The organism is Escherichia sp. E.sYA108 (assembly GCF_011754335.1).
In the GTDB taxonomy this organism is placed as follows: Bacteria; Pseudomonadota; Gammaproteobacteria; order Enterobacterales; family Enterobacteriaceae; genus Escherichia; species Escherichia coli.
On record NZ_JAAQVZ010000001.1, the window covers coordinates 1 to 115,343 of the forward strand.

Consider the following 115,343-nt stretch of genomic DNA (forward strand, 5'->3'; position numbering starts at 1 on the left):
GTGTCACTTTCGCTTTGGCAGCAGTGTCTTGCCCGATTGCAGGATGAGTTACCAGCCACAGAATTCAGTATGTGGATACGCCCATTGCAGGCGGAACTGAGCGATAACACGCTGGCCCTGTACGCGCCAAACCGTTTTGTCCTCGATTGGGTACGGGACAAGTACCTTAATAATATCAATGGACTGCTAACCAGTTTCTGCGGAGCGGATGCCCCACAGCTGCGTTTTGAAGTCGGCACCAAACCGGTGACGCAAACGCCACAAGCGGCAGTGACGAGCAACGTCGCGGCCCCTGCACAGGTGGCGCAAACGCAGCCGCAACGTGCTGCGCCTTCTACGCGCTCGGGTTGGGATAACGTCCCGGCTCCGGCAGAACCGACCTATCGTTCTAACGTAAACGTCAAACACACGTTTGATAACTTCGTTGAAGGTAAATCTAACCAACTGGCGCGCGCGGCGGCTCGCCAGGTGGCAGATAACCCTGGCGGTGCTTATAACCCGTTGTTCCTTTATGGCGGCACGGGTTTGGGTAAAACTCACCTGCTGCATGCGGTGGGTAACGGCATTATGGCGCGCAAGCCGAATGCCAAAGTGGTTTATATGCACTCCGAGCGCTTTGTTCAGGACATGGTTAAAGCCCTGCAAAACAACGCGATCGAAGAGTTTAAACGCTACTACCGTTCCGTAGATGCACTGCTGATCGACGATATTCAGTTTTTTGCTAATAAAGAACGATCTCAGGAAGAGTTTTTCCACACCTTCAACGCCCTGCTGGAAGGTAATCAACAGATCATTCTCACCTCCGATCGCTATCCGAAAGAGATCAACGGCGTTGAGGATCGTTTGAAATCCCGCTTCGGCTGGGGACTGACTGTGGCGATCGAACCGCCAGAGCTGGAAACCCGCGTGGCGATCCTGATGAAAAAGGCCGACGAAAACGACATTCGTTTGCCGGGCGAAGTGGCGTTCTTTATCGCCAAGCGTCTACGATCTAACGTACGTGAGTTGGAAGGCGCGCTGAACCGCGTCATTGCCAACGCCAACTTTACCGGACGGGCGATCACCATCGACTTCGTGCGTGAGGCGCTGCGTGACTTGCTGGCATTGCAGGAAAAACTGGTCACCATCGACAATATTCAGAAGACGGTGGCGGAGTACTACAAGATCAAAGTCGCGGATCTCCTTTCCAAGCGTCGATCCCGCTCGGTGGCCCGTCCGCGCCAGATGGCGCTGGCGCTGGCGAAAGAGCTGACTAACCACAGTCTTCCGGAGATTGGCGATGCCTTTGGTGGTCGTGACCACACGACGGTGCTTCATGCCTGCCGGAAGATCGAGCAGTTGCGTGAAGAGAGCCACGATATCAAAGAAGATTTTTCTAATTTAATCAGAACATTGTCATCGTAAACCTATGAAATTTACCGTAGAACGTGAGCATTTATTAAAACCGCTACAACAGGTGAGCGGTCCGTTAGGTGGTCGTCCTACGCTACCGATTCTCGGTAATCTGCTGTTACAGGTTGCTGACGGTACGTTGTCGCTGACCGGTACTGATCTCGAGATGGAAATGGTGGCACGCGTTGCGCTGGTTCAGCCGCACGAACCAGGGGCGACGACCGTTCCGGCGCGCAAATTCTTTGATATCTGCCGTGGTCTGCCTGAAGGCGCGGAAATTGCCGTGCAGCTGGAAGGTGAGCGGATGCTGGTGCGCTCCGGGCGTAGCCGTTTTTCGCTGTCTACCCTGCCAGCGGCAGATTTCCCGAACCTCGATGACTGGCAGAGCGAAGTCGAATTTACCCTGCCGCAGGCGACGATGAAGCGTCTGATTGAAGCGACCCAGTTTTCTATGGCGCATCAGGACGTTCGCTATTACTTAAACGGTATGCTGTTTGAAACCGAAGGTGAAGAACTGCGCACCGTGGCGACCGACGGCCACCGTCTGGCAGTCTGTTCAATGCCAATTGGTCAATCTTTGCCAAGCCATTCGGTGATCGTGCCGCGTAAAGGCGTGATTGAACTGATGCGTATGCTCGACGGCGGCGACAATCCGCTGCGCGTGCAGATTGGCAGCAACAACATTCGCGCCCACGTTGGCGACTTTATCTTCACCTCGAAACTGGTGGATGGTCGCTTCCCGGATTACCGTCGCGTTCTGCCGAAGAACCCGGACAAGCATCTGGAAGCTGGCTGTGATCTGCTCAAGCAGGCGTTTGCCCGTGCGGCAATTCTCTCTAACGAGAAATTCCGCGGCGTGCGTCTGTATGTCAGCGAAAACCAGCTGAAAATCACCGCCAACAACCCAGAACAGGAAGAAGCGGAAGAGATCCTCGACGTTACCTATAGCGGTGCGGAGATGGAAATCGGCTTCAACGTCAGCTATGTGCTGGATGTTCTGAACGCACTGAAATGCGAAAACGTCCGCATGATGCTGACCGATTCGGTTTCCAGCGTGCAGATTGAAGATGCGGCCAGCCAGAGCGCGGCTTATGTTGTCATGCCAATGAGACTGTAATGTCCCTCACCCGCTTGTTGATCCGCGATTTCCGCAACATTGAAACCGCGGATCTCGCCTTATCTCCCGGCTTTAACTTTCTGGTAGGTGCCAACGGCAGTGGCAAAACCAGCGTGCTGGAAGCCATCTATACGCTCGGCCACGGTCGGGCGTTTCGCAGTTTGCAGATTGGTCGCGTCATTCGCCACGAGCAGGAGGCGTTTGTTCTCCACGGGCGATTACAGGGCGAAGAGCGCGAGACGGCGATTGGTTTAACCAAAGACAAACAAGGCGACAGCAAAGTCCGTATTGACGGTACAGACGGGCATAAAGTCGCGGAGCTGGCGCACCTGATGCCAATGCAGCTGATAACGCCAGAAGGGTTTACTTTACTCAACGGCGGCCCCAAATACAGAAGAGCATTCCTCGACTGGGGATGCTTTCACAACGAACCCGGATTTTTCACCGCCTGGAGCAATCTCAAGCGATTGCTCAAGCAGCGCAATGCGGCGCTGCGCCAGGTGACTCGTTACGAACAGCTACGCCCGTGGGATAAAGAACTGATCCCGCTGGCGGAGCAAATCAGCACCTGGCGCGCGGAGTATAGCGCCGGTATCGCAGCCGATATGGCTGATACCTGTAAGCAATTTCTCCCTGAGTTTTCTCTGACTTTCTCTTTCCAGCGCGGCTGGGAGAAAGAGACAGAGTACGCTGAGGTGCTGGAACGTAATTTTGAACGCGATCGCCAGCTAACCTACACCGCGCACGGCCCGCATAAAGCGGACTTACGCATTCGCGCCGACGGTGCGCCGGTGGAAGATACCTTATCGCGTGGGCAGCTTAAGCTGTTGATGTGCGCCTTACGTCTGGCGCAAGGAGAGTTCCTCACCCGTGAAAGCGGGCGGCGGTGTCTCTACCTGATAGATGATTTTGCCTCTGAGCTTGATGATGAGCGTCGCGGGCTGCTTGCCAGCCGCTTAAAAGCGACGCAATCACAGGTCTTTGTCAGCGCGATCAGTGCTGAACACGTTATAGACATGTCGGACGAAAATTCGAAGATGTTTACCGTGGAAAAGGGTAAAATAACGGATTAACCCAAGTATAAATGAGCGAGAAACGTTGATGTCGAATTCTTATGACTCCTCCAGTATCAAAGTCCTGAAAGGGCTGGATGCGGTGCGTAAGCGCCCGGGTATGTATATCGGCGACACGGATGACGGCACCGGTCTGCACCACATGGTATTCGAGGTGGTAGATAACGCTATCGACGAAGCGCTCGCGGGTCACTGTAAAGAAATTATCGTCACCATTCACGCCGATAACTCTGTCTCTGTACAGGATGACGGGCGCGGCATTCCGACCGGTATTCACCCGGAAGAGGGCGTATCGGCGGCGGAAGTGATCATGACCGTTCTGCACGCAGGCGGTAAATTTGACGATAACTCCTATAAAGTGTCCGGCGGTCTGCACGGCGTTGGTGTTTCGGTAGTAAACGCCCTGTCGCAAAAACTGGAGCTGGTTATCCAGCGCGAGGGTAAAATTCACCGTCAGATCTACGAACACGGTGTACCGCAGGCCCCGCTGGCGGTTACCGGCGAGACTGAAAAAACCGGCACTATGGTGCGTTTCTGGCCAAGCCTTGAAACCTTCACCAATGTGACCGAGTTCGAATATGACATTCTGGCGAAACGTCTGCGTGAGTTGTCGTTCCTCAACTCCGGCGTTTCCATTCGTCTGCGCGACAAGCGCGATGGCAAAGAAGACCACTTCCACTATGAAGGCGGCATCAAGGCATTCGTTGAATATCTGAACAAGAACAAAACGCCGATCCACCCGAATATCTTCTACTTCTCCACCGAAAAAGACGGTATTGGCGTCGAAGTGGCGTTGCAGTGGAACGATGGCTTCCAGGAAAACATCTACTGCTTTACCAACAACATTCCGCAGCGTGACGGCGGTACTCACCTGGCAGGCTTCCGTGCGGCGATGACCCGCACCCTGAACGCCTACATGGACAAAGAAGGCTACAGCAAAAAAGCCAAAGTCAGCGCCACCGGTGACGATGCGCGTGAAGGCCTGATTGCGGTCGTTTCCGTGAAAGTGCCGGACCCGAAATTCTCCTCACAGACCAAAGACAAACTGGTTTCTTCTGAGGTGAAATCGGCGGTTGAACAGCAGATGAACGAACTGCTGGCGGAATACCTGCTGGAAAACCCAACCGACGCGAAAATCGTGGTCGGCAAAATTATCGATGCTGCCCGTGCCCGTGAAGCTGCGCGTCGCGCGCGTGAAATGACCCGCCGTAAAGGTGCGCTGGATTTAGCTGGCCTGCCGGGCAAACTGGCAGACTGCCAGGAACGCGATCCGGCGCTTTCCGAACTGTACCTTGTGGAAGGGGACTCCGCGGGCGGCTCTGCGAAGCAGGGGCGTAACCGCAAGAACCAGGCGATTCTGCCGCTGAAGGGTAAAATCCTCAACGTCGAGAAAGCGCGCTTCGATAAGATGCTCTCTTCTCAGGAAGTGGCGACGCTTATCACCGCGCTTGGTTGTGGTATCGGTCGTGACGAGTACAACCCGGACAAACTGCGTTATCACAGCATCATCATCATGACCGATGCGGACGTCGACGGCTCGCACATTCGTACGCTGCTGTTGACCTTCTTCTATCGTCAGATGCCGGAAATCGTTGAACGTGGTCACGTCTACATCGCTCAGCCGCCGCTGTACAAAGTGAAGAAAGGTAAGCAGGAACAGTACATTAAAGACGACGAAGCGATGGATCAGTACCAGATCTCTATCGCGCTGGATGGCGCAACGCTGCACACCAACGCCAGTGCACCGGCGCTGGCTGGCGAAGCGTTAGAGAAACTGGTGTCTGAGTACAACGCGACGCAGAAAATGATCAACCGCATGGAGCGTCGTTATCCGAAAGCAATGCTGAAAGAGCTTATCTATCAGCCGACGCTGACGGAAGCCGATCTCTCTGATGAGCAGACCGTTACCCGCTGGGTGAACGCGCTGGTCAGCGAACTGAACGACAAAGAACAGCACGGCAGCCAGTGGAAGTTTGATGTCCATACCAATGCCGAACAAAACCTGTTCGAGCCGATTGTTCGCGTGCGTACCCACGGTGTGGATACTGACTATCCGCTGGATCACGAATTTATCACTGGCGGCGAATATCGTCGTATCTGCACGCTGGGTGAGAAACTGCGTGGCTTGCTGGAAGAAGATGCATTTATCGAACGTGGCGAACGTCGTCAGCCGGTAGCCAGCTTCGAGCAGGCGCTGGACTGGCTGGTGAAAGAGTCCCGTCGCGGCCTCTCCATCCAGCGTTATAAAGGTCTGGGCGAGATGAACCCGGAACAGCTGTGGGAAACCACCATGGACCCGGAAAGCCGTCGTATGCTGCGCGTTACCGTTAAAGATGCGATTGCTGCCGACCAGTTGTTCACTACGCTTATGGGCGACGCCGTTGAACCGCGCCGTGCGTTTATCGAAGAGAACGCCCTGAAAGCGGCGAATATCGATATTTAATGGCGTTAACAATGCGAGCGTGCCTGATGCGCTACGCTTATCAGGCCTACGAGACTCCTGCAATATATTGAATTTGCATGTTTTTGTAGGCCGGATAAGGCGTTCACGCCGCATCCGGCAAGAAGCTATAAGAAAAGGGCGGAGATCATCTCCGCCCTTTTTATTTCTGCAATCCGCAATTATCATCCCGCAGATCTATACTTTTTGGGTCAACACGTAACGCTTTACAGGTGATTATCATGGGGCTTTTTGATGACGTTGTCGGTGCCTTTCTGAAAGGCGATGCGGGGAAATATCAGGCCATTTTGAGCTGGGTTGAGGAACAGGGCGGCATTCAAGTGCTGTTGGAAAAACTGCAAAGTGGCGGCTTAGGGGCCATTCTCTCAACCTGGCTGAGTAATCAACAGAGCAATCAATCAGTTAGCGGCGAGCAACTGGAATCGGCGCTCGGCACAAATGCGGTGTCCGATCTCGGGCAAAAACTTGGCGTGGATACCAGTACAGCTTCCAGTTTACTGGCAGAACAATTGCCGAAGATTATTGATGCGCTCTCACCGCAAGGTGAAGTGTCACCACAAGCCCATAACGATCTGCTTTCCGCAGGCATGGAACTGCTGAAAGGGAAACTTTTCCGCTAAGCAAAAGGGGAGCACGCAATGCGCGTTGCATCCCCCTTTTCCCTCGGGTGTTGTACTGATTTTTGAGCGGAATCGCGTTAGCATGGGTCAGGAACCAATCTACCTGGGGAACTCATGGCTATCAAACTCATTGCTATCGATATGGATGGCACCCTTCTGCTGCCCGATCACACCATTTCACCTGCCGTTAAAAATGCGATTGCCGCAGCTCGCGCCCGTGGCGTGAATGTCGTGCTAACGACGGGTCGCCCTTATGCAGGTGTTCACAATTACCTGAAAGAGCTGCATATGGAACAGCCGGGCGACTACTGCATTACTTATAACGGCGCGCTGGTACAGAAGGCCGCTGATGGTAGCACCGTGGCGCAAACCGCTCTCAGCTATGACGACTACCGTTTCCTGGAAAAACTCTCTCGCGAAGTCGGTTCTCATTTCCACGCGCTGGACCGCACCACGCTGTACACCGCCAATCGTGATATCAGCTACTACACGGTGCATGAATCTTTCGTTGCCACCATTCCGCTGGTGTTCTGCGAAGCGGAGAAAATGGACCCCAATACCCAGTTCCTGAAAGTGATGATGATTGATGAACCCGCCATCCTCGACCAGGCCATTGCGCGTATTCCGCAGGAAGTGAAAGAAAAATACACCGTGCTGAAAAGTGCGCCGTACTTCCTCGAAATCCTCGATAAACGCGTTAACAAAGGTACGGGTGTGAAATCACTGGCCGACGTGTTAGGTATTAAACCGGAAGAAATCATGGCGATTGGCGATCAGGAAAACGACATCGCAATGATTGAATATGCAGGCGTCGGTGTGGCGATGGATAACGCTATTCCTTCGGTGAAAGAAGTGGCGAACTTTGTCACCAAATCCAACCTTGAAGATGGCGTGGCATTTGCTATTGAGAAGTATGTGCTGAATTAATCAGTGAACGGGCAAACGGCATGAATGCGTTTGCCCGCAGCGATTAACAATTTCTGGTCGTGCATAAAATCAGGAACTGGAGTGGTGACGTTACTATATCCAGCGTAAGAGTGACTGGCAGCAGCGCATTAACGAGGCCGCGCGGGACGCCATCTGTTGCTTTGTACTCATAAAATCCCACCGTAAAGGGTTGATGGAAAACCATCACGTTTGAGTAATCCGCTTTTTTATTTTTCTGGTGGATTGAGCCTTTCAAACCGTCCAGCATCCATGTACAACGCCGGGTATCACAAATAAAACCATATTGTGTTGCCAGTGCCTTATCTTCTTCGTTGTTCCAGTCGTAATAGAGCGTAATAGCACCAGAGAAATTCTTATTACTGCTGCTTAAAATAAATTTCGCGTTATCAGAAACGGTGATTCTTTCACCATGGATTGCCGGATCGTTCAGCATTTTAACCACCTCATCGCCGCCGGTGGTCAACAGATAGTCCAACGATTCACCAACAAAAACATAGCCTTTCGTACCGTTACTATCTTCTGCCAGCGATAAACCCTTAATCGTGTCTGACCGCCATTGCTCGGCATGTGGACGGCTTGCAGTATTGGAAACCAATCCCCAGGTGATACATCCGGTCAACGCAAATGCCAAAGAACACAAACTGGCAGCCTTGAAAAATCCCTTAAGATTCAACTTCATGATTAATCCTTTAAACAAGAGTACTAAGCCGTTGAAAGCATACTCTTCTTTCCCCCCAGTTTAGCGCCTGATCTCCCTTTTCAGATTTTTGCCCGACGTAGAACATTTTCTTATGGGTTGTTCTTTTTGTGATCTAAATTGTAGTACAACTATATAAGTTTGTACTACATTAGGCGCACAGCAAACGCGAACGTCATCACGCTGGTACTACAAAATTGCCGCGTTATGCATCGATCGGGGTAAAGTAGAGAAGAACATACAGAGCACAAGGACTCTCCATGACTCTCAATAAAACCGATCGCATCGTTATTACGCTGGGTAAACAGATCGTTCACGGCAAATACGTGCCAGGCTCGCCGCTTCCGGCTGAGGCAGAACTCTGTGAGGAGTTTGCAACCTCGCGCAACATCATCCGTGAGGTATTTCGTTCGCTGATGGCGAAGCGGCTGATTGAAATGAAACGTTATCGCGGGGCGTTTGTGGCTCCGCGTAACCAGTGGAATTACCTCGACACTGACGTACTGCAATGGGTGCTGGAAAACGACTATGACCCACGGCTTATCAGTGCAATGAGCGAAGTGCGAAACCTGGTAGAGCCGGCTATTGCCCGTTGGGCAGCAGAGCGCGCGACCTCCAGCGATCTGGCGCAGATTGAATCGGCGCTGAACGAGATGATTGCTAACAATCAGGACCGCGAAGCGTTTAACGAAGCGGATATTCGCTACCACGAGGCGGTGCTGCAGTCGGTACATAACCCGGTGTTACAGCAACTGAGCATTGCGATCAGTTCGCTGCAGCGGGCGGTTTTTGAACGAACCTGGATGGGCGATGAGGCCAACATGCCGCAAACGCTCCAGGAACATAAGGCGCTGTTCGATGCGATAAGGCATCAGGACGGCGATGCGGCAGAGCAGGCGGCGCTTACCATGATCGCCAGCTCGACACGAAGGTTAAAGGAAATCACATGACAGCTCGCTACATCGCAATTGACTGGGGATCGACCAATCTGCGCGCCTGGCTTTATCAGGGCGACCACTGCCTGGACAGCAGGCAATCAGAAGCAGGCGTCACGCGCCTGAACGGAAAATCTCCGGCTGCGGTGTTAGCAGAAGTGACGACCGACTGGCGTGAAGAGAATACGCCAGTGGTAATGGCAGGAATGGTCGGCAGCAATGTCGGCTGGAAAGTTGCACCGTATTTATCTGTTCCTGCCCGTTTTTCATCTATTGGCGAACAATTAACGTCTGTTGGCGACAATATCTGGATTATTCCCGGATTATGCGTTTCTCATGATGATAACCACAATGTGATGCGCGGCGAAGAAACACAATTGATCGGCGCGCGTGCTTTGGCTCCTTCCTCTCTTTATGTCATGCCCGGTACGCATTGCAAATGGGTGCAGGCCGATAGCCAGCAAATCAACGATTTTCGCACCGTAATGACCGGTGAATTACATCATTTACTGTTAAATCACTCATTGATTGGCGCAGGTTTGCCGCCGCAGGAAAACGCTGCCGATGCCTTCGCGGCTGGCCTTGAGCGTGGCCTTAATGCGCCCGCCATATTGCCGCAGCTTTTTGAAGTTCGCGCCTCGCATGTGCTGGGAACACTTCCCCGCGAACAGGTCAGTGAATTTCTCTCTGGTTTGTTGATTGGCGCAGAGGTTGCCAGTATGCGCGACTATGTGACCCATCAACACGCCATCACCCTTGTCGCCGGAACATCGCTGACCGCGCGCTACCAGCAAGCCTTTCAGGCGATGGGTTGCGACGTGGCGGCGGTAGCGGGCGACACGGCATTTCAGGCTGGTATAAGGAGCATCGCTCATGCAGTGGCAAACTAAACTCCCGCTGATCGCCATTTTGCGCGGCATTACGCCCGACGAGGCGCTGGCGCATGTTGGCGCGGTGATTGACGCCGGGTTCGACGCGGTTGAAATCCCGCTGAATTCCCCTCAATGGGAGCAGAGCATTCCCGCCATCGTTGATGCATACGGCGATAAGGCGTTGATTGGCGCAGGTACGGTACTGAAACCTGAACAGGTCGATGCACTCGCCAGGATGGGCTGCCAGCTCATCGTTACGCCCAATATCCATAGTGAAGTGATCCGCCGTGCGGTGGGCTACGGCATGACCGTTTGCCCCGGCTGCGCGACGGCGACCGAAGCCTTTACCGCGCTCGAAGCGGGTGCGCAGGCGCTGAAAATATTCCCGTCATCGGCTTTTGGTCCGCAATACATCAAAGCGTTAAAAGCGGTATTACCACCGGACATCGCAGTCTTTGCCGTTGGCGGCGTGACGCCAGAAAACCTGGCGCAGTGGATAGACGCAGGTTGTGCTGGGGCGGGTTTAGGCAGCGATCTCTATCGCGCCGGGCAATCCGTAGAACGCACCGCGCAGCAGGCAGCAGCATTTGTTAAGGCGTATCGAGAGGCAGTGCAATGAAAATCACCAAAATTACCACGTATCGTTTACCTCCCCGCTGGATGTTCCTGAAAATTGAAACCGATGAAGGCGTGGTCGGCTGGGGCGAGCCCGTGATCGAAGGCCGCGCCCGTACAGTGGAAGCGGCAGTTCACGAACTGAGCGACTATTTGATTGGTCAGGATCCATCGCGCATCAATGACTTATGGCAAGTGATGTATCGCGCCGGATTTTATCGTGGCGGTCCAATCCTGATGAGCGCCATCGCCGGTATCGACCAGGCGTTATGGGATATCAAAGGCAAAGTGCTGAATGCGCCGGTGTGGCAACTGATGGGAGGCCTGGTTCGCGACAAAATTAAAGCCTACAGTTGGGTCGGCGGCGATCGTCCGGCGGATGTTATCGACGGCATTAAAACCCTGCGCGAAATCGGCTTCGATACCTTCAAACTGAACGGTTGTGAAGAACTGGGGCTAATTGATAACTCCCGCGCGGTAGATGCGGCGGTCAACACCGTGGCACAAATTCGTGAAGCTTTTGGCAATCAGATTGAGTTTGGTCTTGATTTCCACGGTCGCGTCAGCGCGCCGATGGCGAAAGTGCTGATTAAAGAACTGGAGCCGTATCGCCCGCTGTTTATTGAAGAGCCGGTGCTGGCGGAACAAGCCGAATACTACCCGAAACTGGCGGCACAAACGCATATTCCACTGGCGGCGGGTGAGCGCATGTTCTCACGCTTCGATTTTAAACGTGTGCTGGAGGCAGGCGGTATTTCGATTCTGCAACCGGATCTCTCCCACGCAGGCGGTATTACCGAATGCTACAAAATTGCCGGAATGGCAGAAGCCTATGACGTGACCCTTGCGCCGCACTGTCCGCTCGGACCGATTGCACTGGCGGCTTGCCTGCATATCGACTTTGTTTCCTATAACGCGGTACTTCAGGAACAAAGTATGGGCATTCATTACAACAAAGGCGCGGAGTTACTCGACTTTGTGAAAAATAAAGAAGACTTCAGCATGGTCGGCGGCTTCTTTAAACCATTAACGAAACCGGGCTTAGGCGTGGAAATCGACGAAGCCAAAGTTATTGAGTTCAGTAAAAATGCCCCGGACTGGCGTAATCCGCTCTGGCGTCATGAAGATAACAGCGTAGCAGAGTGGTAATTCCTGCCACGTAAGCCCCTCATCGGGCACTAAAACAGCAATACAAAAATATAACCCTCTGTAAATTACAGGGCATGGTGAGCGGCTTCGCTATGCCCAAAATCTGGAGAAAGCTCGCTATGGATATTCCCGTTAATGCAGCAAAGCCGGGGCGTCGGCGTTATCTGACGCTGGTGATGATCTTTATTACGGTGGTCATTTGTTATGTTGACCGCGCTAACCTGGCCGTGGCTTCCGCCCATATTCAGGAAGAGTTCGGTATTACCAAAGCGGAAATGGGCTATGTATTTTCGGCCTTCGCCTGGCTTTATACACTATGTCAGATCCCCGGCGGTTGGTTTTTAGATCGCGTAGGTTCTCGCGTGACTTATTTTATTGCGATATTTGGCTGGTCAGTGGCGACGTTATTCCAGGGCTTTGCCACGGGATTAATGTCATTAATTGGTCTGCGCGCGATAACCGGTATTTTCGAAGCGCCCGCTTTCCCGACCAATAACCGGATGGTGACCAGCTGGTTCCCGGAACATGAACGCGCTTCTGCCGTTGGTTTTTATACGTCTGGTCAGTTTGTCGGTCTGGCGTTTCTGACTCCGCTGCTGATCTGGATTCAGGAGATGTTGAGCTGGCACTGGGTGTTCATTGTCACCGGTGGTATCGGCATTATCTGGTCGCTGATTTGGTTTAAGGTTTATCAGCCGCCGCGCCTGACCAAAGGCATCAGCAAAGCTGAACTGGATTACATTCGTGATGGTGGCGGTCTGGTGGATGGTGATGCGCCGGTGAAAAAAGAGGCACGTCAGCCGTTAACAGCCAAAGACTGGAAACTGGTGTTCCATCGTAAACTGATCGGTGTCTATCTTGGGCAATTTGCGGTGGCTTCTACACTGTGGTTTTTCTTAACCTGGTTCCCGAACTATTTAACCCAGGAAAAAGGAATCACGGCGCTGAAAGCAGGCTTTATGACCACGGTGCCATTCCTCGCGGCGTTTGTCGGCGTCCTGCTCTCTGGCTGGGTCGCGGATCTGCTGGTACGTAAGGGCTTTTCACTGGGCTTTGCGCGTAAAACGCCGATTATCTGCGGCTTGCTGATCTCCACCTGCATTATGGGTGCGAACTACACCAACGATCCGATGATGATTATGTGCCTGATGGCGCTGGCATTCTTCGGCAACGGTTTTGCTTCGATTACCTGGTCGCTGGTCTCTTCTCTGGCACCGATGCGCCTGATTGGTTTAACCGGCGGCGTGTTTAACTTTGCCGGTGGTCTGGGCGGCATCACCGTTCCGCTGGTGGTGGGGTACCTGGCGCAGGGTTACGGTTTCGCACCTGCACTGGTTTATATCTCCGCCGTCGCGTTGATTGGCGCGCTCTCTTACATCCTGCTGGTGGGCGATGTGAAGCGCGTTGGATAATCTTTCAACTGTGGAATATGCGCCACTCCACTGCGCATAATCCACTTTCTTAAAGCCGGTGCGGTCAGGCATCGGCTTTTTACTATCTTGCCGAAGAGTTTTAAACGCAGTTTGCGAGTGGCGCGCCTGTAAGCGGTATTGAGCTTCTCTGGCTGCTTCAGTAATACCGAACGCAGAATCTCTGCGCTATCCAGCGCATAGCTAATCCCCTCCAGCGAGCTGGCGCTGATAAATCCCGCCGCTTCGCCAATCAGAAAGGCGTTGTCCTTGCCGCAGACAAAATCCTGCCAGCGTGAGGGAAACAGCACCGTGCATTTTTCGCTTTTCACCGCCTTACCAAACTGGAACTGAAAGGCACTCATTTTCTCTTTTAGCGTCGTGAAACGCGTCTGACCGTCTTTCATCGGATAGGCACCGCCAAAGATAAAATAACCGTCTTTGCTGATACTCCATGAGTAACAGTCAGTTATCGCATTATCAAAGATGCAGGAGTAGAACGGCACCGGATGTTTCTCTGCGAACCACTGCTGGATGGCGACATATTTACGAATCTGATGATCCGGGTAGAGATGCCGCCGCACCATCGAGTTGGCACCATCGGCACCGACCAGATAGCGGGCGGTAATATGCTGCTCCCAGCCGTCTGCGCGAAAAATGACATGCCATTTATCATCCTCACGCCAGATTTTTCGACACAGGCTGTCGTGGTAAACCTCAACGCTGGCGGGGATCAGCGATTTCATCCACAAGTCGAAAGCATGGCGATTAATATTGATATAGCTTCGCTGGTAGTTACGCGTGAGCGATGCGGCGACGTCGACGGTTTTGACGCTGAAAATCTGCGGGTTGGCGATGACATCGACAGGAAGCGTCAGTCCATCGCGAATAAAAGATCGCTGCGCGTCCGGTGCCAGCAGACCGCCACAAGGTTTGCTGAAACCTTCAGTACCATGCTGGTGCTTTTTATCCAGCGCGATCACCTGCATTTTGCCTGCTAACTTTCGCGCCAACGCCGACCCTGCCGGGCCGAGGCCAATAATCGCCACGTCGAAATGTTCCATCTTTTCACTCACATTCATCACGATGGCAAAAGACTATTGTCTGAAAGTGAAGTCCTTGTGAAGTATGATGGCGGGAACCGTTTTGTATCAGGACCACGCCATGAAACAGATAACCTTTGCTCCCCGTAATCACCTGCTCACCAATACCAATACCTGGACGCCCGACAGCCAGTGGCTGGTGTTTGACGTGCGGCCTTCTGGGGCGTCGTTTACCGGCGAGACCATTGAGCGTGTGAATATCCATACCGGCGAGGTCGAGGTTATCTATCGCGCGTCACAGGGCGCATACGTCGGCGTGGTGACCGTTCATCCGAAGTCAGAGAAGTATGTCTTCATCCACGGCCCGGAAAATCCTGATGAAACATGGTATTACGACTTTCATCATCGGCGCGGAGTGATTGTTGAAAGCGGCAAGGTGAGCAATCTCGATGCAATGGATATTACCGCGCCATATACGCCAGGAGCGCTGCGCGGCGGCAGTCATGTACATGTCTTTAGCCCAAACGGTGAAAGGGTGAGCTTTACCTACAACGACCATGTAATGCATGAACTCGATCCGGCGCTGGATTTGCGAAATGTCGGTGTTGCTGCACCGTTTGGCCCGGTCAACGTACAAAAGCAGCATCCGCGTGAATACAGCGGTAGCCACTGGTGCGTGCTGGTAAGTAAAACCACGCCCACGCCACAGCCTGGCAGTGATGAAATCAATCGTGCTTATGAAGAAGGATGGGTAGGAAATCACGCGCTGGCGTTTATTGGCGACACACTTTCGGCAAAGGGCGAGAAAGTGCCGGAGCTGTTTATTGTCGAGTTGCCGAAAGATGAAGCTGGCTGGAAAGCGGCAGGTGATGCGCCGTTAAGTGGAACGGAAACAACCCTGCCCGCGCCACCGCGTGGCGTCGTGCAGCGACGTTTAACCTTTACCCACCATCGGGCTTATCCGGGGTTAGTCAACGTCCCGCGCCACTGGGTGCGCTGTAATCCGCAGGGTACGCAAATCGCGTTTTTAATGCGTGATGATAACGGCATTGTGCAACTGTGGCTTATCTCGCCACAGGGCGGCGAGCCGCACCAGTTAACCCATAACAAAACGGATATTCAGTCTGCATTTAACTGGCATCCATCAGGAGAATGGTTGGGCTTTGTGCTGGATAATCGGATTGCTTGTGCCCATGCGCAAAGCGGCGAGGTTGAGTATTTAACCGAAAACCACGCCAATCCACCTTCTGCGGACGCCGTGGTTTTCTCGCCGGATGGTCAATGGTTGGCGTGGATGGAGGACGGTCAGTTGTGGATCACCGAAACTGATCGCTAAATCAGTTATCAGGCATTCTGGCCGGTGGAATAACCGCATTGGTGGCTTGTGCGTTGGCTTCGCTTTTTTCAACGCGCGAGCGCACTGAGCTGTCTTTGCGGAACACATCCCACGGTAGCAATATTGTGTCCAGTACTGCGGTAAATGGCATGTCGAGTATCGCCAGCGATTTTGTGCCCCAGTTGGTTTCATCGTCGCCAATCATGGTTGCGCTGGCGCGGGTGCCAGGATACGTTCCTTCTTTCCCCCCGGTATGGGACATCACGCTGGAGCATCCTCCGAGTAATGTCATTCCGCTGCATATCATGAACGCTAACAACACATTTCTTATCATAATAAATTCATCTGTTGATCGTGGGTGTTGGCCTGATGAGTTATAGCGATCCCTTGCTGAAAATAACATCATCATTACGTCGCACTGTGGCGGCTATCGCACTTTAACGTTTCGTGCTGCCCCCTCAGTCTATGCAATAGACCATAAACTGCAAAAAAAAGTCCGCTGATAAGGCTTGAAAAGTTCATTTCCAGACCCATTTTTACATCGTAGCCGATGAGGACGCGCCTGATGGGTGTTCTGGCTACCTGACCTGTCCATTGTGGAAGGTCTTAGATTCTCGCTGATTTCAGGAGCTATTGATTATGCGTAACTTTGATTTATCCCCGCTTTACCGTTCTGCTATTGGATTTGACCGTTTGTTTAACCACTTAGAAAACAACCAGAGCCAGAGTAATGGCGGCTACCCTCCGTATAACGTTGAACTGGTAGACGAAAACCATTACCGCATTGCTATCGCTGTGGCTGGTTTTGCTGAGAGCGAACTGGAAATTACCGCCCAGGATAATCTGCTGGTGGTGAAAGGTGCTCACGCCGACGAACAAAAAGAGCGCACCTATCTGTACCAGGGCATCGCTGAACGCAACTTTGAACGTAAATTCCAGTTAGCTGAGAACATTCATGTTCGTGGTGCTAACCTGGTGAATGGTCTGCTGTATATCGATCTCGAACGCGTGATTCCGGAAGCGAAAAAACCGCGCCGTATCGAAATCAACTAATTCCCTAAGGCCGCCTGGCGCGGCCTGACATTTCCATGCTCGCCGTCAGGGAGCATATGCGAATCTTCGGATTTGCAGGTAATTACTCGCTTCTTAGAAGGAGAAATGACTATGCGTAACTTCGATTTATCCCCACTGATGCGTCAATGGATCGGTTTTGACAAACTGGCCAACGCACTGCAAAACGCCGGTGAAAGCCAGAGCTTCCCGCCGTACAACATTGAGAAAAGCGACGATAACCACTACCGCATTACCCTTGCGCTGGCAGGTTTCCGTCAGGAAGATTTAGAGATTCAACTGGAAGGTACGCGCCTGAGCGTAAAAGGCACGCCAGAGCAGCCAAAAGAAGAGAAAAAATGGCTGCATCAAGGGCTTATGAATCAGCCTTTTAGCCTGAGCTTTACGCTGGCTGAAAATATGGAAGTCTCTGGCGCAACCTTCGTAAACGGTTTACTGCATATTGATTTAATTCGTAATGAGCCTGAACCCATCGCAGCGCAGCGTATCGCTATCAGCGAACGTCCCGCGTTAAATAGCTAACTAGCTATTCTCTTTGCCCCGCCATTCTGGTGGGGCTTTTTTTTGTCTTTTTTCTTCAGCAATGCGTTAAATTTCGCCTGTTTAAGATATTTCGGCACGTTCTTTCCCGTGATAATGTGCGCTATAAGGCAAATCTGCTTCACCGATTCAGCCATAATCCGTAGCAATTAAAATGTTATTTCAAGAGAAATGGACGATGAGTGATATAGCATTAACGGTCAGTATTCTGGCTTTGGTGGCGGTCGTCGGGTTGTTTATCGGCAACGTCAAGTTTCGCGGTGTTGGATTGGGCATTGGCGGCGTGCTGTTCGGTGGGATCATCGTCGGCCATTTTGTTTCTCAGGCGGGGATGACATTAAGTAGCGATATGCTGCATGTTATTCAGGAGTTTGGCCTGATCCTGTTCGTTTATACCATCGGGATTCAGGTAGGGCCGGGCTTCTTTGCCTCATTGCGCGTCTCCGGATTACGCCTCAACCTGTTTGCTGTTCTGATCGTCATCATCGGTGGTCTGGTTACCGCCATCCTGCATAAACTGTTTGATATTCCACTGCCGGTAGTGCTGGGGATTTTTTCCGGCGCGGTCACCAATACGCCAGCGCTGGGGGCAGGGCAGCAGATCTTGCGCGACCTGGGGACACCGATGGCGATGGTCGATCAAATGGGGATGAGCTATGCGATGGCGTATCCATTTGGGATTTGCGGCATTTTGTTCACTATGTGGATGCTGCGGGTTATTTTCCGCGTCAATGTTGAGACTGAGGCCCAGCAGCACGAGTCCACGCGAACCAACGGCGGTGCGCTAATCAGGACGATTAACATCCGAGTTGAGAATCCTAATTTGCATAATTTAGCCATTAAAGATGTGCCGATTCTCAATGGCGATAAAGTTATTTGCTCACGATTGAAACGAGAAGAAACCCTAAAAGTGCCTTCGCCAGAAACCGTTATTCAACTGGGCGATTTGCTGCATCTGGTGGGGCAGCCTGCGGATTTACATAATGCGCAACTGGTGATTGGTCAGGAGGTCGATACCTCGCTGTCTACGAAAGGCACTGATTTGCGCGTCGCGCGTGTGGTGGTCACCAATGAAAACGTGCTCGGTAAACGTATTCGCGACCTGCACTTTAAAGAACGCTATGACGTTGTTATCTCGCGCCTGAACCGTGCTGGTGTTGAATTAGTTGCAAGTAGCGATATCAGCCTGCAGTTCGGCGATATCCTCAACCTGGTGGGGCGTCCGTCCGCAATTGATGCCGTTGCCAATGTGCTGGGGAATGCGCAGCAAAAACTGCAACAGGTTCAGATGCTGCCAGTGTTTATTGGTATCGGGCTTGGCGTATTGTTAGGTTCTATTCCCGTCTTTGTGCCTGGGTTCCCGGCGGCGTTGAAACTCGGGCTGGCGGGCGGTCCGCTGATTATGGCGTTGATCCTCGGGCGTATCGGCAGTATCGGCAAGCTGTACTGGTTTATGCCACCAAGCGCTAACCTGGCGCTACGCGAGTTAGGCATTGTGCTCTTTCTCTCGGTGGTTGGCCTGAAATCCGGCGGCGATTTTATCCATACACTGGTGGATGGCGAAGGGCTAAGCTGGATTGGTTATGGTGCCCTGATCACCGCCGTTCCGCTGATTACTGTTGGCATTCTGGCGCGGATGTTAGCCAAAATGAATTACCTGACCATGTGCGGGATGCTGGCAGGTTCCATGACCGATCCTCCGGCGCTGGCGTTTGCTAATAATCTTCATCCAACCAGCGGTGCGGCGGCGCTCTCTTACGCCACTGTCTATCCGTTAGTGATGTTCCTGCGCATTATCACACCCCAATTACTGGCGGTGCTCTTCTGGAGTATCGGTTAACTCTTTTCCCGGTGGAGTCGCCGTAAATGGTACTCCGCCTGGTATTTCTGAACATCATCGAGTCATTTACACACTCGCCATTCTGGTTATTACCTGTCCGTATTCTTCAGCACAGCTGACGGCGCATAACCAAATTTATGCTTAAAGGCTTTGCTGAAATGAAAGGAGTCGAAGAAGTTGAGCGTATCAGCGACTTCGCCAACCGAGTTCCCTTGTTGCTTTAATAGCGATAGCGCCAGATCCAGACGCGCATCGAGGTAATATTCTTTCGGCGTCTTGCCGGTATAGCGTAAAAACAGACGACGCAACCAGGCCTCGCTACAGGGGATCGTGGCAGCCATATCAGCTACGCTCCAGCGTTGTTGTAGATTGGCATGTAAAGTGGCAATTAATTTTTCAATTTGCCGCCGTTGTGGATCTTTTTTACCGACTGCGTGCATAAGACAAATCCACTGATAAATAATTTTCGTCAGAAAAGCGACTGCCAGATTATTTTTTATTGCTTCTGGTGAAGTAATTAACTCAGCAACTTCGGTGAGTTCCTGATTATAAACTTCGCCATTATAAATAACGCTTTGCTGACCGACGGGAATATCCATCATACTGGTGGGGGTAAATTCCATCCAGTACTGTTCCCAGACCAAACCTTCACAGTGATAAGAGTGAATATCCATTGGCTTTAAAAATATAATACAGTTGCCATGCAGAGTTATTTGTTCGTCATTCTTTAAAAGAATTTTCCCACATCCTTGTACGGTATACACCGCAACCCATGAGTTGGCGATAAGCGGTTTCTTCTTGTCCCGCGGCCAGATCACCCGATAATGCTCGTCGGCGTAGGTATGCCAGAGCGATATCAGAGAAATTCCGCTGGAGATCACATTTTCGTTAATCAATAAGGGAATATTGTACGGAGTTTCGTTTTTTACATCCGAACTTTGCAATTTTCCATTCATTTTAATATCCCTCCGGCGAATTATGCTCACAACCTGAACTTAACAGAAAACAATCCGTTCAGGGATATGACGTTTGTATTTTAAGAATCTGACTGCCTGACCCGACGCATTTTACCTCTCCCTATATTCATGCGTCCGGGACATAAACATAAATAAGGGCTATGAGATGAATTCGTTACAAATCTTGAGTTTTGTCGGTTTTACGCTGCTGGTAGCGGTCATCACCTGGTGGAAGGTCCGTAAAACAGATACCGGATCGCAACAAGGCTATTTTCTTGCCGGACGTTCACTAAAAGCGCCGGTTATTGCCGCTTCGTTAATGCTAACCAACCTTTCCACGGAACAACTGGTCGGCCTTTCCGGGCAGGCCTACAAAAGTGGCATGTCGGTGATGGGCTGGGAAGTCACCTCTGCAGTGACGCTGATCTTCCTCGCGCTAATCTTTTTACCGCGCTATCTGAAGCGCGGCATTGCCACCATCCCCGATTTTCTGGAGGAACGTTATGATAAAACGACGCGTATTATCATCGACTTCTGCTTCCTCATTGCCACCGGCGTCTGCTTTCTGCCGATTGTTCTCTATTCCGGCGCGTTGGCGCTCAACAGCCTGTTTCATGTGGGTGAGTCGCTACAACTTTCCGATGGTGCGGCTATCTGGTTACTGGTGATTTTGCTTGGTCTGGCGGGAATTTTGTATGCGGTGATCGGCGGACTGCGCGCAATGGCAGTGGCGGACTCCATTAACGGTATTGGGCTGGTTATTGGCGGGTTGATGGTGCCGTTATTTGGCCTGATCGCGATGGGCAAGGGCAGCTTTATGCAGGGCATTGAGCAACTCACCACCGTTCACGCCGAGAAATTAAACTCAGTCGGCGGCCCGACCGATCCCTTGCCGATTGGCGCGGCATTTACCGGTTTGATTCTGGTGAACACCTTTTACTGGTGTACAAATCAGGGCATCGTGCAACGCACGCTGGCGTCAAAAAGCCTGGCGGAAGGGCAAAAGGGGGCGCTGTTAACGGCGGTGCTGAAAATGCTCGACCCGCTGGTACTGGTGCTGCCAGGGTTGATTGCGTTTCATCTGTATCAGGATTTACCGAAAGCCGACATGGCCTACCCGACGCTGGTCAATAACGTTCTGCCGGTGCCACTGGTGGGCTTCTTCGGTGCGGTGTTATTTGGTGCGGTGATCAGTACCTTCAACGGCTTTCTGAATAGCGCCAGTACGTTATTCAGTATGGGTATTTACCGGCGCATCATTAACCAGAATGCCGAGCCGCAACAGCTGGTCACCGTCGGGCGCAAATTTGGTTTCTTTATCGCCGTCGTTTCGGTGATGGTCGCGCCGTGGATCGCCAACGCGCCGCAGGGGCTGTATAGCTGGATGAAACAGCTCAACGGTATTTACAACGTGCCGCTGGTTACCATCATCATTATGGGCTTTTTCTTCCCGCGCATTCCGGCGCTGGCGGCAAAAGTGGCGATGGGGATTGGCATAATCAGCTACATCACCATCAACTATCTGGTGAAGTTCGACTTCCATTTCCTCTATGTGCTGGCCTGTACGTTCTGCATCAACGTGGTCGTGATGCTGATGATCGGTTTTATCAAACCGCGCGCCACGCCGTTCACCTTCAAAGATGCGTTTGCGGTGGACATGAAACCGTGGAAAAACGTCAAGATTGCGTCAATTGGTATCCTGTTCGCGATGATTGGCGTCTATGCCGGGCTGGCTGAATTCGGTGGCTACGGTACGCGCTGGTTAGCGATGATCAGTTATTTCATCGCCGCCGTAGTGATTGTCTACCTGATTTTTGACAGCTGGCGGCATCGTCACGACCCAGCCGTCACCTTTACTCCCGATGCGAAGGATAGCCTATGAAACGCCCCAATTTTCTGTTCATCATGACCGATACCCAGGCCACCAATATGGTCGGTTGCTATAGCGGTAAGCCGCTGAATACGCAAAATATTGATAGTCTGGCGGCAGAAGGTATTCGCTTTAATTCTGCCTACACCTGTTCACCGGTTTGTACACCTGCACGCGCCGGACTATTCACCGGTATCTACGCTAACCAGTCCGGCCCGTGGACCAACAACGTCGCGCCGGGCAAAAACATTTCCACCATGGGGCGCTACTTTAAGGATGCGGGCTATCACACCTGCTACATCGGCAAATGGCATCTCGATGGACATGACTATTTCGGCACTGGCGAGTGTCCGCCGGAGTGGGACGCTGATTACTGGTTCGATGGCGCGAACTATCTTAGTGAACTGACGGAGAAAGAGATTAGCCTGTGGCGCAATGGCCTAAACAGCGTTGAGGATTTACAGGCGAACCATATTGACGAAACCTTCACCTGGGCGCACCGCATCAGCAATCGGGCGGTGGATTTTCTGCAACAGCCCGCGCGCGCCGACGAACCTTTCCTGATGGTGATTTCGTATGATGAGCCGCATCACCCGTTCACCTGTCCGGTGGAGTATTTAGAGAAATACACTGATTTTTACTACGAACTGGGTGAGAAAGCAGAGGATGACCTGGCGAACAAACCGGAACATCACCGCTTATGGGCGCAGGCGATGCCATCGCCAGTCGGTGATGACGGGCTTTATCACCATCCGCTCTATTTTGCCTGCAATGACTTTGTTGATGACCAAATCGGACGGGTCATCAATGCCTTAACGCCAGAGCAACGTGAAAATACGTGGGTCATTTATACCTCCGATCATGGTGAAATGATGGGCGCACATAAGCTGATCAGTAAAGGAGCGGCGATGTATGACGACATCACCCGTATTCCGCTGATCATCCGTTCGCCGCAAGGGGAGCGGCGGCAGGTCGATACGCCAGTCAGTCATATCGATTTACTGCCGACAATGATGGCGCTGGCAGATATTGAAAAACCAGAGATTCTGCCGGGGGAAAATATCCTTGCCGTGAAAGAGCCACGCGGCGTAATGGTGGAATTTAACCGCTACGAGATTGAGCATGACAGCTTTGGCGGTTTTATTCCGGTGCGTTGCTGGGTGACGGATGACTTTAAACTGGTACTCAACCTCTTCACCAGTGATGAACTTTACGATCGCCGTAATGACCTAAATGAAATGCATAATCTGATCGATGATATCCGTTTTGCCGACGTTCGCCGCAAAATGCATGACGCCTTATTGGATTACATGGATAAAATTCGCGATCCGTTCCGCAGTTACCAGTGGAGTCTGCGTCCGTGGCGTAAAGATGCACGACCGCGCTGGATGGGGGCGTTTCGTCCACGCCCACAAGATGGCTATTCGCCAGTGGTACGCGACTATGACACCGGCCTACCGACACAAGGGGTGAAGGTGGAAGAGAAAAAACAGAAGTTCTGATGCATTATTGCTGTTCCTGGCCTACTTTTTCGGCGAGGAACAGTTTACAAGGAGCAACAATGAAAATTTCCCGCCTCGGAGAAGCACCTGATTATCGCTTCTCGCTGGCTAATGAGCGTACTTTTCTGGCGTGGATCCGTACCGCACTAGGCTTTCTGGCGGCGGGGGTTGGGCTTGATCAACTTGCGCCAGATTTCGCCACGCCCGTCATTCGCGAACTGCTGGCGTTGTTGTTGTGTCTGTTTTCCGGCGGGTTAGCGATGTATGGCTACCTGCGCTGGTTACGCAATGAAAAAGCGATGCGTCTGAAAGAGGACCTGCCCTACACCAACAGCTTATTAATCATCAGCTTAATATTGATGGTCGTAGCGGTGATCGTTATGGGACTGGTGTTGTATGCCGGATAGCCGCAAAGCCAGACGCATTGCCGACCCAGGGCTGCAGCCGGAGCGTACATCACTGGCGTGGTTTCGTACCATGCTGGGCTACGGCGCGTTGATGGCGTTGGCTATCAAACACAACTGGCACCAGGCGGGCATGTTATTCTGGATTTCGATTGGCATTCTCGCCATTGTGGCGCTGATCCTCTGGCACTACACCCGTAATCGCAATTTAATGGATGTCACGAATAGCGATTTTTCCCAATTTCACGTAGTCCGTGACAAATTTTTGATCTCCCTCGCGGTGTTATCTCTCGCAATACTGTTTGCTGTAACGCATATACATCAACTTATCGTATTTATTGAGAGAGTCGCATGACAGGAAGTCAGGTCATTGATGCTGAAGAGGACAGGCATAAACTGGTTGTAGAGTACAAGGATGCTCTGCAACCTGCCGATTTTTATCACAATTTCAAACAACGGGGTATCCGCTCCGTACAGCTTATTCCCCATCTTGAATTTGATGACCGGGGCGATCTGACGGCCGCTTCGGTGACAGCAGAGCTGTGGGGGAAATTTTTAATTGCCTTGTTCGAGTGTTGGGTACGGGCAGATATCAGTCGTATTTCGATTGAGCTTTTTGACGCCACCCTACAAAAATGGTGTGGCAGCGAAAACCCGCAACCGCGTCGTGGCTGCCAGGCGTGCGACTGGCATCGCCTGTGCCCGCACGCTCGGGAGGAGACGCCAGACAACGTGCTTTGTGCGGGCTATCAGGCGTTTTATTCTTACTCCGCGCCGCATATGCGGGTGATGCGTGATCTGATAAAGCAGCATCGTTCTCCCATGGAGCTGATGACGATGCTGCGGTGACGTGAGCTTAAACAGGCTGCCCCTGATGCGACATCCGCGTCGCCAGCGGTAGCCAGCACAGCACGATCAACAATCCCATTAAGGTCATCAACAACCCCAGGCTGCCCTGACCGGTTTGCGGCAACATCGCAGAGAGCGACGCCAGCACGCCGGAACCAATGTTTTGCAGACCGCCGACCAGCGCGCCAGCGGTGCCCGCCAGGAAGGGGAACGGCTCCATCGCGCCGCTGGTAGCCAGTGGAAACAGCATCCCGGCACCGAAAAAGAACAGCGCGGCGGGAATGAGCAGCGTCCAGACATTCATCACGCCAAACCAGTCGGGGATCCACATCAGCAAGCCAGCCAGCAGGCAACAGATAACCGACTGCCACATCAACGTTGAGAAGCGTTTATTGGGACGTCCGGCAAACCATGCGCCAAAAAATGCCGCCGGAATCGGCAGAATAAACAAAATACTGACCGTCATACTGCTCAGCCCTAACACCGCGCCCATCAGCACGCCGGAGCAGGCTTCAAAGGCGGCAATTCCGGCCAGACCGCCAATCAGCATCAGCAAATAACAGTTAAAACCGCTGTTACCGAAAAGCGTTTTATAACTGGTAAGCAGGCGCGTGCGCGGTGCGTCGACCGGACGCGTTTCCGGCATCCAGCGGGCCATACTGAAAGTCACACCGGCACAAAGAACCAACAAAAAGAGATAACAGGCACGCCAGTTCCACATCGTATCCAGCAGACCGCCGATTAGCGGTGCGAGCAACGGACTGACAAGAATCCCCATGTTTAACAGGCTGTTAGCATGGCGCAACTGTGTCCGTTCATATAAATCGCGCGGCAAAGTACGCGCCATTACGCCGCCAACGCCGGTGCCCATCCCCTGCATCGCGCTGGCGGCAATCAATACCGTCAAACTGGAGGTCGTGACCGCGACCAGCGTTGCCAGCATAAAAATGGACATTCCGACGAGGATCACCGGTCGGCGACCCACGCGGTCGGAAATCGGGCCATAAAACAGCTGTGAGACACCGTAAGTCAGCAGATAAGCGCCCATTACGCTCTGCACCGCCCCTTCACGGACATTGAGATCGCGCGCCATATCGGCAATAGCTGGAATATAAATGGTTTGCGCCATCTGACCGACGGCCACGAGTAATACCAACATCAATAACAAATTGACGTTTCTATGCCTTTTCATTATCACGGATGCTTTTATAAAAATAATTAGAATAAGTCACTACGCATTCCCATAAATGCGGGAGAGGAATCTATCACATTGATGAATGTTAGCCAGATATACGCCAGGAATGGGGAATTGTTTAGCGGCAGAATATGTAAACAAAAGCGGCAATAAATGTTGCCGGGAACAGTGATGGTGCGGTTGGTAGGGTAAGGTGTTTACGCTGTATTCGACATGAATAAGGCGCACTCTGTCAACAATCTGACCGTCTTTCAGGTGATGATGCTTTATTGCCTGAGTTTCAGTTCAAAATGTGATCTGCCACGTATTTTTATCCGGAAGAAAAATTTTCCATTGTCTCCCCTGTAAAGCTGTGCTTGTATAAATATTGTTAAACACAAAACCAACAAGGTCCCTAATGACTACTTCCATGTTCAACGCAAAACTACTACCAACTGCGCCATCCGCCGCAGTGGTCGTCGTGCGTGTGGTGGTGGTCGTCGGCAATGCGCCGTAGGGACTGGAACAACACACGATTCCAAAACCCCGCCGGCGCAAACCGGGCGGGGTTTTTCGTTTAAGCTCCTCCCGGAAAGTCGGCCCAGAAGAAAAGGACTGGAGCATGGCAAGTTCGGGCACAACATCGACGCGTAAGCGCTTTACCGGCGCAGAATTTATCGTTCATTTCCTGGAACAGCAGGGCATTAAGATTGTGACGGGTATTCCGGGCGGTTCTATCCTGCCTGTTTACGATGCCTTAAGCCAAAGCACGCAAATCCGCCATATTCTGGCTCGCCATGAACAGGGCGCGGGGTTTATCGCTCAGGGAATGGCGCGCACCGACGGTAAACCGGCGGTCTGTATGGCCTGTAGCGGACCGGGTGCGACTAACCTGGTGACCGCCATTGCCGATGCGAGGCTGGACTCCATCCCGCTGATTTGCATCACTGGTCAGGTTCCCGCCTCGATGATCGGCACCGACGCCTTCCAGGAAGTCGACACCTACGGCATCTCTATCCCCATCACCAAACACAACTATCTGGTCAGACATATCGAAGAACTCCCGCAGGTCATGAGCGATGCCTTCCGTATTGCGCAATCAGGCCGCCCTGGCCCGGTGTGGATAGACATTCCTAAGGATGTGCAAACGGCAGTTTTTGAGATTGAAACACAGCCCGCTATGGCAGAAAAAGCCGCCGCACCCGCCTTTAGCGAAGAAAGTATTCGTGACGCGGCGGCGATGATTAACGCCGCCAAACGCCCGGTGCTTTATCTGGGTGGTGGTGTGATCAACGCGCCTGCGCGAGTGCGTGAACTGGCGGAGAAAGCGCAACTGCCTACCACCATGACTTTAATGGCGCTGGGTATGTTGCCAAAAGCGCATCCGCTGTCGCTGGGTATGCTGGGGATGCACGGTGTGCGCAGCACCAACTATATTTTGCAGGAGGCGGATCTGCTGATTGTACTCGGTGCGCGTTTTGATGACCGGGCGATTGGCAAAACCGAGCAGTTCTGTCCGAATGCCAAAATTATTCATGTCGATATCGACCGCGCAGAGCTGGGCAAAATCAAGCAACCGCATGTGGCAATTCAGGCGGATGTTGATGACGTGTTGGCGCAGTTGATCCCGCTGGTGGAAGCGCAACCGCGTGCAGAGTGGCACCAGTTGGTGGCGGATTTGCAGCGTGAATTCCCGTGTCCAATCCCGAAAGCGTGCGATCCATTAAGCCATTACGGCCTGATCAACGCCGTTGCCGCCTGTGTCGATGACAATGCGATTATCACCACCGACGTGGGTCAGCATCAGATGTGGACCGCGCAAGCCTATCCGCTCAATCGCCCACGCCAGTGGCTGACCTCCGGCGGGCTGGGCACGATGGGTTTTGGCCTGCCTGCGGCGATTGGCGCGGCGCTGGCGAACCCGGACCGCAAAGTGTTGTGCTTCTCCGGCGACGGCAGCCTGATGATGAATATTCAGGAGATGGCGACCGCCAGTGAAAATCAGCTGGATGTTAAAATCATTTTGATGAACAACGAAGCGCTGGGGCTGGTGCATCAGCAACAGAGTCTGTTCTACAAGCAGGGCGTTTTTGCCGCTACCTATCCGGGCAAAATCAACTTTATGCAGATTGCCGCCGGATTCGGCCTCGAAACCTGTGATTTGAATAACGAAGCCGATCCGCAGGCTGCATTGCAGGAAATCATCAATCGCCCTGGCCCGGCGCTGATCCATGTGCGCATTGATGCCGAAGAAAAAGTGTACCCGATGGTGCCGCCAGGTGCGGCGAATACTGAAATGGTGGGGGAATAAGCCATGCAAAACACAACTCATGATAACGTGATTCTGGAACTCACCGTTCGCAACCATCCGGGTGTAATGACCCACGTTTGTGGCCTTTTTGCCCGTCGCGCTTTTAACGTTGAAGGCATTCTCTGCCTGCCGATTCAGGACAGCGACAAAAGCCACATCTGGCTACTGGTCAATGACGACCAGCGTCTGGAGCAGATGATAAGCCAGATAGACAAGCTGGAAGATGTGGTGAAAGTGCAGCGTAATCAGTCCGATCCGACGATGTTTAACAAGATTGCGGTGTTTTTTCAGTAAGTGATTTTCTCGCCTGGATGGGATATTTACATCCGGGCGAGCTTATATACTCTAAATAATTCGAGTTGCAGGAAGGCGACAAGCGAGTGAATCCCCAGGAGCTTACATAAGTAAGTGACTGGGGGGAGCGAACGCAGACGCAGCACATGCAACTTGAAGTATGACGAGTATATTCTGTAACTCGAATTATTCAGAGTATATATTCGTCCATTGAAGACAACATTGATTTCTTATTCATATCTTCAGGCCAATTCACTTCACGGCCCCAAATACCTGGAGCAGTATTGATAGATTTCTCTAAAAACTCATCGTCAAAATTCATAAAGCTATTAATCCATAACCATAATTTGTGATTTGTCATATGCAATGCATCTATAGCACTCTCTGTCGTTATCAGGTTAAAGGTGTCAATAATATTTGTACTGTCTAATGATTCATAAACAATACAGCGAATAGTGGAGTATGAGGAATGGCGATTTTGTGCAAAAAAAGCTATACCTTGAATTTGTTCCCAGTCGTACTCTTTATATTCAGGCTTGGTATGTTTATAGAATGGATAGTGCCACCAGAAAGTATAGGTTGATTTATGACTCATATCATTAAGAATATAATCACAAATATAGACCTTTCCTGTTTTTCTATTAAAACGGATTGGGTAATGTCGCGGAGCAAAGATAAAATAATTTAGAATAGCAGCAAAAACAAAAGACATGAAAAAAATTGCGCAGTAAGCAATATGTAGCATTAACTCAGAGTCTGCTCTGTATCTCCACGTATCTAAGTATCGTTCGAAGTTAAATGTTATGTCATATATAAAGAATAAAACAGAGGCAAAACATAAAATAACGATAGGTAAGAAAAGAACGATGCTCAGCATGTTCATACCATAAAATGACGTGTAGTTTCGCGTTATCTCACAGTAGTTGTCATTAATATATGTTAATTTATCACTGTTTGATAACTTCTCACTGTTGCTTTGTGTTCTTTTGTTTATTTCATTAATGAGTCGTGGATCAATAGTTTGTTTTATTAAGTGAGGGTGAGTGCGCATATCTGCTCCTTTTTTACAGACAATATCACGCAGGGATTTTTTTGTACATTAATCGGTGGGTTTTATTATTAAAGTGTAATAATGAAGCAGGCATGCTTGTCATACTTCAAGTTGCATGTGCTGTGTCTGCGAATTATTTAGAGAGTGGTTTTTATACTGAAGTAATAATTCATAAATATACAAACAATCAAACTATAAATATAAAATATATATTTTTCTTATTCAAAATGGATACTAACAAGGTATTAATGCTGCCAGCGTTTTTAATGATTAGTCGATATACCAAACCTTGAAGGCATCATTTCTTTTCACAAGCAACAGGAGCGCAGCTTTTTTCAGTAACCGCTCAAGGCTTGAACAGTGGCGCGCTTATCGTTAAGGTAAGCGCGTTTTATTACCCGCCAGGACAAGACCATGATCACCGTTGCCCTTATAGACGATCACCTTATCGTCCGCTCCGGCTTTGCGCAGCTGCTGGGGCTGGAACCTGATTTGCAGGTAGTTGCCGAGTTTGGTTCGGGGCGCGAGGCGCTGGCGGGGCTGCCGGGGCGCGGTGTGCAGGTGTGTATTTGCGATATCTCCATGCCTGATATCTCCGGTCTGGAGCTTCTAAGCCAGCTGCCGAAAGGCATGGCGACAATTATGCTCTCCGTTCATGACAGTCCGGCGCTGGTTGAGCAGGCGCTTAACGCGGGGGCGCGCGGCTTTCTCTCCAAACGCTGTAGCCCGGATGAACTCATTGCTGCGGTGCATACGGTTGCCACGGGCGGCTGTTATCTGACGCCGGATATTGCCATTAAACTGGCATCCGGTCGCCAGGACCCGCTAACCAAACGCGAACGCCAGGTGGCGGAAAAACTGGCGCAAGGAATGGCGGTGAAAGAGATTGCTGCCGAACTGGGCTTGTCGCCGAAAACGGTACACGTCCATCGCGCCAATCTGATGGAAAAACTGGGCGTCAGTAACGACGTTGAACTGGCGCGCCGCATGTTTGATGGTTGGTGATGAAGACGTTGTTCTCCCGCTTAATTACCGTTATTGCCTGCTTTTTTATCTTCTCTGCCGCATGGTTTTGCCTGTGGAGTATCAGCCTGCACCTGGTTGAGCGCCCTGATATGGCGGTGCTGTTATTTCCGTTTGGCCTGCGGCTAGGGCTAATGCTGCAATGCCCGCGCGGATACTGGCCGGTGCTACTGGGTGCGGAGTGGCTGCTGATTTACTGGCTAATGCAGGCGGTCGGTTTAACCCATTTCTCCTTATTGATGATCGGTAGTTTACTGACGTTGTTGCCCGTGGCGCTGATCTCGCGCTATCGCCATCAACGTGACTGGCGCACCTTGCTGTTACAGGGTGCGGCGTTAACGGCGGCGGCGTTGTTGCAGTCGCTGCCCTGGCTTTGGCACGGCAAAGAGTCGTGGAATGCGCTGCTGCTGACTTTAACTGGTGGCCTGACGCTGGCCCCGATATGTCTGGTGTTCTGGCACTATCTCGCCAATAACACCTGGCTGCCGCTCGGCCCGTCACTGGTTTCCCAGCCGATCAACTGGCGTGGGCGGCATCTGGTCTGGTACTTGCTACTGTTTGTTATCAGCCTCTGGCTCCAGTTGGGATTGCCGGACGAACTGTCGCGCTTTACGCCATTCTGTCTGGCGCTGCCGATTATCGCGCTGGCCTGGCACTATGGTTGGCAAGGAGCGCTGATTGCGACATTGATGAACGCCATCGCGCTGATCGCCAGTCAAACCTGGCGCGATCATCCGGTGGATTTATTGCTCTCGCTGCTGGTGCAAAGTCTGACAGGGTTGTTACTGGGCGCAGGCATCCAGCGGTTGCGTGAACTTAACCAGTCGCTGCAAAAGGAACTGGCGCGCAATCAGCATCTCGCTGAACGGTTGCTGGAAACCGAAGAGAGCGTGCGCCGTGATGTGGCACGTGAGCTGCACGATGATATCGGTCAGACCATCACTGCTATTCGAACTCAAGCGGGCATTGTCCAGCGGCTCGCGGCGGATAACGCCAGCGTGAAACAGAGCGGGCAGCTCATCGAACAACTGTCGCTGGGCGTTTACGACGCGGTGCGCCGCTTGTTAGGGCGGTTACGTCCGCGCCAGCTGGATGATCTCACCCTGGAGCAGGCCATCCGCTCACTGATGCGGGAAATGGAGCTGGAAGGGCGCGGCATTGTCAGTCATCTCGAATGGCGAATCGATGAATCAGCGTTAAGCGAAAACCAGCGCGTGACGCTGTTTCGTGTCTGCCAGGAAGGGCTGAACAACATTGTGAAACATGCTGATGCCAGCGCGGTCACCCTGCAAGGCTGGCAGCATGATGAGCGGTTAATGCTGGTGATTGAAGACGATGGCAGCGGTTTACCGCCAGATTCCGGGCAACACGGTTTTGGCCTTACCGGAATGCGCGAGCGCGTAACGGCGCTGGGTGGCACATTGACCATTTCCTGTCTGCACGGCACGCGTGTCAGCGTTTCTCTACCTCAACGTTATGTCTAAGGTTCGATGATGTTGCCGTTTCTGAAAGCGCCTGCCGATGCGCCATTAATGACTGATAAACATGAAATTGATGCCCGCTATCGCTACTGGCGTCGGCATATTCTGCTGACCATCTGGCTGGGTTACGCGCTGTTTTACTTCACGCGTAAAAGTTTTAACGCCGCCGTACCAGAAATCCTTGCTAACGGCGTGCTCAGCCGTAGCGATATTGGCCTGTTAGCGACCCTGTTTTACATTACCTACGGCGTGTCGAAGTTTGTCTCCGGCATTGTCAGCGATCGCTCAAATGCCCGTTATTTTATGGGGATAGGGCTTATTGCCACGGGCATTATCAACATTCTGTTTGGCTTCTCGACGTCGCTATGGGCGTTTGCCGTGCTTTGGGTGTTGAACGCCTTTTTCCAGGGCTGGGGTTCACCGGTGTGTGCGCGTCTGTTAACCGCTTGGTATTCTCGTACCGAGCGCGGCGGTTGGTGGGCATTATGGAACACGGCGCATAACGTCGGCGGCGCACTCATTCCCATTGTGATGGCAGCGAGCGCGCTGCATTACGGCTGGCGTGCCGGGATGATGATTGCGGGTTGTATGGCGATCGTCGTGGGGATTTTTCTCTGCTGGCGGCTGCGCGATCGTCCGCAGGCGTTAGGTTTACCGGCGGTTGGTGAATGGCGGCACGACGCACTGGAGATTGCTCAACAACAAGAAGGGGCAGGGCTGACGCGTAAAGAGATCCTCACCAAATATGTGTTGCTGAATCCGTATATCTGGCTGCTTTCGTTTTGCTATGTGCTGGTCTATGTGGTTCGGGCGGCGATCAACGACTGGGGCAATTTGTATATGTCCGAGACGCTGGGCGTCGATCTGGTCACGGCGAATACGGCAGTGACAATGTTTGAACTGGGCGGATTTATCGGTGCGCTGGTAGCGGGTTGGGGTTCGGACAAACTGTTTAACGGCAACCGCGGGCCGATGAATTTGATTTTCGCCGCCGGAATTTTGCTTTCAGTCGGCTCGCTGTGGCTGATGCCATTTGCCAGCTACGTGATGCAGGCAACCTGCTTCTTCACCATTGGTTTTTTTGTCTTTGGCCCGCAGATGTTAATCGGCATGGCGGCGGCAGAGTGTTCCCACAAAGAGGCGGCAGGGGCGGCGACGGGATTTGTCGGCTTGTTTGCTTATCTTGGTGCGTCGCTTGCTGGTTGGCCGCTGGCGAAAGTACTCGATACCTGGCACTGGAGCGGATTTTTTGTGGTTATCGCCATCGCCGCCGGGATTTCCGCACTGCTATTACTGCCCTTTTTGAACGCCCAGACACCGCGAGAAGCGTGATGCATCTCACCTTTTCACTTCATATCCGGCAAAACTAAGAAATTTTCCAGGTTTTGCCTGGACGCTATCTCAGGCCTGATTTGCTGCTGATTTTTACAATGCATGCCTCACGCAGGTATTCATTTCAGGAGTAACCCATGCTGGCTTTCTTAAACCAGGTTCGCAAGCCGACCCTGGACCTTCCGCTCGAAGTGCGGCGCAAAATGTGGTTCAAACCGTTCATGCAATCCTACCTGGTGGTCTTTATCGGCTACCTTACGATGTACCTGATTCGCAAGAACTTTAACATCGCGCAGAACGACATGATCTCGACCTACGGGTTGAGCATGACGCAGCTGGGGATGATCGGCCTGGGCTTCTCCATCACTTATGGCGTGGGTAAAACGCTGGTTTCTTACTACGCCGACGGCAAAAACACCAAACAATTCCTGCCGTTCATGCTGATCCTGTCTGCCATTTGTATGCTGGGCTTCAGTGCCAGTATGGGCAGCGGCTCGGTTAGCCTGTTCCTGATGATTGCCTTCTACGCCTTAAGCGGCTTTTTCCAGAGTACCGGCGGTTCGTGCAGTTACTCCACCATCACCAAATGGACGCCGCGTCGTAAACGCGGGACATTCCTCGGTTTCTGGAACATTTCTCACAACCTTGGTGGTGCAGGCGCAGCAGGTGTGGCGCTGTTCGGCGCAAATTACCTGTTCGATGGTCATGTCATCGGCATGTTTATTTTCCCGTCGATTATCGCGCTGATTGTTGGTTTTATCGGTCTGCGTTACGGCAGCGACTCCCCGGAATCTTATGGCCTCGGCAAAGCTGAAGAGCTGTTTGGCGAGGAGATCAGTGAAGAGGATAAAGAGACAGAATCTACCGATATGACCAAGTGGCAGATCTTTGTTGAGTATGTGCTGAAAAACAAAGTGATCTGGCTGCTGTGCTTTGCCAACATTTTCCTCTATGTGGTGCGTATTGGTATCGACCAGTGGTCAACCGTGTATGCGTTCCAGGAACTGAAACTCTCTAAAGCGGTGGCAATTCAGGGCTTTACGCTGTTTGAAGCTGGTGCGCTGGTCGGTACGCTGCTGTGGGGCTGGCTCTCTGACCTGGCGAACGGTCGCCGTGGCCTGGTGGCCTGTATCGCGCTGGCGCTGATTATCGCCACGCTCGGTGTGTATCAACACGCCAGCAACGAATATATCTACCTGGCTTCTCTCTTTGCGTTGGGTTTCCTGGTCTTTGGCCCGCAATTGTTGATTGGTGTGGCTGCTGTTGGCTTTGTACCTAAAAAAGCGATTGGCGCTGCCGATGGTATTAAAGGCACCTTCGCTTACCTGATTGGTGACAGCTTTGCCAAGTTAGGTCTGGGAATGATTGCCGATGGGACGCCGGTATTTGGCCTTACCGGCTGGGCAGGCACCTTCGCCGCGCTGGATATCGCCGCGATTGGTTGTATCTGCCTGATGGCGATAGTGGCGGTGATGGAAGAACGCAAAATCCGCCGCGAGAAAAAAATTCAGCAGTTGACAGTGGCATAAACGTAACTGGTGACTTTTGCCCGGCATGACGCCGGGCTTTTTTTTATTATTCCGTGACTTCCAGCGTAGTGAAGGCAAACTTCTCACCATCAAACAGCCCCTGACTGGTTAGTTTCAGCGCGGGGATCACTGGCAGGGAAAGAAACGCCATCTGAATAAACGGCTCATCCGGTAACGGACCGCATTCACGGGCGGCGGCTTTCAGGGCGTCAATTTGCTCCGCCAGTGACTGCGCCGTGTCGGTGCTCATTAGCCCGGCAATGGGCAACGGTAGATGACTTTGTACCTGGCCGTTACGGACCACGCACAGCCCGCCGCCATCCTGAATCACCTGATTGACCGCCAGCGCCATCTCTTCTGCGCTACGACCGATCACCACAATATTATGGCTGTCATGGCTGACCGTCGCAGCCAGCGCACCTTCATTCAGGCCAAAGCCGCCGAGCAAACCACAGGCCGGAGCCAGTCGTTGTCCGTAACGCTCAAGAACGGCAATAAAGCACACATCATCGCGATCAAAACCGTTTTCGCTGTAGACGCTGGAGCGGGAGTGCGTGATCAGTTCGTTATGGATTACCTCAATAACGCGATAGCGTTTTCCGGGGGTAAATTGCAGGGCAAAGTCGCTGGCGGAAACTGGCTGGCGATCAATGGTATTGCCATATGGCGGGGCGGATTGTGCCAGTCTCGCCGACTCTTCCGCCTGTAAGGTTTGTGCATCGATCGGCTCGCCTTTCACCAGTACCTGCTGCACCGTGACCTTACGCGCATCGCTCAACAGGACGATATCGGCCTGCTTGCCGGGTGCCAGTAAGCCGAGGTGATTCAGACCAAAATGGCGCGCCGTCGACCAGCTGGCTACGCGATATGCCACATGCAGCGGTACATTGTGTTGTTCGATCAGGCGGCGAATTAAGGCATCGATGTGTCCTTCATGGGCGATCTCCCACGGGTTACGGTCATCGGTACAGAGCATGCATTGCGGGCTGTTAAATTCGTTGATCAACGGTGCCAGCGCGTTGAGATTGCGGGCTGCGGACCCTTCACGGATCATCAATGACATGCCGAGTTGCAATTTCCGGCGTCCTTCTTCCAACTGATAACTTTCGTGGCAGTTTTCAATACCCGCAGCAATATAGGCGTTAAGTTCTTTACCACCCAAACCCGGGCAGTGACCGTCCAGTGTCAGGTGGCGAAATGCGTCCAGTTTATCGAGCAGCGCATTCTGCCCGCTAATTATGCCAGGGTAGTCCATCATTTCTGCAAGGCCGGTAACCTGCGGATGGTCCCGCCAGGCGAGCATCTGTTCAAGGGTAAAACTGGCACCATTAACATCGCAGCCTTCCAGGGCGGGTACGCAAGAGCTGACCTGTAAGTACTGGTTTTGCCTTGCCTGTTCGGCACAGCGGGCAAACCAGGCGAATCCGGCTTCTCCCATCACGTTGACGATTTCATGAGGGTCGCAAATAACGGTCGTCAGGCCGCGCGGCAGGGTAGCAGTTTCAAAGGTGACCGGCGTCATCATGCTGGATTCAATATGCAGGTGAGCATCAATAAACCCTGGCACCGCCGTTGCGCCGCGGGCATCAATCCGCTGCAAAGCCGGAGCATCAGCGTATTCTGCGCCAACACCGGCAATGTAACGTCCTTTAATCACAATTGGGCCGGAAATTTCTCCGCCATTGATCAGGTCGAGAATAGAGACATTATCAATAATATAATCGGCAACAGCGTCTCCACGGGAAACGGCTAACAATTCCTGGTATTCAGCCCGGCTAATGTGATGAAATTTATGGTTAATAGAATTATTCATATTTTTCTCATTTTGATTTTATCAATTTGATTATTATTTATCATAAAGAAACGTCGCGAGATTATTAAAGAATATCCATTAATGTGCAATTGAAATGTGATAATTATCACTGAACCGTTGTTGTCATTTGTTTTACAAAAGCAAGGGATTAAATCTCCTCCAATGGACAAAAAAATGAATAATGACAATACCGATTACGTGAGTAATGAATCAGGGACGCTTTCGCGATTATTTAAACTACCTCAGCATGGGACCACCGTCCGCACAGAATTGATTGCGGGGATGACCACTTTTTTAACCATGGTGTACATCGTTTTTGTGAACCCGCAAATCCTCGGCGCGGCACAAATGGACCCAAAAGTGGTGTTTGTTACCACCTGTTTGATTGCCGGTATCGGCAGTATTGCGATGGGGATATTTGCTAACTTACCCGTGGCACTGGCTCCGGCAATGGGGCTGAACGCCTTCTTTGCCTTCGTGGTCGTGGGGGCGATGGGTATCTCCTGGCAGACCGGGATGGGCGCGATATTCTGGGGCGCAGTTGGGCTATTTTTGCTCACGCTGTTTCGTATCCGGTACTGGATGATCTCCAACATTCCATTAAGTTTACGTATTGGTATCACCAGCGGAATCGGATTATTTATCGCCTTAATGGGATTAAAAAATACTGGCGTTATTGTCGCCAATAAAGACACCCTGGTGATGATTGGCGATTTAAGTTCTCACGGCGTGTTGTTAGGTATTTTAGGGTTTTTTATTATAACTGTGTTGTCATCACGTCATTTTCATGCCGCGGTGCTTGTTTCTATTGTGGTGACGTCTTGCTGTGGATTATTTTTCGGTGATGTTCATTTTAGCGGCGTCTATTCCATTCCGCCTGATATTAGCGGCGTCATTGGTGAAGTGGATTTGAGCGGTGCGTTATCACTTGAACTCGCCGGTATCATTTTCTCCTTTATGCTGATCAACTTATTTGATTCATCAGGGACATTAATTGGTGTGACTGATAAAGCTGGCTTAATAGATAGTAACGGCAAATTCCCCAATATGAATAAGGCGCTGTATGTTGATAGCGTCAGTTCGGTGGCGGGTGCGTTTATCGGTACCTCGTCTGTTACCGCCTATATTGAAAGTACTTCAGGTGTGGCTGTCGGCGGTCGCACGGGGCTGACTGCGGTTGTTGTTGGCGTTATGTTCCTGCTGGTTATGTTCTTCTCACCGCTGGTGGCGATGGTTCCTCCTTACGCAACCGCCGGAGCGTTAATCTTCGTTGGCGTATTGATGACATCGAGCCTGGCACGCGTTAACTGGGATGATTTTACCGAATCGGTGCCTGCGTTTATTACCACGGTGATGATGCCCTTTACGTTCTCGATCACCGAAGGGATTGCACTAGGCTTTATGTCGTACTGCATCATGAAAGTGTGCACCGGGCGCTGGCGCGATCTAAACCTGTGTGTGGTGGTGGTCGCAGCTCTGTTTGCACTGAAGATTATTCTGGTGGATTAGTAACTGGCGAGGGTTTCCAGATATCATGAGTTCTGATTACGCAGGAGAACTCATGATCTGGATAATGCTCGCCACGCTGGCGGTAGTGTTTGTGGTTGGTTTTCGGGTGCTGACATCCGGGGCCAGAAAAGCGATTCGCCGTCTCAGCGATCGGCTGAACATCGATGTCGTACCCGTGGAGTCGATGGTCGATCAAATGGGAAAGTCAGCCGGTGACGAATTTTTACGTTATTTGCATCGCCCGGATGAGTCGCACCTGCAAAACGCCGCGCAGGTGTTGCTCATCTGGCAAATTGTCATTGTCGATGGTAGCGAACAGAACCTGCTGCAATGGCATCGGATTTTACAAAAAGCCCGCCTTGCCGCGCCGATTACTGATGCTCAGGTCAGGCTGGCGCTGGGTTTTCTGCGCGAAACCGAACCTGAAATGCAGGATATCAATGCTTTTCAGATGCGCTATAACGCGTTCTTTCAGCCTGCCGAGGGCGTTCACTGGCTGCATTAAAACCGCTTCGTCTTATCAGCCTACAGACCGCGCCTGACCTGGTGGGTGGATAAGACGTTCACACCGCATCCGGTAATCTTTGCCCTGTTCCGTTTCGATCTTAACTCCAGCTCAAGCAACATCGTAAAAGTTGCAAAAACGTTAAATGCATCACACATTTCAATGTTAGACTGGTCGGCTTTTCCCCTGAAACATGCCACGGGTAACACCATGAGTGAATTTATTGCTGAAAACCGCGGCGCGAATGCCATCACCCGACCGAACTGGTCAGCCGTTTTCTCGGTGGCGTTTTGCGTCGCCTGTCTGATTATCGTTGAGTTTTTGCCTGTCAGTTTGTTGACGCCAATGGCCCAGGATTTAGGCATTTCGGAAGGGGTTGCCGGGCAATCGGTGACCGTGACCGCCTTTGTGGCGATGTTTGCCAGTTTGTTTATTACCCAGACCATTCAGGCCACTGACCGCCGCTACGTTGTCATTCTGTTCGCCGTTTTGCTGACGCTTTCCTGTTTGCTGGTTTCCTTTGCCAACTCATTCAGTCTGCTGTTAATCGGTCGCGCCTGTCTGGGGCTGGCGCTGGGCGGGTTCTGGGCGATGTCGGCGTCGCTGACCATGCGTCTGGTACCGCCGCGTACGGTGCCGAAGGCGCTGTCGGTGATCTTCGGCGCGGTTTCTATTGCGCTGGTGATTGCCGCGCCGTTGGGCAGTTTTTTAGGCGAGCTTATCGGTTGGCGCAATGTCTTTAATGCGGCGGCGGCGATGGGTGTGCTGTGTATTTTCTGGATTATCAAATCACTGCCTTCGCTGCCAGGTGAACCTTCGCATCAGAAACAAAATACTTTCCGCTTATTACAACGTCCGGGAGTGATGGCCGGGATGATCGCCATCTTTATGTCCTTTGCCGGTCAGTTTGCTTTTTTCACTTATATTCGCCCAGTGTATATGAATCTGGCGGGATTCGGTGTTGATGGCTTAACCCTGGTGCTGCTGAGTTTTGGTATCGCCAGCTTTGTCGGGACATCGCTTTCGTCGTTTATTCTCAAACGTTCGGTGAAACTGGCCTTAGCGGGCGCACCGTTTGTGCTCGCCCTGAGCGCGCTGGTACTGACGCTGTGGGGAAGCTATAAAATTGTTGCTACTGGTGTTGCGATTATCTGGGGGCTGACCTTTGCTTTAATTCCCGTTGGTTGGTCAACGTGGATCACTCGCTCATTGGCCGATCAGGCAGAAAAGGCTGGATCTATTCAGGTGGCCGTTATTCAGCTTGCTAACACCTGCGGTGCGGCAATCGGCGGTTATGCGTTGGATAACATTGGTCTGACTTCGCCGCTGATGTTGTCCGGCACATTGATGTTGCTGACTGCATTGTTGGTGACTGCAAAGGTGAAAATGAAGAAATCCTGATATCAGGTAAAGAAGCGTTGGTCAGTGGTTGTTGCCGTTCTTACATATCCGGGCATTCTACCTTACCCAACGCTTCCCAATAATTGCTCTGATTATTACGTTCCATCGCCACGATGGCCTCGCGTATATGTTGTTTATTGTTTTCATCTGACAACATTAACTTTTCCCACGCTTCATCTGATAATGACGCCTGTGGCGTGCAAATTTTACGTAAATCTTGCAATACCGTGGTTTTCTCTTTTGCCGACTGTAGAGAACTGAATGGCGACTCGGCCTGAGAAATGGCTGGAAAAATCAGGAATACGGTAATCATGAGTAGCATCGTTGGCTTCATAGCGGCAACCTTCTGCAAATGTGCATCGAATGAAGCATAAGTGTAGTTTGCTTTTGCCGCTCTCATCATGCTGTACGAAAGGTGTTTGCGTGGTCAGTAAGAAGTGCCAGACTTTATATTCCACTTTTATTCCTTTTTATTCTTATCGATAGCGTTTCGTTTTTTAAACTGCAGCGACCTTACCGCTATAGTCAGGTAATCATTAATAAAAGGATAAAAAAATGAAACTGACAACACATCATCTACGGGCGGGGGCCGCATTATTACTGGCAGGAGTTCTGCTGGCAGGTTGCGACCAGAGCAGCAGCGATGAAAAGCATATTAAAGTTGGCGTTATTAATGGCGCAGAACAAGATGTCGCGGAAGTCGCTAAAAAGGTAGCAAAAGAGAAATATGGTCTCGATGTTGAACTGGTAGGATTTAGCGGTTCGTTGCTACCGAACGATGCGACAAATCATGGCGAGCTTGATGCGAACGTCTTCCAGCATCGACCCTTTCTTGAACAAGATAATCAGGCGCATGGTTATAAACTGGTAGCGGTGGGAAATACGTTTGTCTTCCCCATGGCGGGCTATTCCAAAAAAATCAAAACAGTGGCGCAAATAAAAGAAGGTGCGACAGTGGCGATCCCCAACGACCCGACTAACCTTGGTCGCGCGCTTTTACTGCTGCAAAAAGAGAAGCTAATTACTCTGAAAGAAGGAAAAGGGTTATTACCTACCGCGTTGGATATAACCGATAATCCACGCCATTTGCAGATAATGGAGCTGGAAGGGGCACAGTTGCCACGTGTACTGGACGACCCGAAAGTGGATGTAGCGATTATCAGCACCACTTACATCCAGCAAACAGGACTTTCTCCGGTTAACGACAGCGTATTTATTGAAGATAAAAATTCGCCGTATGTGAATATTCTGGTGGCACGGGAAGATAATAAGAATGCAGAAAACGTGAAGGAATTTCTGCAATCTTATCAATCACCCGAAGTCGCTAAAGCGGCAGAAACCATCTTTAACGGTGGCGCGGTGCCTGGCTGGTAATTCTCACTCATGCCGCGCCGGACGATTTATTTTTCTGGCGCGGCGGCGGGAATCCATTGAAATCAAAATCACCGATGACAGAATCAGCAGCGTTCCCAGCCAGTCCGGCAATGTGAAGGTGATTCCCAGCAACAGCAAAGAGAGCAGCGCGCTACTTAATGGTTCTGCACAGCTTAAAATGCTGGCTTTTGGACCGCCAATTAATTGTGCTCCTTTCAGGTACAGACTAAATGTCAGGGACGTACCAATGACCACCAAATAAAAAAACGCCAGAATCAAACTGCCGTTAACGACAAAGTTTGTCCCTTGTCTGGCATAAAAGGGCAGCAGGATCAGACCGCCAATCAGCATACTCCAGCCGACGACCGGTAACGTGCCATAGCGGGCAATCAGCGTTGAGGGATAGGTGGTATAGAATGCAGCAGCAAACGCCGAGGCAATGCCCCAGAATAACGCGGCAGGAGAGATCGATAATGATGTCGGATTACCGTGTGTCACCAATAAAAAAGTCCCGATCAGCGATGTCAAAATAGCGCAGAAAACCAGAATGCCCGGGCGGGATTTACGCACCAGTGAGAACCAGGCGACGATAATAGTCGGTGAGAGGAATTGCAGCACCGTTGCCGTGGCTGCGTTCGATTTTTCGATGGTTAGCAAAAAAGTGAGCTGTACGGTTAGCGCGCCAACCACGGAAAAAATCAGTAGGCTAATGGCATCTTTGTGATTGTTAATAATAGAAAAGATTTTATCACCATGAATAAATGATAGCGTCAGCAGAATCAAACCGGCGAATATCAAACGCGTCATAGTCAAAAACTGCGACGACATCTGGCTTTGCTCCATGATGTATTGCGCGCAGACCCCTGAACTTCCCCACAACACGGCGGCAATCAGAACGTTCAGCATCCCCTTTCTGGTGGAACCCATTTTTCCCTCTGCATACTGTTTTGTCTTTTCATCAATATACGTTAAGGATACCACTACCGATGACGGTGAGGGAGTAGAGTAATCAATCAGTTTTAGTGAATGGAGGAAATAATGACATATAACAATTATTCATATGGTATTTAAAAAAACTCAATATGAAATTTAATTATTTAATGTTCAATAACTCTATGGCTTTAGTATATTCATCAGGAATACCAATTGTAAAACAAGGTGCGGTATCGGTAGGTAGATTTTCTTTGTTATCATCATCCAGAACAGAAATAGAAAACTGTCGTTCAGGTGTTGATGTCGTGGTTATTAAAATGGTTGGATTAGGAAGGGAAACATATGTTGTATCATTTTTTAGTTTTATTTCTTTGATGTTTTCTTTGTTAATTTTATCAATCGTTTCAATAGAGAAAAAAGAATCATACCCCATTCGCAGTTCAATTTTATTATCGTTTTCGAATAAATAAATGGCATTATTGTTTTGAAGTAGATTGAATATATTGTTAGCGCAAGTTTGAGTTGCTAGCCAGGATGCCGCTGGATGACTCAAATTAATATGCGTGCTAAAGACTTTGACGCGACTACTTCTGTTTTTCTCTTTACTTTCAATTAAATGCCTAGCGCTTTTGGCTGCTTTACAAGTTCCATGCCCCACACGGCAAAAATAATCTCCTGAAAGGATACTTACAATCAGTATTACACCAATGACGACAGAAAAAATAGTTCCGATGAGTTTGATGATGACAATCCTTGTGCAGTGTTATTTTCACCATGGATTATAATGTTATAGTGAAATTATTGCGCATGTAATTTTTCTTTGATTGTTTTAACATCACATTTATGCACTTCTTCATCTTTGTAGCAGGTAAAAGCCATATATGGATGGCTGGTGTCCGGTGCAGATAAAATGCAACTTATTCTTGATAGCTTGAAAAAAAGAGAGGTTTTTTTGAGTGACGGTTGATAGTCGGTGGCAAGGAAGACGTTTTCGTACACTCGGCAAGAAAAACGAATCACTCTGTCATACTACCAGATACATCAGCAGGGTCAGGTTGCTCAGAAATAAGCAGGATGGGGATCACTGAAGAGGCATTTTGGCGATCACAGGAGTCGCATTTGATGGTTAATTTATTGATTTAATATGATTTATTTGTGTTATGTAAATGAGTAACCCCCATAAGCACCCCCAAATGATTTTACTTGTAGGGTTCGGGGGCTTCCTGAGCTACTTTTTAGGTACTGTTTTCCATTGTAGCAAACCGGCAATAGAGTCCAAAATGCAGAATAATCGTTTGTGAGCAGTTCACTGTTTTTCTGTACAGTACCCCAACATTTGTTAAATGGACACTTTGCTTTCAACTAACATTGTGCCTTCGAAGAGTATCTCCTGATGTAAGGGGTTATCAATTTCTCCCCTCCAGTATCGACGGGATTTTTCGACGCTTTCCAGATAAGATTCAGCATCTCCTGAAAGATGAGTCTCACTGGTAGTATGCATTCTTCCATCAGGTAGTACTTTGAATACGGTTATCTGCTCTGCGGGACGTCCAAGCCGCTCAATCCAGTAATGAAGATTGTCCTCCCCCTTTGTTAACCAAATGCATTTTTGGCGAGATGGCAGTTCTGGAAATTCTGATGTTCTTACTGATTCCCAGATTAGCTCTCTGACATAAGTACAAAAATGTTTAGCTGTTTCGTGGCCGATACTTGCGACATACCGCATATTGCTATTATGTAGATTTCCTGAAGCAATGTGTCCCAGAAGGGCTATACGGCTGATATCGTGGGTGACCCCATTTGGGATAAATGTTTCTCTGAGATATGGGTAAGATATTTAATAGTTAAAGAATGGGTTAACATCGGTCGTTGTTATGCTATTACCTACTGCCATTGGCTCGTTATTTGACCATGGAAGCCGGGTATTCAGCGTAATATGAAAATAATCATCTGCCATATATGTCACTTAGCTAATTTCTAAAAATATCATTTTATGACGATGTTATGCGTACATCTAGTCTCATGTCGTTAATAATTATGTCGCCGCCAATACGCTGCGTCAGGCGGGAGATTTCTGCGATTGGTTGCATCAGGGATGTGAGTTGCTGTAGTGCGTTCTGGTGAACGGTAACGATCCATTCAATCCTAGTGGAGCAAATAAGCTCGTTGTTATCGATTAAAATTTCAGCTTCTGTTTGCATAATTTTGTTCGTATAAAAGCAAACACGCCTGCCGGGAGTGGCAGGCGCATTATGCGGTAAAATAAAGGTGAATAAATATTGAGGGCGTAAATCAGGAAGGCGACTCGCAATAAATCATGCTGTCGCCCTGAATCAGGAATAGTGGTGTTAAATTAATGCTGGGGCGTGGCTCTGTAATACCTGTTCAGCTTCTTGCTGGAAAAACTGGCGTGTAATGCTGAAGAATTCATGCAGTTTATGGTCTGGTGTTGAAACCAAATCAAGCTGGAGTAATTGCTGCAAATCCCAATCTTTTTCAATGTGTTCATCAAAAAGCTGCTCCAGCTCTTCCCAATGATTACGACGTTCCGTTTGAAGGAATCCGCTGTTCAGGTTCAGTAGATCGATAGTGTATTGCGCGTTCTCCGTTTCTTGTGCATTTAACTCATCAGCAGGAACTATCCGACCATCAGAAAGGTAAGCAAAATAACGGGAACAATCGCGAATATGGCAATGGATAAATTTTGCCATATCTACAACATCTTGTTTTCCTTGGGCATGACCGCCAAAAGCATTTTTTCCTTTCAGGGAAGATAAACCGCCGTTCTCCCCTGAATCTAATGCACTGGCAGCGAGATTCTGATAATCAAAAGTACGTTCTGGATGCTGGCTCTTATTCTCAACGTGCTCAATGTGATAACCAAGACCACGAAGATCAGAGCGTATTTCACTGTAGCAACAAAGGTGATACTGCTCGTTAATGAGCTGGACCATTACAGCGGCTTTATCTCTTCTGAAATTTCGCCAGCGCCTGGTTGATTGATCAGCATCTTGTGGTGGGTTTTCATGTGCGGTCAGTAAGGCAACGGTCCCAAGTTGAGTTTTGATCACATGCCTCATTGCGCTTTCCCTTTCAGCAGTCTCTGCCGGGCAATACTGCGCTGTAAGCGTTGAAGCTGTGGATGCTTCTCACCCAACGCAACTTCCAATGCGACCATCAGTTGCTGCGTTTTCGGCTCGTCGTATTTCCCCTGATCCACCCATCCTGTCAGTTTTTGCAGGTCTGCCTTCTCCTTCACTGCAGGCTGTGGATCGACGCCCATTACACTTTGCAGCACGTCGTTACTCGGCTCGCCGTAGGTTGCTCCGAGCGGCATCAACGCTTTCCCGTTGCCATTCTCATCCTGCTCAAGCAGACGAATGGACTCGCGTTTTACCGTACTGAGCACCTGCGGGCTATGGGTCGTAACAATAAACTGGATCTGCGGAAATGCGCTGCGTAAAGACTGGATAATTTGCTGCTGCCAGGCAGGGTGCAGGAACATATCAACTTCATCGATCAGCACAATTCCCTGCGTTTTTAAGGCTGCATCATTTTGTAAATGAGGATTGAGTTTGACACAGCGAAATGCGATATCTGCCACCATTGCGACGGCATTTCGCAAGCCATCGCTGAGCTGGGATAAGGGGATCTTGCCGTATTGCGGATGGCTCATTACCAGTTGCTGGTTATGGCTGGCGCTGTATTCCAGATCGTGCCAGCCTGTCACCTGCTGGGTCAGACAGTTAATGGCCTGCTGGATAGCCTGAATGGCTTCTTTCATCCGTTGAACACGAACACCTTCTTTTAACTTTGCTGAAGGTGATTCAAGTTGTGTGATTTGATGTTCACGGTAGCTAAGCCATAGCCAGCTATACCACTGCTCAAACTGTTTATAGTTAGATGTGGCTGAGAGGCAATCGTCATAGCCGGACAAACGTGAAAAGGCACTATTATCCAGGCGCTGCTCAGTAGGCTGTTTTTCATAACGTTCTTGATACCATAAGCGAGCAGTCCCCAAATAAAGCATTAGGGGAAGTTCAACTTGTTGCAAGCTATGCTCTTCACGTACTCGTTTCTGGAGTTGCTCACCCCAGCGGGTAAGCTGCGCCGCCATCTTATCTTCATGTGGCGGCTGTTCTCCTCGTTTATCGAGCATCCAGGTTGCCGTTTTTCCGCTTGCCCATTCTCCGGTAGCTGTAATCTTGGCTGGAGACGACATTTCCATGTTCAGTGCCTCCTGGCGGTAAATCAGACGTAAGTCTTCGGTACGGATCGCTAGTGATTTATCTTTCACGTAGAGGCTGGCATCAAAACCACGAATAAAGGGGAACAGCGCCAGGCGTACCGCATCCAGCACTGTCGTCTTGCCCGCGCCATTCGGTGCAACCAGAATCGTAATGTGCTCATCAAAAGTGATATCGAGCTGTTTGAAGCAACGAAAGTTAAGCAGTGACAGTTTGTCGATTCTCATTACACCAGCCTCGCCTGTTTTTATGTTTTAGTATAATAACATCTCTTGCACGCTTTAAACGTGCGCTGGTAAAGTCTTTTATCATGTCTTGAATCAGCCATCCGGCTGATTATATTCGTGTTTTTGCACTGAATCCGCAGGCCGGTCGCCTGCCGCGCCCGCAAAATATCGACCGCACGAAGATAAGGCGTCTGTTCCTGCCAGCTAAATCCTTTCCTGTCGATACGGACCAATTCGTACTTCTCCACCAGAAAATTGACGGCATTGACCAGAGTGATCCCGGCGTCTATGTGTTCCTGAATCACCTTTTCATTGTTGAATGGTGTGTCATTAAGATTCAGCCCGTAGTGCTGCTCCAGCAGGCGGGCCAGTAATGTTTGCCAGACCACGACAGGAGACAGATATGACGTCGTCGCCCGCAGCGTCGTTGCAGGAATAATTTTCATAACGATGTTCCGTATTAAGGAGGTTAAAACTCAGCGTTGAGTGGGATAAATAGCGATATAGACGTAACCACAGGAACCCAGCGTATCGGCTTCGCAGGTTAGTCCTTTGGCGTATAGCGTGACGGTACGTTGTTGGCAGGGGGAGAGTTCACCGTCAGCCAGTTTCAGCTCCAGTTGTTTCATCAACACCGGAAAAGCCTGGTCGATATGCAGCAGATCCGGGGAGCTGAATTTCCCGGTGATTGCGGCCCGATCAGCCAGGTAATGCAGGTTATGTCTTTCCTGTACCAGTCGAGCAGTGAAGCGTGGTGTTACGGTACAGGGAAGCCCCCATTCTTGTTGCATGACCTTGTCCTTTTGCAGCATTACAGCCAGCCCCGTTCGGCAAAAGAGAGGACATCCCCCGCCCCAATAATGAAATGATCCAGCACCCTCACTTTCACCAAATCCAGTGTCTTAACAATATTCGTTGTAATAAGTCTGTCGGCCCGACTGGGTTCCGCCACGCCGGAGGGATGGTTATGCGCAAGGATTACTGCTGCGGCATTGTGCCGTAGCGCAGATTTCACAATCTCACGGGGATGTACTTCTGTACTGTTAATCGTGCCGAGAAATAGCGTTTCGTGTTCCAGCAGTCGGTTCTGGTTATCGAGGTAAAGCACAACAAACATTTCCCGCTCCTGTCGTGCCAGATGCAGTTGCAGCCAGGTTTTTGTGGCGTCAGAGGAAAGAAAAGATTCGCCAGGATTGCGTTGATATTTCTCCAGCAGACGCATCGCACGGCGGATAACGCGTTGTTCACTCACCGAAAATACCGGTGTTAGCATCAGTTCAGACATCGTGTTTCCTTTACCATTAATAGCGTTGTTTATGAGGCCAGTTGCAACATGTTTTCAGCCATCACCCACAGGGCGCGGTTGAGTTTGATATCGCCGTCGATGCCTTGAATGGCGCGGGTGTGCGTGCGACCACCTTTTGCCGTCCGCCCGTTTAAACCGCCTTTGATCAGGTTCTCCTGAATTCGCTGGTAGGTCGTCCACAGATCACCGGATTCATCCTGCCAGCGGCGGGGAGCCAGTAACTGGGATTCCGTCACCGGCTGGTGCTCTTCGCCAAAGCGGTAAGTCAGCGCCGCCTTTGCCAGCGCCTGTTGCGCAGGGGGAGGCAGCATCAGCGACTGCATGGCATCGCGTTTCTCTTCAACCTGGTCAAAAACACTGAGGACTTCATAAGCGCCTTCAATCACTTTCTCCACCACATTGCCTTTATGCGGTACCCGTACTTCACCAAACGACTCGCCGCAGACCAGCCCGTTACAACAAACAGAACGGAACAGCCCTGGCAGCATCTGATAAGAACTGGAACCGGGCTGTTGAGCAGAATAATTTCCGGCACCTGGTTGTGATTGATCTGGTCTTCCCGGCGCAGACGCAGCATGTGTTTTGTATGCTCACGTTTACCCACATCACGAACGCGGGTCTGGCAGGCAAAGAAAGGATGAAATCCTTCACGCTGGAGGTTATCGAGCAGGGTAATGGTGGGAATATAGGTATAGCGTTCGCTGCGTGATTCGTGCTTATTTTCCCCGAATACGCTGGGGACATACTGCATCAATTCGTCATGCGTTAATGGGCGATCGCGACGGATTTGATTTACGCGACCAAAGCGGCTGGCTAATTTCATGGTAAATTCCTTAATAAAGAATATAAAAAACAGGCCGCATCTTCTGGAAAATTGCGGCTAATTTAATCCGTGATTAAAACGGACGGTAGTATAGGTGGGATAAAATAATAGGTGCGAGCAGATATTAAATTACATTCCGGCAGTACATATATGAGCGTGATATAGTGCTGAAATAATACATATCTGAATTCTCCCGGTGATTATCACCGGGAGAATTTAAGTTTGAAATGACACCTCAACCACGGGATAATCTTGTTTCTATTCCCTGAACCCTTTCGTCTATTAGCCTTTCAATAACAGATATTTTATCTGACTTGTAAAATTTAACCAGAAAATACAGACGTTCTTTATGCGTATCACTGATAGACTCCCGTTCCCGTTTTTCAGAAAGTTTACGTCTGAAGTTTTTTTGGTAAAACGCTTTATTTATTTTCTTTACCGCTTTCTGCTGGAGGTCATCATCCGCTGACCATAAATCCAGCATGGCATAAATGGCATGATAGGTTTCTACACTATTCAGTGGTTCCGGAATCTGAACGGGGTCTAAATGGTTTCCTGTATTACCGCCGTGCTCTTTCTGGAATTTATTAACGTAATTATAAGCCCATGTACAGACTTCACTATTATCCTCAGTAAGCCAGCGTAATTTTATTCTCTGATGTTCATTTGCCCTCCAGAATACAAGCCTCTCATATAGCCACTGTCTCATCAATGGTGCCTGATTAGTCTCAATATTAATATAGTCCAGTAATGCAACGATGATTGAGTATCTTTCGCTATGGCTTGCAGGAGAATCTGTTATTCCGGCTTTCTGATACCAGTTAATGTTTAAATTTGTGCCCAACTTTTCGTTAATTGACTCCATACAGCGGTAATCAAGACACATCACGCCCCATAGCCAGAACGTCGCTCTTTCATTTTCTTTTAACCAACTAAAATATTTCTCCGGCAGAAGCGTCGTATTAATCGCCAGTTCCAGTGAGCGAATAAAATTGCCCCGCTGAATGGGATCGGGATACCCGGCCTCGAGGGCTGTATTAATAATTCTCTCCGAAAGGGATGTATCTGGATTGTTCCCATCAAACGCGAATTGATTTGCTCCCTGAATGTTTTTCCTGATGTACCAGAAGAGGAACCTGCTGGTTCGGATATCCTTCACTGCTATTGATGAGCGCACATTAACGGCCATTGTTCTACCTCGTCATCCTTGTTAAATCATTCGAAATCAATAGCGTGATTATGATGTGTTTTCGAAGTAAAACCGTAGCAATAAATCAATAAAAGTGGAAAACACGTAGCAATATCGTGTTATTCCATAGTAATAGAGTACCATTAACGTAGTTTTTTATTTATCACCATACTCACAGATCCCGCCTGTAGAAAACGGCTGGATAGTCTTAAATTTTTCCACGTATAGCCCTGGTGGCTTTACGGGTGAAACCTCCCAGGATAACGAGTTGACATCTGGAAGATGTCATTCATGACTGCAACCCATAGATTAGGTCAATGTATTAATTATAACTTAAGAGTGAAATTCTTTATCTTCAGGAACAGATAATTAACTACGAACACCAGTAAATACCGGGCTTCTACTCTTTTTATCACCCTTTCTTTATGAATCAACATTGCCGGTATTAATATTATGTTTATCACTCATTCATTAGATTCAGCATATAGAGGGATGACACCAGAGACAGGGCAAAGTAATCCAGATCGGCATAGCTCAGTGAAAAGTTACTACAGCACTTATGGATATGTAACCAACCACAAGGAACTGAAGCATGAAACTGAATGAACGATATGGCAAGCCTAATGCACACTATATGAAACGTCTGGAAGAGATTACCCGTTATGCGATGGATGATTACGCCAGAATACTGGCTTTCAGAGTGGATTTATTACTGCCAGTGGATAATAGCCATAAAGGGTATGACTCAGCGGTTATTACCCGTTTTATAGCCTCACTGAAAGCGCAGATAGCCGCATATTTACAACGGCGCAGGAGAGACGGTAAACGTGTTTATCCCTGTAAGCTGCGATATGCATGGGTAAGAGAATTTGGTGAACTGAATGGCAACAAGCATTATCACATGCTGTTGCTGGTTAATCGGGAAGTATTCAGAAACACCATGCTGAATACGGAGAATTCAGCGCAACCTCGCGGATTGCTGGTGGGAATGGTGGCGCGGGCATGGGCTGTGGCGCTTAGGCGTACCGGAGATATGGCAAATAAAGTCCCCTTTCATTTACCGGGCGTCTCTTATGAACTTGATCGCAGAAATGGCACAAATACGGACTTTTTCCGCAGCTACATATATCACATCAGTTATCTGGCGAAGGAGTACACCAAAAACCACGATGACGGTGAACGTAACTTTGGTTGTAGTCAGGGATAAGTAATTTATTACCGGAGAAGTGATTGTAATGGCGGAGTATGCAACATCATCTTAAATCAACGGGTTAGTGTTGCTGCTCCTGTCTTTTATCAACGTAAAGACAGAAGGACAATCGTCATGAGCAATCAACTGAATACCGATACTGACCTGATGAATGACAAACTGGTGACGATGGCATTTATTACCACGTTTACTGGCCTGACTGACAAATGGTTTTATAAACTGATTAGTGAAGGCAAGTTTCCAAAGCCTATCAAACTGGGGCGTAGTTCCCGCTGGCGGGAAAGTGAAGTTAAACGCTGGCTGACGGAACGTATTGAAGAATCCCGCTATTAATCCCCTGACACTATCTCTACACGCTTTACCCGTAACGCTATATCAGTGAGCGCCTGACAGGACCGTTGCGGTGCATCTATCGACGCGTAACTTCATTATACCCGGATGAAATACATTTCGTTTAACGTTGTCGAAAAATAATTAACCGGGGAATAGCCTCCTTATTTAGCAGGAATTCCCCGGATGCTGCTACAGGTAAAATTAGGAATTAAATGTCCAGCTCCCCGTATCGGTCACAATATCAGCTTCAATGATACGGTCACACTTCATATATTTGAACGTAGCCACATCACCGAATTTATATTTGGCTGGCAGGGTTCTGTTACCGACGCTCTCCATTTTACAGTTCCCTCTGTTTACCCGAATGGATTTCAGCACCACGTTGTCATCAGTGATAGTGAGCTGAATAACACCATATTTGGTATTCCAGCCTTCATTGCTGACGGAGCTGCCGAACTGAACTTTAAACGGTGGTGTCGTAGATTGCTGTGCCTGCTGTTGCTGAGAGGGATCAGGTTTATTAGCCTGCTGGCTACCAACGCCATTAATGCCATTCTGAAGGAGGCTTCTGGAAACCTTAATGGTACCCGGCTTGCATGATACTGTGCTGGTTTCCTGCCCCATTGCATTCATGACAGTGTAATAAGCATCACCTGTACCATCATATTCTGAGTAATTGACTGCAACCGCGCCTTCGATATCTTCATTTTCTCCACGTAATGTGAAAGAAGCGGTTCCTGCTCCCGGATTAGCCGCCAGAATCTGTTTCGCTTCGCCGGAAGGAATATCCAGTTTAATAACAGAGCCGCTCTCTTCGGAGTCACCGCCAGGATTTTCAAAACTGATATAAACGGTATTGCTGACGTGGCTGAGTGTCATTTGCTCGCCGTTATCAAGCATACATTGCAGGTCATAGGCCCCGACTGCATAAGCAGGGTGGAATGCAAATAAAGATACAAACAATGCAGGTATAATGATTAGTTTCATTAAGCACTTCCCTATCCAAAAAAATGGTCCCAGGCATTACCAGCCCACTCGATAAGTTTGTCTTTACCCTTACGGGTAAGCTCTTTGACAGGCTTTGGTAACGGAAAAGAATCAATAACGTCGTCGAGTATCCCGGAGATTACGCTGCCGAAGCCGTTTTTTGCTTCCGTCTTGACCTCTTCGGTTTTGAACTCATCCTTAAACTGCGAAGCCGTGCTACTTTTAGCCCGATCAGGCAAAGCCCGAATAATAGTCTCTACCAGACGAAGAATGTTGTAGCCCTCATCGGCGGAGACAGGTGTCACCGGATAGTGCGTAAAACCAAATCGTTCAGTAATGTAGGCTTCTTTCTTTTCGATGTTGATGCGCTGTGCAGGAGATGGCTGATGCAGATGAGTATCCCACTCGCGGAATGGCTCAATTTTATCAACCTGGTTAAGGACGAATAAAACGCGCTCACCCCCACCAGCAGGGAGCAGAACATTGTTGTAGAAATGCTCATCCGCAGAAAAGGCCCGATCGTCACCTTTTATTACCCACAGGATGAGATCCAGGGAGGGAAGCAAATTGCGGTATAAATCTTCATACTCCTTATCCCGCCGGGCATTCTCACCGACACCAGGTATATCAATTATCTTCAGCGAATGTTTTCCGAAGCGTATATGCAATTCCTGAACTTCACGAGTACATGCCTCAACGTCGCTAACTGCACAAACCTCCCCTTTAAACAGCGCATTACATACGCTGCTTTTCCCCGCGCCAGTTTTTCCCATGACACCAATCACGGGTTCATAGTCGATGGCTTCACTGATTTTGTTCAACAGCTTTTCCCGCAGTGGCTGAGGGAAAATATCAAGAATATCCCTGATGTCGGGTATGCGCGGTGTGCTATCACCTTTTTGCTCGTTGCTACCATTACGTTCTGGAAATATATTGCTCCACATTCCCAAAATCCCGCCTTCCCTTCTGGTGACGCCACTGGCATCAGTAATCATCCGGCCTTCGCCCTTTACCGGGTCATCCATACGAGGTCTCCTTTTTTAATTTGAAATAAACGTTGTCTGTTACTCTCTGAAGGTCTGAATTACGTCACTTATGAAACGAAAGTGAGGGAGGGCTGAAATAAACTCTTCACTGGCAGTCAGAGCATCAAGTTCAGGCTTTCTGCGGAAAGAGGTATCCAGAACGGTTACGGCGTTAACGTCTTCCATCCGAAACACCTGTAAATTTCTGGTGCGGGTAGCAACAAGAAACCAGTTTTTGGACTGAAATATCAGACGGCGGGGAGCTACTGCTTCGTAGCTTTTACCGTTAACCAATAATGTAACGGCGCGGTAGTCGCGGATAGCTTCCGCCAGTTTCAGAAAACAGGCAGTCTGCGTGACGGGAGAAGATAATGCCCCATGCCCAATAAGACACGGCGATACGCCGGAATTGCTGGCAATCAACCGGATCAACTTGCGGTTTTGAGCCGGAATGATTCCTGAAATTCCTGAATTACGTATAAACGCAAATGTATTGGGTAAGTGCTCCCGGCCTGTTTGGCGGATAAGTCGGTAACTTCCGCTGCGATGCTCAAGATCCAGATGGATCAGGCGTTGCTGAAAATCCCGCTGTAGGGTGCGTTCTGAGACACCAAATTCATCAGCTAATACTTTAAGCTCCAGAGATTCACCAGCCAGTAAGCGGCTGATAATGACTGATAGCCTGACAGACAGGCGGTCATGATGATCATGCTGTGTTTTCATAGTGGGGACAGTCCTGTTCTCCCAAAATATCATGGTGTTGATACGGGAGATTATGCCGTACAGGTACGACACGTTATGTCGTACTAAATTGAGATGAATGGAAAAATGATGAAATAATTAAATACATTTAACTAATTGAAGTTAATAATATTATTTCTTGTTTGAGAGTGCCATCTTCAACATCACGACACGTCCTGTCAGATTCCCTAATGCCGAACAGAGGAGCTCTGTTTCATAGGAATAATTTGCTTATGAAAATTTTTATCGAGCAATGAACGTATAACTCGTGATTAGGTTGGTTAAACAACCTAAAAACGATCAGCTATGATGAGATTTTCTTTCAGCTAGGGTAGCGACAAAAAGCACGGTATAATCATAAATAGCTAATTAATCAATTGGTTAAAAAATGATCAGCAAATAAAGCGATATGATAGTACCTATGAGGGATGTCAGATGATTTTAGAAAGTGATCTAAGAGATATACACCCTAAATGGGCCGGTGGGGTTCCATCAACTATGCATATACAGGATGGGCTACCCATTCCTAAGTCAGTACGAGTTCAATCTTTCAGCCCTGCTGAATGGGAGGAGTTCACTGAAGAATGGGCTAGTTATCTTAAAAATGAATATATAACCGTTAGACGTTTTGGTGGTTCAGGGGATCTTGGTATTGATATCGCTGGTTTTTGTTCAAAAAACGGTTTTGAAGCGGTATGGGACAATTATCAATGCAAACGATATGATCATCCTCTCAGGCCCGGGGAGGTTTGGGTTGAGATGGGTAAGATCATTTACTATTCATTTCTAGGCGAATATTTGCCGCCACGTAAACATTTTTTTGTCTGTTCTCAGGGAATCGGAACAAGTCTTGAGCAGTTGCTAAATAAGCCCACTGAATTAAAAGAAAAATTAGCTGAAAATTGGGGTAAAAATTGCCAAGACAAAATTTCATCTGTCATAGATGTCCCATTGACTGGTGAGTTAAAAACCTACTTTGATATGTTTGATTTCACTATATTCTCTTCAAAATCATTAGTTGAACTTATTGAAGTACACTCAAAAACAGTTTTTCACTCAGTCCGATTTGGTGGTGGATTGCCGTGTCGTCCGAATCCAGATTTGCCGCCAGATAAACCAGCCGATAATGAGAGTCGCTATCTACGTCAACTCCTTGATGCTTATGGAGATCATTTAGGTACCCATTTTCCTGATTCTACTTTCTTAGATTCACATAACCAGTTTAAAAGAGACTACCTACGTCAGCGTGAGCGTTTTTACCATGCCGAGTCACTGAAAAATTTTGCGCGAGATACAGTTCCTGCGGGAACATTTGATCAATTACAGGATGAAATTTTTCATGGAGTTATTGATGTATGTGAAGATTTCCATGACAGTGGATTTGAAAGGATGAAAGCAACAATCAAGCAAGCAACCATCATCGCGGTAACATCTAACCCTTTAGTATCGTCTTTTAAAACTCAAGATCGTCAAGGTATTTGTCACCAATTGGCTAACGATGATCGTTTGAATTGGGTTCCTAATAATGAAACATAATTTACATACAGAGCCATTCAATAGTCCTTTTGAAGCTGGTGTACGTTCACTTGCGATTTTAGTTGCGGCATTTCCTGAAGCCTATGACTTACAACGGCTCGTTGAAATGGATTACCTCGTTGTTCATTCAGGCGATGTTAATGGCCCGGCAAGCCTACATGCACCTCTACCTATGCGTGCAGGTGAATTACTAGTAAGGCATGGTTTGATTGAAAAAGGATTACTGCTCATGATTAGCAGGGGATTAGTGCAAAGAGTTGCAGCAAGGGATGGATTTAGATATCAGGCGGGGGAGGTTGCAGCTCCTTTTATGGCATCTCTTACAACTGAATATTCATGTAGATTAAAAAGATGTGCAGAGTGGGCGGTTATACAATTTAATGATTTAACAATTCAGGAAATACGGAACATTACACATCGATTCTTTCAACAATGGTCGAGTCAGTTCCAAAATATTCAGTCATCTGGAGGATAATTATGGCTGAAAATTATTTACAAATTCGCAAGCTTGTATTTCGGGGGCAAAATAAAGAATCAGTTTTGTCTTTTTCTGAAGGGGTCAACTCGATTTGCGGTGCTTCAGATACAGGCAAGTCTTTTATTGCGGAATCTCTTGATTTCATGTTGGGAGGAAAGAAGTTACGGGAAATTGTAGAACTATCCACCTACACGGAGATTGAACTCTATTTAGTTAGTAATGCTGGAAAACGTTGGCGTCTTCATCGTGCAGTTGCTGGTGGAAAATTTACTCTAACTGATTTGGATGACCATAATTTAAAAGACGTACCTCTTAAACAAAAGCACGTCCAAGGAAAAAGAGATAATCTGTCAGGCTTTATGCTTGAGCAGCTTGGGTTATTTAATAAAAAGATATTGAAAAGTCGTGATAAGGCAACAACTCGAGGGTTAAGTTTTCGAGATTTAGCCAGATTAGCACTGATTCAGGAAGGTGAAATACAAAAGAAAGGCTCGCCTTTTTTATCCGATAATCCTACAAATAAAACCTCTGAGTTAGCAACCTTAAAGCTTTTGCTTACAGGTGTAGATGATGCTTCAATAAAAAACATTAAAGATACTAATACTGACACTTCAGCACAGATTGTATTAATAGATGAGTTTATTATTGAGCTAAATAATGAAATTGATGATTTGGGTATAGTTCGCAGCGATATATTATCGCAGTTTAGCCGTCTTGAGCAGACAATTATGCTACAGCGTAATTTTCTTGCTTCTCAACAAGATGAGCTTAATAACCTGTTATTGGAAAGGGGAAAATATTATGAATCTAAAAATAACATCCAGAAGCGGTTAGATGAAATCTCTGAACTATTAGCCAGGTTCACTCTACTATATGAGCATTATGTAGTAGACATTGATCGTCTCAAATCAATTCAGGAAAGTGGGTTGATTTTTATGCATATTGAAGCAGTACCTTGTCCTCATTGTGGAGCTAGTCCAGATCATCAAGATCTGGAAAAAATATGTGATGGGGACGTTAATTCTATTATAAACTCAGCTACAGCCGAGATAGTTAAAATTGAAACGTTGTTGAGTGAGCTAAATAATACAGTATCGGATCTTCGTGGTGAAGAGCAACATCTAAAAAAAGAATACTCAAAATGTGAGGAAACTTATCAGCATTTAGATAAAACAATTCGAGATATAGTTGCTCCAAAAGTTGATAATTTTAGCCATGCTTATACAGCATTAGTTGATAAAAAATCTGAAATTCAAAGGTCTGTTGATTTATTTATAAGAAGGGAACGGCTGGAAAAAAGAAAAGCCGATTTATTGAATAAAAGTTGTATTGTACATGAGAAAACTCAGTTGGAAATTGGTCCCTCTGATTCTGTAATGCATAACCTTTCATTGAAAATTTCCTCCATACTAAAAGCATGGAATTTCCCTGGTGAATGCAACGTATTTTTCGACAAAGTTGCTTCAGACTTTGTGATAGATGGTAAGCCCAGAGGTAGTCGAGGAAAGGGACTACGAGCTATTACACATGCAGCAGTTAGTGTCGCATTACTAGAGTTTTGTCAGGAGGAGGAGTTACCTCACCCCGGTTTCCTTGTTTTAGATTCACCTCTCCTCGCCTATTATAAACCAGAAGGTGAAGATGATGTTGCTTTACAAGGAACTGATCTTAAAGAAAAATTCTATGAATATCTTTCTAAGTATCATACTAATAATAGTCAAATAATAGTGATTGAAAATCCTCATCCTCCTGAAAACATGAGCGAAAAGATTACTACGACAATTTTTACTAACAACCCTAAAATTGGTCGTCAGGGGTTACTATAGATAATTTTATGTTTTAATTCCTTACAAAGGAGGGAGTTATGCCATATATACAAGTAGAGAAAGATGGTCTTCTGTATGAGGCCGAGTATTTCTATGAGGATGGTATGGTTACAGTTTTTGGAATAAGAGGTGGGCAATCCAGCGTAGATCTTAACGGAATGACAGAGACCGCTGCTGCACGCACTGCTTTACGAAATCTTATTAGAGAAAACAAAGTAGATCCTTTATCTGAATAAAAATAGGCCGTCAATTATGACGGCTATATTTGATATGTATTAGCTCTAATCTTATCGGATAGAACACAATCAGGTTAGATCTACGAGTTCAACCAACGGATTCGAAACATACCATAGAGTTACTGTTCAGATGAGGCTCCCTAAACGGTTACGGTCAGATTTTGTTGGCTATGGTAGATTACTTTGAAAACGGCTGGCACTGACAAGTAAAATGCAAAGGGGTAGTCAAACCACAGACAATTACGTACCTTAGATCTTATTCTGAGATTTCTTTGATCTAAATTGAGTATCACAACCAAAGCGAAAGGAGTCTAAAATTGTCAGATCTCGTACCAAAATTGCCAGAGCCAGTACTTCCTGCATTACCTACAACTATTCTGCCTGCCATTTCCGAACTTACTGCATCATTGGGTATCCCCCGTCATGTTTTGGCAAGAGACGAGGAAATTCAGTATGCATGGCGCGACCTTCCCCGTGAACTGCGTGAAATTCCACCAGATCTTCGTGGTGAACTGGTCGCCAGAATGTGTGTTGCTGTCAGCACTGGCCTATTTGATGGGGCAATGAACTACGCATGGAATGCCGCTATCCTTCAGCTAAGAACAAAAATACGGAATTTTGGCCTACCCATTGTCGCGCAGATTCTGCAATCGGACTTTGAAGAAAAGCATCTATTGGAGCTTCAGGATAGCCGACTTCTTGAACTTGCACTCAAGCTAAACCTAGTTAACGAAGATGGGTTCTTTTTTCTTGATCAATGTCGTGAAGTTCGCAATAACTTTTCGGCTGCCCATCCGACAATGGGCAGCGTAAATGATCGAGAATTTACAACGTTCTTAAACCGATGCGTTCGTTATGCTCTAGCTGATGCATCCTCTCCGAAAGGGGTAGACATTGGGGCATTTATCTCGGCAGTCAAAGGTCCTAGATTTAATGCGAATCAACATGATGTGTGGGTGCAAAGACTTGTAGATACACACGATGCTCAGCGTCAGATGCTGGTTGGAATGGTGCATGGTATCTATTGCGATCCAAATACATCAGAACCGTCGCGTTTGAACGCATTGGATATAGGCAGCTCACTAAAAGAAATTTTTACTGCATCTCTTCGCTCAGATCTTGTCAACAAACATAGCGAGTATGCAGCAAAAGGAGACGAGCCACGTCATGCGGCATCTCTCCAATTTTTCGAGAAACTTGGTCTTTTGACGCTGCTAAACGAGTCTGAGCAACATGCTGTCTTCTACCGAGCAATTGAGCGACTTTGGAATGTGCATAACGGAACAAATAATTTCTACAACGAGCCACCATTTGCAGAACGGTTATTAGAACTGTCGCTACACGGAGCGGTACCGGAAACTGCACAAGAGCAATTCGTTCAGGTAGTTGTCTGCTGCAATATTGGCAATGGTTACGGTGTTTGTTGGGCTGCAGCTACAAGCTACGAACAATTAATTCGTAACTTTTCTCCAAGGGAAATTGCAACAATGATTCGTTTGGCAAGCAACAATGACAATAGTCTTGGGCGCCGTGTAAACGCATTACCGTCATGCCGTGCGAGATTTAAAGCTACACTCGCTTTAATTGATCCAGCTAGTATCCCTAGTGGAGTTAAAGCGGCTTACGACCATTTCATAAAGTAGCAGGACGCAGAGGCCTAGAACGAGAAGACGATTTTTGGGCGTCATGGGTAATGCGCCCTCACTGGAGCATTACAGTCATTTCAGTTGAGAGCAGCCTCAACGCTAATTTTGCAGCAGGTGATCGAACTGGCTGAGATCCTCAGGGGTTTTGAGATTTTTAGCCAGTTCATTAGGCAGAGTTTCCAATATCTTTGACTGCTAGATTGTGTTCTTAAAATCCCCATGGATAACATTCTCTCTTGTCAGGGAACCAATATAATCCGCATACCACTGCATCATCTCCCTACGCCCATCAAGATACTGTGCATGGTTATACGTCCCGCGAATCGCGTTCTTATCGACGTGTGCAAGCTGCGTTTCAATCCACGCTGAGTTAAAGCCTTTTTCATGCAGAATAGTACTCATCGTGTGGCGGAAACCGTGCCCCGTCAGCCTGCCTTTATATCCCAGTAATTCGATAACCTGATTAACACTTTCCTTACTGATAGGCTTGCGGGGATCGTTTCTGCCGATAAAGACCAGCGGATGATGTTTTGATATCGGTTCAAGCTGTTTAAACAGCGTAATAACCTGTTCTGAGAGCGGCACAATATGGGGCCGTTTCATCTTCATCACTTCTGCCGGGATCTCCCATAGTTTTGTCTCAAAATCTATATCCTCCCAGCGTGCGAAACGTAGTTCTTGCGTGCGTACACCGGTTAACATAATGATCTGAGTGGCTGTCTTCGTGATGATACTGCCGGTATAACCCGCCAGATCGTTAAGGAAGTGAGGAAGTTCATTGGCAGTAAGGAAGGGGAAATGTACTTTTTTCGGTGTAGCTAACGCGCTGGCAAGATCGGGAGCGGGGTTATAGTCAGCTCTGCCAGTGACAATTGCATAGCGGAACACTTCACCACAGCGCTGACGGACCTTGCGCATTTTCTCCAGCGCTCCGCGTTTCTCCATCTTGCGCAGTGCTTCCAGTAGTTCCATTGGTTTAATTTCAGCAATAGGGCGCTTACCGATGTAGGGAAAGATATCTTTTTCAAAGGTGTCGATGATTTCATCACGATAGCGTAATGACCAGCGATCGGCTTTCGACTGATGCCACTCGCGAGCAACGGCCTCGAAAGTGTTTTTCAAACTCATTTGCAGCGCGATTTTTTCTTCTTTTTTTGCCTCACCCGGATCGCCACCAGCCGCAAGTATTTTCCTGGCTTCACTGCGTTTCTCACGAGCGTCGGCAAGCGTTACATCGGGGTAAACGCCAATAGACAGCATCTTTTCCTTACCAGCGAAGCGGTACTTCATACGCCAGTATTTGGAACCATTAGCGTTAATCAGCAGATACATACCGCCGCTATCAGCCAGCTTATAGGGCTTTTCTTTTGGCTTCGCGGTTTTCACTTTAACATCGGTTAGCGCCATGACATCCTCCGGCTTTTGATGAATCCATCCTCCTGGGGGGATTTCTGCCAGTAACCAACCTGATACCCCCAATGCACCCCTTATATAGCAAAGATGTCTTTAAAACCCCTTGTTATATCTCACATTTTTACCATTATGGGGGTGCTGATATTTTAAGAGGGAAATGGCACCCCCGAATGCACCCCCAAAAACAACTTGATGTGGGTTGAAGTCGGTTGACCTCAGGATATAAAGAAAACCTGATATATAAGGGATTAGAAGGGGTTTTGTTGACATCGGGAGAGTTCAGAAGAGGCATTTTGGCGGAAGATCACAGGAGTCGAACCTGCCCGGGACCGCTGGCGGCCCCAACTGGATTTGAAGTCCAGCCGCCTCACCGGAGACGACGATCTTCCGCGCCTCGATTGCTACATGGAGGCGGGGCGCATTATAGCTACTTCCTTGAGTTTCTACATCCCCCAGATCAGTTTTTTCCGCCTAATACACGCAGCGTATTATCACGAAAGCATTATAGTTCATATAAAACTCATATTTTACAATGATATATTAGCGAAATTAACGCTACCACGATCACATAAAACAAGAATCATAAATTAATAACCAGATATCGGAATATTCGCTCTCGCAGGGATGGTTTACAAAATGCGTTATCGGTCTCAGCACCCCTATAGCATCAAGGAAAAGCAGATGAAGAGTGAAGTGTTGTCCGTTAAAGAGAAAATTGGTTATGGCATGGGAGACGCCGCCAGCCACATTATTTTCGATAACGTAATGTTATATATGATGTTCTTTTATACCGATATTTTTGGCATTCCTGCCGGATTTGTCGGAACCATGTTTTTGGTCGCTCGTGCACTGGATGCGATTTCCGATCCTTGCATGGGGTTGTTGGCCGATCGAACGCGCTCTCGCTGGGGTAAATTTCGGCCGTGGGTGCTGTTTGGCGCACTGCCATTCGGGATCGTCTGTGTACTGGCCTATAGCACGCCAGATCTCAGTATGAACGGAAAAATGATTTATGCAGCAATTACTTACACCCTACTTACCTTACTTTATACCATCGTCAATATCCCTTACTGCGCATTGGGTGGTGTAATCACCAATGACCCGACTCAGCGTATCTCGCTGCAATCCTGGCGTTTTGTGCTGGCGACCGCGGGAGGCATGCTCTCTACTGTTCTGATGATGCCACTGGTTAATTTAATTGGTGGTGATAATAAACCACTCGGTTTCCAGGGCGGTATCGCGGTCCTTTCCGTGGTGGCATTTATGATGCTGGCATTCTGTTTCTTCACCACTAAAGAACGCGTTGAAGCACCACCTACAACGACGTCTATGCGGGATGATTTACGTGATATCTGGCAAAACGACCAGTGGCGTATTGTCGGTTTCCTGACAATTTTCAATATCCTGGCGGTGTGCGTACGCGGTGGGGCGATGATGTATTACGTCACATGGATTTTGGGTACGCCGGAAGTGTTTGTCGCTTTTCTCACCACTTATTGCGTGGGTAACCTGATTGGCTCCGCACTGGCAAAACCGCTGACCGACTGGAAATGTAAAGTCACTATCTTCTGGTGGACGAACGCCCTGCTGGCAGTGATTAGCCTCGCGATGTTCTTTGTTCCTATGCAGGCCAGCATCACCATGTTTGTCTTCATCTTCGTGATTGGTGTGTTGCATCAACTGGTGACACCTATCCAGTGGGTAATGATGTCCGATACCGTCGACTACGGCGAGTGGTGTAATGGTAAACGCCTGACCGGGATCAGTTTTGCTGGCACGCTGTTTGTGCTCAAACTGGGGTTGGCCTTCGGTGGTGCCCTTATCGGCTGGATGCTGGCTTATGGCGGATATGATGCGGCAGAAAAAGCGCAGAACAGCGCCACAATTAGCATCATTATCGCGCTATTCACGATTGTTCCGGCGATCTGTTACTTGCTGAGCGCGATTATCGCTAAACGCTACTACTCGCTCACGACGCACAATCTGAAAACCGTTATGGAACAGCTGGCGCAGGGCAAACGCCGTTGCCAGCAACAATTCACCTCTCAAGAAGTGCAGAACTAAGGAACGGCAATGAAAATTAGCGACGGAAACTGGTTGATTCAACCTGATCTCAATTTGATTCACCCGCTTCAGGTGTTCGAGGTTGAACAGCAGGGTAATGAAATGGTGGTCTATGCTGCCCCTCGTGATGTGCGTGAACGTACCTGGCAGCTTGATACGCCTTTATTTACGCTGCGCTTTTTCTCCCCACAGGAAGGTATTGTCGGTGTACGGATTGAGCATTTTCAGGGGGCGCTGAATAACGGTCCTCATTACCCGCTCAATATTTTGCAGGACGTGAAGGTCACTATCGAAAACACAGAACGTTACGCTGAGTTTAAAAGTGGCAACTTAAGTGCGCGTGTCAGCAAAGGTGAGTTCTGGTCACTGGATTTTCTGCGCAACGGCGAACGTATTACCGGTAGTCAGGTGAAAAATAACGGCTACGTGCAGGACACGAATAATCAACGAAATTATATGTTTGAGCGGCTGGATCTTGGCGTTGGCGAAACAGTTTACGGTCTGGGAGAGCGCTTTACTGCCCTGGTGCGCAATGGCCAGACGGTAGAGACCTGGAACCGGGACGGCGGCACAAGTACTGAACAGGCGTATAAAAATATCCCGTTTTATATGACTAACCGTGGTTATGGGGTACTGGTCAATCATCCCCAATGCGTCTCTTTTGAAGTGGGATCGGAGAAAGTCTCCAAAGTACAGTTCAGCGTTGAGAGTGAATATCTCGAATACTTTGTTATCGACGGCCCGACGCCGAAAGCGGTACTTGATCGTTATACCCGTTTTACTGGCCGTCCGGCGCTGCCGCCCGCGTGGTCCTTCGGTCTGTGGCTAACCACTTCATTTACCACCAACTACGACGAAGCGACGGTAAACAGCTTTATCGATGGTATGGCGGAACGCAATCTGCCGCTGCATGTTTTCCACTTTGACTGTTTCTGGATGAAAGCCTTCCAGTGGTGCGATTTTGAGTGGGACCCGCTGACTTTTCCGGACCCGGAAGGGATGATCCGCCGCCTGAAAGCGAAAGGGCTGAAAATCTGCGTCTGGATTAACCCCTATATTGGGCAAAAATCCCCCGTCTTTAAAGAGTTACAAGAGAAAGGTTATTTACTCAAACGCCCGGACGGTTCGCTGTGGCAGTGGGATAAATGGCAGCCAGGTCTGGCGATTTATGACTTTACCAATCCGGATGCCTGCAAATGGTACGCCGACAAACTGAAAGGTCTGGTCGCGATGGGCGTTGATTGCTTTAAGACCGACTTTGGCGAACGTATTCCAACCGATGTTCAATGGTTTGATGGTTCCGATCCGCAGAAAATGCATAACCATTATGCGTACATCTACAACGAACTGGTGTGGAACGTGCTCAAGGACACCGTTGGTGAGGAAGAAGCCGTCTTGTTTGCCCGCTCGGCCTCCGTCGGTGCGCAGAAATTCCCGGTACACTGGGGTGGCGACTGTTACGCTAACTACGAATCAATGGCGGAAAGCCTGCGCGGTGGTTTGTCTATTGGCCTTTCAGGTTTTGGCTTCTGGAGCCACGATATCGGCGGCTTTGAAAATACCGCTCCGGCGCACGTTTACAAACGCTGGTGCGCGTTTGGTTTGCTTTCCAGCCATAGCCGTTTACATGGCAGCAAATCTTATCGTGTGCCGTGGGCCTACGATGATGAGTCCTGTGATGTGGTGCGCTTCTTCACGCAACTGAAATGCCGCATGATGCCGTATCTGTATCGTGAAGCTGCACGTGCAAACGCGCGGGGTACGCCGATGATGCGGGCCATGATGATGGAGTTCCCGGACGATCCGGCTTGTGATTACCTTGACCGTCAATACATGTTAGGCGACAACGTGATGGTTGCGCCTGTGTTCACTGAAGCGGGCGATGTGCAGTTCTACCTGCCGGAAGGTCGCTGGACACACCTGTGGCACAACGATGAACTCGACGGTAGTCGCTGGCATAAACAGCAGCACAGCTTCCTGAGTCTGCCCGTTTATGTGCGTGATAGCACCCTACTGGCGCTGGGCAACAACGATCAACGTCCCGATTACGCGTGGCACGAAGGTACGGCATTCCACCTCTTTAATCTGCAAGACGGGCATGAAGCCGTCTGTGAAGTGCCCGATGCTGACGGTTCGGTGATCTTTACTTTAAAAGCAGCACGTACTGGCAACACGATTACTGTGACTGGTACGGGCGAGGCGAAGAACTGGACACTGTGCTTGCGCAATATTGTGAAAGTAAATGGTCTGCAAGGCGGTTCGCAGGCTGAAAGTGAGCAGGGACTGGTGGTGACTCCTCAAGGGAATGCGCTGACAATTACGTTGTAATCTATTGAAGAATGCCGGATACGAATGGTTTTGTGTCGTATCCGGTAAATAATCTCACATCTGGTAATAAATATTTCTTCCATCGTATTTGCGAGCATGATCACGATTATTCATCACGAAAATGTGATCTGTGCTGAAAAATATCCCTTAACCGCCTTGCTTTGTTTTATCACTGTCCGGATTACGGACAGATTTTAGTATTGTTGTGAAATTATTCTGCTTTATATTTACCCTCAGAGATGGCAACTGAAGCTCTTCCATATGGTGTGATAAGGGTAAAAAATGCAAATGATTACCTCGCGACAAAACAGATTATTACGATTCCTTTTACCTCGAAGGGAATATACGACTATTGTTACGATTGCCGGCTATTTAAATGTTTCGGAAAAAACCATTCAACGTGATTTACGTTTACTTGAGCAATGGCTGGGACAATGGAGAATAAATGTTGAGAAGCGTGCTGGCGCGGGTGTGATGTTAAGTGCGGAGAATATTGCTGATTTGCTGCATCTTGATCATTTGTTGGTGGCAGAATGTGAAGAGATTGATTGTGTAATGAATAATGCCAGGCGCGTTAAAATAGCGTCGCAGTTATTAAGTGAAACACCGAATGAAACGTCGATCAGTAAATTGTCAGAACGCTACTTTATCAGCGGAGCCTCTATTGTTAATGACCTGAGAGTAATTGAGTCCTGGCTTGCGCCGTTGGGGTTATCGTTGATCCGCAGTCCAAGTGGTACGCATATTGAAGGTAGTGAAGGGCAAGTCCGACAGGCAATGGCATTACTGATTAACGGCATTATTAACCATAATGAGCCGCAAGGTGTCGTGTATTCACGTCTGGATCCCGGAAGCTATAAAGCATTAGTCCATTATTTTGGAGAAGAAGAGGTGTTATTTGTCCAGTCATTGTTACTGGATATGGAAAATGAATTAAGTTGGTCTTTGGGAGAACCTTATTACGTTAACATTTTTACTCACATCCTTATTATGATGTATCGCAACACGCACGGGAATGCGTTATCAAGAGAAGAAGATCAAACCAGACAATATGATGAAAATATCTTTAATGTTGCCAGTCAGATGATTCATAAGATAGATCAACGAATTGCACATACATTGCCCGATGATGAAGTCTGGTTTATTTATCAATATATCATTTCATCAGGTGTGGCGATTGATGGACAAAAAGATGTTAGCATTATTTCACATATGCAGGCCAGCAATGAAGCGCGTCTGATTACCTGGCGTTTAATTACGGTATTCAGTGACATCGTGGACTGCGATTTTAGTGAAGACAGCGCATTATATGATGGCTTATTGGTGCATATTAAGCCGCTGATTAACCGTCTAAATTATCGCATTCATATCCGTAATCCATTGCTGGAAGATATTAAAGCAGAATTAGCGGATGTCTGGCGGTTGACGCAATATGTGGTGAATCAGGTATTTAAAACCTGGGGTGAGAATGCAGTGAGCGAGGATGAAGTGGGTTACCTGACCGTTCATTTTCAGGCTGCGATGGAGCGGCAAATTGCCCGTAAACGTGTATTACTGGTCTGTTCAACCGGAATCGGAACTTCGCATCTACTGAAAAGCCGTATTCTGCGAGCATTTCCTGAATGGACGATTGTTGATGTTATTTCAGCAGCGAATTTATCACAGGTTTTGCCTGACAATATCGAACTGATTATTTCGACCATTAATTTGCCTACAGTCACTATGCCGGTCGCTTATGTTACCGCTTTTTTTAATGATGCCGATATTAAGCGGGTCACTGAAATGGTGATTACGGAAAAATTACATCATGCGACGTCTCGGGTCGTTGAAATTTAATGTCAGAATTTTATGAGGTATGACGAATGGACATAACAAAAATCCTGAATACGAATCGCGTTATTTTAGATATGCAAGCAACGAATAAAGCGGAGGCGATTGAAGAATTAACTAATCTTCTCAAAAAAGATGGTGCGATCGATTGTCGGGAAACCTTTATTAAAGATGTCTGGCAGCGCGAAGCGGAAGGCTCGACTGGTTTTGAAAATCATATTGCGATCCCGCATGGTAAATCTTCTGCGGTAATTAATACTACGCTGGCAATTGGCCGTACCCGCCAGGATATTCCCTGGGAAACGCTGGATGGCAGTAGCGTGCGCTGTATTATTTTATTTGCGGTACGTCTTGAAGATCAAAATACCACCCATATCCGTTTACTTTCCCAGGTCGCGGGCGCGCTGGCGGATGATGACATCATAGAACAATTGTTAGTTGAGACGAGTCCGCAAAAAATCATTGATCTCTTTAGTCAGTATGCACAATCCGATGTCTGCTAAATAACAGGGAGTATGTCATGAATATTGTCTGTGTTGCCGCCTGTACGGCGGGTATTGCTCATACCTATATTGCTCGTGAAAAGTTAATCAAAGGAGCAAAAGCTCTGGGCCATACCATTAAAGTTGAAACCCAGGGAACCATTGGTACAGAAAATGAATTACAGGCGGCAGATATCTCTGCTGCTGACGTCGTGATTCTTGCTGTAGATGTGAAAATAAAAGGAGAAGAACGCTTCACCAATAAACGTATTGTGCGAGTAAAGACAGAGATCGTCATTAAATCGCCCGTTCAATTTCTTGAAAAGGTCGAAAAATCACTGGGAAACAAATGATCCTTATACTGGAGGGATCTTAATATGAAAGAAAATAAAATTCCGGTTTCACAGGAAATTAAAAAACATTTATTAACCGGCATCTCGTGGATGATACCCCTTATTGTGGCCGCCGGGATATGTATTGCGTTGGGGCAAGTTCTTGGCGGTACAGATGTTGGTGAAAAAACAGGAACAATCCCGTGGATGCTTAATCAGATTGGCGGCTGGGGAATGGGGCTGATTGTGCCGCTGATTAGCGCGGCAATTGCCTATTCTATTGCCGATCGTCCCGGATTTGTCCCAGGCCTGATTGTCGGCTTTCTCTGCGGGCAAATCCATACCGGATTTATTGGCGGTATGTTGGGTGGTTTCCTGGTGGGCTACACCATTTTGCTACTTAAACGCTATATCCGCCTGCCGCAGTCGATGCAAGGACTCATGCCAATCATGGTGTTGCCGGTATTAAGCACCATTATCGGTGGGCTGTTAATGATGACGCTGATTGGTAAACCCATCGCCTGGTTACAAGAAGCACTGATTCATTTGCTCGAGTCGATGCAGGGCGGATCGCGCTTCCTGATGGGGGCCATACTTGGCGCGATGGCAACCTTCGATTTCGGTGGTCCGGTCAACAAAACCATGTCGCTGTTTTCCGATGGCTTGCTGGTCAGTGGCGTCTACGGACCAGAAGCCGTGAAATTTGTCGGCTCAATCATCCCTCCGTTTGGCATCACACTTTCGTTCTTACTGACACGCCATAAATACACCCGTGCGGAGCGCGAGGCGCTGAAAGCCGCGTTTCCGATGGGGATCTGCATGATCACTGAAGGAGTCATTCCGATCGCCGCGCGTGACCTGCTGCGAGTAGTGGGATCTTGTGTGGTGGCATCGGCGGTCGCGGGCGGCTTAATCATGGTGTGGGGCGTGGAGAGTCCGGTTCCGCATGGCGGCATGTTTGTTGTGCCTCTGTTCACCCATCCTCTGCTGTTTTGCCTGGCGCTGGGTATAGGCACGGTGATTTGTGGCGTGATGCTTTCACTCTGGAAGAAACCGGTAACGGAACGCGACGAAGAGTTTGACGAACTGAGCGATCAAAAGCTGAAAGATGAAGAGATCACTTTCACCCTCGAATAACCGGAGGCCCTATGTTTGCCGATATGAAAAGTATGGTGATGAAAGCCTGGCATGAACATTACGCCTTGCTGGCGATCAACTGTATGAATCTGGAAAGTGCTCACGCAGCTATCCGCGTGGCGGAGAAGAATCGCGCTCCGATCATTCTCAATCTCTATCAGGGGCATCTGGCGCATTTTCCTGCACCCGTCGCGGCGGCAGTGGTTAAAACGCTCGCGGAATCTGCCTCAGTACCGGTCGCTCTGGCGCTTGATCATGGCAAAAATCCGGACTGTATTCGTCAGGCGTTTCGTGCTGGTTTCAGCGGATTAATGATTGATGCTTCTGCTTTTCCCCTGGAGGAAAACGTGCGCCAGACCAGGGCGGTGGTGGAACTCGCCGCCAGCGCGCAGCTCTGCGTGGAAGGTGAACTGGGCCATCTGGCAGATGCGCCGCGTTATGACCAGGCCGCCAATGCAGACATGATGACGCAACCCACTGATGTGGAACCGTTTATCGTGCAGACAGGCATTGATCTACTGGCCGTTTCGGTAGGCACGGCGCACGGCATGTACGCGCCTGGTGTTGTACCTGCTATTGATTTTCAGCGTCTGGCGGAGATTTTCCACTGCTCGAGCGTGCCTCTGGCATTACATGGCGGTAGCGGTACGCCGTTCGATCAGCTCCAGCTCTGTACGACTCTGGGGGTAGCAAAAATCAACGTGGGGGCGGCCATTTTTGAACGGGGGAAATCCGCGCTCCTGCATACCCTCTGTCACGATATATCCATTGAACTGGTGGACGCGCTGAAAGCTATGGAACTGGCCTTCGAAGAAGCGATTACACCGTATTTACAGGCGAGCGGCTCTATCGGCAAAGCCTGATTCATTTTCTGTCATGGCCTTTATGCCAGTGCAATAACGCACCGGCAGGGCGGACTACACGCTGAAACTGGAGATTTAACATGTTAGTTTCGATGAAAGAATTACTGCAACCTACCCGCCAGCACGGCTTTGCCATTGGCGCATTTAATGTGGCGGATAACTGTTTCCTTCGCGCAGTCGTGGATGAAGCAGAAGCGACAAATACTCCGGCGATTATTGCCATCCATCCCAGCGAACATGATTTTGTGGGCGATGCCTTTTTCGCTCACGTTCGCGAAATTACCCAGCGTAGTCCGGTCCCGTTTGTACTGCACCTCGATCATGGTGCCTCTGTAGAGCATGTTTTGCGTGCGATTCGCTGCGGATTTACCTCAGTAATGATCGACGGTTCGCTGCTGCCGTATGAAGAAAACGTGGCGCTGACCGCAGAAGTGGTTCGCCTCGCTCACGCGGTTGGCGTGTCGGTTGAGGGTGAACTGGGAACCATCGGACAAACAGGAACGTCGGTAGAAGGTGGTGTTTCACAAGTGACCTACACAGATCCGGCGCAGGCCGCCGATTTTATTGCTCGTACAGGTGCCGACACACTGGCTGTGGCGATTGGTACAGCGCATGGCATCTATCCAAAAGGGATGCAGCCGAAGCTGCAAATGAACATTTTGCGCGACATTGCCGGACGTATTGATATTCCGCTGGTGCTACACGGTGGTTCGGCAAACCCGGACGCGGAGATTGCTGAATCAGTTACGCTCGGCGTCGGCAAAATCAATATCTCCAGCGATATGAAATACGCCTATTTCCAGAAAGTGCGTGAAATTCTCGCTAAAGAGAGCTGGTGGGACCCGAACGTCATCTATCCGGATGCGATTAACGCGGCGCGGGAAGTCATTCGCCACAAAATGAAACTGTTCGGTTCGTTCGGTAAAGCATCACTGTACTAAGCCAGAAGGGCGGGGTGACCCGCCTTTTACGCAACAAGGAACGAGATATGCACTATCTGGGGTTGGATATTGGTGGGACCAAAATCGCCGCCGTTGTCATGGATGCGCATGGCTGGGAGATTCGCCGTTACCGCTGCCCGACGCAAAAGTCAACATATCAACAATTTGTCTCATGCGTTGTGGCGCTTATCGAGCAGATTAGGCGGGACGTTCAACGACCGATGCTGACAGGGATCGCCTTACCCGGCAGTATCTCGCCACTCACTGGCCTGATTAAAAACGCGAATATTCAGGTGATTAACGGTCATGCGTTACAGGCTGATTTGCAGCAATTGCTTGGGCAACCGGTGGTGATAGCCAATGATGGTAACTGTTTCGCGCTATCAGAAGCTTGCGACGGTGCCGGGCAAGATTATGACGTGGTATTTGGTATTACGCTTGGTACGGGCTGCGGCGGTGGCATTGCCATCAAGCAACGACCGTTTATAGGGGCCTGGGGAAATGCTGCCGAATGCGGTCATATCACGTTGCCAGGCTATACGGAGCAGGAAGATGGTCCATCAGTCAGTTGCTATTGCGGCAAACACAACTGCGTGGAGTCGTTTGTTTCCGGCAGCGGTTTTAGTGAACGCTATCAACAGATGACTGGTAACTTGCTCACTTCTGCGGCGATTGTCACCCTGGCACAACGTGGTGATGCTTGTGCCATGCAGCAGGTGGCACGTTTTCGCCAACAGCTTGCCCGCACGCTGGCAACCATCGTTAATGTTGTTGACCCTGGCGTGATTGTGATCGGCGGCGGGCTTTCGAATGTGGAACTGCTTATCACCGATCTGAACGCAGAAGTCGCTCCACTGGTTTTCACCGATCAATTCACCACTCCCATTGTAAAAGCACAGCACGGCGACAGTAGCGGAATGCGTGGCGCTGCCTGGCTTGCTATGCGCAACGGAGAAGCCAATGAAACGTTCACAAATTAATTATGTTATTGATAAAGCACATGCCATTGCGCAGACCTTCCGCGTTTGTTTGCCAGAGTTCGCCTATTTTACGGTGGATGACTGGCTGCAGCGGGAACGGGATAACTGGCAAGAAGTGGTCGACTTACAGCTCGGTTGGGATATCACCGATTTTGGTCGTGGTGATTTCAACCAAACGGGACTAACACTGCTAACGATGCGCAACGGCGCGCTGGGGTCGGCGGCATATCCAAAACCGTATGCTGAGAAAATGTTGCAGATCCAACAAGATCAGCAGACTCCCTGGCATTTTCACACCCACAAAATGGAAGATATCCTCAATCGGGGCGGTGGAGACTTATGCATGCAGTTGGCCTGGGCCAACGAAGCCAATCTCTGTGATGATCAACGAGTCATTACCGTGAGTGTTGATGGTCAGCGGCGTACCATGAAACCTGGTGAAACGCTGGTGCTAAAGCCGGGGCAGGGCATTTGCCTGCCGCCGCGTCTGTATCATCGCTTCTGGGCGGAAAAAGCGTTTGTTCTCGGCTGGGAAATCTCGATGGTAAATGATGACCAACACGATAATTATTTTCTTGAGCCGGGAGGACGTTTTCCGGCGATAGAAGAAGATGAACCGGTGAAATGGTTATTGTGCAGTGAGTATGGAATTTTGCGCTAATAACGGGGAACGCTAGCGCTGATATCCGCTAGCGTCCTTATTTTTACTGCACCGGCTCCGTCGACGTAACTTCACCACTGGAAACTACGCCCGCATTCATGGTTTGAGTCACTTGCTGCTTTGCGGCATTCACGGCATGCAATTGCCCGCTAACCGTAGGTTTCAGCGGGACATTGGCCTGAATATCGCCACTGGCGGTAAGCTGAATATTGCCGTCGCCAGTCAACGGTAATTCAGGCCATCCCCAATGTTGCAAAATATTCACCGGCACACCGCGTCCATTCAGGCTGATATGGGTCTGACGTTGTGGCGTTTGTGAAACACTGGCGGTGGCTTCCAGAATGCCTTTTTCTGTAAATGCACTCAGTTCGCTGATATTCACCGTGCTGCTGTTGGCAGTTAGCGCCAGCGACGGACGACGGACATCAACACGATTAAACGTTGCGGCGGCGGCATTCAGATTCGCCGAGCCACTCCAGACGCCCCATTTATGATCGGTAACCAGCGTCAGATTGGCACCGTAACCATCGAGCGCGGTGAGCTGCCACGGGAAGTCAGGGTCGATATCAATGATCAGATTGCGGCTGGCGCTAAATCTCTTCAGTTGCAGGCTGTTTAACCAACCGGGTGTCGTTTCCATCCACAACTGTTGCCAGTTTTTTGGCAAGGTATATTCCAGTCCGGCAATTGCCGCATCATCGAGGATCAGCGTTTTCCCGTCGCGTTGCCAGTTTCCTGACGTTCTGACCATACCCCCTTCCCAGCGGCTGGTGAACTGGCGCAGTGCTACGCCCTGCGGGGAAAATTCTGCGTTTATAATCGGATCAAATAAATGCAGCGAGCCATGAATAAACTCGCTGGCGTTCATCGACAGTTTGCCTTCCTGTGTCTGCCAGTCATCTTTACTGAAGGTCATGTTGCGCAAGCTGAGATCGAGGTCGGTCACCGCCCAGTCCGGACCTTGCAAACGAGCATCGATGACTTCCAGGCGACCAATCTGCAACGACGGGACAGAGCGTAATGGCGCAAAGAAATCGGTTAGCGATTTTTCGCTTTGTAGACGGATATCCGCCATGCGCAGGTTTTCCACTTGCCAGCTGCCGTCAGCGTTACGCTGCGCGTTTCCGGTTAATGTCCCGCGGGCGATGTCGGCACCCAGGTTAGTCAGCGTAACGCGATCGTTATCAATACTGCCTTCAATCAGTACATTGGTGGCAGGAACATCATTGAGCGAAAGCGATCCGGCACTAAACTGAATCTGCGCCTTCGTACCCAGCACTTTACCGGCTTCTGGTGACCACGGAACCACGCCGCCATTTACCCGCTGCGCGCTCAGTTTCCATTCGCTATTCGGGCTATTAAACGCCATATCACGCAGTTGCAGACGATCGGCTTTGAACGGTAGCGGCGCGGTCTGGTCGGTGAGATTCAGCGTCCCGTTTTCCAGCAGGATGGTATCGACATGGCGTGGTTCGGTCAGTTGCCGACTGCTTAGCGCAATGTCGACACTTTTTGCCACCAGGGTCGCGGGCTGGCCATCACGGCCAAACGTGACGTTCTCCAGCACGATATGAGATGGCGCGGAAAAACGGTGATCCATCGCCCCGAAGGCCAGATGATAGTCGCTATTCTCGGAAACCCATGCGCTGATATGTTCTGCTCCCCAGCGGGTTTGCAGAAGAAAATAGAGGCCAGCGATCACCACTAACAGAGCGATGAGAATGTAGAGAAGCAGCTTCCCAATAAATTTCATGGTCTTCCATCCCGTGAAATGCACATAAGGGAGTTATGCACGATTTACGCGCAATCCTCAAGGCGGGAATGGTGAAAGAGGTGAGACTGCGGCGGTAATTATCTTACCGCCGCCAGTGAATTACTGTTTTTCTGGGGGGAAAATCAGATTCAGCACGATGGCAGTAATACCGCCCGCGGCAATCCCGGAGGAGAGCAGGTTTTTCAGCCATTCAGGGGCAAACTGCAAAATCAGCGGCTGCTGAGACACGCCCAGACCGACCGCCAGCGACAGCGCGATAATCAGAATCGCCCGGCGGTTCAGCGGCTCACGAGAAACGATACGCACACCGGAGGCGGCGATGGTGCCAAACATTACAAGCGTTGCGCCGCCCAGAACCGGTTCTGGAATGTGTTGTACAAAACCGCTCACTGCCGGGAACAGACCCAGCACGATCAACATCAGCGCGACGACAAAACCGACATAGCGGCTGGCAACACCGGTTAACTGGATCACCCCGTTGTTCTGCCCGAAGCAGGAGTTCGGGAAGGTATTAAATACCGCCGAGACAAACGAGTTCAGGCCGTTTGCCAGCACGCCGCCTTTCAGGCGTTTCATGTACAGCGGACCGGAAACCGGCTGTTCGGAAACGTCAGAGGTCGCCGTGATATCGCCAATGGTTTCCAGCGAAGTGATCATAAAGACCAGCATCAGCGGCAGCAGCAGACTCCATTCAATGCCAAGACCGTAATAGAGCGGCGTTGGCACCATAATCAGTTCTTGTGTCATCGGTTCGTTGCTTTCTGGCAACATGCCCATAAACCACGCCAGCGCATATCCGGCCGCCATCGCAATCACCAGTGAGGCCACGCGTAAGTAAGGGTTACGTTGACGGTTAAGCAGGATAATTAAGGCTAAGACCACGCCTGCCAGCAGCAGATTTTTCGGTGCGCCGAAGGTGTTATCGCTCATGGCTGCGTAACCGCCGCCAATGGAGGTCAGCCCAACCTGAATTAGCGACAGGCCGATAATCATCACCACAACGCCAGAAACCAGCGGCGTAATAATGCGGCGCGCCAGATGCAGAACGCGGGAGATCACCATCTCGGTACAACTTGCCAGCATCAACGTGCCGAACAAAGCTGCCATCATGGTAGGAACATCAGCACCACCGGTCTTCAGCGCTGTGCCGCCCATAATCAGCGGAGCAACAAAGTTGAAGCTGGTGCCCTGAATAGACAACAACCCGGAGCCAACCGGACCCCAGGCCTTAATTTGAATAATCGATGCCACACCGGAGGCAAACAGCGACATACTAATAATGTGTTGCGTGTCTTGTGCCGGTAAACCCAGCGCCTGACAGATTAATAGCGCTGGCGTGATCACCGCAACGAACATCGCCAGCAAATGCTGACAGGCGGCAAACAGGGTTTGAGGAAGCGGCGGACGATCTTCAAGACGGTAAATCAGTTCGCTGTTTTGAGTCTGTGCAACCGGTTGCGCATTTTCTGACTCGAGGGTGGAAACAGACATCGAAAACAATCCCGTGGTAGCAAAGCGGGCATTTTAGCTGACCGAAAGAGAAAAGCAAACGTTTGCCACATCCTCATCTAAATATTTAAATGAGATAAATGTACTTTTTTATATAACTTTTAGTTGTTTTCTGCTTAAAATCCATGCCATTTTTCTAGTTTCAGCTAAGAATTCGAACCAGGAAAGCATGACTCGATACTCGTCATATTTCGCCTTACTGCAAATGCGCGATGAAGTATGACGAGTATGAAAGAGTGATGCGGACACAAAGGAGTAACTATGTTTCATCTCGATACTTTAGCAACGCTTGTTGCCGCAACGCTGACGTTGCTGCTCGGGCGCAAGTTGGTCCATTCCGTCTCCTTTTTGAAAAAATACACCATACCGGAACCTGTTGCGGGTGGTTTATTAGTGGCGCTGGCGCTGCTGATACTGAAAAAAAGCATGGGCTGGGAAGTCAACTTTGATATGTCCCTGCGGGATCCGTTGATGCTGGCTTTCTTCGCCACCATTGGCCTGAACGCCAACCTTGCCAGTCTGCGAGCTGGTGGGCGTGTGGTGGGGGTTTTCCTGATTGTGGTTGTTGGCCTGTTGGTGATGCAAAATGCCATTGGCATTGGTATGGCTAGCCTGTTAGGGCTTGATCCGCTGATGGGGCTGCTGGCCGGTTCTATTACGCTTTCCGGCGGTCACGGTACGGGTGCTGCATGGAGTAAATTGTTCATTGAACGTTATGGCTTCACCAACGCGACAGAAGTGGCGATGGCCTGTGCAACGTTCGGTTTGGTGCTGGGCGGCTTGATTGGCGGTCCGGTGGCGCGCTATCTGGTGAAACACTCCACCACACCGAACGGTATTCCGGATGACCAGGAAGTTCCGACTGCGTTCGAAAAGCCGGATGTGGGCCGCATGATCACCTCGCTGGTGCTGATTGAAACTATCGCGCTGATTGCTATCTGCCTGACAGTGGGGAAAATTGTTGCGCAACTTTTGGCTGGTACTGCTTTTGAACTACCGACCTTCGTCTGTGTACTATTTGTTGGCGTGATTCTGAGCAACGGTCTGTCAATGATGGGCTTTTACCGCGTCTTTGAGCGTGCGGTATCCGTGCTGGGTAACGTAAGCCTGTCGTTGTTCCTGGCGATGGCGCTGATGGGGCTGAAACTGTGGGAGCTGGCTTCGCTGGCGTTGCCGATGCTGGCGATTCTGGTGGTACAGACCATCTTCATGGCGTTGTATGCCATCTTCGTTACCTGGCGCATGATGGGCAAAAACTACGATGCGGCAGTGCTGGCTGCGGGTCACTGTGGTTTTGGCCTCGGTGCAACGCCAACAGCAATCGCCAACATGCAGGCGATCACTGAACGCTTTGGCCCGTCGCACATGGCGTTCCTGGTCGTGCCGATGGTCGGTGCGTTCTTTATCGATATCGTCAATGCGCTGGTGATTAAGCTGTATTTGATGTTGCCGATTTTTACGGGTTAACCGATGAAGCGGCGGTCTTCTCACCGCCGCCTTTTACGCATTCGAGTAGCGTTCTGTTTCTGGCATCCAGCGTTCTATCAGGGCTTTTGCCTGTTGTGGGTAACGTTCGTGAATATGTCGCGCCAGGCGCTGAACTTCCGGGATCATCGCCTGATCGCGCAGTAAATCCGCCACTTTAAATTCAGCATTACCCGTCTGACGCGTACCTAACAGTTCACCCGGTCCGCGAATCTCTAAGTCTTTCTGTGCAATCACAAAACCGTCGTTGCTGTCGCGCAGCACTTGCAGCCGAATTTGCGCGGTTTTGGAGAGCGGCGTTTTGTAGAGCAGCACGCAGTGAGAAGCCACCGCACCACGACCTACACGCCCGCGAAGCTGGTGTAACTGCGCCAGACCCAGACGCTCCGGGTTTTCGATAATCATCAGACTGGCGTTAGGCACATCAACACCGACTTCAATAACGGTAGTGGCAACCAGCAGGTGTAGTTCACCTTGTTTAAACGACGCCATCACCGCCTGTTTATCGGCAGGTTTCATCCGCCCGTGTACCAGGCCGACGTTCAGTTCCGGCAACGCCAGTTTCAACTCTTCCCAGGTTGCTTCCGCCGCCTGCGCTTCCAGCAATTCCGACTCTTCAATCAACGTACAAACCCAGTATGCCTGACGACCTTCAGTTATGCAGGCGTGGCGCACGCGGTCAATAATGTCGGTACGGCGGGTATCAGGAATAGCGACCGTAGTCACTGGCGTGCGGCCTGGCGGCAGCTCATCTATCACCGAGGTATCGAGATCGGCATACGCAGTCATCGCCAGCGTGCGGGGGATGGGCGTGGCGGTCATGATCAACTGATGCGGATGGAAGCCTTGCTGCTGGCCTTTCTCCCATAACGCCAGACGCTGATGCACGCCAAAACGATGCTGTTCGTCGATAATCACCAGCGCCAGGCCGTTAAACTGCACCTGTTCCTGGAAAATGGCGTGCGTACCAACAATCATCTGCACCTGACCGCTGGCGATGGCTTCTTGCTGAGCCAGTCGTGCTTTACCTTTCTGTTTACCGGCGAGCCAGCCCACTTCGATACCGAGCGGAGCAAACCAGTTACGGAAGTTATTGGCGTGCTGCTCGGCGAGTAATTCGGTTGGTGCCATCAATGCCACCTGTTTGCCGTGCGCAATCGCACGCAACGCGGCGAGGGCGGCGACCAGCGTTTTACCGGAACCTACATCGCCCTGCACCAGACGCATCATCGGCACATCCAGCGCCATATCGCGCTCGATCTCCGCCACTACGCGTGCCTGTGCGCCCGTTGGCTTGAACGGTAAGGCGGCGAGGAGTTTATTTTTCAGCGCGTCATTGGCGCTCAGCGGCTGAGCATGAAAACGTTGTGCACCGGCACGTAACGCCAACATGCTGAGGTTGTGCGCCAGCAACTCTTCCAGAATCAGCCGGCGTTGTGCCGGATGCTGCCCGGTTTCGAGATCGCTAAGCTGTAGCGTCGGCGGCGGGCGGTGCAAAGTGCGCAACGCTTCCGGTAGCGTCATCATTCCTTGTGACAGTTCCGGCGGCAGGAGTTCTTCAATGGCGCATGTGTCGAGCAGATCCAGCGCCTGGTCGGTTAATTTACGCAGCGTAGCCTGCTTTACGCCTTCCGTAGTTGGGTAAACCGGCGTGAGCGTTTCCTGTAACTCTGGCGTGCTGAGATCGCCCTGTACGCGGTATTCCGGGTGGATCATCTCCGCACCATATTTGCCGCGCTTTGCTTCGCCATAGGCCAGCACGCGGCGGCCTGTCGCCAGGCTATTTTTCATTGCCGCATTGAAGTTGAAAAAGCGCATAGTGAGAATGCCGGAACCGTCGCTGATCTGGCAGGTCATCATCCGCCGACCGCCGAAGGAGATATTGCAGTTCAGCACTTCGCCTTCCACCGTGGCATAAACACCCGGCAGTAGTTCACCGATGGGGTAGAGATGTGTGCGATCTTCGTAGCGCAGAGGAAGGTGTAAGAGCAAATCCTGTACGGTATGCAGGTTGATTTTCGCCAGCTTGTTACTAAGCGCTGCGCCAACGCCCGTTAGGGAACTGAGCGGGACAGCATCTAACAGGCGACCTTTCATCGCGCTTACCCTGCGGCCTGCATGGTGGACCACCAGTCAGCATCGGCTTCAATCTCGCCTTGCTGATTAACGTGGGGGTAGGGCAGACCTTTGCGTTTTGCGACTTTCGCCAGCACCGGATAGCCGCCTTCAAACAGCAGGCGTTGTTGCTCGGCTTCCGGCAACATGCTGTTTTCACGCAGGTACATGCCCGCATTTTGCCGCTGGCGCTGGGCTTCGTAAAGAATGAGGGCTGAGGCAACGGAAACATTCAGCGACTGCACCATGCCGATCATCGGAATGATGATATCCTGATCCGCCAGGGCCAACGCTTCCTGCGTGATGCCCGTTTTCTCCTGTCCCATCAAAATACAGGTCGGGCGAGTGTAATCAATTTCGCGGAAATCAACAGCGTTATCAGAAAGATGGGTTGCCAGAATCTGCATGCCCTGGCCTTTCAGATGAGCGACGGCATCGCCAATGGTGCGGTGCGTTTTCACCTGTACCCAGCTGTTACTACCCGCAGCTGCCGAAGCCATGGTGCGCATCCGGCTGCCAGGCCAGACAGCATGAACTTCATGTACGCCAACGGCATCTGCGGTACGAATAATCGCAGAAACGTTATGAGGTTTGTGGACCTGCTCCATGCAGACGGTCAGATCAGGCTGCCGCCTGGCGAGCATTTCGCAGATGCGTGCATAACGTGTTGGGTTCATAAAACATTAATTTCGGTTTCGGGTGACTTTAATCACGTCTGGCATCACGCGGATTTTGCGCATGATATTCGCCAGATGCACACGGTCACGGGCGGTCAGACGAATAAAGGCGCTATAGACGCGACCATCTTTCTCTTCCGTATTCAAACTTTGAATATTCGAGGTCGTGGTGTTAATTGCCGCCGTCAGGTTTGCCAGCGCGCCCTGATGATTGAACATCTCCACCTTGATTTCGGTGATGAATTCCTGCGCCGTCTCTTTATCCCATTCAACAGCCATAAACTTCTCTGGCTCTTTCTGGTAGCCACGGATGTTACGGCAGGATTCATGGTGGATCACCAGACCTTTACCGGGGCTGACGTGGGCGATAATCGGGTCGCCAGGAATTGGGCGGCAGCATTTCGCAAAGGTGATCAGCACGCCATCGGCACCTTTAATGGGCAGATGTCCGTGACTTTGGGTTGCCGGTGGAATGGAGGCGTCCCCATGTTGCAGATTTTTCGCGACCACCACGCTCATTGCGTTACCAAGGCCGATTTCTGCCAGCAGATCGTCAAGCGTTGCCAGCTTCATGCGGTCCAGCTCGCGCTGAATATTTTCCTGCGGGATTTCATTGAGCTTACGGCTACCACCCAACGCATGGTTGAGCAGACGACGGCCCAGGCTTACAGAATCATCACGCTTGAGGTTTTTCAGCAACTGACGAATTTTGGCGCGCGCTTTCGAGCTGACGACAAAGTTCAGCCACGCGGCATTCGGGCGAGCACCCGGTGCGGTAATGATTTCAACGGTTTGACCGCTAGTAAGCGGCTGCGACAGCGGGTAAGGCTGGCGGTCGACGCGTGCGCCCACGCAGGCATGGCCGATATCGGTATGCACCGCATAAGCGAAGTCGACGGGCGTTGCACCGGCAGGCAGTTCGACAATGCGCCCTTCCGGTGTGAAAACGTAAATCTCATCCGGGAAGAGATCGGATTTAACGCTCTCGATAAATTCAAACGAGCTACCGGCACTCTGTTGCAGCTCCAGCAGGCTTTGCATCCAGCGCTGGGCGCGTATTTGCGCGGTAGTGCTGGTTTCGCCGTGCTCTTTATAAGCCCAGTGCGCGGCAACACCCATCTCCGCCATCTGATCCATATCTTCGGTACGGATCTGGACCTCAACCGGCACGCCGTGCGGGCCAATCATCGAGGTGTGCAAAGACTGATAGCCGTTCGCTTTTGGAATGGCGATATAGTCTTTCACGCGGCCCGGACGCGGCTTGTACAGGCTGTGCATCTGGCCCAGCACGCGATAACAGGTGTCAGAATCATTGACGATCACGCGGAAAGCGTAGATGTCCATGATTGAGTGAAAACGCTGCTCTTTGAGCACCATTTTGCAGTAAATCGAATAAAGATGTTTTTCGCGACCACTGACGCGGCACGGTATTCCCGCTTCCTGCAAACGCCCTTCGATTTCAGAAAGAATCTTCTGGATCATCTCTTTACGGTTGCCGCGCGCGGCTTTCACCACTTCTTTGATTACGCGATAACGGTTGGGATACAGCGCCTCAAAACCCAGCTCCTCGAGTTCGGTTTTAATGTGGTGGATACCTAAACGGTGCGCCAGCGGGCTGTATATTTCGAGAGTTTCACGGGCGATGCGGCGACGTTTGTCCGGGCGAAGTGAGCCCAGCGTGCGCATGTTGTGGGTACGGTCGGCAAGTTTGATGAGAATGACGCGGATATCCTGCACCATCGCCATAATCATCTTGCGAAAGTTTTCGGCCTGCGCCTCTTTCTTATCGCGGAACTTGAGTTTATCAAGTTTCGACACCCCCTCTACCAGCTCGGCGACGCTTTTACCAAAAAGCTGTTCCATGTCCTGGTAGGTGGCGGGTGTATCTTCAATCACATCATGCAGCAGCGCCGCCATCAGCGTTTCATAGTCGAGTTTCATCTCGGCCAGAATGCAGGCAACCGCCACCGGATGCGTGATATAGGGTTCACCGCTTGAACGTGTTTGCCCCTCGTGAGCATCACGTGCAACGAGATACGCCTGCCGCAGACGCTTGATTTGGTCTTCCGGCAGGTAGTTTTGAATCAGCTGATTCAGGCTTTCAAACAGATACAAGGGCGACCCGCTTTGTGATTAACGACGACCTTCAGCAATAGCGGTAACGGCTTGTAATTCAGCGGCTTCCTGCTCTTGCTGTTCCTGGCGTTCGCGAACGTCGAGGATCTGGTTGTTGATCAGACCTTCTTCGATTTCGCGCAGCGCGATTACAGTGGTTTTATCGTTTTCTTCCGGTACCAGCGGATCCTTTCCGCCTACCTGCATCTGACGAGCGCGACGCGCGGCGACCAGTACCAGGTCAAAACGGTTACCAATTTTCTCTACAGCGTCCTGAACAGTTACGCGTGCCATACTTAAAAAGCTCCACAGGTGAAGAAATGACTGGGCATGATACTGAAATCAGGTTCAGTCTGCCAACAATTTGCTGATTAAAGCGTCATGACGCTGCTTTTGGCGGCTCATGCGCAGACGTTCGGCGCGAATAATGGTCTTCAAATCGGTCAACGCGGTATCGAAGTCATCATTCACAATCAGGTAATCATATTCGGCGTAATGGCTCATTTCTGCAACAGCTTGCGCCATACGCTTTGCAATGACCTCTTCGCTGTCCTGACCGCGACCGCGTAGACGGCGGTCCAGTTCGATTTTAGACGGCGGTAAAATAAAGATACTCCGCGCGTGCGGCATCTTCTGGCGAATTTGCTGCGCACCCTGCCAGTCGATATCGAGAAAAACATCGACACCGGTCGCCAGTACTTGCTCAATGGCCTCACGCGAAGTGCCATAGTAATTACCAAAAACTTCTGCGTGTTCGAGGAACGCATCTCTACTAATCATTTCTTTAAATTCATCATGATTAACAAAGAAATAATGTTCACCGTGGACTTCACCAGGACGCGGTTGGCGTGTGGTGTGTGAAACAGAAACCTGGGTGTCATACAACGGTTGGGTTTTTAATAAAGCCTGAATCAGGCTGGATTTACCCGCGCCACTGGGGGCAGAAACAATATAAAGCGTGCCTTGAGCCATGAGTATCTTTCGTATGTGATTAGCGAAATAAAGCCTACATACGAGCTTATTATACACGGCGCGGCCATGTGACGTAGCCCTTGCTCACACTTTTTGCGCAAAGTTGTTGCATTTTGCGTAGCTGCTTCCGCATTTGCCTGTGATTCACTGCAATAAAGACGATTCTCAGGAAGCGTCCTCGCAGACTCCGTTTTTGCCACTCGGCTTTGTCTTCACCAAGTTGTATATCTGCCTGACTATCTACAGCGGAGGTGATGATGAAAGTATGGATGGCGATATTAATAAGTATCTTGTGCTGGCAATCATCGGCGTGGGCGGTCTGTCCGGCCTGGTCGCCAGCCAGAGCACAGGAAGAAATTTCCCGCCTGCAACAGCAAATAAAACAGTGGGACGATGACTACTGGAAGGAAGGGAAAAGTGAGGTGGAAGACGGTGTTTACGATCAGTTAAGCGCCCGTCTCACGCAGTGGCAACGCTGTTTTGGGAACGAGACTCGCGATGTGATGATGCCGCCTTTAAACGGTGCGGTTATGCATCCGGTTGCCCATACGGGTGTACGCAAAATGGCGGATAAAAACGCATTAAGTCTGTGGATGCGCGAACGTAGCGATCTTTGGGTGCAGCCAAAAGTTGATGGCGTTGCGGTAACCCTGGTTTATCGGGACGGGAAACTGAACAAAGCAATCAGTCGCGGTAATGGCCTGAAAGGCGAGGACTGGACGCAGAAAGTTCGCTTAATTTCCGCTGTGCCGCAAACCGTTAGCGGGCCTTTAGCCAACAGCACGCTTCAGGGGGAAATATTTCTCAAGCGTAAGGGGCATATCCAACAACAAATGGGGGGAATAAATGCCCGCGCAAAAGTTGCTGGCCTGATGATGCGCCAGGGGAATAGCGATACGCTAAACTCACTGGCTGTTTTTGTCTGGGCATGGCCGGATGGACCGCATTTAATGACCGATCGTTTAAAGGATCTGGCTACCGCAGGTTTTACTTTAACGCAGACGTATACCCGCGCGGTTAAAAATGCTGATGAGGTTGCGCACGTACGCAATGAGTGGTGGAAAGCAAAATTACCCTTCGTCACCGATGGCGTGGTTGTGCGAGCGGCGAAAGAACCCGAATCCCGTCATTGGTTACCGGGCCAGGCGGAGTGGCTGGTGGCCTGGAAATATCAACCTGTAGCTCAGGTTGCCGAAGTGAAGGCGATTCAATTTGCGGTGGGTAAGAGCGGTAAAATATCGGTGGTGGCGTCACTCGCACCTGTCATGCTGGATGATAAAAAAATCCAGCGGGTGAATATTGGTTCCGTCAGGCGCTGGCAGGAATGGGATATTGCGCCTGGTGATCAGATCCTCGTCAGCCTTGCCGGTCAGGGGATTCCTCGCATTGATGATGTGGTCTGGCGCGGAGCAGAACGTACAAAACCGACACCACCAGAAAACCGCTTTAACTCGTTGACCTGCTACTTTGCTTCTGATGTTTGTCAGGAACAGTTCATTTCACGCTTAGTCTGGCTGGGGTCAAAACAGGTTCTGGGGCTTGATGGCATTGGTGAGGCCGGCTGGCGCGCCCTGCATCAGACTCATCGCTTTGAGCATATCTTTTCCTGGCTTTTATTAACGCCAGAGCAATTACAGAACACGCCGGGGATCGCGAAAAGTAAAAGTGCGCAGTTATGGCATCAGTTTAATCTGGCTCGTCAGCAGCCTTTTACTCGCTGGGTGATGGCAATGGGAATACCGCTAACCCGGGCGGCGCTTAATGCCAGTGATGAACGGTCCTGGTCGCAACTTTTATTTAGCACGGAACAGTTCTGGCAGCAGCTGCCGGGGACTGGATCGGGGCGCGCCAGACAGGTTATTGAATGGAAGGAAAATGCGCAAATCAAGAAGCTGGGCAGTTGGCTGTCTGCCCAGCAGATCACAGGTTTTGAACCTTAGTGACCTTCGTGGCTGTAGTAAAAGACCGGTAATCCCAGCTTAAGACGTAGCGCCAGTAAACGGGCAAAAAAGCCGAATACCAGGGTGGAGATAATCACAACATCATGGTTAGAAACATAGTGTTGCAGCGCGATGTACAGCACGGCGGAGGCAAATGAGACACCCGCATACAACTCTTTCTGGAATACCAGTGGGATGCGTTTACAGAACATATCGCGCAAAACGCCGCCAAACACGCCGGTGGTTACCGCCGCGACAACGGCAATAATTGGGCCGTGTCCCATATCCAGTGCAACCTGTGCGCCGATGATAGAAAAGACCACCAGTCCGAGCGCATCGAGTACCAGAAACACTTTGCGCAGATAAGGCATTACAGGAGCAACTATAGTGGTGAGTACTGCAGCGGTAGCGACGATAATCACATATTCCGGGTGTTTGACCCAGCCGAGCGGATAGTGGCCCAGCAGAATATCGCGCACTGACCCTCCGCCAATTGCCGTGGCGGTCGCAATAATAATTACGCCAAATGTATCCATGCGCCGTCGTCCGGCCGCCAGCGCCCCCGTCATGGCTTCGGCAGTAATGCCAACCAAATACAAAATGTGTAACAGCATGGTTCTCTCCCTAAAAATCTGTCTGGCAGGGTAGCGATTTGTGCGTATTGTCACGATTGAGATTTTTTAAGGTGAGAGGAAATTGATAACTTGTAGTTATGTGAAATCGCTATTTTCTGTAGCGTAGATGCATTCTTCTGACTTCTTGTCTGAGAAAATGCATAAGAAAAAATAGGTTAAAATTGAGGGGTGGAAAAGAAAGGTGCAATGTTTAGCCATTGTGTTCACCGCACCTGGACTTTGGCTTACGCATCGGGTATCTCAATCAACAAAAAGAGTTTTTATTTTCTGCTATTTCTTCTCTGTAATTTTTACACTGTTTTCCAACTGCTTGATGCTGACCTGCGGGGTCGGCAACTCCTCAGGCATGGTTCCGCCAAGTTCCTGAATGGTTTGCCTCACCTTGCGACCCACGTCAAAGTGTGTGGTATTAGCTTGCTGTTTTGAATTCACGCCATCCCGCTTGAGTTTTTCTTCTGTTTGGGTAGCTCGAAAGAGATTAGCCGCCAGTTCTGTTGAACCCATATGATCCAGGATCTTCTGACTCTTTTTCAGCCCCTTCCGCTGATGGATGGCTTTCTGATCTAATCCACCATACAGTCCCCGGTAACCATGATTCTGAAATATGGCGAAATCGATAGCTGTCGCTACCCCAGCTTGCTGCGCTGCCTCAACTAATTGTTTGTTATGTTCTTTCAACTCATTTCTCAGAAAAAGACGCTTTTCGTCTTCACGAAGTTGCCTGAAAGCTTCATCGTCAGCCAGCTCCTGCCGTCGGGTCTGGATAGCAAAATAAGTTTGCCCTGCCGCAATAACCGGTTTCGCAGGGTCGCCGTTTTGTACTACCAGGTAACAGGCATAGCGGGAGAGATGAACATCTTCAAGTTCTCGTTGAGCCCCTGAACCTAATACAACCATTTTGGTGGTTTCAACGAAATGGTCAGATGCGGCTTGATTGCTGGCTTCGCACGCTTGAGTCGCGCGGGCCAGTACCTTTTGAAAATTGCGCCAGTCCCGATAATCCAGTAACGGTGCCAATTCTCTCGCTGACCAAAATTCTTGCCCTTCAGTGCCATAATGCCGTATTTCTTCAAAAGGTTGATGATGTTCGTTCATTGCCCACTCCATATGATATCGATTGCAAGGAAAGTAAGTTTACAACTGTGTTTATATACAGTTGTGAGTATCTCACGTTCTCACTGCGCTGGGCAAAAAAACATCGCAAAATCTGGAGCAGGCACGCAAAACAGAATTGAATGTTGCGGGGAGGAAAAATGCCGCTCTGTTTGAGTGGGCGGCATTTGTGAAGGCTGAAAAGGAAGAATTGGCGTTACGAGTTATTCAATGTTCTGGATCTGCTCGCGCATCTGCTCAATCAACACTTTCAGCTCGATGGCAGAATTCGTCACTTCGGCATTGATAGATTTCGAAGCAAGAGTGTTCGACTCGCGGTTGAACTCCTGCATCATAAAGTCCAGACGACGACCAACGGCTTCTTTTTTCTTCAGAATGTTGTAGGTCTCTTTGACATGCGCTTCGAGGCGGTCCAGTTCTTCGGCAACGTCAATTCGTTGTGCCAGCAGAACCAACTCCTGCTCCAGACGGTTGTTTTCCAGTTGCACCTGAGCATCTTCCAGCTTCGCTATCAGACGCTCACGCTGCCATTGCAGGATTTCCGGCATATGGGCGCGGACTTTGGCCACTTCGGCGGTGACGCCTTCCAGACGCTGCTCAATCAACACTTTCAGTGCCTGACCTTCGGTTTCGCGCGCGATGATAAAGTCATCCAGGGTGCCATCCAACGCCGCGAGAATTTCAGCTGCAATCGCGTCGAGATCTTGCTCCTGGGCTGCCATCACGCCCGGCCAGCGTAGAATATCAACCGGGTTGATTTCTCCTTCGTCGCTCTGCATTTTTACCCAGTTCGCGGCAGTTACCAGCTGTTTAGCCAGTTTTTCGTTGAGGATCAGCTCACCTTGCGCGCTAACATCTGGCTCATAGCGCAGAGTACATTCCACTTTACCGCGCGTCAGGCGAGAACGAATACGCTCGCGAACGACAGGTTCAAGGCTACGGAACTGCTCCGGCAGACGAAAGTAAGTTTCCAGATAACGCTGGTTTACCGAGCGCATTTCCCAGGTTGCGCTCCCCCATTCACCCTTGATTTCACGCCGGGCGTAGGCGGTCATACTGCGGATCATAGACGTTCCTGTTTATAAAAGGAGAGGTGGAAGGATTATAGCCATCGATGCCTTGTCAGGATAGGAATAACCGCCGGAAGTCCGTATAATGCGCAGCCACATTTGTTTCAAGCCGGAGATTTCAATATGCGTCCAGCAGGCCGTAGCAATAATCAGGTGCGTCCCGTTACCCTGACTCGTAACTATACAAAACATGCAGAAGGCTCGGTGCTGGTCGAATTTGGCGATACCAAAGTATTGTGTACCGCCTCTATTGAAGAAGGCGTGCCGCGCTTCCTGAAAGGTCAGGGCCAGGGCTGGATCACCGCAGAGTACGGTATGCTGCCACGTTCTACCCATACCCGTAACGCGCGTGAAGCGGCGAAAGGTAAGCAGGGTGGACGCACAATGGAAATCCAGCGTCTGATCGCCCGTGCTCTTCGCGCGGCAGTAGATTTGAAAGCACTGGGTGAGTTCACCATTACGCTGGACTGCGACGTGCTTCAGGCTGATGGTGGCACGCGTACCGCTTCGATTACGGGTGCCTGCGTGGCGCTGGCAGATGCGCTACAGAAGCTGGTGGAAAACGGCAAGCTGAAAACTAATCCAATGAAAGGGATGGTAGCCGCGGTCTCTGTCGGGATTGTGAACGGTGAAGCGGTTTGCGATCTGGAATATGTTGAAGACTCTGCCGCAGAGACCGACATGAACGTAGTGATGACCGAAGACGGGCGTATCATTGAAGTGCAGGGGACGGCAGAAGGCGAACCGTTCACCCACGAAGAGTTACTCACCTTGTTGGCGCTGGCCCGAGGGGGAATCGAATCCATTGTAGCGACGCAGAAGGCGGCGCTGGCAAACTGATTTTTAAGGCGACTGATGAGTCGCCTTTTTTTTGTCTGTAGAAAAGTAAGATGAGGAGCGAAGGCATGAAACCATATCAGCGCCAGTTTATTGAATTTGCGCTTAGCAAGCAGGTGTTAAAGTTTGGCGAGTTCACGCTGAAATCCGGGCGCAAAAGCCCCTATTTCTTCAACGCCGGGCTGTTTAATACCGGGCGCGATCTGGCACTGTTAGGCCGTTTTTACGCTGAAGCATTGGTGGATTCCGGCATTGAGTTCGATCTGCTGTTTGGCCCTGCTTACAAAGGGATCCCGATTGCCACCACTACCGCCGTGGCGCTGGCGGAGCATCATGACCTTGACCTGCCGTACTGCTTTAACCGCAAAGAGGCAAAAGACCACGGTGAAGGCGGTAATCTGGTTGGTAGCGCGTTACAAGGACGCGTAATGCTGGTAGATGATGTGATCACCGCCGGAACGGCGATTCGCGAGTCGATGGAAATTATTCAGGCCAATGGCGCGACGCTTGCAGGCGTGTTGATTTCGCTTGATCGTCAGGAACGCGGGCGCGGCGAAATTTCGGCGATTCAGGAAGTTGAGCGTGATTACAACTGCAAGGTGATCTCTATCATCACCCTGAAAGACCTGATTGCTTACCTGGAAGAGAAGCCAGAAATGGCGGAACATCTGGCGGCGGTTAAGGCCTATCGCGAAGAGTTTGGCGTTTAACGAAACTCGCCGGATGAAAAGTCATCCGGCGTCATCTTACTGCAACTGTGCGGCAATTAGCGGCCAGCGGGCGTCAAAATCATCCGTCGGGCGGTATTTAAACTCGCTGCGGACAAATCGTGACAGCATACCTTCACAAAATGCCAGCAACTGGCTTGCCAGCAGGGTTTCATCGGTGGTGTAACCTTCACCCTCACGCATTCTCTTTTCACGCAATACCTGACGCAACTGCGCTTCAATACGCTCGAACAGCTGGTTGATGCGCCCTTGCAGACGATCCTGTTCGAACATTAGCGCATGACCAGTGAGGATGCGAGTCAGGCCAGGATTACGCTCACCAAAACCGAGGAGCAACAACACGATCAGACGCAGGCGCGCTGTGGTGTCCTTCTCATCTTTCAGAATCAGATTGATGCGAGTAATCAGGCTATCTTCGATAAACTCAATCAGGCTATCGAACATGCGGGTCTTACTGGGGAAGTGGCGATACAGTGCCGCTTCGGAAACGCCGACAGAGGCGGCCAGTTTTGCCGTCGTGATACGTTGGCTTCCATCGCTGGATTCCAGCATCAGCGCCAGAGACTGAAGTATTTCCTCGCGACGGTTCCTTTTCGCAGTTTGTTTTTCTGCCATGTTACAAAATACCCCTGAAAATAAGCACTTGCCAGGCGGCACCCACGCTATGACCGCAAACGAAATGTTTGCGGCTATGTTATGACGTTATTCGGATGCGTATGTGTTACTGACGACCAGAGTGACCAAAGCCGCCTTCACCGCGGTCGGTGGCGTCGAAATCTTCCACCAGATTAAATTCAGCCTGTACTACCGGAACAAAAATCATCTGGGCGATGCGTTCGCCAGGTTGAATGGTGAAGCTGTCCTGACCACGGTTCCACACGGAAATCATCAACTGGCCCTGATAGTCAGAATCGATCAATCCTACCAGGTTACCAAGCACGATACCGTGCTTATGTCCCAATCCGGAGCGCGGTAGCATCATTGCCGCCAGTGAAGGATCGGCAATATGAATCGCCAGCCCGGTCGGAACCAGCGTAGTGTCACCCGGAGCCAGTTCTACGGCGTCGTCGAGACAGGCACGCAGGTCAAGTCCGGCAGAGCCAGAGGTGGCATAAGTCGGGAGCGGAAATTCCTTCCCAACGCGCGGGTCCAGAATCTTAACGTCGATTTTTTTCATCATAACGGGTCACGATCTCGTCGAGTAATAATTGGCCAAGGAGCTCTTTGCGCTCAAGCGGTAAGACTTTATCTCCGTCCTGCCAGAAAAGGTGTAATGCGTTGTTGTCGCTGTTAAATCCTTGAGTTGGCTGGGAAACATCGTTCGCGCAGATCAGATCAAGGTTTTTACGGATACGTTTTTGCCGGGCGTATTCTTCCACATTATTTGTTTCGGCGGCAAATCCAACGACGTAGGGTCGATGGTCTTTTAGTGCGGCAACGCCTGCGACGATATCGGGGTTTTTAACCATTTTTATTGTTAATTCATCACCCTGCGTGGCCTGCTTTTTGATTTTTTCTGGGGCCACGGTAGCTGCGCGATAATCCGCCACGGCGGCGCAACCGATAAAAATATTTTGCTGCTGTACAGATGCATTCACGGCGGCTTCCATTTCCAGCGCAGTCATTACATCAACACGTTTAACAAACGGTGGCGTCGGTAGCGAAACCGGACCTGATACCAGCGTGACGTTCGCGCCACGACGGGCTGCTGCGGCGGCGATAGCAAAACCCATCTTGCCGGAGCTGTGATTAGAGATATAACGCACGGGATCGAGCGGTTCACGCGTCGGACCGGCGGTAATCATAATGTTCAGATGTTTCAGGTCGTTGACGGGCGAAAAATGCGCTACCGCCATATCCACAATAGTTAACGGATCGAGCATTCGTCCTGGGCCGATATCACCACAAGCCTGACTGCCGCTGTCTGGCCCCCAGATGAGCAAACCACGTGAGGCAAGCACCTCTAAATTATGCTGCGTGGCGGCGGCACGGTACATCTGCTGGTTCATGGCGGGGAGCACGGCTACAGGCGCAGGTGTAGCCAGACAAATCGTCGATACCAGGTCATTCGCCATTCCGGCAGCAACACGGGCAATTAAATCTGCCGTGGCAGGGGCGAGAATCACTAAATCAGCCCATTTACCCAGCTCAATATGGCCCATAGCGGCTTCGGCTGCCGGGTCCAGCAGACTGTCGGAAACGGGATAACCAGAAACCGCCTGCAAGCTAAGTGGGGTGATAAAGGCTTTTGCCGCTTCGGTCATGGCTACGCGGACATCGGCCCCGCGATCGCGCAAACGACGCACCAGTTCAGGGGTTTTATAGGCAGCAATACCGCCGCTAACGCCGAGAACGATTTTTTTACCGGCCAGGCTCATGATGATTTTTCCTGTTGGGTGACACCAGAAGTTGGCGATTTTATCACAATACTTTTGTTGTCGTGCCTTCACCTGAGATTCACTTTGCGAGGCGCTTTCCAGGATTGAAAACTGGCCGTCGATTTAAAGGAACGGCTATGACAGGATGCGAGCACCACAAAGGAGGTGAAGGTGAAAAACAATGCACAGCTGTTGATGCCGCGCGAAAAAATGCTGAAGTTTGGTATTAGCGCCTTAACGGATGTCGAGCTGCTGGCGCTATTTCTGCGTACCGGAACGCGCGGTAAAGATGTATTAACCCTGGCAAAAGAGATGCTGGAGAATTTCGGCTCTCTTTATGGCTTGTTAACCTCTGAATATGAGCAATTTAGTGGCGTTCATGGAATTGGCGTGGCGAAATTCGCCCAGTTAAAGGGGATTGCCGAACTGGCGCGGCGTTACTACAACGTACGGATGCGTGAAGAAAGCCCTTTACTCAGCCCGGAGATGACGAGGGAATTTTTACAAAGCCAGCTCACGGGCGAGGAGCGGGAGATCTTTATGGTGATCTTTCTCGACTCCCAACACAGGGTTATAACGCATAGCCGTCTTTTTTCCGGCACGCTAAACCATGTTGAAGTCCATCCTCGGGAAATTATCCGCGAAGCGATAAAAATAAACGCCTCGGCGCTGATCCTTGCGCATAATCACCCTTCGGGTTGTGCTGAACCCAGTAAAGCGGATAAACTCATTACTGAACGGATAATAAAGAGTTGTCAGTTCATGGATTTACGCGTGCTCGACCATATCGTGATTGGGCGTGGAGAGTATGTTTCTTTTGCCGAACGCGGCTGGATTTAACCCGCTATGCGCGATCCTTCGGGATCTTTGTCTGTTCGGGACTTGAGCACATCGCTGAGTCAGCGTATACTACGCCACCTTTGAGAATCTCGGGTTTGGCATTTGGGCCTGGCAATCGAGAGTTCACATAGAACTGCGATGACCGGGCTGTAAAGCCTGACGAGGCGCCAATACCCCATACGAAGCTCGAGCTAATTTGATTTTTGGAGAATAGACATGTCCCGAGTCTGCCAAGTTACTGGCAAGCGTCCGGTGACCGGTAACAACCGTTCCCACGCACTGAACGCGACTAAACGCCGTTTCCTGCCGAACCTGCACTCTCACCGTTTCTGGGTTGAGAGCGAGAAGCGTTTTGTCACCCTGCGCGTATCTGCTAAAGGTATGCGTGTAATCGATAAAAAAGGCATCGATACAGTTCTGGCTGAACTGCGTGCCCGTGGCGAAAAGTACTAAGTACTTAGAGGAAATAAATCATGGCTAAAGGTATTCGTGAGAAAATCAAGCTGGTTTCTTCTGCTGGTACTGGTCACTTCTATACCACTACGAAGAACAAACGTACTAAGCCGGAAAAACTGGAACTGAAAAAATTCGATCCAGTTGTTCGCCAGCACGTGATCTACAAAGAAGCGAAAATCAAATAATTTTTGCTTTGATGTAACGAAAAACCTCGCCCCGGCGGGGTTTTTTGTTATCTGCCTGCCCCCATATTGACTGCATCTGTTCATTCCTGGAGATGCTATGCCTGAATTACCCGAAGTTGAAACCAGCCGCCGCGGCATAGAACCGCATCTCGTTGGTGCAACCATTCTTCATGCGGTGGTGCGCAACGGACGCTTGCGCTGGCCGGTTTCAGAAGAGATCTACCGTTTAAGCGACCAACCAGTGCTTAGCGTGCAGCGGCGGGCTAAATATCTGCTGCTGGAGCTGCCTGAGGGCTGGATTATCATTCATTTGGGGATGTCTGGCAGCCTGCGCATCCTTCCAGAAGAACTTCCCCCTGAAAAGCATGACCATGTTGATTTGGTGATGAGCAACGGTAAAGTGCTGCGCTACACCGATCCGCGCCGCTTTGGTGCCTGGCTGTGGACCAAAGAGCTGGAAGGGCACAACGTGCTGGCCCATCTTGGACCGGAGCCGCTTAGCGACGATTTCAACGGTGAGTACCTGCATCAGAAGTGCGAGAAGAAAAAAACGGCGATTAAACCATGGCTGATGGATAACAAGCTGGTGGTAGGCGTAGGGAATATCTATGCCAGCGAATCTCTGTTTGCTGCGGGGATCCATCCGGATCGGCTGGCGTCATCACTGTCGCTGGCAGAGTGTGAATTGTTAGCTCGGGTGATTAAAGCGGTGTTGCTGCGTTCGATTGAGCAGGGTGGTACAACTCTGAAAGATTTTCTGCAAAGTGATGGTAAACCGGGCTATTTCGCGCAGGAATTGCAGGTTTACGGGCGAAAAGGCGAGCCGTGTCGGGTGTGCGGTACGCCGATTGTGGCGACTAAACATGCGCAGCGGGCAACGTTTTATTGTCGGCAGTGCCAGAAGTAATTGATGCGAGCCGGATGGCATACCATCCGGCATAAACGCTACGCTAACTTCGCCATCAGCGCCTGATGGACATTCTCCGGCAGGAAATGGGTGACATCGCCCTGATGGCGCGCCACCTCTTTCACCAACGATGAAGAGATAAACGACCACTCTTTCGACGGCATAAGAAACACACTTTCCAGTTCCGGCATTAAGTGGCGATTCATATGCGCCAGCTGCATTTCATATTCAAAATCCGCCACCGCACGCAGGCCACGAATCAGCACCGTAGCGTGTTGATTACGGGCGAAGTTCGCCATCAAATCACTAAACCCGACCACTTCCACGTTCCCCAGATGCGCGGTTGCCTGCTGTGCCAGCTCCACACGCTCTTCCAGGGTAAACATCGGTTTTTTACTGGGGCTGGCGGCAATCGCCAGAATAACGTGATCGAACATTTGCGTGGCGCGCGTCACGATATCGATATGACCATTGGTAATGGGATCGAAAGTACCCGGATAAATCGCCCGTTTTTGCATAACAACCTCAATGCGTTTTCGGTGGCAGGTAAGGTTCCAGCAGTTGAAGCAGACGCTGTAGTGCGCCCTGGTTTTGATACAGCACTTCAACGGCATGACGGCCATAGAAACTACGGTAATCGGCGTCGGTGAGTAAAGAGGAAACCTCTTTTGCAAGCGTAGTGGCATCGGTAACGGTAATCAGCCCGCTTGCCTGCTCCAGCCGCGCGCAAATGTCTTTAAAGTTAAACGTATGCGGCCCCATCAATACCGGAATAGCGTGTGCGGCCGCTTCCAGCGGATTATGCCCACCACGTTCAACCAGTGAACCGCCAACAAAGGCGAGATCGGCAATGCCGTACAGTAACATCAACTCGCCCATCGTATCGCCAACCACAACCTGCGTGCTGGTGGAGGGGACTTCCCCTGAAGATCGTGTGATATAGCTTAGTCCAGCCTGGCGGACAAGGTTAATCGCATCCGGGAAGCGTTCTGGATGACGGGGTACCAGGATGAGCAATAAATTCGGGAATTGCTGTAACAATGCCTGATGTGCGGCGATCACCACACTCTCTTCGCCTTCATGAGTGCTGGTGGCAATCCATACCGGGCGGTGTGGTGCCCATTGGCGGCGCAGCGTCACGGCTTTAGCAGCCAACTGCGGCGTTACAGAAATATCGAATTTCAGGCTACCGGTAACGGTCACCTGATTATTTTTTGCGCCCAACGCCACAAAACGAGCACCATCTTCTTCATTTTGGGCGGCAATCAGCGTAATACGACGCAGCAAGCGACGGACGAATTTACCCAGTTTGGCATAACCTGCGGCCGAGCGGGCAGAGAGTCGCGCGTTAGCGATCACCAGCGGAATTTTACGTTTATGTAGCGCCGCAATCAGGTTAGGCCATAGTTCGGTTTCCATAATCAACACCAGTTTAGGGTCGACTTTATTCAGGAAACGGTTGAGTGCATCGGGCAGGTCATACGGCAGATAAACGTGCTGAACATCCTTCCCGAAAGCCGATTGTACGCGCTCCGAACCGGTTGGAGTCATGGTTGTTACGGTAATCGGTAAATCAGGATAACGATGACGCAGTGCGCGCACCAACGGGATCGCCGCCAGAGTTTCACCGACGGAGACGGAGTGCAGCATAATGCCGCCTGGTTTTAGCGGATGGCGGTAAAAACCGTAACGTTCACCCCAGCGTTTTCGATAGGCCGGAGCCTTACGTCCGCGCACCCAGAGCCGTATCCAGATCAGCGGCTGAATAAGGTAGAGAAGGGCGGTGTAAAGCAATTCGAGCATAGTAAATAGCTGACTTATGGATGTGCTGGGGATTCTATGTATTTAGCTGTGGCTTTACCATTACTTTTCCCATTTTTGACTTAAATAGCAATTTACCCGCCAATTCTTGCTGAACATCTATACTTTTTTTGTATTTTTATGCGATTCATTGATTTCTGCAGTACGTGCAGGAAGGAATCGCAGAGCAACAGTAAAAGAATATGGTTGCTAATGATTTTATTTGATTGATTTCTTTATTGAAAATCAACAATGTGCTTAAAAATCATTCGAGTCGGATTGCCGCGAAAGAAGTGATACACTAGCGCGTCAATATCAGTGCGGTATCAGTATTCAGGTAGCTGTTGAGCCTGGGGCGGTAGCGTGCTTTTTCTGCTTCACCTTAATCGGATAATCTCAACAAAAAGAGTTACTTGTGGATAAGCCATTTCGAAGAATTTTGCTCATTAAGATGCGTTTTCATGGGGATATGTTATTAACTACTCCCGTCATTAGTTCGCTGAAAAAAAATTACCCTGACGCAAAAATCGATGTGCTGCTTTATCAGGACACCATCCCGATCCTGTCTGAAAATCCAGAGATTAACGCGCTCTACGGCATAAAAAATAAAAAAGCAAAAGCCTCAGAAAAAATTGCCAACTTTTTTTATCTCATCAAGGTATTACGTGCCAATAAGTATGACCTTATCGTTAATCTTACCGATCAATGGATGGTTGCTATACTGGTTCGCTTATTAAATGCCCGTGTGAAAATTTCCCAGGATTATCATCATCGGCAGTCTGCTTTTTGGCGTAATAGTTTCACTCATTTGGTGCCGTTGCAGGGTGGAAATGTGGTGGAAAGTAACTTATCCGTGCTGACGCCATTGGGACTTGAATCGTTGGTGAAGCAGACAACCATGAGTTACCCGCCTGCAAGCTGGAAACGTATGCGTCGCGAACTTGATCACGCTGGTGTTGGACAAAATTATGTGGTTATCCAACCTACGGCGCGGCAAATCTTCAAATGTTGGGACAACGCCAAGTTTTCCGCTGTGATTGATGCCTTACATGCTCGTGGTTATGAAGTCGTTCTGACGTCCGGCCCAGATAAAGACGATCTGGCCTGCGTCAATGAAATTGCGCAGGGATGCCAGACGCCACCAGTAACGGCGCTGGCCGGAAAGGTGACCTTCCCGGAACTTGGTGCGTTAATCGATCATGCGCAGCTGTTTATTGGCGTTGATTCCGCACCGGCGCATATTGCCGCTGCAGTTAATACGCCGCTGATATCGCTGTTTGGTGCGACAGACCATATTTTCTGGCGTCCCTGGTCAAATAACATGATTCAATTCTGGGCGGGAGATTACCGGGAAATGCCAACGCGCGATCAGCGTGACCGAAATGAGATGTATCTTTCGGTTATTCCGGCGGCAGATGTCATTGCAGCTGTCGATAAATTACTTCCCTCCTCCACGACAGGTACGTCGTTATGATCGTTGCTTTTTGTTTATATAAATATTTTCCCTTTGGCGGTTTGCAGCGCGATTTTATGCGTATTGCTCAGACAGTTGCCGCCCGAGGTCATCATGTTCGGGTTTATACCCAGTCGTGGGAAGGCGAATGCCCTGATGTATTTGAACTGATCAAAGTGCCGGTTAAATCGCATACCAATCACGGGCGCAATGCGGAATATTTTGCCTGGGTGCAAAAACATTTACGTGAACACCCCGTCGATAGAGTCGTTGGATTTAATAAAATGCCGGGGCTGGACGTTTATTATGCCGCTGATGTTTGTTATGCCGAGAAAGTAGCGCAGGAGAAAGGCTTTTTCTATCGCCTGACGTCACGTTATCGCCATTATGCCGCCTTTGAGCGGGCAACCTTCGAACAGGGCAAGCCGACACAGCTGCTGATGCTGACAGATAAGCAAATCGCCGATTTCCAGAAACATTATCAGACTGAAGCGGAGCGTTTTCATATTCTGCCTCCGGGGATTTATCCTGATCGTAAATATAGCCAGCAGCCAGCCAATAGCCGTGAAATCTTCCGTAAGAAGAATGGAATAACCGAACAACAATATTTATTGTTGCAGGTTGGTTCAGACTTCACGCGTAAAGGTGTCGATCGTTCCATTGAAGCACTTGCTTCGTTACCGGATTCGCTGCGCCACAACACATTACTATATGTTGTTGGGCAGGATAAACCGCGAAAATTTGAGGCGCTGGCAGAAAAACGCGGCGTGCGCAGTAATGTTCACTTCTTCTCGGGGCGCAACGATGTCTCGGAATTAATGGCGGCGGCGGATTTATTACTTCATCCTGCCTACCAGGAAGCCGCGGGAATTGTACTGCTGGAAGCGATAACTGCAGGATTACCGGTACTAACAACAGCCGTTTGTGGCTATGCGCATTATATTGTCGACGCCAATTGCGGCGAGGCTATTGCTGAGCCATTCCGCCAGGAAACATTGAATGAGATTTTACGCAAAGCGTTAACGCAATCTTCATTGCGCCAGGCCTGGGCGGAAAATGCGCGACATTATGCTGATACACAAGATTTATACAGTCTGCCAGAGAAAGCGGCGGACATCATAACGGGTGGTCTGGATGGTTGAACTTAAAGAGCCGTTTGCCACGTTATGGCGCGGTAAAGATCCTTTTGAGGAAGTTAAAACCTTGCAGGGTGAGGTATTTCGTGAACTGGAAACTCGCCGCACTCTGCGCTTTGAAATGGCGGGCAAAAGCTATTTTCTCAAATGGCATCGCGGCACGACCCTGAAAGAGATAATCAAAAATTTACTCTCATTGCGGATGCCAGTATTAGGCGCAGACCGCGAATGGAATGCGATTCATCGACTGCGGGATGTCGGCGTTGATACTATGTATGGGGTGGCATTCGGCGAAAAAGGCATTAATCCGCTGACCAGAACCTCGTTTATTATTACCGAAGATCTGACACCAACCATCAGTCTGGAAGATTACTGTGCTGACTGGGCGACCAACCCACCAGATGTTCGCGTAAAGCGTATGCTTATTAAGCGTGTCGCGACGATGGTGCGCGATATGCATGCTGCGGGCATTAACCACCGTGACTGTTATATCTGTCATTTCCTGCTGCACTTGCCTTTTTCCGGTAAGGAAGAGGAGTTAAAAATTTCAGTAATTGACCTGCACCGGGCGCAGCTTCGCACGCGCGTTCCACGTCGTTGGCGCGATAAAGATCTTATTGGACTTTATTTTTCTTCGATGAATATTGGCCTGACTCAACGGGATATCTGGCGGTTCATGAAGGTGTATTTTTCTGCCCCGCTTAAAGACATTCTCAAGCAGGAACAAGGGCTGCTGTCGCAAGCAGAAGCAAAAGCCACAAAAATCAGGGAAAGAACGATTCGAAAATCGTTGTAATTTCCGGAGAGAAATATGAGTGCCCACTATTTTAATCCACAAGAGATGATCAATAAGACAATCATCTTCGATGAAAGGCCAGCGGTGTCAGTGGCATCATCATTCCATGTTGCTTATGGCATTGATCAGAACTTTCTTTTTGGTTGTGGTGTTTCAATCACGTCAGTTTTGTTACATAACAACGACGTGAGTTTTGTTTTCCACGTTTTTATTGATGATATCCCTGAAGCCGATATCCAGCGTTTATCCCAATTAGCGAAAAGCTATCATACCTGTATCCAGATCCATCTGGTGAATTGTGAACGGCTTAAGGCATTACCGACGACCAAAAATTGGTCTATTGCCATGTATTTCCGTTTTGTAATTGCAGATTACTTTATTGATCAACAAGATAAGATCCTGTACCTGGATGCTGATATCGCCTGTCAGGGAAACTTAAAGCCGCTGATAACAATGGATCTTGCCAATAACGTTGCTGCTGTTGTTACTGAACGCGATGCTAACTGGTGGTCATTACGAGCTCAAAGTCTGCAGTGTAATGAACTTGAAAAGGGTTACTTTAATTCAGGTGTCCTGTTAATTAATACACTAGCGTGGGCGCAGGAGTCCGTTTCTGCTAAAGCGATGTCGATGCTTGCTGATAAAGCCGTCGTTTCCCGTTTAACCTATATGGATCAAGATATACTTAATCTTATCCTGTTAGGGAAAGTTAAATTCATTGATGCTAAATACAATACGCAATTTAGTTTAAATTATGAATTAAAAAAATCATTTATTTGTCCAATTAATGATGAAACCGTATTAATTCATTATGTCGGCCCGACAAAACCCTGGCATTACTGGGCCGGTTATCCAAGCGCGCAGCCATTTATCAAAGGCAAAGAAGCATCGCCCTGGAAAAATGAACCGTTAATGCGGCCAATGAACTCAAATTATGCTCGTTATTGCGCTAAGCATAATTTTAAACAAAATAAACCAATTAACGGGATAATGAATTATATTTATTATTTTTATTTAAAGATAATAAAATGACATTGAGAAAAGTTAAATGAATGAATTTATAAAAGAACGGTTTTCGTATTTAGCAGATAATAAAAAAGAAAACGTCCCAGAGCTAAATGTTTCCTACGGTATCGATAAGAATTTTTTGTATGGTGCTGGCGTTTCAATTTCTTCCGTTTTGATTAATAATTCAGATATTAATTTTGTCTTTCATGTTTTCACTGATTATGTGGATGATGATTATTTAAAGTCATTTAATGAAACAGCAAAACAATTTAATACCTCAATTATTGTATATTTAATTGACCCAAAATACTTTGCTGATCTGCCGACGTCACAGTTTTGGTCGTACGCGACATACTTCAGGGTATTGTCCTTTGAATATCTGAGTGAAAGTATTTCCACACTGCTGTATCTGGATGCCGATGTCGTTTGTAAAGGAAGTCTGAAACCTCTCACAAAAATTATATTTAAAGATGAGTTTGCTGCGGTTATTCCTGACAATGATAGTACTCAGGCGGCATGTGCAAAACGTCTTAACATTCCCGGAATGAATGGACGTTATTTCAATGCAGGCGTTATCTATGTCAATCTTAAAAAATGGCATGAAGCAAATTTGACACCGTATTTACTCACGCTTTTACGAGGGGAAACTAAATATGGCTCTCTTAAATATTTAGATCAGGATGCGTTGAATATCGCATTTAATATGAATAATATCTACCTCGCGAAGGATTTTGATACTATTTATACCCTGAAAAACGAACTTCATGATCGTAGTCATCGAAAGTATCAGCAAACCATTACCGATAAAACAGTATTGATTCACTATACAGGGATAACTAAACCATGGCATAGCTGGGCTGGATATCCGTCTGCATCATACTTTAATATCGCGCGTGAACAATCTCCCTGGAAGAAATATCCTCTTAAAGAGGCGCGGACTGTTGCAGAAATGCAGAAACAATATAAGCATCTGTTTGCCCATGGTGAGTATATTAAAGGTATAACTTCATTAATTAAGTACAAGCTTAAGAAATAAATTACTCTTATGATTACAAGTATACGCTATCGCGGCTTCTCATTTTATTACAAAGATAACGATAATAAATATAAAGAAATCTTTGATGAAATACTGGCCTATAATTTTAAAACAGTAAAAGTATTACGTAATATTGATGATACCAAAGTATCGTTGATTGATACGAAATATGGTCGCTATGTTTTTAAAGTCTTTGCCCCGAAAACGAAAAGGAATGAACGTTTTTTAAAATCTTTTGTAAAAGGTGACTACTATCAGAATTTGATCGTTGAAACCGATCGTGTCAGAAGTGCAGGTCTTACTTTTCCTAATGATTTTTATTTTCTGGCTGAGCGTAAAATTTTCAACTATGCCAGTGTTTTTATCATGCTTATCGAGTATGTCGAGGGCGTAGAGCTCAATGATATGCCGATTATTCCAGAAGATGTTAAAGCAGAAATTAAGGCTTCAATGGAAAAATTGCATGCCTTAAATATGCTATCGGGCGACCCACACCGGGGTAACTTTATCGTTAGTAAAGATGGTGTCAGGATAATTGACCTATCCGGTAAAAGCTGTACGGCAGAGCGGAAAGCCCGTGATCGTCTGGCCATGGAACGTCACCTGGGTATTGCCAACGAAATAAAAGATTATGGCTACTATTCAGTAATCTACAGAACCAAACTACGCAAATTTATTAAAAAATTAAAAGGCAAAGCGTAAACCACACAGTCAAAACGGAACCAACATGGATTTATTAGCTGAGAGTATTACTGAAGTCGCTGTCTCTGGGGAAATTGCTAACACCGATCGTGTGTTAAATATCGCTTACGGTATTGACCGCAACTTTTTATTTGGTGCGGCAGTATCTATGCAATCAGTTGTTATGCATAACCCGGACCTTGCGGTTAAGTTTCATCTCTTTACTGACTACATTGATGAAGATTATCTACAACGTGTTAATGCTTTTACCAGCAAAAATGCTAACGTTGAAGTAAGAATTTATAAAGTATCCAGTGCCTTTATTGATATCTTCCCCAGCCTGAAACAGTGGTCTTATGCAACATTCTTCCGTTTAGTTGCGTTCCAGTATCTGAGTGAAACTATTGAAAATCTGTTATATATCGATGCTGATGTCATCTGTAAAGGCTCATTAGCTGGATTGCTTGATATTAATTTTGATGGCGATAAGTTCGCGGCTGTTATTAAAGATGTGCCTTTTATGCAGGAAAAACCAGCGAAGCGTCTGGCTATAGAGGGACTTCCAGGGAATTATTTCAACGCCGGTGTAGTATATCTGCAGCTTGAAGCATGGGCGAAAAATGATTTTATGAATAAAGCCATTGCTATGCTGGCAAGTGACCCGCAGCACACGAAATATAAATGCCTTGATCAGGATATTTTAAATATTCTGTTCTTTAGTCATTGTATTTTTATTAGCGGCGATTATGATTGCTTTTATGGCATTGACTATGAGTTAAAAAATAAAAGCGATGAAGATTATAAAAAGACCATTACCGATGATACTAAGCTGATTCATTATGTTGGCGTAACGAAGCCCTGGAACGACTGGACGAATTATCCCTGCCAGAAGTATTTTAATGAGGCTTATCAGGTTTCTTGCTGGAATGATGTGGCGTTTATTCCAGCCACGAATGAAAAGCAGTATCAAGTGAAATACCAACATGCAAAGAAAAATGGTGATACGTTTAACGCTTTTATTTACTTCATTAAATTCAAATTAAATAAGTATAAAAGAAAACTATTTGGGCAATAATAAAAATCATGGATGTCTGAGTTACAATAATAATTAAGGATGAGTACTATAATATTTTATTAGTTCAGGCAAGAGAACACGATGAGCAATGATTACCCTTTAGTATCCATAATAATACCGACGTATAATTCATCTGATTACATTACTGAAACTCTAACGAAATTAGAAAAACAAACTTACCCAAATTTTGAAATTGTTATTGTTAATGATGGTTCTAAAGATAACACATCAAGTGTTTTGAGAGAGTATGGGTTAACCCACTCTCGATTAATTATTATCAATAAAGAAAATGGCGGTGTTTCGTCTGCCAGGAATACAGGTATCCGCAAGGCGCAAGGACAGTTTATATGTTTTATGGATGATGATGATGAGATAGATCCTAACTATCTGCTGAAGATGTATTCCAGACAACATGAGACGGGAGGGGATGCGATTTATTGTGGGCTTTATGGCCATCATATAAAAAATGGTGTTACTTACTCACCTATAAATACAGATTTTAATGAAGGGTCTTTACTTTTCGATTTTTTTTATAAAAAGGTCAGATTCCATATAGGATGCTTGTTTATAAGAAAACAACTCCTGGAAGATAATAATCTTTTTTTTGATGAAGATTTACGACTAGGAGAAGATCTGGATTTTATCTATCGACTGCTAATTACATGCGATATGTATGCGGTTCCATATTATATGTATAAGCATAACTATAGAGAAAATTCCTTAATGAACTCATGTAGAACCATCACTCATTATCGACATGAGTCATTTGCGCACGAAAGAATCTACTCTTCTGTGATGCAGTTATACAAAGGTAACCGGAAAGAAGAAATTCATACATTATTGAGTAAAAATAGAACTTATCATAAAACTCGTTATTTATGGAATGTTCTACTTAATGGCGATTTTGAATTATTAAATCAATTAGTTGAAAGCAATGAAAAAGAATTGAAAGATTGTAATCTTCTTGGCAAGAGAGATAAGAGGCGAGCAAAGATATTAGCATCAAAAAACTATATTCTCTGGAGGATGGTAAGACTGGTAAATAGAAAAAAGAATAAACGTTAGGTCTTGCATTAAATAACCCATCCTCGTAGCATAGGTTGAAATTATATGTCGTTTTGTTGGAATGAAATTAACTCTGGTGTCAAGTCTTTAATTCTCATATTATGTATGTTGTCTTTAATGACTTTGTCTTTGTGGGATGATGTTGCAACAAAGTTTCTTCATGCAGCTGGAATTATATCTGCATTATATTTTCTAGCGACACCAAAAAAAACAATAACTAATAATCCTACTTTGTTAATTTTCATCTCATTATGTCTTTTGGGTATCGTTAATATCATCTGGTATTCACATTATAAAGTTTCAGGCTCGGTTTATACCAATGCATATCGTGGCCCAATGGAAACTGGAAAAATTGCCTTGTGTAGTGCTTTTATTTTCTTAGTTCTTTTTGCTAAAGATGAGATGAGAACCAAAATAAAATTTGGGAAACTAATTCTGTTCGCATCCTTGGCAACGCAGTTACTTTTTTTTGCGCATGCCATGTGGCAACATTTCTATTTAAACGTCGACCGTGTTGCATTATCAGCTTCCCACGCTACAACAGCAGGCTACATCATCCTTTTCCCTTCTTTACTGGCATCAATTCTCATTTTAAAATCCGACTTTAGACATAAAACAACATTATATACAATTAACTTCATGCTTAGCTTATGTGCTGTTATAGTAACTGAAACGCGTGCAGCCATATTAGTGTTTCCATTCTTTGCGTTACTATTAATCGTAATGGATAGTTATATTAATAAGCGAATTAATTATAAGTTATATTGTTTTATTGCGATTGCATTATTAGCAGGTGTATTTTCTTTTAAAGATACATTACTTACGAGAATGAATGACTTAAATAGGGATTTAGTTAATTATTCGCATGATAACACCAGAACTTCAGTCGGTGCCCGTCTGGCAATGTATGAAGTTGGTTTAAAAACATATTCTCCAATAGGACAATCACTGGAAAAACGTGCGGAAAAAATACATGAACTAGAAGAGAAAGAGCCTAGATTAAGTGGTGCTTTACCCTTTGTAGATTCTCATTTGCATAACGATCTCATAGATACGTTATCAACGCGTGGTATTCCTGGAGTAGCATTAACAATTTTAGCCTTTTCAGCAATATTCATATATGCCTTAAGAACTGCTAAAGAACCTTATATTTTAATCTTGCTTTTTTCACTACTGGTAGTAGGCCTAAGTGATGTAATACTCTTTTCTAAACCGGTTCCGACTGCTGTGTTTGTCACCATAATATTGCTTTGTGCTTATTTTAAAGTACAATCGGACCAATGTTTATTAGATAAGTAATGAATATGTGAAATAAAATCAGCAAGGAAGCTGATTTTATTTCAAAATTATCTATTAAAGAGTTGTAATTTAAATCATGGCAGCTTTTTCAGCGTTTTCTTCAATGAATTGCTTAACAGCATTTGCTGTCAATTGAGACAACTCATTCCCCGGAGCCCTACAAACCATCTGATTCTTCCCATACCCACCAATTAATCCCGGATCGGTAGGTCCATAAACCGTGATATTGGGTCTATCCAGTGCCGCCGTTAAATGGCTTAACCCCGTATCCACCGACACTACAAATTTAGCCCCGGCCAGTACGCGGGCAACGCCTTCCAGACTCATCTTCGGCAATACTTCAACATAAGCAAATCCTTCCGCCAGTCGTTTCGCCCGTTCTTCCTCATGCGGCGCGCCCCACGGAAGTTTAATCCGTATTCCTGAATCAGCCAGTAAACCAATCAATTCTCGCCAGTGTTCTTCCGGCCAGTGTTTATCATCTCGGGTTGTTGCATGAAGAAATACGGCATATTCGCCAGCATCTGTAGGCAGGTTCGTCAGGAAATGCTGTGCGATAGCATAATCGCCCTGGGTTTGTGGTTTGCTATAGCCCAGACTTTTGGCAAACAGTTCGCGGGTGCGTTCTACGGCGTGCTGCTGTTTTGCAATATGATGTTTACGATTGTAAAACAGGCTGGCTAACGGTTCGCGAGCGGTTTGCCAGTCCATTCCATGCTTTACGCCATGCGCCAGACGCGTCACCAGCGCCGCGCTTTTTACCAGCCCCTGGGCGTCGATAACTGCGTCATAGTTCTTTGCTTGTAGCGCTTCACGAAACGCTTTGCGTTCAGCTTTTATGGGAGCCGAGAACCAGGCTTTACGCCAGCGACGTATTGCCACAGGAATAACTCGCTCAACGGCAGCGTGCCAGGAAGGAATCTGTGCGAACCCTTCTTCCACCACCCAGTCAAACTTAATCCCTGGGATTGCCTGCTGGGCATCAGTGAGTGCGGGCAGCGTGTGGAGAACATCGCCCATCGACGATGTTTTAACGATCAGAACCCGCATCCGTCAGGCTTCCTCTTGTAACAATAGCGCGTTGAGTTCTTCCAGTACGCGCTGGGGAGTAATGTCGATCAAGCTCTGGTGATAACCCTCCGCAGCGTCACCTTTACGCACTTTGTGATAGCCGGTAATCAGGCGGATCACGCGTGCTTTATGGGATAGCGGTGGTGTGAAGTCCGGGCTGCTTGGTCCATACAGGGCAACCAGCGGACGATTGAGCGCCGCCGCAACGTGCATCAGACCAGAATCGTTAGTAACAATGGCTTTACAGGCTGCAATCAGGATAACCGCTTGATCAAGCTGTGTTTCTCCCGCCAGATTCCGACACCATGCCTGCTGCTCTGTATTCAAAGCGGCAAGAATCTCATTGCCCGCCTCATGATCTTTCGCCGAGCCAAACAGAACCACCTGATAACCTTCATCAATCAGCTGCTTTGCCAGCTCCGCATAGTGGTAGTGTGGCCAGCGTTTTGCCGGACCAAACTCCGCACCCGGGCAAAAACCAATCATCGGACGTTCTGATGAGAGCGAAAATTGATTACAGGTATATGATTTTTCACCTTCGCTCACCTGCAACTGCGGCCATAACAATGGTTGCGGCAGATCTTGTGCGGTACGCATAACGCCTTTGTCATAGGCCAGCGCGATATAGCGTTCCACCATTAGCGGCCAGGCTTCTTTATCGAGCACGCGTACATCGTTGAGTAAACCGTAGCGCATCTCGCCGCGCCAGCCGGTGCGATGAGGAATACCTGCGAAGAAAGGCACTAATGCGGATTTGAAGGAGTTAGGTAAGACGTAGGCGCGGTCGTAGCGCTTTTCACGCAGACTATGACCCAGTTTGCGGCGTTCGCCGATTTCCAGCGCTCCGTGACCGAGAGGCATAGGGATCGCTTCGTTAACTTCCGGCATCCGCGATAATAATGGACGGCACCATGCCGGTGCCATCACGTCGATTATCGCCTGGGGATAGCGCGCCTGGAGCGTGCGATAGAGACTTTGCGACATCATCATGTCGCCAACCCAAGACGGGCCGATCACCAGTATTTTCATGCAGAGCTCTTATGCGTCACGATTCAGCCAGGCCATGTATTCCGTTACGCCTTCGGCAACGGTTTTGAACGGTTTATCGTAACCCGCCGCGCGCAGATTCGTCAGATCTGCCTGAGTGAACGCCTGGTAGCGGCCTTTCAGTTTATCCGGGAACGGAATGTATTCGATCTGGCCTTTCTTGTGATAAGCAAGCGTAGCATCTGCTACTGCCTGGAAGGATTCCGCACGACCGGTGCCGAGGTTGAAGATGCCGGAAACGCCATTTTCCAGGAACCACAGGTTTACATCTGCCACATCGCCCACATAGACGAAGTCACGTTTGAAGTTCTCGCTACCTTCGAACAGCTTCGGTGATTCACCGTTATTAAGCTGGGTGTTGAGATGGAAAGCGACGCTCGCCATGCTGCCTTTATGGCCTTCACGCGGTCCATAAACGTTGAAATAACGGAAGCCAACAATCTGTGAGTTCGCTTCAGGCAGGATTTGGCGAACATATTCATCAAACAGGAATTTTGAGTAACCGTAGACATTCAACGGTTTTTCATATTCGCGGGATTCAATAAAGTCGGAGGTGCGTCCACCGTAAGTGGCTGCGGAAGAGGCATACAGGAACGGGATTTCGCGCTCCAGACAGTAGTGCAGCAGCTCTTTGGAGTATTGATAGTTGTTATCCATCATATACTTGCCGTCCCACTCGGTGGTGGAAGAGCACGCGCCTTCGTGGAAAATCGCTTCGACATCGCCGAACTCTTCGCCAGCCATAATCTGGATCAGGAAGTCTTCCTTATCCATATAGTCCGCGATATCCAGATCCACCAGGTTCACAAACTTGGTGCCGTCTTTCAGGTTGTCCACCACCAGAATATCGGTGATGCCTTTATCATTCAGGGCTTTAACGATGTTGCTTCCGATAAAGCCCGCGCCGCCGGTAACGATGATCATAACTGTAACCTTCGAATTATGGAGTCAGAGACAATCTCAGACACGAATACTTCTATCATATCACTACATGACGTTGGCTTCAGCCATTCACCAAAAGTGAGGGGGCTGGACGTTATTTATCCTGAATTTTGCAGAAGTGTTAACGCGTCATCTCGTCGCGACCTATAAGTTTGGGTAATATGTGCTGGAATTTGCCCTGTCTGGAGAATCGCAATGCGTGGAGAATTTTATCAGCAGTTAACCAACGATCTGGAAACCGCACGGGCGGAAGGGTTGTTTAAAGAAGAGCGCATTATTACGTCTGCGCAGCAAGCAGATATCACTGTGGCTGATGGAAGCCACGTCATTAACTTTTGTGCCAACAACTATCTCGGACTGGCGAATCATCCGGATCTGATTGCGGCGGCAAAGGCGGGAATGGATTCTCACGGTTTCGGCATGGCTTCGGTGCGTTTTATTTGCGGTACCCAGGACAGCCATAAAGAGCTTGAACAAAAACTGGCGGCATTCCTGGGGATGGAAGATGCGATTCTCTACTCTTCCTGCTTTGATGCTAACGGTGGCCTGTTTGAAACGCTGCTGAGCGCGGAGGACGCCATTATCTCCGACGCACTGAACCACGCGTCTATTATTGATGGTGTGCGTCTGTGTAAAGCCAAACGCTATCGTTATGCCAACAACGATATGCAGGAGCTGGAAGCACGTCTGAAAGAAGCGCGTGAAGCCGGTGCGCGTCATGTGCTGATTGCCACCGATGGTGTGTTCTCGATGGACGGCGTGATTGCCAACCTGAAGGGCGTTTGCGATCTGGCAGATAAATACGATGCCCTGGTGATGGTAGACGACTCCCACGCGGTCGGTTTTGTCGGTGAAAATGGTCGTGGTTCCCATGAATACTGCGATGTGATGGGGCGTGTAGACATCATTACCGGTACGTTGGGTAAAGCATTGGGCGGGGCTTCTGGTGGTTATACCGCGGCGCGCAAAGAAGTGGTTGAGTGGCTGCGCCAGCGTTCTCGTCCGTACCTGTTCTCCAACTCGCTGGCACCGGCGATTGTCGCCGCATCCATCAAAGTGCTGGAGATGGTCGAAGCGGGTAGCGAGCTGCGTGACCGTCTGTGGGCGAACGCGCGTCAGTTCCGTGAGCAAATGTCGGCGGCGGGCTTTACCCTGGCGGGAGCCGATCACGCCATTATTCCCGTCATGCTTGGCGATGCGGTAGTGGCGCAGAAATTTGCCCGTGAGCTGCAAAAAGAGGGCATTTACGTCACCGGTTTCTTCTATCCGGTCGTTCCTAAAGGTCAGGCGCGTATTCGTACCCAGATGTCTGCGGCGCATACCCCTGAGCAAATTACGCGTGCAGTAGAAGCATTCACGCGTATTGGTAAACAACTGGGCGTTATCGCCTGAGGGTGTGAGATGAAAGCGTTATCCAAACTGAAAGCGGAAGAGGGCATCTGGATGACCGACGTTCCTGTACCGGAACTCGGGCATAACGATCTGCTGATTAAAATCCGTAAAACAGCCATCTGCGGGACTGACGTTCACATCTATAACTGGGATGAGTGGTCGCAAAAAACCATCCCGGTGCCGATGGTCGTGGGCCATGAATATGTCGGTGAAGTGGTAGGTATTGGTCAGGAAGTGAAAGGCTTCAAGATTGGCGATCGCGTTTCTGGCGAAGGCCATATCACCTGCGGTCACTGTCGCAACTGTCGTGGCGGTCGTACCCATCTGTGCCGCAACACGATCGGCGTCGGTGTTAACCGTCCGGGCTGCTTCGCCGAGTATCTGGTGATTCCGGCGTTCAACGCCTTCAAAATCCCGGACAATATCTCCGACGACCTGGCTTCCATTTTTGATCCCTTCGGTAACGCTGTGCATACCGCGCTGTCGTTCGATCTGGTTGGCGAGGATGTGCTGGTCTCTGGTGCAGGTCCGATAGGTATTATGGCTGCGGCGGTGGCGAAACACGTTGGTGCACGCAATGTGGTGATCACTGATGTTAACGAATACCGCCTTGAGCTGGCACGCAAAATGGGTATCACCCGTGCGGTTAACGTCGCTAAAGAAAACCTTAATGATGTGATGACAGAACTGGGCATGACCGAAGGCTTTGATGTCGGTCTGGAAATGTCCGGTGCGCCGCCAGCGTTTCGTACCATGCTCGACACCATGAACCACGGCGGTCGTATTGCGATGCTGGGTATTCCACCGTCCGATATGTCTATCGACTGGACCAAAGTAATCTTTAAAGGCTTGTTCATTAAAGGTATTTACGGTCGTGAGATGTTTGAAACCTGGTACAAGATGGCGGCGCTGATTCAGTCTGGCCTCGATCTCTCGCCGATCATTACCCATCGTTTCTCTATCGATGATTTCCAGAAGGGCTTTGACGCTATGCGTTCGGGCCAGTCCGGGAAAGTTATTCTGAGCTGGGATTAACACGAACAAGGGCTGGTATTCCAGCCCTTTTGCCTGAGGATAATCCGTTAAATATGTAAAATCCTGTCAGTGTAATCAAGATATCGTAATTGCGCTGATCTCTTATATAGCTGCTCTCATTATCTCTCTACCCTGACGTGACTCTCTCACCGGTAAAAATAATATCTCACAGGCTTAATAGTTTCTTAATACAAAGCCTGTAAAACGTCAGGATAACTTCAGAGGTCGTCGGTAATTTATGATGAACAGCACCAATAAACTTAGTGTTATTATTCCGTTATATAATGCGGGCGATGATTTCCGCACTTGTATGGAATCTTTAATTACGCAAACATGGACTGCTCTGGAAATCATTATTATTAACGATGGTTCAACGGATAATTCTGTTGAAATAGCAAAGCATTACGCAGAAAACTATCCGCACGTTCGTTTGTTGCATCAGGCGAATTCTGGCGCATCGGTGGCGCGTAATCGTGGGATTGAAGTGGCAACGGGAAAATATGTCGCTTTTGTCGATGCTGACGATGAGGTCTATCCCACCATGTACGAAACGCTGATGACCATGGCGTTAGAGGACGACCTCGACGTGGCGCAGTGCAACGCTGATTGGTGTTTTCGTGAAACGGGTGAAACCTGGCAATCCATCCCTACCGATCGCCTTCGCTCAACCGGTGTATTAACTGGTCCGGACTGGCTGCGGATGGGACTTTCTTCCCGCCGTTGGACACACGTGGTCTGGATGGGGGTTTATCGCCGCGATGTTATTGTTAAAAATAACATTAAATTTATTGCCGGATTACATCATCAGGATATTGTCTGGACAACAGAATTTATGTTTAACGCGCTGCGTGCGCGATATACCGAGCAATCATTATATAAATATTATCTGCATAATACGTCAGTGAGTCGGTTGCATAGACAAGGGAATAAAAACCTTAATTATCAACGTCACTATATTAAGATTACCCGCCTGCTGGAGAAATTAAATCGAAATTATGCCGACAAAATTACGATTTATCCGGAATTTCATCAGCAAATAACTTACGAAGCATTGCGTGTTTGCCATGCGGTGCGCAAAGAGCCGGATATTATTACCCGCCAACGGATGATTGCTGAGATATTTACTTCCGGTATGTATAAGCGCCTGATTACCAATGTGCGCAGCGTGAAGGTGGGTTACCAGGCGTTACTGTGGTCTTTCCGCTTATGGCAATGGCGCGACAAAACGCGGTCGCACCATCGCATTACGCGTAGCGCCTTTAATTTGCGCTAGCGTTAAGTTTTGCCGATTCGGGCTGTTTGCCCCAGCCTTGCCACTGATGCTGGAAGTAAACGATCAGCGTGCTCTGGCTGATGCTTTCGCTTAATACTTCAAAGAAGCGATTAGCATAAACAGGTTCTATCGGCTTCTTCGGTTTGCACAGCTTCACGCCACGGAATGGATTACGCGGTGTGTCGGGCACAGTGTTTTTCGGCGGTGTAGACGTATCAACCTGCGGTTCATTCAACAAGCTGCTGGCTTTCACCAGCGTAATGTCTGGCGGCAGGTTATAAACCATCTGTTGTAGCACGCGTACCGTTGAAGGGTGAGGATGTCCAATGGCAATGGTTGAACCGTTGCGACGTGCCAGGTCAATTGCGCGATTAAATTGCATACGGATGTCCGCTTCATTTTGCGAATCGTCGAGGAACACCTTCCGTTTGATCACCTTCACGCCAGTGCCTTGCGCGGCGCGCATCGCCTGGGTATTACCGATGGTTACGCTGTCGAGGAAGTAAAGATTGTAACGCTCCAGCGCCTGCATCACTTTCTGCATACCAAACAGGTTAGAGGTCATCTTGCTGCCCATGTGGTTGTTGATCCCCACGGCATAGGGCACGTTATTGACCGCACTACGAATAATGCGCTCAATTTCGTCGCTGCTCATCTCCGGGCGTAGCGTATTTTTCTCCAGCGGCTGTTTACTCAGTGGTGCCATCGGTAGATGAATCAACACTTCGTGACCGCTGTTATGTGCTTTGGTCGCCATCTCTCTGGCGTGCGGTGAATCGGGTAATACAGCGACGGAGATAGCGGAAGGCATCGCCAGCACCTGGTTTTCGTTGTGCGGGCGATACCCAAAATCATCAATGACGATGGCAAGTTTGCCAGCAATTACGGGGGAGGAGAGCGCCAACAGAGCGGCAAATGCAAGAACGTTACGACGAAATGGAAACAAAACTTATCTTCCCAACCACGGCTGTGGATTGACCGCCTGACCCTGGCGGCGAATTTCGAAATAGAGTGAAGGCCGACCCTGACCGCCACTGCTGCCCACCAGTGCAATTGGCTGGCCCGCGCGAACCTGCGAACCAACGCTCACCAGTGCGCTCTGATTATAGCCGTAAAGACTCATGTCGCCTTTACCATGCTCAACCACCACCACCAGACCGTAGCCTTGCAGCCAGTCAGCCAGAATCACCCGGCCGTCGGCAATCGCTTTAACTTCAGTACCTTCAGAGGCACCAATCACCATCCCTTTCCAGCGTAATTCACCCTGTAGCTGTTCGCCATAGCGATGCAGCGTCGGCCCGCGAACTGGCCAGAATGCCTGACCGCGCGGTGCGCCCAGACCACCGGTACGGGACATCAGCGATTTTTCGCTTTCGGTCGGCTTGTAGGTGGTGCCTTTGCGCGTCGCTTCTTTCTGGCGGTCGCGAACCGCCTGGGCTTCGCGCGCTTCACGTTCAGCACGCGCTTTCGCCGCGGCTTCCGCACGGGCAATGCTGTTACGCAGACGGGATTCGTTGGCGCGCAGCTCGCTCAACTGTTGCTGACCTTGCTGGATGGAAGACTCCAGCCCTGCCAGTGTTTTCTTACGCTCGCTCAACGCCTGGGTCAGCTTCGCCTGTTGGGCGCGCTGCTCATATAAAAGCGTTTGTTGCTCGCTCTGTTTCTCTTCCAGTTCGGCACGCTGCATAGCGACTTCTTCACGCGTTTGTTTCAACTGAGCAATGGTTTCTTGTCGCGCCTGGTTGAGATAGCCGAAATAAGCCTGTAACCGCTGCCCACGCTGGCTTTCTTCACCGCTGAGAATCAGCTGAATACCGGTATGTTCACCCTGACGAAACGCGGCATCCAGTTGCGCGGCGAGGCTGCGCTCCTGGGCGGCTTTTTGCTGCTCTAGTTTGGCAATCGACGCGTTCATCTCATCAATCTGTTTATTCAGTTGATTAAGCGTGTTTTGCGTTTCGCGCAGTTTACGGGTGGCTTCAGAGATCGCTTCTTCCTGCTTTTTCAATTGTGCGAGCAGGCTTGCGCGTTGTTGTTGCTTTTGGCGTACCGCGCGCTCTTTCGCGGCGATGTCAGCCTGAATGGATTTGAGTTGGTCACGCTCATCCGCGTGGGCGGAAAAGGCGCACAACAATACGCCAGCGCTCAGAACGCTGGCGTAGATGATGGGCCTGATTGCAAACCTGCGCGGTTTCACGGCCCGTGTCATGGTATTAATCGCCTTTCCC

General features: G+C 49.2%; 110 protein-coding genes, 1 tRNA gene, 2 pseudogenes and 1 other annotated feature. Of the genes and pseudogenes, 69 read left to right on the top strand and 44 right to left on the bottom strand.

Features of this window, described 5'->3' with window-relative positions:
• From dnaA to yidA, 6 genes are all read left to right on the top strand, one after another.
• Positions 1-1,404: chromosomal replication initiator protein DnaA (gene dnaA / locus HBM92_RS00005; protein WP_243865849.1), on the top strand; the 1,404-nt coding region annotated here is incomplete at its 5' end.
• A 4-nt stretch (positions 1,405-1,408) separates the two neighbouring features.
• Positions 1,409-2,509: a DNA polymerase III subunit beta gene (gene dnaN, locus HBM92_RS00010; protein WP_000673464.1), complete on the top strand. Its 1,101-nt coding sequence runs from the start codon at positions 1,409-1,411 to the stop codon at positions 2,507-2,509.
• Complete coding sequence (gene recF / locus HBM92_RS00015; RefSeq protein WP_000060112.1) at positions 2,509-3,582, top strand: DNA replication/repair protein RecF; 1,074 nt, start codon at positions 2,509-2,511, stop codon at positions 3,580-3,582. The genes dnaN and recF overlap by 1 nt, the downstream gene beginning before the upstream one ends.
• 28 nt (positions 3,583-3,610) lie before the next feature.
• Positions 3,611-6,025, top strand: coding sequence for a DNA topoisomerase (ATP-hydrolyzing) subunit B (gene gyrB, locus HBM92_RS00020; protein WP_001298010.1), 2,415 nt, complete (start codon positions 3,611-3,613; stop codon positions 6,023-6,025).
• Between the two features lie 239 nt (positions 6,026-6,264).
• Positions 6,265-6,663, top strand: coding sequence for a YidB family protein (locus HBM92_RS00025; protein ID WP_001305006.1), 399 nt, complete (start codon positions 6,265-6,267; stop codon positions 6,661-6,663).
• Between the two features lie 114 nt (positions 6,664-6,777).
• On the top strand, positions 6,778-7,590 hold the full coding sequence (gene yidA, locus HBM92_RS00030; protein ID WP_000985549.1) for a sugar-phosphatase: 813 nt from the start codon (positions 6,778-6,780) through the stop codon (positions 7,588-7,590).
• A gap of 43 nt (positions 7,591-7,633) precedes the next feature.
• Here the strand turns inward: yidA and HBM92_RS00035 are convergent, their stop codons facing one another.
• On the bottom strand, positions 7,634-8,290 hold the full coding sequence (locus HBM92_RS00035) for a hypothetical protein (RefSeq protein WP_001305005.1): 657 nt from the start codon (positions 8,288-8,290) through the stop codon (positions 7,634-7,636).
• A 278-nt stretch (positions 8,291-8,568) separates the two neighbouring features.
• On the opposite strand from HBM92_RS00035, the gene dgoR reads away from it, so the two are divergent.
• From dgoR to HBM92_RS00060, 5 genes are all read left to right on the top strand, one after another.
• Positions 8,569-9,258: a D-galactonate utilization transcriptional regulator DgoR gene (gene dgoR, locus HBM92_RS00040; RefSeq protein WP_000174305.1), complete on the top strand. Its 690-nt coding sequence runs from the start codon at positions 8,569-8,571 to the stop codon at positions 9,256-9,258.
• The gene (gene dgoK / locus HBM92_RS00045) at positions 9,255-10,133 is read left to right on the top strand and encodes a 2-dehydro-3-deoxygalactonokinase (RefSeq protein ID WP_000127063.1); all 879 of its coding nucleotides are present in this window, start codon (positions 9,255-9,257) and stop codon (positions 10,131-10,133) included. Before dgoR ends, dgoK begins: the two co-directional genes overlap by 4 nt.
• Positions 10,117-10,734, top strand: a complete 618-nt coding sequence (gene dgoA, locus HBM92_RS00050; protein WP_001198717.1) for a 2-dehydro-3-deoxy-6-phosphogalactonate aldolase — start codon at positions 10,117-10,119, stop codon at positions 10,732-10,734. The genes dgoK and dgoA overlap by 17 nt, the downstream gene beginning before the upstream one ends.
• A complete protein-coding gene (dgoD, locus tag HBM92_RS00055) occupies positions 10,731-11,879 on the top strand; it encodes a galactonate dehydratase (protein WP_000705012.1) in 1,149 nt (382 codons plus the stop codon). The genes dgoA and dgoD overlap by 4 nt, the downstream gene beginning before the upstream one ends.
• Before the next feature lie 74 nt (positions 11,880-11,953).
• On the top strand, positions 11,954-13,291 hold the full coding sequence (locus HBM92_RS00060) for an MFS transporter (protein ID WP_000253455.1): 1,338 nt from the start codon (positions 11,954-11,956) through the stop codon (positions 13,289-13,291).
• Here the strand turns inward: HBM92_RS00060 and cbrA are convergent.
• A complete protein-coding gene (cbrA, locus tag HBM92_RS00065) occupies positions 13,252-14,352 on the bottom strand; it encodes a colicin M resistance lipid reductase CbrA (RefSeq protein WP_001529490.1) in 1,101 nt (366 codons plus the stop codon). The genes HBM92_RS00060 and cbrA overlap by 40 nt on opposite strands.
• A 100-nt stretch (positions 14,353-14,452) precedes the next feature.
• On the opposite strand from cbrA, the gene HBM92_RS00070 reads away from it, so the two are divergent.
• Complete coding sequence (locus HBM92_RS00070; RefSeq protein WP_001443185.1) at positions 14,453-15,667, top strand: DUF3748 domain-containing protein; 1,215 nt, start codon at positions 14,453-14,455, stop codon at positions 15,665-15,667.
• 1 nt (position 15,668) lies between these two features.
• Here the strand turns inward: HBM92_RS00070 and HBM92_RS00075 are convergent, their stop codons facing one another.
• A complete protein-coding gene (locus HBM92_RS00075; RefSeq protein ID WP_001305004.1) occupies positions 15,669-16,001 on the bottom strand; it encodes a YceK/YidQ family lipoprotein in 333 nt (110 codons plus the stop codon).
• A gap of 239 nt (positions 16,002-16,240) precedes the next feature.
• Positions 16,241-16,313 (top strand) — a sequence feature (ROSE (Repression Of Heat Shock gene Expression) occurs in the 5'-region of heat shock genes and acts as an RNA thermometer to modulate expression.).
• Between HBM92_RS00075 and ibpA the strand changes: the two genes are divergently transcribed.
• The 3 genes from ibpA to HBM92_RS00090 all read left to right on the top strand — a co-directional run bounded on the left by ibpA (position 16,307) and on the right by HBM92_RS00090 (position 19,118).
• Positions 16,307-16,720 carry a small heat shock chaperone IbpA gene (gene ibpA, locus HBM92_RS00080; protein ID WP_001243437.1) on the top strand — a complete coding sequence of 138 codons (414 nt, stop codon included), beginning with the start codon at positions 16,307-16,309 and terminating at the stop codon, positions 16,718-16,720. It overlaps the preceding feature by 7 nt.
• Positions 16,721-16,831: 111 nt before the next feature.
• A complete protein-coding gene (gene ibpB, locus HBM92_RS00085) occupies positions 16,832-17,260 on the top strand; it encodes a small heat shock chaperone IbpB (protein ID WP_001243431.1) in 429 nt (142 codons plus the stop codon).
• Between the two features lie 196 nt (positions 17,261-17,456).
• Positions 17,457-19,118 carry a putative transporter gene (locus HBM92_RS00090; RefSeq protein WP_001279773.1) on the top strand — a complete coding sequence of 554 codons (1,662 nt, stop codon included), beginning with the start codon at positions 17,457-17,459 and terminating at the stop codon, positions 19,116-19,118.
• 89 nt (positions 19,119-19,207) lie between these two features.
• On the opposite strand, the gene HBM92_RS00095 is transcribed toward HBM92_RS00090, so the two are convergent.
• Positions 19,208-20,074, bottom strand: coding sequence for a helix-turn-helix transcriptional regulator (locus HBM92_RS00095; RefSeq protein WP_001305000.1), 867 nt, complete (start codon positions 20,072-20,074; stop codon positions 19,208-19,210).
• 166 nt (positions 20,075-20,240) lie between these two features.
• Here HBM92_RS00095 and HBM92_RS00100 point away from each other — a divergent pair, with 166 nt between their 5' ends.
• The 5 genes from HBM92_RS00100 to HBM92_RS00120 are packed head-to-tail and all read left to right on the top strand — an operon-like array spanning position 20,241 to position 24,699.
• The gene (locus HBM92_RS00100; protein ID WP_001087166.1) at positions 20,241-21,956 is read left to right on the top strand and encodes a solute:sodium symporter family transporter; all 1,716 of its coding nucleotides are present in this window, start codon (positions 20,241-20,243) and stop codon (positions 21,954-21,956) included.
• Positions 21,953-23,446, top strand: a complete 1,494-nt coding sequence (locus HBM92_RS00105) for a sulfatase-like hydrolase/transferase (protein WP_000828478.1) — start codon at positions 21,953-21,955, stop codon at positions 23,444-23,446. The genes HBM92_RS00100 and HBM92_RS00105 overlap by 4 nt, the downstream gene beginning before the upstream one ends.
• Before the next feature lie 59 nt (positions 23,447-23,505).
• Positions 23,506-23,853 carry a YidH family protein gene (locus HBM92_RS00110; protein ID WP_000703959.1) on the top strand — a complete coding sequence of 116 codons (348 nt, stop codon included), beginning with the start codon at positions 23,506-23,508 and terminating at the stop codon, positions 23,851-23,853.
• Positions 23,843-24,205 (top strand): DUF202 domain-containing protein, encoded by a 363-nt coding sequence (locus HBM92_RS00115; protein ID WP_001113432.1) that lies wholly within the window; start codon positions 23,843-23,845, stop codon positions 24,203-24,205. The genes HBM92_RS00110 and HBM92_RS00115 overlap by 11 nt, the downstream gene beginning before the upstream one ends.
• Entirely contained in the window at positions 24,202-24,699 is a 498-nt protein-coding gene (locus tag HBM92_RS00120) for a radical SAM protein (RefSeq protein WP_000148045.1), read from the top strand. The genes HBM92_RS00115 and HBM92_RS00120 overlap by 4 nt, the downstream gene beginning before the upstream one ends.
• 7 nt (positions 24,700-24,706) lie before the next feature.
• Here the strand turns inward: HBM92_RS00120 and emrD are convergent, their stop codons facing one another.
• A complete protein-coding gene (gene emrD, locus HBM92_RS00125; RefSeq protein WP_001304999.1) occupies positions 24,707-25,891 on the bottom strand; it encodes a multidrug efflux MFS transporter EmrD in 1,185 nt (394 codons plus the stop codon).
• Between the two features lie 81 nt (positions 25,892-25,972).
• On the opposite strand from emrD, the gene ysdE reads away from it, so the two are divergent.
• The 4 genes from ysdE to ilvN all read left to right on the top strand — a co-directional run bounded on the left by ysdE (position 25,973) and on the right by ilvN (position 28,478).
• Positions 25,973-26,047, top strand: coding sequence for a protein YsdE (gene ysdE, locus HBM92_RS25165; RefSeq protein WP_211180519.1), 75 nt, complete (start codon positions 25,973-25,975; stop codon positions 26,045-26,047).
• A 244-nt stretch (positions 26,048-26,291) separates the two neighbouring features.
• On the top strand, positions 26,292-26,390 hold the full coding sequence (gene ivbL, locus HBM92_RS00130) for an ilvB operon leader peptide IvbL (RefSeq protein ID WP_001312198.1): 99 nt from the start codon (positions 26,292-26,294) through the stop codon (positions 26,388-26,390).
• 105 nt (positions 26,391-26,495) lie between these two features.
• Positions 26,496-28,184, top strand: a complete 1,689-nt coding sequence (gene ilvB, locus HBM92_RS00135; protein WP_000168476.1) for an acetolactate synthase large subunit — start codon at positions 26,496-26,498, stop codon at positions 28,182-28,184.
• 3 nt (positions 28,185-28,187) lie between these two features.
• The gene (gene ilvN / locus HBM92_RS00140) at positions 28,188-28,478 is read left to right on the top strand and encodes an acetolactate synthase small subunit (protein ID WP_001181706.1); all 291 of its coding nucleotides are present in this window, start codon (positions 28,188-28,190) and stop codon (positions 28,476-28,478) included.
• Positions 28,479-28,668: 190 nt separating this feature from the next.
• On the opposite strand, the gene HBM92_RS00145 is transcribed toward ilvN, so the two are convergent.
• On the bottom strand, positions 28,669-29,529 hold the full coding sequence (locus HBM92_RS00145; protein WP_001259006.1) for a DUF6708 domain-containing protein: 861 nt from the start codon (positions 29,527-29,529) through the stop codon (positions 28,669-28,671).
• Between the two features lie 414 nt (positions 29,530-29,943).
• Between HBM92_RS00145 and uhpA the strand changes: the two genes are divergently transcribed.
• The 4 genes from uhpA (at position 29,944) to uhpT (ending at position 34,894) form a co-directional block, all read left to right on the top strand.
• A complete protein-coding gene (uhpA, locus tag HBM92_RS00150; RefSeq protein ID WP_000633668.1) occupies positions 29,944-30,534 on the top strand; it encodes a transcriptional regulator UhpA in 591 nt (196 codons plus the stop codon).
• The gene (uhpB, locus tag HBM92_RS00155) at positions 30,534-32,036 is read left to right on the top strand and encodes a signal transduction histidine-protein kinase/phosphatase UhpB (RefSeq protein ID WP_001304997.1); all 1,503 of its coding nucleotides are present in this window, start codon (positions 30,534-30,536) and stop codon (positions 32,034-32,036) included. The genes uhpA and uhpB overlap by 1 nt, the downstream gene beginning before the upstream one ends.
• Positions 32,037-32,045: 9 nt before the next feature.
• Complete coding sequence (gene uhpC / locus HBM92_RS00160; protein WP_001298006.1) at positions 32,046-33,365, top strand: MFS transporter family glucose-6-phosphate receptor UhpC; 1,320 nt, start codon at positions 32,046-32,048, stop codon at positions 33,363-33,365.
• A gap of 137 nt (positions 33,366-33,502) precedes the next feature.
• Positions 33,503-34,894: a hexose-6-phosphate:phosphate antiporter gene (gene uhpT, locus HBM92_RS00165; protein ID WP_000879194.1), complete on the top strand. Its 1,392-nt coding sequence runs from the start codon at positions 33,503-33,505 to the stop codon at positions 34,892-34,894.
• 46 nt (positions 34,895-34,940) lie between these two features.
• Here uhpT and adeD read toward each other — a convergent pair whose 3' ends face one another.
• A complete protein-coding gene (adeD, locus tag HBM92_RS00170) occupies positions 34,941-36,707 on the bottom strand; it encodes an adenine deaminase (protein WP_001065677.1) in 1,767 nt (588 codons plus the stop codon).
• Between the two features lie 174 nt (positions 36,708-36,881).
• Here adeD and adeQ point away from each other — a divergent pair, with 174 nt between their 5' ends.
• The 3 genes from adeQ to nepI all read left to right on the top strand — a co-directional run bounded on the left by adeQ (position 36,882) and on the right by nepI (position 40,122).
• Positions 36,882-38,216: an adenine permease AdeQ gene (gene adeQ / locus HBM92_RS00175; RefSeq protein ID WP_001525914.1), complete on the top strand. Its 1,335-nt coding sequence runs from the start codon at positions 36,882-36,884 to the stop codon at positions 38,214-38,216.
• Positions 38,217-38,268: 52 nt separating this feature from the next.
• On the top strand, positions 38,269-38,721 hold the full coding sequence (locus HBM92_RS00180; protein WP_001295241.1) for a DUF1198 domain-containing protein: 453 nt from the start codon (positions 38,269-38,271) through the stop codon (positions 38,719-38,721).
• A gap of 210 nt (positions 38,722-38,931) precedes the next feature.
• A complete protein-coding gene (gene nepI, locus HBM92_RS00185; RefSeq protein ID WP_011076685.1) occupies positions 38,932-40,122 on the top strand; it encodes a purine ribonucleoside efflux pump NepI in 1,191 nt (396 codons plus the stop codon).
• A gap of 40 nt (positions 40,123-40,162) precedes the next feature.
• Here nepI and yicS read toward each other — a convergent pair whose 3' ends face one another.
• The gene (gene yicS, locus HBM92_RS00190) at positions 40,163-40,456 is read right to left on the bottom strand and encodes a protein YicS (RefSeq protein WP_001297978.1); all 294 of its coding nucleotides are present in this window, start codon (positions 40,454-40,456) and stop codon (positions 40,163-40,165) included.
• Between the two features lie 221 nt (positions 40,457-40,677).
• Between yicS and nlpA the strand changes: the two genes are divergently transcribed.
• Positions 40,678-41,496, top strand: a complete 819-nt coding sequence (gene nlpA / locus HBM92_RS00195) for a lipoprotein NlpA (protein WP_000779409.1) — start codon at positions 40,678-40,680, stop codon at positions 41,494-41,496.
• Between the two features lie 3 nt (positions 41,497-41,499).
• Here the strand turns inward: nlpA and HBM92_RS00200 are convergent, their stop codons facing one another.
• From HBM92_RS00200 to HBM92_RS00250, 11 genes and pseudogenes are all read right to left on the bottom strand, one after another.
• On the bottom strand, positions 41,500-42,423 hold the full coding sequence (locus HBM92_RS00200; RefSeq protein ID WP_001351210.1) for a carboxylate/amino acid/amine transporter: 924 nt from the start codon (positions 42,421-42,423) through the stop codon (positions 41,500-41,502).
• Between the two features lie 166 nt (positions 42,424-42,589).
• On the bottom strand, positions 42,590-43,087 hold the full coding sequence (locus HBM92_RS00205; protein WP_000509808.1) for a hypothetical protein: 498 nt from the start codon (positions 43,085-43,087) through the stop codon (positions 42,590-42,592).
• 681 nt (positions 43,088-43,768) lie between these two features.
• Entirely contained in the window at positions 43,769-44,266 is a 498-nt protein-coding gene (locus HBM92_RS00210) for a DUF2441 domain-containing protein (RefSeq protein WP_306305169.1), read from the bottom strand.
• A gap of 511 nt (positions 44,267-44,777) precedes the next feature.
• Entirely contained in the window at positions 44,778-45,509 is a 732-nt protein-coding gene (locus tag HBM92_RS00215) for a retron system putative HNH endonuclease (RefSeq protein ID WP_001216639.1), read from the bottom strand.
• A complete protein-coding gene (locus HBM92_RS00220) occupies positions 45,506-45,727 on the bottom strand; it encodes a hypothetical protein (RefSeq protein WP_125112077.1) in 222 nt (73 codons plus the stop codon). The genes HBM92_RS00215 and HBM92_RS00220 overlap by 4 nt, the downstream gene beginning before the upstream one ends.
• A pseudogene (locus HBM92_RS00225) lies at positions 45,712-46,903 on the bottom strand (AAA family ATPase). Before HBM92_RS00225 ends, HBM92_RS00220 begins: the two are co-directional and overlap by 16 nt.
• A gap of 20 nt (positions 46,904-46,923) precedes the next feature.
• Positions 46,924-47,349 (bottom strand): TA system toxin CbtA family protein, encoded by a 426-nt coding sequence (locus HBM92_RS00230; protein WP_000691791.1) that lies wholly within the window; start codon positions 47,347-47,349, stop codon positions 46,924-46,926.
• 30 nt (positions 47,350-47,379) lie between these two features.
• Positions 47,380-47,715, bottom strand: a complete 336-nt coding sequence (locus HBM92_RS00235; RefSeq protein WP_000939437.1) for a type IV toxin-antitoxin system YeeU family antitoxin — start codon at positions 47,713-47,715, stop codon at positions 47,380-47,382.
• Positions 47,715-48,188 carry a RadC family protein gene (gene radC, locus HBM92_RS00240; protein WP_001292742.1) on the bottom strand — a complete coding sequence of 158 codons (474 nt, stop codon included), beginning with the start codon at positions 48,186-48,188 and terminating at the stop codon, positions 47,715-47,717. Before radC (HBM92_RS00240) ends, HBM92_RS00235 begins: the two co-directional genes overlap by 1 nt.
• A 29-nt stretch (positions 48,189-48,217) precedes the next feature.
• A pseudogene (locus HBM92_RS00245) lies at positions 48,218-49,032 on the bottom strand (DUF932 domain-containing protein).
• 235 nt (positions 49,033-49,267) lie between these two features.
• On the bottom strand, positions 49,268-50,221 hold the full coding sequence (locus HBM92_RS00250) for a hypothetical protein (RefSeq protein ID WP_000290406.1): 954 nt from the start codon (positions 50,219-50,221) through the stop codon (positions 49,268-49,270).
• Between the two features lie 592 nt (positions 50,222-50,813).
• Here HBM92_RS00250 and HBM92_RS00255 point away from each other — a divergent pair.
• Together HBM92_RS00255 and HBM92_RS00260 are read left to right on the top strand one after the other, a co-directional pair.
• Positions 50,814-51,428, top strand: a complete 615-nt coding sequence (locus tag HBM92_RS00255; RefSeq protein WP_000772910.1) for an inovirus Gp2 family protein — start codon at positions 50,814-50,816, stop codon at positions 51,426-51,428.
• 117 nt (positions 51,429-51,545) lie between these two features.
• Positions 51,546-51,764 (top strand): helix-turn-helix transcriptional regulator, encoded by a 219-nt coding sequence (locus HBM92_RS00260; RefSeq protein WP_000070772.1) that lies wholly within the window; start codon positions 51,546-51,548, stop codon positions 51,762-51,764.
• 201 nt (positions 51,765-51,965) lie between these two features.
• Here the strand turns inward: HBM92_RS00260 and HBM92_RS00265 are convergent, their stop codons facing one another.
• The 3 genes from HBM92_RS00265 to HBM92_RS00275 are packed head-to-tail and all read right to left on the bottom strand — an operon-like array spanning position 51,966 to position 54,499.
• Positions 51,966-52,751 carry a hypothetical protein gene (locus tag HBM92_RS00265; RefSeq protein WP_000766852.1) on the bottom strand — a complete coding sequence of 262 codons (786 nt, stop codon included), beginning with the start codon at positions 52,749-52,751 and terminating at the stop codon, positions 51,966-51,968.
• 11 nt (positions 52,752-52,762) lie between these two features.
• Positions 52,763-53,776: a GTPase family protein gene (locus HBM92_RS00270; protein ID WP_000342613.1), complete on the bottom strand. Its 1,014-nt coding sequence runs from the start codon at positions 53,774-53,776 to the stop codon at positions 52,763-52,765.
• A gap of 39 nt (positions 53,777-53,815) precedes the next feature.
• The gene (locus HBM92_RS00275; protein WP_000856938.1) at positions 53,816-54,499 is read right to left on the bottom strand and encodes a WYL domain-containing protein; all 684 of its coding nucleotides are present in this window, start codon (positions 54,497-54,499) and stop codon (positions 53,816-53,818) included.
• Positions 54,500-54,952: 453 nt separating this feature from the next.
• On the opposite strand from HBM92_RS00275, the gene HBM92_RS00280 reads away from it, so the two are divergent.
• From HBM92_RS00280 to HBM92_RS00300, 5 genes are all read left to right on the top strand, one after another.
• On the top strand, positions 54,953-56,053 hold the full coding sequence (locus HBM92_RS00280; RefSeq protein WP_000599828.1) for an ABC-three component system protein: 1,101 nt from the start codon (positions 54,953-54,955) through the stop codon (positions 56,051-56,053).
• Positions 56,043-56,528, top strand: a complete 486-nt coding sequence (locus tag HBM92_RS00285) for an ABC-three component system middle component 2 (RefSeq protein ID WP_001304991.1) — start codon at positions 56,043-56,045, stop codon at positions 56,526-56,528. Before HBM92_RS00280 ends, HBM92_RS00285 begins: the two co-directional genes overlap by 11 nt.
• A 2-nt stretch (positions 56,529-56,530) precedes the next feature.
• Entirely contained in the window at positions 56,531-58,357 is a 1,827-nt protein-coding gene (locus HBM92_RS00290) for a hypothetical protein (protein ID WP_000829994.1), read from the top strand.
• Between the two features lie 38 nt (positions 58,358-58,395).
• A complete protein-coding gene (locus tag HBM92_RS00295; RefSeq protein ID WP_001146352.1) occupies positions 58,396-58,593 on the top strand; it encodes a hypothetical protein in 198 nt (65 codons plus the stop codon).
• Positions 58,594-58,910: 317 nt separating this feature from the next.
• Positions 58,911-60,236 carry a hypothetical protein gene (locus tag HBM92_RS00300; protein WP_001281818.1) on the top strand — a complete coding sequence of 442 codons (1,326 nt, stop codon included), beginning with the start codon at positions 58,911-58,913 and terminating at the stop codon, positions 60,234-60,236.
• Between the two features lie 198 nt (positions 60,237-60,434).
• Here HBM92_RS00300 and HBM92_RS00305 read toward each other — a convergent pair whose 3' ends face one another.
• Together HBM92_RS00305 and HBM92_RS00310 are read right to left on the bottom strand one after the other, a co-directional pair.
• On the bottom strand, positions 60,435-61,646 hold the full coding sequence (locus HBM92_RS00305; protein WP_001219060.1) for a tyrosine-type recombinase/integrase: 1,212 nt from the start codon (positions 61,644-61,646) through the stop codon (positions 60,435-60,437).
• Between the two features lie 300 nt (positions 61,647-61,946).
• Positions 61,947-62,041, bottom strand: a tRNA-Sec gene (locus HBM92_RS00310).
• A gap of 292 nt (positions 62,042-62,333) precedes the next feature.
• Here HBM92_RS00310 and HBM92_RS00315 point away from each other — a divergent pair.
• The 10 genes from HBM92_RS00315 to HBM92_RS00360 all read left to right on the top strand — a co-directional run bounded on the left by HBM92_RS00315 (position 62,334) and on the right by HBM92_RS00360 (position 73,270).
• Entirely contained in the window at positions 62,334-63,716 is a 1,383-nt protein-coding gene (locus HBM92_RS00315; RefSeq protein ID WP_000834418.1) for a glycoside-pentoside-hexuronide family transporter, read from the top strand.
• A gap of 9 nt (positions 63,717-63,725) precedes the next feature.
• A complete protein-coding gene (gene yicI, locus HBM92_RS00320) occupies positions 63,726-66,044 on the top strand; it encodes an alpha-xylosidase (protein ID WP_000702866.1) in 2,319 nt (772 codons plus the stop codon).
• Between the two features lie 282 nt (positions 66,045-66,326).
• Positions 66,327-67,880: a BglG family transcription antiterminator gene (locus tag HBM92_RS00325; protein WP_001304988.1), complete on the top strand. Its 1,554-nt coding sequence runs from the start codon at positions 66,327-66,329 to the stop codon at positions 67,878-67,880.
• A 26-nt stretch (positions 67,881-67,906) separates the two neighbouring features.
• Positions 67,907-68,377 (top strand): PTS sugar transporter subunit IIA, encoded by a 471-nt coding sequence (locus HBM92_RS00330; RefSeq protein ID WP_000355546.1) that lies wholly within the window; start codon positions 67,907-67,909, stop codon positions 68,375-68,377.
• A gap of 17 nt (positions 68,378-68,394) precedes the next feature.
• Positions 68,395-68,709 carry a PTS fructose transporter subunit IIB gene (locus tag HBM92_RS00335; RefSeq protein ID WP_001028073.1) on the top strand — a complete coding sequence of 105 codons (315 nt, stop codon included), beginning with the start codon at positions 68,395-68,397 and terminating at the stop codon, positions 68,707-68,709.
• Positions 68,710-68,733: 24 nt separating this feature from the next.
• Positions 68,734-69,825: a PTS fructose transporter subunit IIC gene (locus tag HBM92_RS00340; RefSeq protein WP_000662201.1), complete on the top strand. Its 1,092-nt coding sequence runs from the start codon at positions 68,734-68,736 to the stop codon at positions 69,823-69,825.
• A gap of 11 nt (positions 69,826-69,836) precedes the next feature.
• Entirely contained in the window at positions 69,837-70,688 is an 852-nt protein-coding gene (locus HBM92_RS00345) for a class II fructose-bisphosphate aldolase (RefSeq protein ID WP_000457127.1), read from the top strand.
• Between the two features lie 80 nt (positions 70,689-70,768).
• Positions 70,769-71,629, top strand: a complete 861-nt coding sequence (locus HBM92_RS00350; protein ID WP_000961381.1) for a ketose-bisphosphate aldolase — start codon at positions 70,769-70,771, stop codon at positions 71,627-71,629.
• A gap of 47 nt (positions 71,630-71,676) precedes the next feature.
• Positions 71,677-72,609 carry an ROK family protein gene (locus tag HBM92_RS00355; protein ID WP_000559090.1) on the top strand — a complete coding sequence of 311 codons (933 nt, stop codon included), beginning with the start codon at positions 71,677-71,679 and terminating at the stop codon, positions 72,607-72,609.
• Positions 72,590-73,270, top strand: coding sequence for a D-lyxose/D-mannose family sugar isomerase (locus HBM92_RS00360; RefSeq protein WP_001297961.1), 681 nt, complete (start codon positions 72,590-72,592; stop codon positions 73,268-73,270). Before HBM92_RS00355 ends, HBM92_RS00360 begins: the two co-directional genes overlap by 20 nt.
• Positions 73,271-73,313: 43 nt before the next feature.
• On the opposite strand, the gene HBM92_RS00365 is transcribed toward HBM92_RS00360, so the two are convergent.
• Entirely contained in the window at positions 73,314-75,023 is a 1,710-nt protein-coding gene (locus HBM92_RS00365; RefSeq protein ID WP_001304987.1) for an AsmA family protein, read from the bottom strand.
• Positions 75,024-75,143: 120 nt separating this feature from the next.
• Positions 75,144-76,535: a xanthine/proton symporter XanP gene (gene xanP, locus HBM92_RS00370; protein ID WP_001295238.1), complete on the bottom strand. Its 1,392-nt coding sequence runs from the start codon at positions 76,533-76,535 to the stop codon at positions 75,144-75,146.
• A gap of 279 nt (positions 76,536-76,814) precedes the next feature.
• Between xanP and gltS the strand changes: the two genes are divergently transcribed.
• The gene (gene gltS / locus HBM92_RS00375) at positions 76,815-78,020 is read left to right on the top strand and encodes a sodium/glutamate symporter (RefSeq protein WP_000468827.1); all 1,206 of its coding nucleotides are present in this window, start codon (positions 76,815-76,817) and stop codon (positions 78,018-78,020) included.
• Between the two features lie 33 nt (positions 78,021-78,053).
• Here the strand turns inward: gltS and recG are convergent, their stop codons facing one another.
• The 5 genes from recG to gmk are packed head-to-tail and all read right to left on the bottom strand — an operon-like array spanning position 78,054 to position 83,917.
• Positions 78,054-80,135 carry an ATP-dependent DNA helicase RecG gene (gene recG, locus HBM92_RS00380; RefSeq protein WP_000678402.1) on the bottom strand — a complete coding sequence of 694 codons (2,082 nt, stop codon included), beginning with the start codon at positions 80,133-80,135 and terminating at the stop codon, positions 78,054-78,056.
• 5 nt (positions 80,136-80,140) lie between these two features.
• A complete protein-coding gene (gene trmH, locus HBM92_RS00385) occupies positions 80,141-80,830 on the bottom strand; it encodes a tRNA (guanosine(18)-2'-O)-methyltransferase TrmH (protein WP_001070179.1) in 690 nt (229 codons plus the stop codon).
• A gap of 6 nt (positions 80,831-80,836) precedes the next feature.
• Positions 80,837-82,945, bottom strand: coding sequence for a bifunctional GTP diphosphokinase/guanosine-3',5'-bis pyrophosphate 3'-pyrophosphohydrolase (spoT, locus tag HBM92_RS00390; protein ID WP_000280473.1), 2,109 nt, complete (start codon positions 82,943-82,945; stop codon positions 80,837-80,839).
• A gap of 18 nt (positions 82,946-82,963) precedes the next feature.
• Entirely contained in the window at positions 82,964-83,239 is a 276-nt protein-coding gene (rpoZ, locus tag HBM92_RS00395; protein WP_000135058.1) for a DNA-directed RNA polymerase subunit omega, read from the bottom strand.
• Positions 83,240-83,293: 54 nt separating this feature from the next.
• Positions 83,294-83,917: a guanylate kinase gene (gmk, locus tag HBM92_RS00400; RefSeq protein ID WP_001295237.1), complete on the bottom strand. Its 624-nt coding sequence runs from the start codon at positions 83,915-83,917 to the stop codon at positions 83,294-83,296.
• A gap of 257 nt (positions 83,918-84,174) precedes the next feature.
• Here gmk and ligB point away from each other — a divergent pair, with 257 nt between their 5' ends.
• Positions 84,175-85,857 (top strand): NAD-dependent DNA ligase LigB, encoded by a 1,683-nt coding sequence (ligB, locus tag HBM92_RS00405; RefSeq protein ID WP_001443183.1) that lies wholly within the window; start codon positions 84,175-84,177, stop codon positions 85,855-85,857.
• On the opposite strand, the gene HBM92_RS00410 is transcribed toward ligB, so the two are convergent.
• The 3 genes from HBM92_RS00410 to HBM92_RS00420 form a co-directional block, all read right to left on the bottom strand.
• On the bottom strand, positions 85,854-86,471 hold the full coding sequence (locus tag HBM92_RS00410) for a trimeric intracellular cation channel family protein (RefSeq protein ID WP_000924289.1): 618 nt from the start codon (positions 86,469-86,471) through the stop codon (positions 85,854-85,856). The two genes, ligB and HBM92_RS00410, sit on opposite strands and share 4 nt — an antisense overlap.
• Before the next feature lie 291 nt (positions 86,472-86,762).
• Positions 86,763-87,587, bottom strand: a complete 825-nt coding sequence (gene dinD, locus HBM92_RS00415) for a DNA damage-inducible protein D (protein ID WP_001297973.1) — start codon at positions 87,585-87,587, stop codon at positions 86,763-86,765.
• Positions 87,588-87,808: 221 nt separating this feature from the next.
• The gene (locus HBM92_RS00420) at positions 87,809-88,672 is read right to left on the bottom strand and encodes a YicC/YloC family endoribonuclease (protein WP_000621330.1); all 864 of its coding nucleotides are present in this window, start codon (positions 88,670-88,672) and stop codon (positions 87,809-87,811) included.
• 126 nt (positions 88,673-88,798) lie between these two features.
• Between HBM92_RS00420 and rph the strand changes: the two genes are divergently transcribed.
• Complete coding sequence (rph, locus tag HBM92_RS00425) at positions 88,799-89,515, top strand: ribonuclease PH (protein WP_001247093.1); 717 nt, start codon at positions 88,799-88,801, stop codon at positions 89,513-89,515.
• A 65-nt stretch (positions 89,516-89,580) separates the two neighbouring features.
• Positions 89,581-90,222, top strand: a complete 642-nt coding sequence (gene pyrE, locus HBM92_RS00430) for an orotate phosphoribosyltransferase (protein ID WP_000806177.1) — start codon at positions 89,581-89,583, stop codon at positions 90,220-90,222.
• Positions 90,223-90,258: 36 nt separating this feature from the next.
• Here the strand turns inward: pyrE and slmA are convergent, their stop codons facing one another.
• The 3 genes from slmA to coaBC all read right to left on the bottom strand — a co-directional run bounded on the left by slmA (position 90,259) and on the right by coaBC (position 92,618).
• Complete coding sequence (gene slmA / locus HBM92_RS00435) at positions 90,259-90,855, bottom strand: nucleoid occlusion factor SlmA (protein WP_000818603.1); 597 nt, start codon at positions 90,853-90,855, stop codon at positions 90,259-90,261.
• Between the two features lie 106 nt (positions 90,856-90,961).
• Entirely contained in the window at positions 90,962-91,420 is a 459-nt protein-coding gene (gene dut, locus HBM92_RS00440) for a dUTP diphosphatase (RefSeq protein WP_000976070.1), read from the bottom strand.
• Positions 91,398-92,618, bottom strand: a complete 1,221-nt coding sequence (gene coaBC, locus HBM92_RS00445; protein ID WP_000050139.1) for a bifunctional phosphopantothenoylcysteine decarboxylase/phosphopantothenate--cysteine ligase CoaBC — start codon at positions 92,616-92,618, stop codon at positions 91,398-91,400. Before coaBC ends, dut begins: the two co-directional genes overlap by 23 nt.
• Positions 92,619-92,789: 171 nt before the next feature.
• Between coaBC and radC (HBM92_RS00450) the strand changes: the two genes are divergently transcribed.
• The 4 genes from radC (HBM92_RS00450) (at position 92,790) to mutM (ending at position 95,006) form a co-directional block, all read left to right on the top strand.
• Entirely contained in the window at positions 92,790-93,458 is a 669-nt protein-coding gene (gene radC, locus HBM92_RS00450; protein WP_001297375.1) for a RadC family protein, read from the top strand.
• Positions 93,459-93,674: 216 nt separating this feature from the next.
• Positions 93,675-93,911: a 50S ribosomal protein L28 gene (gene rpmB / locus HBM92_RS00455; RefSeq protein ID WP_000091955.1), complete on the top strand. Its 237-nt coding sequence runs from the start codon at positions 93,675-93,677 to the stop codon at positions 93,909-93,911.
• 20 nt (positions 93,912-93,931) lie between these two features.
• Entirely contained in the window at positions 93,932-94,099 is a 168-nt protein-coding gene (gene rpmG / locus HBM92_RS00460) for a 50S ribosomal protein L33 (RefSeq protein ID WP_001051798.1), read from the top strand.
• A 97-nt stretch (positions 94,100-94,196) separates the two neighbouring features.
• The gene (gene mutM / locus HBM92_RS00465; RefSeq protein ID WP_001114542.1) at positions 94,197-95,006 is read left to right on the top strand and encodes a bifunctional DNA-formamidopyrimidine glycosylase/DNA-(apurinic or apyrimidinic site) lyase; all 810 of its coding nucleotides are present in this window, start codon (positions 94,197-94,199) and stop codon (positions 95,004-95,006) included.
• Positions 95,007-95,044: 38 nt separating this feature from the next.
• Here mutM and coaD read toward each other — a convergent pair whose 3' ends face one another.
• Together coaD and waaA are read right to left on the bottom strand one after the other, a co-directional pair.
• Complete coding sequence (gene coaD, locus HBM92_RS00470; protein WP_001171873.1) at positions 95,045-95,524, bottom strand: pantetheine-phosphate adenylyltransferase; 480 nt, start codon at positions 95,522-95,524, stop codon at positions 95,045-95,047.
• Between the two features lie 7 nt (positions 95,525-95,531).
• Positions 95,532-96,809: a lipid IV(A) 3-deoxy-D-manno-octulosonic acid transferase gene (waaA, locus tag HBM92_RS00475; protein ID WP_000891564.1), complete on the bottom strand. Its 1,278-nt coding sequence runs from the start codon at positions 96,807-96,809 to the stop codon at positions 95,532-95,534.
• Positions 96,810-97,221: 412 nt separating this feature from the next.
• On the opposite strand from waaA, the gene rfaQ reads away from it, so the two are divergent.
• The 9 genes from rfaQ (at position 97,222) to HBM92_RS00520 (ending at position 106,355) form a co-directional block, all read left to right on the top strand.
• Positions 97,222-98,280, top strand: coding sequence for a lipopolysaccharide core heptosyltransferase RfaQ (rfaQ, locus tag HBM92_RS00480; RefSeq protein WP_000360415.1), 1,059 nt, complete (start codon positions 97,222-97,224; stop codon positions 98,278-98,280).
• A complete protein-coding gene (locus HBM92_RS00485; RefSeq protein ID WP_000634259.1) occupies positions 98,277-99,401 on the top strand; it encodes a glycosyltransferase family 4 protein in 1,125 nt (374 codons plus the stop codon). The genes rfaQ and HBM92_RS00485 overlap by 4 nt, the downstream gene beginning before the upstream one ends.
• Positions 99,394-100,191, top strand: a complete 798-nt coding sequence (gene rfaP / locus HBM92_RS00490) for a lipopolysaccharide core heptose(I) kinase RfaP (RefSeq protein ID WP_001304977.1) — start codon at positions 99,394-99,396, stop codon at positions 100,189-100,191. The genes HBM92_RS00485 and rfaP overlap by 8 nt, the downstream gene beginning before the upstream one ends.
• Positions 100,192-100,206: 15 nt before the next feature.
• Positions 100,207-101,223, top strand: a complete 1,017-nt coding sequence (waaO, locus tag HBM92_RS00495) for a lipopolysaccharide 3-alpha-galactosyltransferase (protein WP_001272747.1) — start codon at positions 100,207-100,209, stop codon at positions 101,221-101,223.
• Positions 101,224-101,239: 16 nt separating this feature from the next.
• Complete coding sequence (locus tag HBM92_RS00500; RefSeq protein WP_001001736.1) at positions 101,240-102,235, top strand: glycosyltransferase family 8 protein; 996 nt, start codon at positions 101,240-101,242, stop codon at positions 102,233-102,235.
• A 9-nt stretch (positions 102,236-102,244) separates the two neighbouring features.
• Positions 102,245-102,937, top strand: coding sequence for a lipopolysaccharide core heptose(II) kinase RfaY (gene rfaY / locus HBM92_RS00505; RefSeq protein WP_000633082.1), 693 nt, complete (start codon positions 102,245-102,247; stop codon positions 102,935-102,937).
• 25 nt (positions 102,938-102,962) lie between these two features.
• The gene (locus HBM92_RS00510; protein ID WP_000364803.1) at positions 102,963-103,991 is read left to right on the top strand and encodes a UDP-galactose--(galactosyl) LPS alpha1,2-galactosyltransferase; all 1,029 of its coding nucleotides are present in this window, start codon (positions 102,963-102,965) and stop codon (positions 103,989-103,991) included.
• Between the two features lie 81 nt (positions 103,992-104,072).
• On the top strand, positions 104,073-105,056 hold the full coding sequence (locus HBM92_RS00515; RefSeq protein WP_000064025.1) for a glycosyltransferase family 2 protein: 984 nt from the start codon (positions 104,073-104,075) through the stop codon (positions 105,054-105,056).
• Positions 105,057-105,101: 45 nt separating this feature from the next.
• A complete protein-coding gene (locus HBM92_RS00520) occupies positions 105,102-106,355 on the top strand; it encodes an O-antigen ligase family protein (RefSeq protein WP_001304976.1) in 1,254 nt (417 codons plus the stop codon).
• A gap of 69 nt (positions 106,356-106,424) precedes the next feature.
• On the opposite strand, the gene rfaC is transcribed toward HBM92_RS00520, so the two are convergent.
• The 3 genes from rfaC to rfaD are packed head-to-tail and all read right to left on the bottom strand — an operon-like array spanning position 106,425 to position 109,397.
• Positions 106,425-107,405, bottom strand: coding sequence for a lipopolysaccharide heptosyltransferase RfaC (gene rfaC / locus HBM92_RS00525; RefSeq protein WP_001264595.1), 981 nt, complete (start codon positions 107,403-107,405; stop codon positions 106,425-106,427).
• Between the two features lie 3 nt (positions 107,406-107,408).
• Positions 107,409-108,455: an ADP-heptose--LPS heptosyltransferase RfaF gene (gene rfaF, locus HBM92_RS00530; protein ID WP_000699223.1), complete on the bottom strand. Its 1,047-nt coding sequence runs from the start codon at positions 108,453-108,455 to the stop codon at positions 107,409-107,411.
• A 9-nt stretch (positions 108,456-108,464) separates the two neighbouring features.
• On the bottom strand, positions 108,465-109,397 hold the full coding sequence (gene rfaD, locus HBM92_RS00535; protein ID WP_000587750.1) for an ADP-glyceromanno-heptose 6-epimerase: 933 nt from the start codon (positions 109,395-109,397) through the stop codon (positions 108,465-108,467).
• A gap of 213 nt (positions 109,398-109,610) precedes the next feature.
• Between rfaD and kbl the strand changes: the two genes are divergently transcribed.
• The 3 genes from kbl (at position 109,611) to waaH (ending at position 113,115) form a co-directional block, all read left to right on the top strand.
• Positions 109,611-110,807 (top strand): glycine C-acetyltransferase, encoded by a 1,197-nt coding sequence (kbl, locus tag HBM92_RS00540; RefSeq protein WP_001213845.1) that lies wholly within the window; start codon positions 109,611-109,613, stop codon positions 110,805-110,807.
• Positions 110,808-110,816: 9 nt separating this feature from the next.
• Positions 110,817-111,842, top strand: coding sequence for an L-threonine 3-dehydrogenase (gene tdh / locus HBM92_RS00545; RefSeq protein ID WP_000646018.1), 1,026 nt, complete (start codon positions 110,817-110,819; stop codon positions 111,840-111,842).
• Positions 111,843-112,080: 238 nt separating this feature from the next.
• Positions 112,081-113,115, top strand: coding sequence for a UDP-glucuronate:LPS(HepIII) glycosyltransferase (waaH, locus tag HBM92_RS00550; RefSeq protein ID WP_000982107.1), 1,035 nt, complete (start codon positions 112,081-112,083; stop codon positions 113,113-113,115).
• On the opposite strand, the gene HBM92_RS00555 is transcribed toward waaH, so the two are convergent.
• Together HBM92_RS00555 and envC are read right to left on the bottom strand one after the other, a co-directional pair.
• Positions 113,102-114,061: a divergent polysaccharide deacetylase family protein gene (locus tag HBM92_RS00555; protein ID WP_000483824.1), complete on the bottom strand. Its 960-nt coding sequence runs from the start codon at positions 114,059-114,061 to the stop codon at positions 113,102-113,104. The two genes, waaH and HBM92_RS00555, sit on opposite strands and share 14 nt — an antisense overlap.
• Before the next feature lie 3 nt (positions 114,062-114,064).
• Positions 114,065-115,324 (bottom strand): murein hydrolase activator EnvC, encoded by a 1,260-nt coding sequence (gene envC, locus HBM92_RS00560; protein ID WP_000196261.1) that lies wholly within the window; start codon positions 115,322-115,324, stop codon positions 114,065-114,067.
• Between the last annotated feature and the right edge of the window lie 19 nt (positions 115,325-115,343).

Coding starts and splice junctions, on each gene's coding strand:
- uhpA (WP_000633668.1), top strand. CDS start 29,944: ATGATCACCGTTGCCCTTATAGACGATCACCTTATCGTCCGCTCCGGC.
- kbl (WP_001213845.1), top strand. CDS start 109,611: ATGCGTGGAGAATTTTATCAGCAGTTAACCAACGATCTGGAAACCGCA.
- dnaN (WP_000673464.1), top strand. CDS start 1,409: ATGAAATTTACCGTAGAACGTGAGCATTTATTAAAACCGCTACAACAG.
- HBM92_RS00070 (WP_001443185.1), top strand. CDS start 14,453: ATGAAACAGATAACCTTTGCTCCCCGTAATCACCTGCTCACCAATACC.
- HBM92_RS00510 (WP_000364803.1), top strand. CDS start 102,963: ATGGATTTATTAGCTGAGAGTATTACTGAAGTCGCTGTCTCTGGGGAA.
- rfaF (WP_000699223.1), bottom strand. CDS start 108,455: ATGAAAATACTGGTGATCGGCCCGTCTTGGGTTGGCGACATGATGATG.
- HBM92_RS00345 (WP_000457127.1), top strand. CDS start 69,837: ATGTTTGCCGATATGAAAAGTATGGTGATGAAAGCCTGGCATGAACAT.
- dinD (WP_001297973.1), bottom strand. CDS start 87,587: ATGAACGAACATCATCAACCTTTTGAAGAAATACGGCATTATGGCACT.
- HBM92_RS00285 (WP_001304991.1), top strand. CDS start 56,043: ATGAAACATAATTTACATACAGAGCCATTCAATAGTCCTTTTGAAGCT.
- coaBC (WP_000050139.1), bottom strand. CDS start 92,618: ATGAGCCTGGCCGGTAAAAAAATCGTTCTCGGCGTTAGCGGCGGTATT.
- uhpB (WP_001304997.1), top strand. CDS start 30,534: ATGAAGACGTTGTTCTCCCGCTTAATTACCGTTATTGCCTGCTTTTTT.
- dgoA (WP_001198717.1), top strand. CDS start 10,117: ATGCAGTGGCAAACTAAACTCCCGCTGATCGCCATTTTGCGCGGCATT.
- nlpA (WP_000779409.1), top strand. CDS start 40,678: ATGAAACTGACAACACATCATCTACGGGCGGGGGCCGCATTATTACTG.
- HBM92_RS00110 (WP_000703959.1), top strand. CDS start 23,506: ATGAAAATTTCCCGCCTCGGAGAAGCACCTGATTATCGCTTCTCGCTG.
- trmH (WP_001070179.1), bottom strand. CDS start 80,830: ATGAACCCAACACGTTATGCACGCATCTGCGAAATGCTCGCCAGGCGG.
- nepI (WP_011076685.1), top strand. CDS start 38,932: ATGAGTGAATTTATTGCTGAAAACCGCGGCGCGAATGCCATCACCCGA.
- HBM92_RS00330 (WP_000355546.1), top strand. CDS start 67,907: ATGGACATAACAAAAATCCTGAATACGAATCGCGTTATTTTAGATATG.
- cbrA (WP_001529490.1), bottom strand. CDS start 14,352: ATGGAACATTTCGACGTGGCGATTATTGGCCTCGGCCCGGCAGGGTCG.
- uhpC (WP_001298006.1), top strand. CDS start 32,046: ATGTTGCCGTTTCTGAAAGCGCCTGCCGATGCGCCATTAATGACTGAT.
- HBM92_RS00075 (WP_001305004.1), bottom strand. CDS start 16,001: ATGATAAGAAATGTGTTGTTAGCGTTCATGATATGCAGCGGAATGACA.
- HBM92_RS00180 (WP_001295241.1), top strand. CDS start 38,269: ATGATCTGGATAATGCTCGCCACGCTGGCGGTAGTGTTTGTGGTTGGT.
- gltS (WP_000468827.1), top strand. CDS start 76,815: ATGTTTCATCTCGATACTTTAGCAACGCTTGTTGCCGCAACGCTGACG.
- rfaP (WP_001304977.1), top strand. CDS start 99,394: ATGGTTGAACTTAAAGAGCCGTTTGCCACGTTATGGCGCGGTAAAGAT.
- HBM92_RS00355 (WP_000559090.1), top strand. CDS start 71,677: ATGCACTATCTGGGGTTGGATATTGGTGGGACCAAAATCGCCGCCGTT.
- HBM92_RS00315 (WP_000834418.1), top strand. CDS start 62,334: ATGAAGAGTGAAGTGTTGTCCGTTAAAGAGAAAATTGGTTATGGCATG.
- HBM92_RS00200 (WP_001351210.1), bottom strand. CDS start 42,423: ATGGGTTCCACCAGAAAGGGGATGCTGAACGTTCTGATTGCCGCCGTG.
- HBM92_RS00260 (WP_000070772.1), top strand. CDS start 51,546: ATGAGCAATCAACTGAATACCGATACTGACCTGATGAATGACAAACTG.
- yidA (WP_000985549.1), top strand. CDS start 6,778: ATGGCTATCAAACTCATTGCTATCGATATGGATGGCACCCTTCTGCTG.
- dut (WP_000976070.1), bottom strand. CDS start 91,420: ATGATGAAAAAAATCGACGTTAAGATTCTGGACCCGCGCGTTGGGAAG.
- HBM92_RS00410 (WP_000924289.1), bottom strand. CDS start 86,471: ATGCTGTTACACATTTTGTATTTGGTTGGCATTACTGCCGAAGCCATG.
- HBM92_RS00025 (WP_001305006.1), top strand. CDS start 6,265: ATGGGGCTTTTTGATGACGTTGTCGGTGCCTTTCTGAAAGGCGATGCG.
- HBM92_RS00145 (WP_001259006.1), bottom strand. CDS start 29,529: ATGCGCACTCACCCTCACTTAATAAAACAAACTATTGATCCACGACTC.
- HBM92_RS00230 (WP_000691791.1), bottom strand. CDS start 47,349: ATGAAAATTATTCCTGCAACGACGCTGCGGGCGACGACGTCATATCTG.
- envC (WP_000196261.1), bottom strand. CDS start 115,324: ATGACACGGGCCGTGAAACCGCGCAGGTTTGCAATCAGGCCCATCATC.
- radC (WP_001292742.1), bottom strand. CDS start 48,188: ATGTCTGAACTGATGCTAACACCGGTATTTTCGGTGAGTGAACAACGC.
- gyrB (WP_001298010.1), top strand. CDS start 3,611: ATGTCGAATTCTTATGACTCCTCCAGTATCAAAGTCCTGAAAGGGCTG.
- HBM92_RS00350 (WP_000961381.1), top strand. CDS start 70,769: ATGTTAGTTTCGATGAAAGAATTACTGCAACCTACCCGCCAGCACGGC.
- rpoZ (WP_000135058.1), bottom strand. CDS start 83,239: ATGGCACGCGTAACTGTTCAGGACGCTGTAGAGAAAATTGGTAACCGT.
- ilvB (WP_000168476.1), top strand. CDS start 26,496: ATGGCAAGTTCGGGCACAACATCGACGCGTAAGCGCTTTACCGGCGCA.
- pyrE (WP_000806177.1), top strand. CDS start 89,581: ATGAAACCATATCAGCGCCAGTTTATTGAATTTGCGCTTAGCAAGCAG.
- dgoD (WP_000705012.1), top strand. CDS start 10,731: ATGAAAATCACCAAAATTACCACGTATCGTTTACCTCCCCGCTGGATG.
- HBM92_RS00360 (WP_001297961.1), top strand. CDS start 72,590: ATGAAACGTTCACAAATTAATTATGTTATTGATAAAGCACATGCCATT.
- HBM92_RS00325 (WP_001304988.1), top strand. CDS start 66,327: ATGCAAATGATTACCTCGCGACAAAACAGATTATTACGATTCCTTTTA.
- rfaC (WP_001264595.1), bottom strand. CDS start 107,405: ATGCGGGTTCTGATCGTTAAAACATCGTCGATGGGCGATGTTCTCCAC.
- HBM92_RS00340 (WP_000662201.1), top strand. CDS start 68,734: ATGAAAGAAAATAAAATTCCGGTTTCACAGGAAATTAAAAAACATTTA.
- waaA (WP_000891564.1), bottom strand. CDS start 96,809: ATGCTCGAATTGCTTTACACCGCCCTTCTCTACCTTATTCAGCCGCTG.
- HBM92_RS00280 (WP_000599828.1), top strand. CDS start 54,953: ATGATTTTAGAAAGTGATCTAAGAGATATACACCCTAAATGGGCCGGT.
- dgoK (WP_000127063.1), top strand. CDS start 9,255: ATGACAGCTCGCTACATCGCAATTGACTGGGGATCGACCAATCTGCGC.
- coaD (WP_001171873.1), bottom strand. CDS start 95,524: ATGCAAAAACGGGCGATTTATCCGGGTACTTTCGATCCCATTACCAAT.
- HBM92_RS00060 (WP_000253455.1), top strand. CDS start 11,954: ATGGTGAGCGGCTTCGCTATGCCCAAAATCTGGAGAAAGCTCGCTATG.
- dgoR (WP_000174305.1), top strand. CDS start 8,569: ATGACTCTCAATAAAACCGATCGCATCGTTATTACGCTGGGTAAACAG.
- rfaY (WP_000633082.1), top strand. CDS start 102,245: ATGATTACAAGTATACGCTATCGCGGCTTCTCATTTTATTACAAAGAT.
- recG (WP_000678402.1), bottom strand. CDS start 80,135: ATGAAAGGTCGCCTGTTAGATGCTGTCCCGCTCAGTTCCCTAACGGGC.
- tdh (WP_000646018.1), top strand. CDS start 110,817: ATGAAAGCGTTATCCAAACTGAAAGCGGAAGAGGGCATCTGGATGACC.
- waaO (WP_001272747.1), top strand. CDS start 100,207: ATGAGTGCCCACTATTTTAATCCACAAGAGATGATCAATAAGACAATC.
- HBM92_RS00115 (WP_001113432.1), top strand. CDS start 23,843: ATGCCGGATAGCCGCAAAGCCAGACGCATTGCCGACCCAGGGCTGCAG.
- HBM92_RS00095 (WP_001305000.1), bottom strand. CDS start 20,074: ATGAATGGAAAATTGCAAAGTTCGGATGTAAAAAACGAAACTCCGTAC.
- HBM92_RS00365 (WP_001304987.1), bottom strand. CDS start 75,023: ATGAAATTTATTGGGAAGCTGCTTCTCTACATTCTCATCGCTCTGTTA.
- adeQ (WP_001525914.1), top strand. CDS start 36,882: ATGAATAATGACAATACCGATTACGTGAGTAATGAATCAGGGACGCTT.
- HBM92_RS00335 (WP_001028073.1), top strand. CDS start 68,395: ATGAATATTGTCTGTGTTGCCGCCTGTACGGCGGGTATTGCTCATACC.
- ligB (WP_001443183.1), top strand. CDS start 84,175: ATGAAAGTATGGATGGCGATATTAATAAGTATCTTGTGCTGGCAATCA.
- HBM92_RS00235 (WP_000939437.1), bottom strand. CDS start 47,715: ATGCTGCAAAAGGACAAGGTCATGCAACAAGAATGGGGGCTTCCCTGT.
- ilvN (WP_001181706.1), top strand. CDS start 28,188: ATGCAAAACACAACTCATGATAACGTGATTCTGGAACTCACCGTTCGC.
- yicI (WP_000702866.1), top strand. CDS start 63,726: ATGAAAATTAGCGACGGAAACTGGTTGATTCAACCTGATCTCAATTTG.
- HBM92_RS00295 (WP_001146352.1), top strand. CDS start 58,396: ATGCCATATATACAAGTAGAGAAAGATGGTCTTCTGTATGAGGCCGAG.
- HBM92_RS00275 (WP_000856938.1), bottom strand. CDS start 54,499: ATGAAAACACAGCATGATCATCATGACCGCCTGTCTGTCAGGCTATCA.
- rfaD (WP_000587750.1), bottom strand. CDS start 109,397: ATGATCATCGTTACCGGCGGCGCGGGCTTTATCGGAAGCAACATCGTT.
- HBM92_RS00420 (WP_000621330.1), bottom strand. CDS start 88,672: ATGATCCGCAGTATGACCGCCTACGCCCGGCGTGAAATCAAGGGTGAA.
- rpmB (WP_000091955.1), top strand. CDS start 93,675: ATGTCCCGAGTCTGCCAAGTTACTGGCAAGCGTCCGGTGACCGGTAAC.
- HBM92_RS00305 (WP_001219060.1), bottom strand. CDS start 61,646: ATGGCGCTAACCGATGTTAAAGTGAAAACCGCGAAGCCAAAAGAAAAG.
- HBM92_RS00105 (WP_000828478.1), top strand. CDS start 21,953: ATGAAACGCCCCAATTTTCTGTTCATCATGACCGATACCCAGGCCACC.
- adeD (WP_001065677.1), bottom strand. CDS start 36,707: ATGAATAATTCTATTAACCATAAATTTCATCACATTAGCCGGGCTGAA.
- recF (WP_000060112.1), top strand. CDS start 2,509: ATGTCCCTCACCCGCTTGTTGATCCGCGATTTCCGCAACATTGAAACC.
- HBM92_RS00485 (WP_000634259.1), top strand. CDS start 98,277: ATGATCGTTGCTTTTTGTTTATATAAATATTTTCCCTTTGGCGGTTTG.
- HBM92_RS00515 (WP_000064025.1), top strand. CDS start 104,073: ATGAGCAATGATTACCCTTTAGTATCCATAATAATACCGACGTATAAT.
- HBM92_RS00265 (WP_000766852.1), bottom strand. CDS start 52,751: ATGAAACTAATCATTATACCTGCATTGTTTGTATCTTTATTTGCATTC.
- HBM92_RS00500 (WP_001001736.1), top strand. CDS start 101,240: ATGAATGAATTTATAAAAGAACGGTTTTCGTATTTAGCAGATAATAAA.
- yicS (WP_001297978.1), bottom strand. CDS start 40,456: ATGAAGCCAACGATGCTACTCATGATTACCGTATTCCTGATTTTTCCA.
- rpmG (WP_001051798.1), top strand. CDS start 93,932: ATGGCTAAAGGTATTCGTGAGAAAATCAAGCTGGTTTCTTCTGCTGGT.
- HBM92_RS00215 (WP_001216639.1), bottom strand. CDS start 45,509: ATGAGGCATGTGATCAAAACTCAACTTGGGACCGTTGCCTTACTGACC.
- xanP (WP_001295238.1), bottom strand. CDS start 76,535: ATGTCTGTTTCCACCCTCGAGTCAGAAAATGCGCAACCGGTTGCACAG.
- gmk (WP_001295237.1), bottom strand. CDS start 83,917: ATGGCTCAAGGCACGCTTTATATTGTTTCTGCCCCCAGTGGCGCGGGT.
- HBM92_RS00100 (WP_001087166.1), top strand. CDS start 20,241: ATGAATTCGTTACAAATCTTGAGTTTTGTCGGTTTTACGCTGCTGGTA.
- mutM (WP_001114542.1), top strand. CDS start 94,197: ATGCCTGAATTACCCGAAGTTGAAACCAGCCGCCGCGGCATAGAACCG.
- HBM92_RS00035 (WP_001305005.1), bottom strand. CDS start 8,290: ATGAAGTTGAATCTTAAGGGATTTTTCAAGGCTGCCAGTTTGTGTTCT.
- uhpT (WP_000879194.1), top strand. CDS start 33,503: ATGCTGGCTTTCTTAAACCAGGTTCGCAAGCCGACCCTGGACCTTCCG.
- rph (WP_001247093.1), top strand. CDS start 88,799: ATGCGTCCAGCAGGCCGTAGCAATAATCAGGTGCGTCCCGTTACCCTG.
- ibpB (WP_001243431.1), top strand. CDS start 16,832: ATGCGTAACTTCGATTTATCCCCACTGATGCGTCAATGGATCGGTTTT.
- HBM92_RS00090 (WP_001279773.1), top strand. CDS start 17,457: ATGAGTGATATAGCATTAACGGTCAGTATTCTGGCTTTGGTGGCGGTC.
- ivbL (WP_001312198.1), top strand. CDS start 26,292: ATGACTACTTCCATGTTCAACGCAAAACTACTACCAACTGCGCCATCC.
- waaH (WP_000982107.1), top strand. CDS start 112,081: ATGATGAACAGCACCAATAAACTTAGTGTTATTATTCCGTTATATAAT.
- emrD (WP_001304999.1), bottom strand. CDS start 25,891: ATGAAAAGGCATAGAAACGTCAATTTGTTATTGATGTTGGTATTACTC.
- ibpA (WP_001243437.1), top strand. CDS start 16,307: ATGCGTAACTTTGATTTATCCCCGCTTTACCGTTCTGCTATTGGATTT.
- HBM92_RS00520 (WP_001304976.1), top strand. CDS start 105,102: ATGTCGTTTTGTTGGAATGAAATTAACTCTGGTGTCAAGTCTTTAATT.
- HBM92_RS00120 (WP_000148045.1), top strand. CDS start 24,202: ATGACAGGAAGTCAGGTCATTGATGCTGAAGAGGACAGGCATAAACTG.
- slmA (WP_000818603.1), bottom strand. CDS start 90,855: ATGGCAGAAAAACAAACTGCGAAAAGGAACCGTCGCGAGGAAATACTT.
- HBM92_RS00250 (WP_000290406.1), bottom strand. CDS start 50,221: ATGGCCGTTAATGTGCGCTCATCAATAGCAGTGAAGGATATCCGAACC.
- HBM92_RS00270 (WP_000342613.1), bottom strand. CDS start 53,776: ATGGATGACCCGGTAAAGGGCGAAGGCCGGATGATTACTGATGCCAGT.
- HBM92_RS00290 (WP_000829994.1), top strand. CDS start 56,531: ATGGCTGAAAATTATTTACAAATTCGCAAGCTTGTATTTCGGGGGCAA.
- HBM92_RS00255 (WP_000772910.1), top strand. CDS start 50,814: ATGAAACTGAATGAACGATATGGCAAGCCTAATGCACACTATATGAAA.